This window comes from Micromonospora sp. CNZ297 (genome assembly GCF_007827625.1).
Map to the genome: position 1 here is coordinate 55,415 of NZ_VISU01000005.1, position 109,412 is coordinate 164,826.

A 109,412-nucleotide genomic window follows, 5' to 3' on the forward strand; every position below is an offset into this window, starting at 1 on the left:
GTGCTGCGGCTCGTCCAGGGCACCGGACCGGCCACCGAGACGGCGGTGGCGCACCTGCTCGAAGCGGTGCCCCACCGGGAACCGCCGCCGGTGCCGCTCTGGCAGCGGGCGGCGGACCGGGCCCGGCGCCTCGCCGTCTGGGCGGCCGGACGCCGCTGGCTGGTCTGGCCGGTGGTGGTCTACCTGGTGGTGGAGCCGGTGCTCACGGTGGTGGCGGTGTTCCTCGACGGGGTGACCGGGAAACTGGACCAGGAACGGGAGTGGGGCGCGGTGCTCGGCGTCAGCGCCACCGCGTTGATCACCGCCGTGCTCGGTCTGTGGGCCGCCTGGCTGCTGCGCCGCAACCGGGCCGAGGCGTTCCGCCTGTTCAAGCTGGCGCTGCTCGTCGACCTGCTGTTCGGGCAGGTCTTCAACTTCACTGTGAACCAGTTCGGCGCGGTCTCCGCCGTCGCGCTCGATCTCGCGTTGCTCGGCGTGGTCACCGCCGAGCACCGCCGGTTGCGGCGCGCCGCCGAGAGGTAGAGCCGTTTCCGGCGTGCTGAGCTGGTGGAAGATCGCTACGGTGGGCATCTGATCCAGGAAGGGAGAATCATGGTCGATGCTCCGGGCACCCCGCCCCGCACGCGTCCCGGCGTGGTGACGCTCTCCAGTTGGCTGCTCATCCTCGTCGCCGCGATCCAGGTGCTGAACCTGATCGTGGCGCTGACCGTCGTCGGCAAGATCCGCGACGTTCTCACCGACGCGTACGCGGGCACCTCGGCCGAAGGGGCCGGCGACATCGCGTACGCGTTCAGCATCATCACGGCGGTCGTGTCGCTGCTGATCGCGGCCGGGCTCGTCGTCCTCGCGCTGCTGAACAACCGGGGCAAGAACGGCTCCCGGATCACCACCTGGGTGCTGGGCGGCATCCTGTTCTGCTGCACCGGCGGCGGGCTGCTGACCGGCCTCACCGGCGGCATGACGGGCGGCGGCAACACCACCGGTGACGTGCCCAGCTCGGAGGAGATCCAGCGCCGGCTGGAGGACGCGCTGCCGTCCTGGTACACCCCGGTCAACCTGCTGCTGGGTCTGGTCGCGCTGCTCGCCCTGCTGGCCGCGCTGATCCTGCTGGCGCTGCCGAAGGCGAACGAGTTCTTCCGCAAGCCCAAGGCCGGCTGGGAGCCGCCGGTGCCCGGTGGCGCCTACCCGGCGTACCCGTCGCACCCGGGCCAGTCCGGGGATCCGGCATACCCGTCGTACCCGCCGGCTCCCGGCACCCCGCCGTCGACGCCCGGCGGTCAGCCGCCGTCCGCGCCGGGTGGTCAGCCGGGTGAGCGCCGCGACCCGGAGCCGCCATCCGGAAGTTGACGTCCGGATTGCAGCGACGCCGACGATCCCTCCGAGTAGGTTGCAAGCCGACGCCTACCGGAGGGATCAGTCGTGTCGTACCCCGAACGGGCCGCACCCCGCCGGCCGGGCACGGTCCTCGCCGCGGCGGCGCTGCTGCTGGTGATGGCGGTGGGCGCCGTGGCGTACGCGGTGGTCAACCTGGCCGTCGGCGGCGGCACGGTGGACCGGTTCCGGGACGCGGCAGCCGAGCGGACCGGCGCCAGCGGCGGCGACGTCGACCAGGTGGCCGGTCTGCTGCGCGGCTCCACAGTGCTGGCCGCCGTGCTCGGCGTGCTCGCCGCGCTGCTGCTCGTCGGGCTCGCGCTCGGTCTGCTCGCCGGCCGGTCCGGTGCCCGCACGGCGACCTGGGTGGTCGCCGGCACGGGCCTGCTCTGCGGTTGCTGCGGGCTGGCGGTGCTGGTCGGCCAGCGGGCCGCCCCGCTGCGGCTCGGCGCGGACGACCGGATCACCGCCGACCTGCTGGGGCTCGTCGGCGACGCGTACCCGTCGTGGTGGATCCCGGTGAACGCGACGCTGTCGGTGGCGCAGATCCTCGGCTATCTGGTGGTCGCCGTGCTGCTCACGCTGCCGTCGTCCGGCGCGTTCCTGCGACGCCGTACCGCACCGCTGCGGCTGTCCGGCTACGGCTCGACAGTGTCCGGCGCGGCCGCCCCCGGGCCGACGCCCTGGGGGCCGCCACCCGGCCTGAACCCGCCCCCGTCCGTCCCGCCCGCGACGCCGCCGGGTGGGTTCCCGCCACCTCCCGAGGACAGCCGATGACCGGTGACACCCACCCCTCCCGGCGCCGCGCCCTGGTGACCGGCGCCAGCCTGGGCATCGGCGAGGCGTTCGCCCGCCGGCTCGCCGCCGACGGATGGGACCTCGTCCTGGTGGCCCGGGACGCCGCCCGGCTCGACGCGCTGGCGGCCGAGCTGACCGGCCGGCACGGCGGTGACGCCGAGACGATCGCGGCCGATCTGTCCACCGAGGACGGCTGCGCGGCGGTCGAGCAGCGGCTCACCGCCGGTACGCCGATCGAGCTGCTCGTCAACAACGCCGGCATCAGTCTGAGCACGTCGTTCGTCCGCTCGTCGGTGGCGGACGAGGCGCGGCTGGTCCGGCTCAACGTGCTCGCGGTGATGCGTCTGACCCACGCCGCCCTCGGTCCGATGATCGAGAGAGGCCGCGGGGCAGTGATAAATGTCTCTTCCGTTGCCGGCTTCGGTGTCCCCATGCCGGGGTCCACGTACTCGGCCAGCAAGGCGTGGGTGACGAATTTCAGTGAATCGATCGGCCAGTCCGTCGCACCGCTGGGTGTGCGCGTGATGGCGCTCTGTCCCGGCTACACGCGAACCGGAGTTCACGAACGCGCGGGCATCGACATGTCGCGCCTGCCCGCCTGGGCCTGGCTGCGAGCCGACGATGTGGTCGCCGAAGGGCTCCGTGACCTGCGGAAAGGCAAGTCGGTGAGCGTGCCGGACTGGAAGTACAAGGTGGCGGTGGCCGGGCTGCGGCACGCGCCGAAGCGGCTGCTGCGCGGCTTCCGGCGGGACACCCGGGGTGCGGTCGGCCGGCAGCGCGGCTGACCGGCGGCAGCCCGTACGCGCACCGGCCCGGCGGCCGGCCGGGATGGACGGTCGCACAGCGTAGCCGCTCATCGCCACCCGTCGGTCGCCCGCAGGGTTGACCAGGGCAGGCCCGAAACATGGCGCTCAGACTTGCGAAGTACGCTCTTGGGCCATGGGCGACCACGACGACCTGCGCAAATTCATCACTGACCTCGCTGTGGTGCACGGCCGGGTGGTGCTCTCGTCGGGCCGCGAGGCGGACTGGTACGTGGATCTGCGTCGCGTCACGCTCCATCACGAGGCTGCTCCGTTGATCGGCCGGGTCATGCGCGACCTCACCGCCGACTGGGCCTACGACGCGGTCGGCGGGCTGACCCTGGGCGCCGATCCGGTGGCCGCCGCCATGCTGCACGCCTCGGCGGGCACCGGCCACGCGGTCGACGCCTTCGTGGTCCGCAAGGAGGGCAAGGCCCACGGTCTCCAGCGCCGGATCGAGGGGCCGGACGTCTCCGGGCGACGGGTGCTCGCGGTCGAGGACACCTCCACCACCGGTGGAAGTGTGTTGACGGCTGTCGACGCATTGCGTGAGGCAGGGGCCGAGGTGGTGGGTGTGGCGGTTATTGTTGATCGAGGTGCCGGCGACACGGTGCGAGCCGCCGGATTGCCCTATCGGGCGGCCTATACGTTGGCTGACCTCGGCCTTGTGGCGTAAAAGTTTGCCGATTCGGATCTGCTGATATGCAGGCGGATCGATGCTGCTGGTGGAAGGATGGAATACGTGGGAACTGCGTTGGCTGAAATGACCATGCCTCAGATCTCGCCGCTTGCCGGCGAGCCGATCGAACGCGCCGACGCCGAGCGGCTTGCGGGGGTCCTCAAGGCCCTCGCTGACCCCGCCCGGCTGCGGCTGCTCAGCCTGATCCAGTCGGCTCCCGAGGGGGAGGCGTGCGTGTGTGACCTCACCGCGCCGCTCGGCCTCTCGCAGCCGACGGTCAGCCACCACCTGCGAATCCTCACCGAGGCCGGCTTGCTGGAGCGGGAGAAGCGCGGGGTCTGGGCGTACTACCGGCTGGTGCCGTCCGCGATCGCCACGATCGCGGATCTGCTCACCCCGCCGCGGAAGCGGGCCACCAAGAAGGCTCGCTGAAACCTTCGGGCCGACCCGACCGAGGGTCGTCCCGACCGGGTGACCGGTGGCGTGCGAGGGGTGGCGCCATCAGCGCACGGTGACGGCTGTCGTCGTCCGTGTGACCCGGCTGGAGCAGTGCTGTCGAAGGCCGGTCCTCGTTCGAGGGCCGGCCTTCGGCGTCCGTACGTGCTCAGCGGCGGTGCTGACCGCCGTGCCCGTCGCCGTGCCCGGGACGGTGCTCCTCGATGCCCTCCCGGGCCGCCTCCACAGTGCCGGCCACAGTCGCCGCGGTGATGACGGCGACCGCCTCGCCGCGCTTGCGTGCCCGCCGGTCGCGGAGGAACTCGAAGAAGATCGGCAGCACCGAGATCACGATGATCAGCGCGACCACCGGCAGGATGTACCTGTCGATCTTGTCGCCGATGGCGTCGTAGATCTGCCGGGCCAGCAGGTAGCCGATCAGCAGGATGCCGTCCACCCAGAGGACCGCGCCCACCACGTTCCACACGAAGAACTGGCGGGCCGGCATGCCGAGCACCCCGGCCACCGGGTTGAGGAACGTCCGCACGATCGGGATGAACCGGGCCAGCACCACGGCCTTCGCCGGGCCGAACTTCTGGAAGTAGTACTCCGCCTTCTCCACGTACTCCCGCTTGAACAGACGGGAGTTGGGCTTCTCGAACATGCGCCGGCCGTACCGGGCGCCGAGCCAGTGCCCGAGCTGGGCGCCGACGATGGCGCAGAGCGGACCGCCGATCATCAGCCCGGCCAGGGACAGGCGGGTGCCGTCGCCGAAGATGGCGTCGGCCACCGGAGAGGCGGCCACCCCGGCCAGGAACAGCAGCGAGTCGCCCGGGAAGAAGAAGCCGACGAGCAGCCCGGTCTCGGCGAAGAGGATCACCCAGACGCCGATCATGCCGAAGGTGTGGATGAGGTCCTTCGGATCGAGCGGGTTCAGCGCCACGCTCTCGGAGAACATCCGGGTCTTCTCTGCTGTGTCCACGGCCACACAGGGTACCCCGGCCCGGTCCGGCATTTCGGCCGGACCGGGCGTCCTCGTCAGAGGCGGGGGTCGACCGGCTCGGACTCGCAGGCGAGGATCGCGAACACCAGCTCGTGGCGGCGCCAGAGCGGGGCGTCCTCGGCCAGCGCGTCCAGGGCGGCCAGGCCCAGTCCGTGCTCGCGCAGGGCGAGCCCGCGCTTGCGACCCAGCGAACGGCGGCGCAACGCGGCGAGCTGCCCCGCCTCGGTGTACCCGGGACCGTAGATGATCCGCAGGTACTCCCGCCCCCGGCACTTGATCCCCGGCTGGAGCAACGAGCCCTTCGGCGAACGGGCGGCCAGGCCCGCGTACGGCTTGACCACCATGCCCTCGCCACCGGCCGCGGTGAGCGCCAGCCACCACTCGGTGGCGTCGGCCACCGCCGACTCGTCGGCCAGGTCCACCACCCGCCGCCGGGTCGGCGTGAAGAACTCCGGGTCGGCGGCGCAGAGCCGGTCGGCCAGCGCCAGGTGCCAGCCGTGGTCGCGGTCGGCGTAGCTCACCCCGGCCCCGGCCAGCACCGCGAACGGCGCCAGCGTCACCCCGCGCAGCCCGTCGGTCGGCCGGAAGTACGCCCGGTAGGCAGCCGAGTAGGCGGTGATCTCGGCGGCCCGCCCGGCCATCCGGTCGCGCAGCCCCGCCACCGGCATCCCGCGCCCGGCGGCGGTGTCCAGCGCGGCGAGCACCGCCGGCAACGCGGCCCGCCCGGCCGCGCCGACCCCGGCGTACTGCTCGCGGATCAGCCCGCTCGCCTTCGCCGACCAGGGCAGCAGCTCGGCGTCGAGCAGCAGCCAGTCGGTGTCCAGCTCGGCCCAGAGGCCGGCGCTGGTGACCGCGGCGCGCACCCGGGTCAGCAGCTCGCCGTCGAGCGGCGGATCGAAGAACGGCCTGCCGGTACGGGTGTGCACCACGCCGCCGCCGAAACGGCCCGGCTCCCGCTCCACGAGCACCACCGCTCGCGAGCCCATGTGCTTCTCCTCGCAGACCACCCGCTCGACGCCCGCCGCGCGGTAGTCGGCGAACGCCTCGGCCGGGTGCTCCAGGAACCCGTCCACTGCCGACGTGGAGCAGGGCGCCATCGTCGGCGGCAGCCACACCAGCCGGCCCGGGTCGACCGCGAACCGGCTCATCACCTCCAGCGCGGCGGCGGCGTTCTCGGCCGGCACGGTCAGCGACCCGTACGCGTGGGTGAGGTGCCGTCGCCCGGTCACGTCGGCCAGGTCCAGCACGGTGTCCGGCCGCGACGGCGTGACCGGGACCAGCGGACGTGCCGGGGCGTACCACTCCTTCACCGCCGGGACCGCCACCAGCTCCTTCTCCGGGTAGCGCAGCGCGGTGAGCTGCCCGCCGAACACGCAACCGGTGTCCAGGCAGATGGTGTTGTTCACCCACTCCGGCTCGGGCGTCGGCGTGTGCCCGTACACGACCATCGCCGAACCCCGGTAGTCCCGCGCCCACGGGTAGCGCACCGGCAGGCCGTACTCGTCGGTCTCGCCGGTGGTCTCGCCGTAGAGCGCGAACGACCGCACCCGGCCGGACGCCCGCCCGTGGTACGCCTCCTTCAGCCCGGCGTGCGCCACCACGAGCCGGCCGCCGTCGAGCACGTAATGGCTGACCAGGCCGTCGATGAACGTCTCCACCCCGGCGACGAACTCCGGCGACTCGGCGGCGAGCTGCTCCATCGTCTCGGCCAGGCCGTGGGTCAGCCGGACGTCCCGGCCGCGCAGCTTGCGCAGCAGCTTCTGCTCGTGGTTGCCGGGCACGCAGATCGCGTGCCCGGCCGCCACCATGCCCATCACCAGGCGGAGCACGCCGGGCGAGTCCGGGCCGCGGTCCACCAGGTCACCGACGAACACCGCGGTACGCCCCGACGGGTGCGCCGCGTCCACCGGGCGGCCCGCGTCGTCGTGCCGCAGCACGTAGCCGAGCCGGGACAGAAGCGCCTCCAGCTCGGTCCGGCAGCCGTGCACGTCCCCGACCACGTCGAACGGGCCGGTCAGCTCGCGCCGGTCGTTGAACAGCTTCTCGTAGCGGATCTCCGCGGCGTCGATCTCGTCCACCCCGCGCAGCACGTGCACCTTGCGGAAGCCCTCGCGGGCCAGCCGCCCGTACGACTGCCGCAGGTCGCGGCGCATCCGGTTGAGCACCTGGCGGCCGTGCGTCCGGTCGGCGCGCGCCTCCGTACGCTCCCAGGCCACCGCCTCCGGCACGTCCAGCACGATCGCCACCGGCAGCACGTCGTGCTCGCGGGCCACCCGGATCAGCCCGGCGCGGGCGTGCGGCTGGAGGTTCGTCGCGTCGACCACAGTCAGCAGTCCCCGCCGCAGCCGGATGGCGGCGACGTGGTGCAGCGCGTCGAACGCGTCGGCGGACGCGGACTGGTCGTTCTCGTCGTCGGCCACCAGGCCGCGGAACGTGTCCGAGGAGAGCACCTGGCTGGGCGCGAAGTGCCGCCGGGCGAACGTCGACTTGCCGGAGCCGGAGACGCCGACGAGCGCCACCAGCGCCAGCTCGGGGATGTCCAGGACGGTCATCGGTTCGTCGCCTCCTTCCGGTCGTTGCTGGTGTTCTCATTGCGGTCATCCCGCGTCAGCACCGCGATCTGGGTCGGCGTGCCCACCTCCGGGTCCTCGTCGCCGACGCCGCCGAGCACCGCCGTGTAGCCGTGCGCCGCCGCCACCCGGTCCACCCAGGCGGCGAACTCGGCCCGGGTCCACTCGAACCTGTGGTCCGCGTGCCGGAACCGGCCCGGCGCGAGCCCCTCGTAGCGCACGTTGTACTCGACGTTCGGAGTGGTCACCACCACCGTGCCCGGCCGGGCGTGACCGAACACCGCGTCCTCCAGCGCAGGCAGGCGCGGCGGGTCGAGGTGCTCGACGACCTCCATCAGCACCGCCGCGTCGTACCCCCGGAGCCGGTCGTCCCGGTAGGTGAGCGCGGACTGCCACAGCCGGATCCGGTCCCGCTGCCGCTCCGGAAGCCGGTCCAGGCGCAGCCGCCGGGCGGCCAGGCCGAGCGACCGGTCCGACACGTCGACGCCCACCACCTCGGTGAACCGCCGGTCGGCGACGAGCGCGGTGAGCAGCGCACCGCCACCGCAGCCCAGGTCCAGCACCCGGCTCGCGCCGCTGTCCCGCAGCGCGGCGAGCACCGCCTCCCGTCGCCGTACCGCCAGGGAGGCCCGGCGGACGTCCTCCGCCGTCCCGGCCCCGCCGCCCGACGACCCGGCCGGCTCTCCGGTCGACGGCTCGATGCTGTCGTCGGCGGGCGGCTCGTCGGCGAGCCGCAGCTCGGTCAGCCGGGCCATCGCCTCACCCGCGAGCGCCCGGCGGTGCGCCAGATAGCGGCGCGTGATCAGGCCCCGCTCCGGATGACCGGCCAGCCAGCCGGCACCGGCCCGCAGCAGCTTGTCCACCTCGTCCGGTGCCACCCAGTAGTGCTTGGCGTCGTCGAGCACCGGCAGCAGCACGTACAGGTGGTTGAGGGCGTCCGCGAGCCGCAGCGTGCCGGTCAGCGTCAGGTCGACGTAGCGGCTGTCACCCCACTCCGGGTACGTCTCGTCGAGCGGGATCGGGGTGGCAGTCACGGTCCAGCCCAGCGGGGCGAAGATGCGTACCGCCAGCTCGGCGCCGCCGCGGCAGCGCAGCACCGGCACCCGTACGGTCAGCGGGATCGCGCTCGCCGCCAGCTCGGGACGGTCGCGCGACTCGCCCCGCAGGGCGGAGCGGAACACCTTCGACAGCGCCGACGAGAGCAGGCTGGAGGCGGCGTACGGACGGTCGTTGACGTACTGCCCGAGCGCGAAGCCCTCCGGCGCCCGGTTCCGGCGGCCGCCGCCCAGCTTGAGCGGATCGACCTCGACCAGCAGCGCCGCGGTGCAGCGCGCCTCGTCCGCCTCCGGGTAGAACACATGCGCGGCACCGGCGGGCAGGTCGAAGCTCTGCACGCGGTCCGGATGCTTCACCAGGAGGTGTCCGAGGTCGGTCGCCGGGCGGTGGGTCGTGGTCAGGGTCAGCAGCACCCATCGATGATCTCGTGATCGCCCGGTTCCTGTCGTGGGGGTTTCCGGGGAGGCCGAATCCCGCCGCAATGTTCCGGCTGCCCGGGACCGTCCATGAAACGGGACACCGGGAGGTGCAGTGACGTACGAGGAGTTCGCCGACGCGCGGTTGGGCGCCCTGCTGCGGTACGCGGTCATGCTGACCGGGGATCCGCACCAGGCCCAGGACCTCGTGCAGGAGACCATGGTCCGGGTCCAGCTCAACTGGCGGCGGGTGGCCCGCACCGACGCCCCGGAGCGGTACGTGCGCCGGATGCTCACCAACCAGTTCATCGACTGGCGGCGCGGATCGTGGGCGCGGCGGGTGCTGCTGCGCGGCGAGGCGGACCAGTCGGTGCCCGCGCCGACCGACCACGCCCAGTCCGCCGTGGACCGGGACCAGGTCCGGTCCTGGCTGTCCCGGTTGCCCCGGCGGCAGCGGGCCGCGCTGGTGCTGCGCTACTACGAGGACCTGCCGGACGGGGAGATCGCCGAGATCCTCGGCTGCGCCGTCGGCACGGTTCGGTCCAGCATCTCGCGTGCGCTGGCCACCCTCCGAGCCGAACTCGTGGAGGTCTGCTGATGATCGAGGACGAGCTGCGGGCCGCGTTCGCCCGCCTCGAGGAGTCGACCCCGCCCGTCGGCCCGGTCCGGGCCGCCGTCGACCGGGCGGTGATCAGTCGCCGTCGGCGCCGTCGGCGCGTACGCCTGGCCGGGACCGCCCTGGCGGTCGCCGCCGTCGCGCTTGTCGGTTTCACAGCGATGGCGCCCCGGCCGCCGGCGCCGACGGCGGCGCCCGCGCCACCCACGCCGGTGCCGGAGCCCGGCGGAGCGCTGAACCTGCTGCTGCTCGGCGTCGACCAGTCGGTCGGCAGCCGGCGCGCCGACTCGGTGCTGCTGGTGCACCTGCCGGCCGACCGGAGCCGGCTCCACCTCGTGTCGTTCCCGCGTGACCTGCTGGTGCCGGTACCGCCGCAGGGCGGGACGGAGAAGCTCAATGCGACGTTCTCCCGCGCCGCCGGTTCGGGCACCGACCTGGCCGCCGGCTACCGGGCGACCCGCCAGGCGGTCGCCCGGCTGACCGGGGTACGCGTCGACGCCGGCGCGGTGCTCACGTACCCGGGGGCGCGTGAGCTGACCGACGCGGTCGGCGGCGTGCCGGTCTGCCTGCCGGCGCCGGTGCGTTCGGTGCACACCGAGCGGCGTTTCCCGGCCGGATGTCAGCGGCTCGACGGCGCGGCGGCGGTGGACCTGCTGCGGCAGCGGTACGGCCTGCGCGACGGCGGGCTGGACCGGGACCGCAACGCGGCCCGCTACGCCGCCGGTCTGCTCCGCCAGCTTCGGGAGCAGGGCACGGCGACCGATCCGGCGCAACTCGGCCGGCTGCTCCTGCGGATCGGACCGGCCGTCACGGCCGACACCGGCGACCTGTCGCTGCCGGCGCTGGTGGCCGCGAGCGGTCGAACCGCCGCGGCCGAGCCGGTCGCGCTCGCCTTCCCGGTACGCGACGAGTGGAACGGTCGCGGGTACGAGCCGGACCCGGAACTCGCCCCCGGGTTCCTGGAGGCGTTGCGCGCGGACCGGCTGGCGCAGTGGGCCGCAGAACACCCGGGTCAGGTCACCGCCCTGCGGTGACCGGGCGCCGGGTCAGCGGTAGTCGTCCTCGTCGGCGGCGACGACGCGGGCCTGCTCCATGGCGTCCCAGTCGTCGACCTCCATACCCCGGTGCGGCTCGCCGTCTGTCTCGTCGGTCACAGTGGTGGCCTGCTCCACCGCGTCGGCCGGCTCGGCCTCCAGATCCCGCTCCTCCGGGGCGAGGTGGTCACTGGGGGCGAAGTCCTCGTCGGGCTGACCCATCGTCCCTCCCTGTTCTCCGTGCGGGCATCGTCCCCACCACCGTACGGGCTGCTCCGGGCCGCCGCTGGGTGGCGGGCGGAACGGCGGAGTCGGCGATTGTCCCGCTCCCGGCGCGCGGCCGGTGCCAGGATGGGAGGCATGGGCTTCCTGATCCGACTGGCGATCACCGCGGTCGCGTTGTGGATCGCGACGCTGATCGTGCCCGGAGTGGAGGTGAGCGGCCGTAACACCGGCAGCAACGTGCTCACCCTGATCGTGGTGGCACTGGTCTTCGGTGTGGTCAACGCGGTGCTCAAGCCGCTCATCAAGGTGTTCGGCTGCGTGTTCTACCTGCTCACGCTCGGCCTGTTCGCGCTCGTGGTGAACGCGCTGCTGTTCCTGCTCACCGACTGGATCGCCGGGGTGCTGAAGCTCCCGTTCCACGTGGACGGCTTCTGGGCCGCCTTCTGGGGCGCCATCGTGGTCGCGGTGGTGAGCTGGCTGATCAGCGTCATCGTGCCGGACCGGCTGGAGAATCGGTGAGCGGCGTCCGGGCCGGTTGTGCCCCGCTCACGCTCCTACGGGATACTGCCCGCGGTGGACAGCGCGGTCCGGCGCAGCCGTGGACGTCAGCGACCGGAACGGTCGGCTCCGGGGAAGACCCGGGGCCGGAACGGCCGCCCTCCATGGAAGACAGCGGCCTGCACGGCCGAGAGCGGTAAGTAAGGAGCGTTCGACATGCCCATCGCTTCCCCCGAGGCTTACGCGGAGATGCTGGACCGGGCCAAGGCCGGCCGGTACGCGTACCCCGCGATCAACGTGACCTCCTCGCAGACGCTGAACGCGGCGCTCAAGGGCTTCGCCGATGCGGAGAGCGACGGCATCATCCAGGTCTCCACCGGCGGCGCGGAATACCTGTCCGGCCCGTCCGTGAAGGACATGGTGACCGGCGCTGTGGCGTTCGCCGCGTACGCGCACGAGGTCGCCAAGAAGTACCCGGTGAACATCGCGCTGCACACCGACCACTGCCCGAAGGACAAGCTGGACAAGTTCGTCCGGCCGCTGATGGCCATCTCGCAGGAGCGCGTCAAGGGCGGCCAGGAGCCGCTGTTCCAGTCGCACATGTGGGACGGCTCGGCCGTGCCGGTGGCGGAGAACCTGGAGATCGCCGAGCAGCTCCTCGCCGAGGCCGCCAAGGGCAAGATCGTCCTGGAGATCGAGGTGGGCGTCGTCGGCGGCGAGGAGGACGGCGTCGAGAACGCCATCAACGACAAGCTCTACACCACCGTCGACGACGGCCTGGCCATGGTCGACGCGCTCGGCCTGGGCGAGAAGGGCCGCTACATGGCGGCGCTGACCTTCGGCAACGTGCACGGCGTCTACAAGCCGGGCAACGTCAAGCTCCGTCCCGAGGTGCTCAAGCAGATCCAGGACGCGGTCGGCGCCAAGTACGGCAAGGACAAGCCGCTCAGCCTGGTCTTCCACGGCGGCTCCGGCTCGCTGCTGTCCGAGATCCGGGAGGCGCTGGACTACGGCGTGGTGAAGATGAACATCGACACCGACACCCAGTACACCTTCACCCGCCCGGTCGCGGACCACATGTTCCGCAACTACGACGGCGTGCTCAAGGTCGACGGCGAGGTCGGCAACAAGAAGATGTACGACCCGCGTGTCTGGGGCAAGGCCGCCGAGGCCGGCATGGCCGCCCGCGTGGTCGAGGCCTGCGAGCACCTGCGCTCCACCGGCACCACCATGAAGTGACACCCCGCGTGTAAGGAAGGGCCCCTTGTTAACGCTCGGCGTTAACAAGGGGCCCTTCCTCTACCGGAGGCGTTAAAAGGGGGCCCTTCCTTTCACTGCACCAGCACCCGGACGGCGTCGCGCACGTCGTCGGTCAGGTGGATCGTGTGCGACAGGTCGCCGAACGGGGACGCGGCGAACAGCGGCCGCAGCAGCGACTCCACCGGCAGCTCGGTGGTCCAGTACGTGCGGTCCAGGAAGACGTACGCCCCGCTCGCCCCGTCGGTGCCGTAGAACGTCTTGGTGGCCGCCTGGAACACCTCCTGCACGGTGCCGGCCTTGCCGGGCGCGAACACGATCCCGCCCCGGGCCAGCCGCAGGATCGTGTCCTCCCGGATGGCGTTGGAGAAGTACTTGGCGATCCGGCCCGCGAACAGGTTCGCCGGCTCGTGGCCGTACAACCAGGTGGGGATGGCCAGCCCGCCGGAACGGGCCCACCCGGTGCCTGGCGCCGACGGGCGGGGCGAGGGCAGCGCCGGGCCGTCCGCGTACCGCTTGCGCACCGCCAGCGCCGCCGCCGTGTACCGGTCGTGGTCGGTGAAGTCCGGCGCGACGGCGAGCACGTCGATCGCGGCGGACAGCTCCTCGGCCGGCCAGGCCGCGAGGAACGCGCCGAGGTTCGCCGCCTCCATCACACCCGGACCGCCGCCGGTGACCACCAGGCGGTCGGCCCGTGCCAGCTCCCAGCCCAGCACGGCGGCCATCCGGTACGCGACGCTGCCGCGCGGCACCGCGTGCCCGCCCATCACACCCACCACCGACTGAGGCCCGTGCGCGGCCAGCCACGACCGGGTGGCGTCGGCCAGCGCGTTGTCCACGCCGTGGTCGTGCAGTCGCTGACCGAGCGCCTCGCGTACGTCCGGCAGCGCGCCGCCGTGCGCCCGGAAGTGCGCGTACACCCGGGTGTCGTACATCCCGGCGAACCCGCCCTCGGCGAACCCGGCGGCCAGCTCGTCGGCGGTGTAGAGGTGCGACGGCTGGGTCGGGTAGGGCAGCCCGGAGAACGGAGGGACGACGTTGGCGCCCCGGCGGACCAGGTCCGCGCCCACCTCGCGGCCGGCGAAGCGGCAGCCCACGAAGAGCGTGCCGGTGACGTCGACGTCGCGCAGGTCGGGAACCGGGTCGAGGTCGAGGCGCAGGCCCTGCACGGTCAGACCGGCCAGGGTTCCCCCGGCCAGCCGCTGCTCGAACGCGGTGCGGGTCTCGATCTCGTTGACGTGGGGCGCGTGCGGCTCGATGACGTCCGCGGGCGGTGGGGTCGGCACCAGGCCATCCTGCCCCCGCGCGGCAAGTGCCGAAACCGGGGGCGAGAACGACAGGAGCCCGGCGGGCACGCCGCCGGGCTCCTGCGTAACCGGGTCCTGGGGAGGCTCCGGATCTGTATTTGTAGTGCAAGAACCACGGCGGCGGCATGGGCCGCGGGTACGTGTGCTCCCGCCGCAGGCGTGACGAAACCCTCAGCCGTTCAGCCAACCGTACGGGCGAGGCCCCTCGCGTACCCGAGGGCGAAGCGGGTTGAATGGGGCGATGCAGAACCTGTTGCCTGAGCCACCGGCCACCCTGCTCCCGGTCCACGAGGAGGCCGACGCCGCGCTGGCGGCGGCGGCCGAGCAGGGCACCGACGAGGCGTACGCCGAGGTCGCGGCCCGATTCCCGACCTACAGTGCGGCCTGGGCCGCGCTGGCCGGCCGCGCGCTCACCGCGGGTCAGGTCGTCACGGCGTACGCGTACGCCCGCACCGGCTACCACCGGGGCCTGGACCAGCTGCGCCGCAGCGGCTGGAAGGGCCACGGTCCGGTGCCCTGGTCGCACAAGCCCAACCGCGGCTTCCTCCGCTGCCTCTACGTGCTGTCCCGCGCGGCGGGGGAGATCGGCGAGGCGGACGAGGCGGCCCGGTGCGCCCAGTTCCTCCGCGACTGCGACCCGGCCGCCGGAGACGCGCTCTCCGGCGACTGACCACTGCCGCGACGGCCGGTCCCGACCCGGGCGCCGGCCGTCGCGCCCGTCCTACAGCCCTTCCGCCACCGACGCGGCGATCTTCAGCCAGGCGTCCCGGGTGGCGGAGGAGAGCTGCCCGTACCGCAGCGGCTCGCCGGTGTCGATGAGCCGCTCGTACGGCGCCAGCAGCACCGCCCGGGTCCGCGCCGCGAAGTGGGCCTGGATCGCGGGCAGGTCGATCTCCTTGCGCGACGGCGGCATCGAGACCACGGTGACCGCCTGCCGGACCAGCCGCTGCCGGCCGCTCTGCTCCAGGTGGTCGAGCATCCGTGCGGCGGTCTCGGCCGAGTCGTTCCGGGCCGACATGGTCACCACGAGCTGGTCGGTGGCGTCCATCGCGGCCTGCCAGTTCTGCGCCCGGACGTTGTTCCCGGTGTCTACGAAGATCAGCTTGTAGAACCGGCTGACCACCTCACGGATCTCCGCGAACGCGGCGGCGGTGAGCATCTCGCCGCCGGTCGCGGACTCGTCCGAGGCCAGCACGTCGAACATGCCTTCGCCCTGCGAGCGGACGTACTGCGACAGGTCGCCCACCCGGCCGTGCGGGCCCTGGAACTGGGCCAGGTCGCGCAGCATGTCCCGCACCGTACGGGCGTGGAAGTCCTGCTGCGCCCGCATGCCGAGGGTGCCCTGGGTCTCGTTGTTGTCCCAGGCCAGCACGTATCCGCCGCGCTTCTGGCCGAACGTCATGGCGAGCAGCAGGATCGCCACCGTCTTGCCGGCGCCGCCCTTCGGGTTGACCACCGTCACTTGGCGCAGGCCGCCGAAGTTGCGGCGGACCATCTCGATGTCGCGCTTCATCTCCTGCTCGTGCCGCCCGGGCGCGAGCCGGACCAGCCCGATCTTGTTGACCACCGCGCGTACGCCCATGGTGGCCACCGGGTCGACCGGCCGGGCCTGGCGGCGGCGGGCGAAGTCCTCGGCGGTCGGGGGCACCGCCTGCTGCGGCGTCCAGCCCTGCTCCGGGTGGGGTGCTCCGGGCTGAGGTGGTGGCGGCACCACCGGGCCGGACACCGGCGCCTGCGGAGGCAGCGGGCCGCCCGGCTGCGGCACGCCGGTCTGGGGCGTCCAGCCGGGCGGCGGGTACCAGCCGGGCTGACCGGGCTGATACCCGGGCGACGGGTAGCCGTTGCCGTACGGGGACGGCTGCGCCGGTACGCCCGGCGACGGCGGGAACGGCCCGAGTCGGGGCGCCTGCTCGGGTGCGCCCGTCCCTGCCGGTCCCGTACCGGATTCCGGCGACGGCTGCGTCCCGGCGACGGTGGCCCGGCCGGACACCGTGCCGTCCTCGGGGAGGGCGTCAGACGGCGGGGGCGGTGCCACGGTGGCCCGGCCGGACGCGGTGCCGTCGGTGGAGAGTGCCTCGGGCGGGGGCGGTGCCACGGTGGCGCGGCCGGACGCGATGCCGTCGGCCTCCACCGCCTCGGACGGCGACGCCGTGGCGTCGGCGGGGTCCGGCGTGGTGGCGGAGTCCGACCCGGCCCGCTGTGGCGGCTGTGCCCACGGCGAGCCGGGCCGTCCGTTCCCGGCGCCCTCGCCGGTGGTACCCGGGCCGGTCGTCCCGGTGGCGGGCGTGGTCGCCGGGACGGGTGCCGCCGGCGTACCGGGCGCCGCCGGTGAGCCGGATGTCGCCGGCGAGCCGGGCGCCGCCGGTGAGCCGGATGCCGCCGGTTCCGGCTGGGCCGGTGACGGGGCGGAGGTCGCCCGGTCGAGCGTGAACGGCAGGTCCAGGTCGACAGCGGGTGCCTGGGGCGCCGGGACGTCCGCCGCCACCGGTGCCTGGGGCGCCGGGACGTCCGCGGCCACCGGCGTGGGAGCGTCGGCGGGCGGGAGCGGCCAGGGCACCGACGCCCACGGCGGGATCGTGGCCGCCGCCGCGTCGGTCTCCTCCGGCGGCCACAGCGGCTCGACGTCCCGCTGCGGCACCTGCGGTCGGCCCGGTACGTGGGCCCGGTCGTCGTTCTCGTGCACCACGGTTCCTCCCCATTCCTTCCGCCGAGGATAGGCGGTCCGGCCAGCGCCGCGAGCCGGGTGGGGATCGACCGAGGTCAGCCCGTCCAGACCGCCCAGGCGCCCGGCTCGGTCCACCAGGAGCGCTTGCGGCTCAGCTCGCCCTCGACGCCGTCGTCGAGGAAGGGCACCTTCTCGTCGCGGGGCACCACCGCCACCGCACGTCCCCGCGCCCGGCGTACCTCCAGCCGGACCTTCTTCCGGCCCAACGCCGACCGGGTCACCACTGGTACGGCGACGCCCACCGTCACCCGCCCGTCGGCCGGATCCGGGCCGCCCAGCAGGTCCACCTCGCCCAGGCGCGCGTACCCGCCCGCGTTGCCGATCGCGCACGCGGTGATCGGCTCCGAACCGTCGCTCAGCACCGTGCCGTCGACCTCGACCCGGGCCCGCCAGTGCAGCGGGCGGCCCGCGTCGTCGGCGGCGCCGAGCAGCGCGCCGTCCAGCGTCACCGAGCCGCCGTCGTTGCGCAGCAGGTCAAGCCGCCGGGCGGTGCCGTCCAGCACCGCGGCGGCCACACCCGCCGGATCCCGGGGCAGCCCGAGCTGCGCGGCCAGGTCCCGCGCCGTCCCGGACCGGGCCGGATCGAGCGGGAGTACGCCCACAGGCGGGAGGTCGGGCACCGTACGGTTGGCGGCCAGGTCCGCGGGGCGGCGACTCGGCGGCGGAGCGTACCGCCGGACCAGCCGGCGCAGGACGGCGCGCAACTGACCGTCACTGGCCGTGGCGACGATGAGCCGGGTCTTGCCGTCGGAATCCGGCCAGGTGAGGCCGTCGGCGCGCGGCGGGCCGTCGAGGCGGGCCAGCACCTCGTCGATCTCGGAGTCCGACCGGGCGGTCACGGTGGTCACCCGGGCACCCCGGGCGGTCAGCTCGTCCGCACAGGCCAGCACCGGTACGCGCGGCGTCTCGCAGCGCTCCTCGCCGCTCTCGGCGGCGGTGTCGTCCGCGCCGCCGCAGCAGGCGCCGCCGCTGCCGCAGCCACCACCGGGAGCGTCCCGCTCCGAGCCGAGGGTGAGCAGCACCACGTCGTACACGAAGGAGCCTCCTGCTTCTCGACCAACCCCTGCTGGTCCCGCCGTCACTACTTGTTAGCCTGACACCCCGGGCTCGCTGACCGGTCGCCACCTGGCACCCGAGCCTTCTGGAGGCGAGAAGATGCCAGCGATCGTGCTGCTCGGCGCCCAGTGGGGCGACGAGGGCAAGGGCAAGGTTACCGACCTGCTGGGTGAGCGGGTCGACTACGTCGTGCGCTACTCCGGCGGCAACAACGCAGGCCACACGGTGATCACGCCGGACGGCCAGAAGTATGCGCTGCACCTCATGCCGTCCGGGGCGCTGTCACCGAGCGCGATGATCGTGATCGGCAACGGCGTGGTGGTCGACCCGAAGGTGCTGCTCCAGGAGATCGACGGGCTCGCCGAGCGCGGCGTGGACGTGTCCCGCCTGCGTATCTCCGGCGACGCGCACCTGATCATGCCGCACCACCGCGCGCTGGACCGGGTGGTCGAGCGCTACCTGGGCAGCTCCCGTATCGGCACCACCGGCCGGGGCATCGGTCCCGCGTACGGCGACAAGGTCGCCCGGATGGGCATCCGGCTCCAGGACCTGCTCGACCCGGGCATCCTGCGCAAGAAGCTGGAGCTGGCGCTCCGCGAGAAGAACCAGCTGCTGTTCAAGGTCTACAACCGCAAGGCGATCGACGTCGAGGAGACCGTCGAGGAGTACCTCCAGTACGCCGAGCGGCTGCGCCCGTACATCGCCGAGACCCGGGTCATGCTCTGGGACGCGCTCGACCGCGGCGAGACCGTGCTGCTGGAGGGCGCCCAGGCCACCATGCTCGACATGGACCACGGCACCTACCCGTTCGTCACCTCGTCGAACCCGACGGCCGGCGGGGCGTGCGTGGGCGCGGGCATCCCGCCGACCGCGATCACCAAGGTCATCGCGGTGAGCAAGGCGTACACGACGCGGGTGGGCTCGGGCCCGTTCCCGACCGAGCTGTTCGACGACAACGGGCAGCACCTGCGCAAGGTCGGCCACGAGTACGGCACCACCACCGGCCGGGAGCGCCGCTGCGGCTGGTTCGACGCCGTGGTGGCCCGGTACGCGTGCCGCCTCAACGGCGTCACCGACCTGGTGGTCACCAAGCTGGACGTGCTGACCGGCCTGGCCAAGGTGCCGATCTGCGTCGGGTACGAGATCAACGGCGAGCGCTTCGACGACATGCCGATGACGCAGACCGACTTCCACCACGCCACGCCGATCTACGAAGAGCTCGACGGCTGGTGGGAGGACATCACGAAGGCGCGGACCGAGGACGAGCTCCCGGAGAACGCCCGCCGCTACATCGCCCGTATCGAGGAGCTGACCGGCACCCGGGTGAGCGTGGTGGGCGTGGGTCCAGGCCGAGAGGAAAACGTCCTCCGCCACCCCCTCCTCCCCTAACCCCGCCCCCGCGCCGGACCCCCGGCCCCCGCCCTCCGGCTCGCACTCCGGTGATCAAGGAGTTTGTGTCCAGTTCGGCGTCGGATCCGGACACAAACTCCTTGATCACCGGGGCGGGCGCCGGGGCGGGTGAAGGCGGGCACGGGGTGGAGGCGGGGCGGGCTGTGGGAGGCGGTTTTCCACAGGGTTGTCCACAGGGGTGTCGGCTGTGGGGTGGCGCGGGGGAGCCTGCGCGTGTGGGTGAATTCGGCGAACTGACGCGGCTGGCCGCGACGCAGGGCGGGTTCGTGACGGCGGGGCAGGCGTTGCGCCTGGGCCTCGGCCGGGAGCAGATCCGGTACCTCGTCCGGTCCGGGCGATGGACCCGGGTCTCGCGCGGCTGCTACCTGCCGTCTCCCGCCGTGCTGACGCATGTGGCACTACGACGTGCCATGATCCGCGCCACGGTCGCCAGCCTCGGGCGGGGCGCGGTCGCCGTGTTGGGTACCGCCGCCGAGCTGCACGGCATCGCCGGTCTCCCGCCGACGGCGGCGATCCACGTCTCGGTGCCGCCGGATCGGCCGCACGTGCAGCGCCGGGCGGAGCCGGGCCTGACGGTGCACCAGTTGACGCTCGCCGAAGCGGACGTGTGCCGGGCCGGCGGCGTACCGGTCACCACACCGGCGCGCACCGTCGCCGATGTGTTGCTGCGGGCGCGGCGCTATCCGGCGGTGTGCGTCCTCGACTCCGCGCTCAATCAGCGGATCCTGGCCGAGAACGACCTGTCCCTGGTGCTCACGCACCTCACCGGACGCCGTGGCGCGGTCGCCGCTCGGGGATACCTGGCCGAGGCGGACGGCCGGGCACAGTCACCGCTGGAGACCCGCGCCAGGCTCCGGTGCGTCGACGGTGGCGTGCCGCCGGACGTCCTGCAACTGCCGGTGCGGGACGAGGACGGTTACCTGCTCGGCGTCGGGGACCTGGCATGGCGCGGGGCGCGTCTGATCGCGGAGGCGGACGGCCGAGGCCCGCACCTGACGCCGCAGGCCGTCTACGCGGACCGGTTCCGACAGAACCGCCTGGTCAACGCCGGCTGGCGGATCCTCCGCTTCACCTGGTCCGACACCCTGCGCCCCGACTACATCCCCCAGACGGTCAAGCGCGCCCTGAAGCGCCGGTGATCAAGGAGTTTGCGGACCCGCACCGCTCAATCTGAGACGCAAACTCCTTGATCGACGGGGCGGGGTGGGGTGGTCAGTAGGATGCCGGTCGTGCGCGTACTTCTTGTGGGTGGTGGTGGGCGGGAGCACGCTCTCGCGCTCGGACTCGCCGGTGACCCGGCTGTCGAGGCGCTCGTCGCGGCTCCGGGGAATCCGGGGATCGCTGCGGTGGCCGAACTTCGGGAGGTGACACCCACCGACCCGGCAGCAGTGGCGGCCCTCGCCGTCGAGGTCGCTGCCGACCTGGTGGTCATCGGGCCGGAGGCGCCGCTGGTGGCGGGCGTCGCCGACGCGGTACGCGCCAAGGGCATCGCGGTGTTCGGCCCGAGCGCGGAGGCGGCCCGGCTGGAGGGCTCGAAGACGTTCGCGAAGGACGTGATGACCGCCGCGGCGGTGCCGACCGCTCGTGCGTACACCTGCGAGGACGCGGCGGCGGTGGGGCGCGCGCTGGACGAGTTCGGCGCGCCGTACGTGGTGAAGGACGACGGGCTCGCCGCCGGCAAGGGTGTGGTGGTCACCGACGACCGGGCGGTCGCCGAGCGGCACGCCGCGGAGTGCGGCCGGGTGGTGATCGAGGAGTACCTGTCCGGTCCCGAGGTCTCCCTGTTCGTGGTCACCGACGGCGAGGCGGCGGTGCCGCTGCTGCCGGCGCAGGACTTCAAGCGGGTCGGCGACGGCGACACCGGGCCGAACACGGGCGGCATGGGCGCGTACGCGCCGCTGCCGTGGGCCCCGCCGAATCTGGTCGACGACGTGATGCGCGACGTGGTGCACCCGACGCTGGCGGAGCTGCGCCGCCGGGGCACCCCGTTCGCCGGCCTGCTCTACGTGGGCCTGGCGATCACCCCGTCCGGCCCGCGGGTGATCGAGTTCAACGCGCGCTTCGGCGACCCGGAGACGCAGGTCGTACTCGCCCTGCTGGAGACGCCGCTGGCCGGGCTGCTGCACGCCGCCGCCACCGGCACGCTGGGCGCGCACCCGCCGCTGCGCTGGCGCGACGGCGCGGCCGTGACGGTCGTGGTGGCGGCCGACGGCTATCCGGCGGGCCCGCGTACCGGTGACGTGATCACCGGCGCGGACCGCGCCGGGATCATCCACGCCGGCACCCGCCGGGACGCCGACGGCACGTTGCGCTCCGCGGGGGGCCGGGTCATCTGCGGTACGGCGACCGGGCCGGACCTGGCCGCCGCGCGCGACGCCGCCTACGCTCTGGTACGCGACGTCGAGCTGGCCGGTTCCCACCACCGCACCGACATCGCGGCGGCGGCCGTGGACGGCCGGGTCACGATTCCGGGCTGACCGGCCCGGGGCGCCGGCCGGCCATCCGGTTGAGCACGTTCGCCGTGGCCCGCTCGATGCGCGGGTCGCGGTGCCCCTGCCGGTCCAGTGCCAGGGTCCAGCCGAGCGTGCCGCTGGCGAAGACGACAGCTCCGCGTGCCGTCTCGTGGACGTAGCTGCTCTGGAGCCGTCGGCCGCCCTGCTGGGCCGGGTACGGCGAGGAGCTGAGCGTGGTCCCGGCGGGCCGCGGGAGGGCCGCGTGCAGCCCGTCCGCCTCGCCCGCGACCACGCCCGGGATGCGGTCGCCGTCGGCCACGCCGGTGCCGGCCCACACCCAGTTGTCTGCGGCGCGCACCACGAGCGGCTGCGGGGTCAGCACGATGCCGTTGTACTGCACGCCGAGCAGCGCCTGTTCCGGCCGGTCGAGGTTGCGCCAGGTCACGGTCGGGTCGCCGGTGCCCGCGCCCGGGTCGGGAAGCGTCTTGGCGCACTCGACGAGCCGTTCGGGGCGGCCGTCGGCGGCGGCGCGTACGCGGGCGTGCCAGTAGACGCTGTTCGCGCCGAGGAACGCGAGGCTGGTGCCCCCGTCCAGGCCGACCTCGGTGGCGCGGCGCATCTCGGCCGACCAGTACTCGTCGTGCCCGCAGAACACCAGACCCCGGTACCGGGCCGGGTCGAGGCGCCCGGAGTGCAGGTCGAAGCTGGTGGCGTAGCTGACGTCGTAGAGGTTGCGTTCCAGCCACCGGATCGCGGCCTCGTCGCGGTCGAAGTGGGTGGGCAGGCCGGCGCCGGAGTACGGGCGGTCGAACGAGACTGCGCGTGCCCGCAGCGCCGGGTCGCGCCGCCCGTCGGCCCGGTAGCCGTTGTAGAGGCTCTTGCCGGTCCGCCGGTCGCGCGGCCACTGGTTGTACGCCTGCCAGGTGGTCACCGGCAGCACCACGCAGAGCGCGGCCGGGCGCCGGTCGTCGCGTACCACGAACGGCGTGCAGGCCCGCCAGCCGTCGGCCGAGGTGAAGACCGCCTGGTAGAGGCCGGAGGTCCAGCCGTGCGGGACGGACAGGCGCCAGGACACCGGCCACCGGCAGTCGAGCACACCGGTGTCCGGGTCGGCCACCGGCACCGGCTGCGGTACGCCGCGCAGTTCGGGGCTGGTCAGCATCGTGCGGGCGCCCGCGCCGTCGTACCAGCCGAGGCGGTGCACGCTGATCCGGAACCGGCCGCCCGGGTTGACCGCGACGTGGAAGTCGATCTCCTCGCCGGGGGCGACGCTCGTCGTCGAGGCGTACCCCTGGATCTGGCGCCGCCGGTCGTCGGCGGCCCGGCCGCCGTGCTCGGGCCACCACGGCTCACCGGCGGCGCGGTTCTCCCGCTCGACGGGCGGGACCGGCCACCGGGTGGGTGAGTCGTCGGGCCGGCCGCCGAGGACCGGGTCGAACGGGCCGAGCGCGGCGGCGGACGCGCCGCCGACGAGGAGGCCGAGTGCGGTACGCCGCCGAAGCCTGTCCATTGTGGTGCTCCCCGTTTCCCCGTTCGATCGGGGGAGACCGTAGCACCGGAAGACGGCAGCCGTGTGACCGATGTGGATCAGTCGAAGTAGCGGCGCAGTTCCCGGCTGAGCACCTTGCCGGTGGCGTTGCGCGGCAGGTACTTGACGAACACCACGTCGCGGGGCACGGAGAAGCGGGCCAGGTAGCGCCGGACGTACTCGCGGACCGCCTCCGGGTCGAGCGTCTCGCCGGTGCGCAGCGCCAGGAACGCGGCCAGTCGCTGGCCGTAGTCGGGGTCCGGTACGCCGATCACGGCGACCTCGCGGACCTGCGGCAACCGGGCGATCAGATCCTCCACCTCGGACGGGAAGACGTTCTCGCCGCCAGAGACGATCATGTCGTCGGCCCGGCCGTCGACGAAGAGCAGGCCGTCGGCGTTCAGCCGGCCCAGGTCGCCGGTGTCGAGCAGGCCGTCGCGGCTCTCCCGCCCGGCGCCCGAGGTGTAGCCCTCGAACAGCATCTCGTTGCCCACGAAGATCCGTCCGACCTCGCCGTCGCGGACCGGCCGGCCGGTCTCGTCCAGGATGGCCAGCCGGGTGCCGTGCGGTGGCCGGCCCGCGGTGGTGGGCGCGGCGCGCAGCTCGGCCGGGCCGGCGATGGAGGCCCAGGAGACCTCGGTCGAGCCGTAGAGGTTGTAGAGCACGTCGCCGTACCGGTCCATGAACGCGGTGGCCAGGTTGCCGGGCAGTGCCGATCCGCTGACCGCGACCACCTTGAGCGGCGGCCGGGGCTGCGGCGGCGCGACCTCCATCAGCCGTTGCAGCATCACCGGTACGGCGAACATCGCGTCGCACGGTTGAGCGGCGAGCGCGGCGAGCGTGGCGGCCGGGTCGAAGCGCCGGTGCAGTACGACTGTGGCGCGCAGCGCGAACGACACCTGAAGTGCGGCGTACCCCCAGGTGTGGAAGATCGGCGCGGCGATCATCACGGTGTCCCGCGCGTGCAGCGGGATGCGGTCGATGATGGACACCAGCGGGCCGAAGCCGTACGGGGTGGGCCGGCGGGCGCCCTTGGGCGCGCCGGTGGTGCCGGAGGTCAGCACGATGGTGCGGCCGTCGCGCTCCGGCGGCTGGAGCTTCTCGCCGGGCACGGCGGCGGCGATCAGCTCCTCCTGCCGCCGCTCGTCGACCCGGTGCAGCTCGGCCGGGAGGCCGAGGACGCGCTCGGTGAACTCGCCGTCGTGCACCAGGACGCGCAGGCCCTGTTCCTCGGCCACAGTCACCAGTTGAGCGGCGGACAGCCCGGTGTTGACCAGGACGGCGTCCGCGCCGAGCAGCATCGCTGCCACTATCGCCTCGATCAGGCCGTGGTGGTTGCGGCAGAGCACACCGACCCGGTCGCCGGTCTGCACGCCGAGGTGGGAGCGCAGCGACCGGGCCAGCCGCTCGGAGCGGTCGAGCAGTTCCTGGTACGTCATGGTGGCGCCCTGCTCGTCGACCACGGCGACACGGCCGGGGTCGCGGGCGGCGGCCTGGCGCAGCTCCCCGGCGAGGCTCCAGCCCCACCGGCGCAGCGCGTTGAGCTGGGAGACCACGCGGATCGGTCCGCCCGGGGCGAGCAGTCCACGTCGGGTCAGCGTGGCGGCGATGAACGGCAGGTCCACGGCGCAACTCCTTCGCGTTCGTGGTTCGTCGACCAGGCTCCGGACGGTCGGCCGTCCGGTTCGGCATGATCTTGCGCCCGATCGCGGTTCGGGTCGGCCCGGGAGCGGCGACCCGGCCCGTGACGGCGTGCGACGTGGTCACGGGCCGGGCCGCGGCCCGCCGGCGGTCAGCGGATCTGCATCCCGGAGATGGCCCGGGAGATGACCAGCCGCTGGATCTCGGAGGTGCCCTCGAAGATGGTGTAGATCTTGGCGTCGCGGTACCACCGCTCGACCGGGTGGTCGCGCAGGAAGCCGGCGCCGCCGAGGAGCTGGACCGCCTTGTCGGTCACCGAGACGGCCACCTCACCGGCCTTGAGCTTGGACATCGAGCCCTCGCCCGCGGTGAACGGCCGGTTGTTGCGGCCCATCCAGGAGGCGCGCCAGACCAGCAGCCGGGCCGCGTCGATCTCCATCTTCATGTCGGCGAGCGCGAACGCGACCGCCTGGTTGGAGATGATCGGCCGTCCGAACTGGACCCGCTCCTTGGCGTAGTCCAGGGCGTACTCGTAGGCGGCGCGGGCCACGCCGAGCGCCTGCGCGCCGACTGTCGGGCGGGACAGCTCGAACGTCCGCATCGCCGCCTGGCCGGAGGCGCGCTGCCCGGACCGGGCGCGGGCCAGACGCTCGTCGAGCGCGTCCTTGCCGCCGAGCAGGCAGCGGCCTGGCACCCGGACGTCGTCGAGGAAGACGTCCGCGGTGTGCGAGGCGCGCAGCCCCAGCTTGCGCAGCTTGCGGGTGGCGGTCAGACCGGGAGTGCCGGGGGGTACGACGAACGCGGCCTGGCCGCGCGAGCCCAGCTCGGGCTCGATCGAGGCGGTGACCACGTGCACCCCGGCGATGCCGCCGTTGGTGGCGTACGCCTTCTGCCCGTTGAGCACCCACTCGTCGGTGGCCTCGTCGTAGACGGCGCGGGTACGCATCGAGCCGACGTCGGATCCGGCCTCCGGCTCGCTCGTGCAGAACGCGGCCACGGCCGGGGAGTCGACGTCGCCGAAGCACTGCGGCACCCATTCGACGAGCTGCTCGGGGGTGCCGGCGCCGTAGATCGCAGCGACCGCGAGGGAGGTGCCGAAGATGCTCAGGCCGATGCCGGCGTCACCCCAGAAGAGTTCCTCGCTGGCGATCGGCAGGGAGAGGCCGGTGGGGTCGGCCCAGCAGGTGGCGAGGAACTCGAACCCGTACAGGCCGACCTTCGCGGCCTCCTGGATGATCGGCCAGGGAGTCTCCTCCCGGGCGTCCCACTCGGCCGCGGCCGGGCGCACGACCTCGGCGGCGAAGCCGTGCACCCAGTCGCGAAGGTCCCGCTGTTCCTCGTTCAGGTCGAGCGAGAACTCGGCCATGTCAGGCCTTGGGGATGTCGAACAGGTTGGCGATGTTGGCGGCCAGGCCCAGGTCGCCCTTGGCCTTCAGCTTGCCGGTCATGAACATCATCACCGGGTTGGCGCCACCGGAGACGATCTTCAGGAACTCGACCGGGCCCATGGTGAGGCTCAGCTTCGGGTCGCGGGTCGCGGTCTCCGAGACGGTGCAGGTGCCGTTCTCGATGACGATCTCGTAGGTGTCGGTGCCACCGTCCGGACGGCCGGTGATGTTCCAGTGGATGACCGCGTTGGTGGCACCGGCGCGGTCCGCGCGGAACAGCGTGGGCATCCGGTTGAAGACCTCGCTGAGGATCTTGCCGCGCGCCTCGCCGGACATGATCTCGTTGATCTTGGCGTCCGGCGTGGACTTGACCAGCTGCGCGAACTCCTTCGGGCCGACGTTCGCGAAGTTGGCCGGGTCGAAGTCAGTCATGGGGGATTGCACCTCTCGGGCGGGGCCACTTTGGTTACTCTGGCGTAACCTTACGCACGGGTAGGTATGCTCGCAAGGGTGTCCAGCACGCCGACCTTCAAGCGCCTCCCCCGAGCCGTACGCGAGCAGCAGATGCTCGACGCGGCGGTGAAGGTGTTCTCCCGCCGCGGCTTCCACGCCGCCAGCATGGACGAGATCGCCGACGACGCCGGCATCTCCAAGCCGATGGTGTACGCCTACCTCGGCACCAAGGAGGAACTCTTCATCGCCTGCCTGCACCGGGAGAGCACCCGGATGATGGAGGCGATCGCCGGTGCCGCCGCCCCCGACCTGCCCGCCGACGAGCGGCTCTGGCGCGGACTGCGCGCGTTCTTCGGCTTCGTCGGTGCGCACCGGGACGGCTGGGCGGTGCTCTACCGGCAGGCCCGCGGCTCCCAGCCGTTCGCCGCCGAACTCGCCGCCATGCGCGGCCGGCTGGTCGAGGTGGTCGCCGGCATGCTCGACCACGCGTTGCGCGCCTCCGGCCGCGAGGTCGGCGCCACCGACCTGGAGGTGGTCGCGTACGGGCTGGTGGGCGCCAGTGAGTCGCTCGCCGACTGGCTGGCCGACCACCCTGAGGCCGACGCCGGGAAGACAGCGACCCGGATGATGAACGTGGCCTGGCTCGGCGCCGACCAGCTCCTGCGCGGCGTCACCTGGCACCCGCCCGCCGCGGGGTAAGGAAGGGCCCCTTCTTAACGCCTCCGGTAGTGGAAGGGCCCCTTGTTAACAGTCGCGCCGGGCGGCAGCCCGCCGGTGCGCCCGCCGCCGGCCCCAGCGGACGGCCTCGAACAGGCCGGTGACGGCCAGCGAGATGGCCACGCCGGCGAGCAGCCCGGACAGCGGGTTGTGCTCGAACGCCAGGCCGCCGAAGTAGCCGAGCAGCCCGCAGTAGACCCCCCAGGTGGTGCACGCCAGGCCGTCGTACAGCAGGAACGTGCGCGCGGGATAGCGGACCGCGCCCATGGTCAGCGTGACGGCGGTCCGGCCGCCGGGGACGTACCGGGCGGTGGTCAGGATCATCCCGCCGCGTCTGTCGACCGCCCGGCGGGCCCACTCCGAGCTGGCCCGCCGCCTGCTGTCCGCCGGGAAGCGGGCCAGCCGGTGCGCGCCGCCGCCGCGCCCGATCGCGTACGAGATGTGGTCGCCGGCGAGCGCGCCGAACGCGGCGGTCACGATCACCAGCACCAGGTTCGGCTCGCCGCCGGCCGCGAAGACCCCGGCGGTGATCACCACTGTCTCGCCCGGCACCGCCGGGAAGAACGCGTCGACGGCGGTGACCGCGATGATCACCAGGTACACCCACGGCGACGTCACCGTGTGGTGCAGCAGGTCGAGCACGTCCCCCATGCACCCATGCTCGGGGGTGCGGTGTTAAGCAGGGGCCCTTCCCATACAAAAGGCGTTAACAAGGGGCCCTTCCTTCTCCTCGGCCGTCGGCCCGCGCGACGTGAGCACCACCGGCGCGCCCAGCGCCTCCGAGACCGCAGCCGGCCAGTCGGCAGGCGACTCGTCCAGCACCGGCCGAGCCCGCATCAGCCGCTCGGTGAGCGCCGCCTGCCGGTCCAGGTCACCGGCCGGGCCGGGGACGAGCCGGTCCAGGCCCTCGTACCGGCGGCAGATCCGCAGCTCGGGCCGGGCCAGGTCGAGGTGGGTGAGCGCCAACCCGTCCACGCCACCTGCCACCTCCAGCGCGTACCGGTGGGCGACCGCGTCGAAGTGCCCGAACCGGAACCGCCCCTGCCAGGGGTTCGTCCCGTTGTGCCGGTCGCGGAACGGCAGCGCCGCGTCCTCGGTGACCAGCGGTCCGGGACCGTGCCGGGTGGTGGTCGTGCGCAGCACGCCGAGCCGCTGCGCGGTCCCGGCCATGCCCGCCTCGGCGAGCAGCGTCTCGGCGTTGGCGAACGTCGTGGTGCTCCACGTCGTGTACGGGTGGAAGCCGTGCCACTCGTCCAGCAGCACCCCCTGCGCGCCCTCGAACACGCAGGTGCCCTCGCGCAGGGCACCTGCCAGCCAGGTCCGGTCGACGATTGCCACCCGGCGCGCGAAGGCCGCGTACGCGGGCAGGCAGTCGTCCACCGGTGGCGCGTCGAGCGGGCCCAGCTCGGCGGTGAGCCGGTCGCGCAGCGCGGCCAGCCGCCGGCGCAGCACCGCCGGGCGGCGGCAGTCGGCCACCCGGGGTGCCTCGTCGGGGTGGGCGAGGCCGTACGCGACCGCCTCGCCCACCCCGAGCCCGCAGGAGCCGTGCCGGTCGGCTCCCCGGGCGATCTCCCGGGCGCGGTTCGCGGCCCGGTGGTACGGGGTGGCGAGCAGCGCCTCCCCGTCCACAGTCAGACGGTCGAGCGCGTCGGGCACGCCGACCGACGCGAGGTGGTCGGCCTCGGCGGCCAGCGCCAGCGGGTCCACCACCACGTGCCGCGCCAGGTGTGTGCGCACCCCGGGACGGAACGTCCCGGCGCCGAACTGCGCGAACGTGTGGTGCCTCCCGTCGCGCAGGACGACGTTGTGCGCCGCCTGCGCGCCCCCGTTGAACCGGACCACCGTGTGGACCTGCCGGGTGGCGCAGAGCAGGTCCACCACTGTGCCCTTGCCGGCGTCGCCGTAGCCGAGGTCGACCACCGTCACGTGGTTCACAGCCGGGTGACCCCGCTTCCGCCGTCGGCCGGGCTGAACGGCAGCGTCGCCACCGCGCGCCGGCCCGAGCCGACCTGGGCGAGGGCCTTCGAGACGGTCCGGGTGGCCGTCGAGCCGGCCCGGTCCAGGTCGCGCAGCCCGGCGTCGAGGTCGATGGCCTGCTCGCCGAGGCCGACGGTGAGCGCGATCGTCTCGCAGACCGCGTCCAGGTCGTCCAGCTCGACCGCGTTCTGCCCGAGCAGGCCGCGCCAGAAGTCCAGCACCTTGCGGTTGCCCGCGTAGTGGCTGCCGGCGGGCAGCAGGTAGTAGGTGTCCCAGCGCGCGGTCACCTCGTCCACCATCTGCCGGACCGGCATGTCCTCGCCCAGGCCGTCCCCGATCAGCCGGCTCACCTCAGCGGTCTTCACCGCCGGGTACGCCAGCTCGTCGCCGATGATGAACAGGTAGCCGCGCCGGCCACGCTTGTCCCAGCTGTCGGTGGCCGTGTGCCGGGCCATGAAGTAGAGCGCCAGCTCGTACGACTCCATCATCTGGCCGCCTCCGCCGCCCTCCAGCACGATCCGGCCGAGGTCGTCGTCCATCCGGTTGTCGGACTCGAACTGCCCGACCTGCAACGGCACCCGGTCGCAGGTGGCGTCGCCGATCGCGCCGAACATGACCTGCGGGTCCTTCGCGTACCCCTGGCGCAGCAGCAGGCCGAGCAGCTGCGGCAGCTTGCTCTGCAGCACCCGGGGCACGTGGCCCATCGAGCCGGTGACGTCGAACAGCACGGCGATCGGCGTCGACTGGGGGTGCTCGGCGGAGTCGCGGCTCTCCCGCAGCGCGTCGCGCGGGTCGAGCGCGGGGTGCACCTTGCGGGCGCCGCTGTCGCTGTAGGAGAACGCGCTCTTGCCGGTGCGGCGCCGGTAACGGTCGGCGGCGTCGTACACGTCGGTGGACCAGATTCCACTGCCCATGGCAGCCTCCCTACGGGTTGAGGGTGAAGGGTCGGAAGGTGCGCGGCCCGTACAGCCGGTGCAGCACCTCGTCCAGTTCGCGCAGCAGCCGCCAGGCGTCGTCCGGCCGGGTGGCGAGCGCGGTGCCCTGGCAGCCGTCGGCGAAGGCGCGCAGCTCGCGCGGCGCGCGGTCGCCCATCAGCCAGGTCATGCAGCGGGCGGCGAGCGCGATGTCGGTGCCCGGCCCGCACTGCCGCTTCGCGGCGACCTCCGGCGGATACCAGTCCTCGTGGCCGGGCACGAGCGCCGGCACGAGCCCGCCCGGCTCGGCCGAGAAGCACCAGTCGACGAGCACCAGGCCGTGTGCGTCCGGCTCGATCAGCACGTGCCGGGGCAGCACCGCGCCGTGCACGACGCCGGCCCGGTGGGCCAGGCCGAGCGCCACGAGCAGCCGCCGCCACATCCAGGCCGCGTCGCGCGGGTCCAGCCCGTCCGGGTACGCGCGGCGCACGTCGTCCAGGCTTCGCAGTCCGGGTACGGTCATTAGCTCGTTGACCTGCCGTTGCACGCCGGTCGACGGGTCGCGCGCCGGGTAGGAGTCGACGAGCCGGGGCACGTACGCGAGGTGCTTGGCGTCGCCGCGCTCGGCGATCCGCCGCAACGCGCGTGCCTCGCGGGCCATCAGGTCGTTGTCGCTCGGGTGCCGGCACACCTTGGCCAGGTGATAAGAAGGGGCCCCTCCTCTACCGGAGGCGTTAACAGGGGGCCCTTCCTTCCGTTCGTGCAGGGTGGCGACGTCGCCGGTGTACGTGGGGGCGGGAGTACGCCACCGGGTGGTGACTGTGACGAGCGCGTCGGCGGCGGCGGCGCGTACCCCCGGGTCGGCCGCGCCCAGCCGGTCGGGGTGCAGCGCGCCGACCAGCTCGCGGTAGCGGCGGGCCGGCTCCTGCGTGCCGAACAGGTCGGCGTCGGTGCGCGCGGCCGTGACCAGCCGGATCGCCTCCTCGGTCCTCACCGAACCGTCTCCTCCCGGGCGGGGCGCAGCAGCGCCGGGTGCAGCAGCCGGGCGTCTCCGGCGCGGTAGAGCTTGGCCCGGGGGCCGCCGCGCGCGCCGCCGCGTTCGGTGCTGGCGCCGGTGCTCTCCACGAAGCCGGGCACGGAGAGCACCTTGCGGTGGAAGTTGCCGGCGTGCAGCGGGTGGCCCCAGACCGTCTCGTAGACCTCCCGCAGCTCGGTGACTGTGAACTCGGGGGCGAGGAACCGGGTGGCGAGAGGCGTGTACTCCAGCTTGGAGCGGGCGCGCTCCAGACCGTCGTCGATGATCCGGCCGTGGTCGAAGGCGAGCTGCCGGCTGGTCAGCGCGGTGACCGGCAGCCAGATCGCCTCGTCGGCGTCGGTGTCGGCGACCGGGTCGGGCAGGTCGGGGGCGAACGCCAGGTGCGCGACCGAGACCACGCGCATGCGGGGGTCGCGGTCCGGGGCGCCGTAGCTGCCGAGCTGTTCCAGGTGCACCCGGCGCAGCCGCTCACCGCCCAGGCCGGTCTCCTCGGCCAGCTCGCGCCGGGCGCCCGCGGCGAGGTCCTCGTCCGGCTGGACGAAGCCGCCGGGCAGCGCCCAGTGCCCCTCGTAGGGCGGCGCGCCGCGGCGGATCAGCAGCAGGTGCAGCGCGCCCTCGCGGATGGTCAGGGCGACCACGTCGACGGTGACCGCGACCGCCGGGTAGTCCCGGGGGTCGTACCCGGCGAGGAACTCCTGCTCGTTCACGGCCACTCACTCTCTCAGGTTGAGAACAACTCAATCTGAGAACAACTTAGCGCCGAAAAGAGGGGACGGCAAGTCCCCTCTTTCGCTCAGCGCACCGAACCGACCAGATGCGGCCTTCCGTCCCGGGCGCTGTGCAGCGCGAAGTCCCAGCCCTCGCCGGTCGGCGAGGCGCTGAACGCGACAGTGGACGGCAACGGCACCGGCAGCTTGAACGACACGTCCACCGTGTACGCCTCGGGCAGCCGGGGCTCCAGCGCGGCCAGGCAGCGGGCCTTGCTCCACATGCCGTGCGCGATCGGGCGCGGGAAGCCGAACAGCCGCGCGCCCAGCTTCGAGGTGTGGATCGGGTTGTGGTCGCCGGAGACGCGCGCGTAGTCCGTACCCACCCGGGGCGTCACCCGCCACCGCGCCGAGGCGGCCGGCGGCGCCGGGCGGTCACCCCGGTCGCGCCGCGGGCCGCCGCCTGCGGCGCGCTCCTTCCCGAGGTACGTGGACACGCCGCGCCACACCTCCTCGCCGCCGATCGAGCCGACCAGCACCACGTCGAGCTGGCGGCCCCGCTCGTGCGGGCGCAGGTTCTCCGCGTACGTGTGGAAGTCGACGCTCTCGCCGACCTCGACCGGGCGGTGCACGGTGATCCGGTTGGCCACGTGCACCACGCCGGTGAGCGGGATGGGGAAGCCCGGACCCGTCATCAGCCGCAGCGACAGCGGGAATCCGAGCACGTGCAGATACGTCGCCGGCAGCCGGTCGGTCAGCCGGAACCCGCACACCCGGTCGTAGTCCGCCAGGTGCCGCTGATCCACAGCGACCCCCGAGACGCCCAGTTCAAGTCCCGGCACGTCCGCCCCGCGACGCCCCCCGACCCCCGGCACCACTCCCAGCAGCGCCCGCCGGTAGAGCGCCCCACTCGCAGGCAGCCGCGACAGTGCCACGCGCCGCCGCCCCTCCGACCCCGCCTCTTCCCTCTCCCCTTCACCCCGTCGATCATGAGGTTGGCTGCCTTGTGGATCTCCAGAAGTGCCGTCAACTTCATGATCGTCGGAGGAGGGGCGGGCCTGGGTGGGGTGGGACTGGGGGTGGGACTGGGCCTGGGCGGCGGCTCGGGCTGCGGTCAGGTCCCGGGTGGGGCCCTCGATCAGGTCGTGCAGGGTCAGGTCGTCGTCCTCGTGGTCACGGGGTGCCATCACGCCCCCAGCAGGCTCTGGCCGCAGACCCGGACCACGTTGCCGCTCACCGCGCCGGTCGCCGGCCAGGAGAGCCAGCCGATCGTCTCGGCCACGTCCACCGGCAGGCCGCCCTGGGCCATGCTGTTCATCCGGCGTCCCGCCTCGCGGATCGTCAGCGGGATGCGCGCGGTCAGCCGGGTCTCGATGAAGCCCGGCGCCACGGCGTTCAGGCTGATCCCGCGCCCGCGCAGCACCGGCGACAGCGAGTCGACCAGGCCGATCACGCCGGCCTTGCTCGTCGCGTAGTTGGTCTGCCCCCGGTTGCCGGCGATCCCGGCGATCGACGAGACCGACACGATCCGGCCGCCGGCCGGGATCAGATCGCGTTCCAGCAGCACGTCGTTGATGCGCTCCTGACTGGACAGGTTCACGTCGATCACCGAGTCCCACCGGTCGGCGTCCATCCGGCCCAGCGTCTTGTCCCGGGTGATGCCCGCGTTGTGCACCACCACGTCGACCCGCCCGTGCCGCGACGCCAGATACTCCGTCAGCCGCGTCGGCGCATCAGGGCCGGTCAGGTCGAGCTGCACCGCGCTGCCGCCGATGTCGTTCGCGACAGCGGCCAGCTCGTCCCCGGCCGCCGGGATGTCCAGCGCCACCACCTGGGCGCCGTCGCGGGCCAGCACCTTCGCCAGCGCCGCGCCGATGCCCCGGGCCGCGCCGGTCACCAGCACCACCTGCCCGGAAAGCGGCCGGTCCCAGTCGGCCGGCGCCACGGCGGTGCCGGTGCCGACGCGGACGACCTGGCCCGAGACGTACGCGGACCGGCCGGAGAGCAGGAACCGGAGCGTGGACTCCAGGCTCACCGGGGTGCCGGCGTCACCCTCGCGTGTCACGTAGACGAGCTGGGCGGTCACGCCCCGGCCGAACTCCTTGCCGATGCTGCGGGTCAGGCCCTCCAGCGCACGCTGGGCGGTAGCCTCCCGGGGGGAGCCGCACTCGGCCGGCGGGGTGCCCAGCACGATCACCCGGCCGCTGGGCAGCAGCGAGCGGGCCTGCGGGTGGAAGAAGTCGTAGAGCTGGCGCAGCCCGGCGGAGTCGGTGATGCCGCTGGCGTCGTACACCAGGGCCGCGAAGCGGCGGTCGGCGTCGTGGGCGGCGACCGGGTCGGCCAGCTCGACCCCGGCGGCGGTCAGGATCTTGCCGGCCGGCTCGGCGATCCGGCCGCCGGCCGAGGAGCCGAGCAGGACCGGCCCGGGAACGAGCGGGTCGCCCGGCGTGTGCCGGCGCAGTCGGGGCGGGTCGGGCAGCCCGAGGCGCTTGACCAGCGCGCGACCGGCCCCCGTCTGGACGAAGCTCGCGTACCTGTCGGTCATAGGCGTAGCCTACTGGCGAGTAGGGTTCGGGCAACAGTTTCGAGGGAGGCCGATCGTGCAGAGTGTCCGGCGGGTCGCGGTCATCGGGGGCAACCGCATCCCCTTCGCCCGGTCCAACTCGCGCTACGCGCACGCGTCGAACGCGGACATGCTCGGTGCGGCGCTCGACGGGCTGGTCGCCCGGTTCGGGCTGGCCGGCGAGCGGGTCGGCGAGATGGTGGCCGGCGCGGTGCTCAAGCACTCCCGCGACTTCAACCTCACCCGTGAGGTGGTGCTCGGCTCCCGGCTCGACCCGCACACCCCCGCGTACGACATCCAGCAGGCCTGCGGCACCGGGCTGGAAGCGGCCATCCTGGTCGCCAACAAGATCGCCCTCGGGCAGATCGAGGTCGGCATCGCCGGCGGCGTCGACACCACCTCGGACGCGCCGCTCGCCGTCAACGAGGACATGCGGCGCACCCTGATCCAGCTCAACTCGGCCCGTACGCTCGGCGAGCGGCTCAAGGTCGCGGCGAAGCTGCGCCCGCACCAGCCGTTCAAGCCGGAGATCCCGCGCAACGCCGAGCCGCGTACCGGGCTGTCGATGGGTGAGCACGCGGCCCGGACCGCGCTGCGCTGGAACGTCGACCGGGCCGCGCAGGACGAACTCGCGCTGCGCTCGCACCAGCGGCTCGCGGCCGCGTACGACAAGGGGTTCTTCGACGACCTGATGACCCCCTACCTGGGGCTGACCCGCGACCAGAACCTGCGCCCGGACACCAGCCTGGAGAAGCTCGGCTCGCTCAAGCCGGTCTTCGGCGCCTCCGGCGCGGACGCCGAGCGGGCCACCATGACCGCCGGCAACTCCTCGCCGCTCACCGACGGCGCGTCCACTGTGCTGCTCGCCTCCGAGGAGTGGGCCAAGGCGCACAACCTGCCGGTGCTGGCCTGGTTCTCCTGGTCGGAGGCCGCCGCCGTCGACTTCGTGCACGGCGACGAGGGCCTGCTGATGGCCCCCGCGTACGCGGTGCCCCGGATGCTGGCCCGGGCCGGGCTGAGCCTCCAGGACTTCGACTTCTACGAGATCCACGAGGCGTTCGCCTCTCAGGTGCTGGCCACCCTCGCCGCCTGGGAGTCGCCGGAGTTCTGCAAGGAGCGCCTCGGCCTGGACGCCCCGCTCGGCTCGATCGACCGGGACAAGCTCAACGTCAACGGCTCGTCGCTGGCGGCCGGACACCCGTTCGCCGCCACCGGTGGCCGGATCGTCGCCACGCTGGCCAAGCTGCTGGATGAGAAGGGGAGCGGGCGCGGCCTGATCTCCATCTGCGCGGCCGGCGGGCAGGGCGTGACAGCGATCCTGGAGCGCTGACGAGGACGCCCGCCCGGTTCTGCGCCGGGCGGGCAACCCGCGTGCCGGCTCGTTCCGTCCCCTGGGCATGAGGCGAGCGAGGGGTGGCACTTCGTGACCGGGCGCGACGAGGAGTTCCGCGACTACGTGACCGCCCGGCTGGAGCCGCTGCGCCGGACGGCGTACCTGCTCTGCCGGGACTGGCACACGGCGGACGACCTGGTGTCGATCACGTTGAGCAAGCTCTACCGCAACTGGCGGCGGGCGCTCGGCGCGGACAACCTCGACGCGTACGTCCGGGGGATGCTCACCAACGCGTGGCTGGACGAGCGGCGCCGGCCGTGGCGGCGGGAGCGCAGCACCGACGAGGTGCCGGACCGGGCCGACCTGGCAGCCGGGGAGCCGTCGGTCGGTGAGCGGGAGATGCTGCTGGAGCTGCTGGGCCGGCTCGCGCCGCGCCGACGGGCGGTGGTGGTGCTCCGCTTCTACTGCGACCTGTCGGTCGAGGAGACCGCGCAGATCCTGGGCGTCAGCACCGGAACCGTGAAGAGTCAGGCCGCCCGTGCGCTGGAGACGCTGCGGCTGCTCGCCTCGCACCATTCGGCAGCGGAGAGCGGGAGGCAGAGATGACGTACCGGCAGATCTTCGACGAGGCGATCGGCGATGCGCCGCCGACGACGGTGGACGTGGACGCCCTGGTGGCGCGGGAGGGCCGGCGTCGGCGGCGAACGGTGGGGGCGTACGCCTCGGCGACCGCGGTGCTGGCCCTGGCGCTCGGCGTCGGCGTGGTCGTGCAGCCGGGGGCGTCCGGTGGTCCGGCGCCCGCCCACTCGGCCGCGTCCGCCGCCGCACGGACCGAGCCGGAGCGCCTGCGCGCGGCGATGCTCGCCGCGTTCCACCGGGAGGCACCGGACCTGCGGTGGGTGCAGGGCGCGTCGACCGGGGACCGCGAGACCTGGGACGGCCCGGTCACCGACGCGCCGCCGTGGTCGGTGCAGCGGTTGCAGTGGGAGTCCGCGACCGGCTGGTTGGCTGTGGGTGTCGCCGCTCGGGGCGAGGTCCGGTCGTACCTGAACATCAACGTGGGCCGGGTACGCCCCGGCCACACGTCGGGCCCGGACCGGTGCCGCCCCGGCGAGGTCACGTGCCGGTCCTTCACCGGCCCCGGGGGCGAGCTGGTGGTGGCGCACGACGCGGAGGGCAGGAACGTGGCGGGGCCGGTGACCAAGCGCACGGTCCTGCGTACCGTGACCGTCAAGCGGGCCGACGGTGCGTTCGTGTCGGTGCAGACGGTCTCGTCCACCGACCGGCACCTGATGACAGTCGAGGAGATGGCAGCGGTCGCGCTGGACCCGGAGATCCGGCTGGGCTGACGGTGTGTCCCGGTCCGGCCCGCCCACAGGCCGGACCGGGTACCGGCGTCGCCGGGACCGGCCCGGGCCTCATGAAAGACTGAGGTACGTGACGACGATCCCGAACGTGCTCGCCAACCGGTACGCCTCGCCCGAACTGGTCGCCCTCTGGTCACCGGAGGAGAAGGTCCGGATGGAGCGCCGGCTCTGGCTGGCGGTGCTCAAGGCCCAGCGTGATCTCGGCGTGCCGGTGCCGGACGGGGTGGTCGAGGCGTACGAGCGGGTGGTCGACCAGGTCGACCTGGCCTCGATCGCGGCGCGGGAGCGGGTCACCCGGCACGACGTGAAGGCCCGGATCGAGGAGTTCAGCGCGCTCGCCGGGCACGAGCACGTGCACAAGGGGATGACCTCCCGCGACCTCACCGAGAACGTCGAGCAGCTCCAGATCCGTGCCTCGCTGGAGCTGATCCGGGACCGGGTGGTCGCCACGCTGGCCCGGCTGGGCTGGCACGCGGGGGAGTACTCGGCCCTGGTGATGACCGGCCGGTCGCACAACGTCGCCGCGCAGGCCACCACGCTCGGCAAGCGCTTCGCGTCGGCGGCCGAGGAGCTGCTCATCGCGTACGAGCGGCTGGAGGATCTGATCGGCCGCTACCCGCTGCGCGGGATCAAGGGGCCGGTGGGCACCGCCGCCGACCAGCTCGACCTGTTCGACGGCGACGCCGCCAAGGTGGCCGAGCTGGAGCAGCGGGTGGCCGGGCACCTGGGCTTCCGCCGGGTGCTGGACAGCGTGGGCCAGGTCTACCCGCGCTCGCTGGACTTCGACGTGCTCTCCGCGCTGGCCCAGGTGGCCGCCGCGCCGTCGTCGCTCGCCACCACGATCCGGCTCATGGTGGGCCAGGAGCTGGTCACCGAGGGCTTCAAGCCGGGCCAGGTCGGCTCCAGCGCGATGCCGCACAAGATGAACACGCGCTCGTCGGAGCGGGTGAACGGCTTCGCGGTGATCATCCGGGGCTACCTGTCGATGGTCGGCGAGCTGGCCGGTGACCAGTGGAACGAGGGTGACGTCTCCTGCTCGGTGGTGCGCCGGGTAGCGCTGCCTGATGCGTTCTTCGCCGCCGACGGGCTGTTCCAGACGTTCCTCACCGTGCTGGACGAGTTCGGCCCGTACCCGGCGGTGATCAACCGGGAGCTGGAGCGCTTCCTGCCGTTCCTCGCCACCACGAAGATCCTGGTGGCGGCCGTGCGCCGGGGTGTGGGCCGGGAGGTCGCGCACGAGGTGATCAAGGAGCACGCGGTCGCCGTGGCGCTGGCGATGCGGGAGAAGGGCGCGGCCGAGAACGACCTGTTCGACCGCCTGGCCGCCGACGGCCGGCTGGGCCTGACCCGGGCCGAGATCGACACGCTGGTGGCCGACCGCAACGCCTTCGTCGGCGCCGCCACCGACCAGGTCGCCCGCGTGACCGCAAGAATCACCAGGGTCGTGGAGTCCCACCCCCAGGCGGCGACCTACTCCCCGCCCCCCATCCTCTGACGGCCCTGTTCTTCTGGTCGATCATGAGGTTGGCGGCACTCAGGGAGATCATTCCTGCCGTCAACTTCATGATCGACGCGGCAGGACAAGGGGGTCAGGGGCCGGTGGGGGTTTCGGCCGCGGAACTCAGGTTGGGGGCGCTCGCGGGCTCGGCGATGCCGCCGGGCGCGGAGGCGATCTCCGGCTCGTGAGCGGTCTCGGCCGCGATCGCCGGCTGGTCCGGCGGCATGACGTCCGGCATCTTCGGCGCGACGATCACCGCCGTGCCGTACGCGCAGATCTCCATCCACATCTCGCCGCAGTCGCGGCTGTCGAAGCGCATGCCGATCACCGCGTTCGCGCCCAGGCGGCGCGCCTCCTCGCCGAGGCGGGCCACCGAGTCGGTGCGCCACCGGGTCAGGTTGTCCGGCGCCATCGGGTCGTAGGCGCCACCGCGCAGGTTCTTGACCCCCTCGCGGTACGGGTTGCGGGTCCTCGCCATCGAGGAGACCACTTCGCCGAGGATCTGGCGGATCTCGTAGCCGGGCAGTTGATCCGTCGTCACGACCAGCACGCTTCCGATGCTGTCAGTCCCCGGCCGGGTGGTTCGCGAGCCGTGTTCAGCTGATCGGATGCTGAAAAACGGCGCGGCGCGGACGGCCGGGCCGCACCCGACCGATCCGCGCCGCATCGGCATCAACCGTCAGACACCGGCCGTCGAGGTGATCCAGGCCCGGTTGTACGCAACACTGCCGTAGTTCTGGATGCTCTGGCCGTCGGCGGTGGAGGCGACGCCGACCTGCCGGCCGTTGTAGAACTGCGGGCCGCCCGAGTCGCCCCGCCACGCGTTGCCGTTGACCCGGGTGCTCCGGATCGCCTGGCCGCCGTACGCGTCGGTGACGCTGGTGCTGGTCACCCGGACGCTGGCGGTCTTGAGCTGGGGCGACGCGCCGCAGCCGCTGTAGCAGGTCATGCCCCAGCCGTAGATGGTGTTGGTCGAGCCGACCGGCGGGTTGCTGCTGGCCAGCGAGACGGCGGAGGTGCTGACCGTGCTGGACAGGCGCAGCAGGGCCAGGTCGTAGCGGGTGTAGGAGGCGCTCACGGTGCGGGTCACGCCGCCCGAGGCGTAGTAGACGCTGCCGACCCGGACGGACATGGTGCCGCTGACGCAGTGCCGGGCGGTGAGCACCCACTGGGGCGCGATCACGCTGCCGGAGCACGTGAACGAGCCGTTGCTGAAGACGGCGGCGGCCCACGGCGCCGACGAGACGGTGCCGCCGCCGATGATCGGCTGGGGGCCGGCCGGCGCGGCGGTGGCGCCGGAGGCGGTGGCCAGGACGCCGGCCAGCGCGGTGGTCAGCACGGCGAGCAGGGGACGGAGGCGCATGTCGGGGCTCCTTCTGCGCGGACGCCCGGGGTTGCCGGGCAGGGGGTGACACCCGCCGGATGGGGTGGGCCGGCGAGGGACGTCGATCTAACTCATCGACATCTGACGATGCATGCTACGGCCGTGACACCCTCTGTCACAAGGTGCGGATCGAATCGCGCCGATGGCGTGACGCGCGCCGCGTGCCGCGCGGGCGCGCTGTCGGATACCGGTCGAAGGTGGGGTGTTTCGCGGCAGAATGCCTGGTAGGAGGTGGTGCCAGGGGGCGTCCACAAGCACGGAGCGCAACGAATTCGCATCGGCGCCGCAACGAACGGGCAACGGTGCCCGTCCGGTGCCGCCGGTGGGGCCGATCGGTGCCGGAACTGCCCCCGGCCGGTGCGGGCCGGGCGGTATCTGCCAGGTAGGCTGGCTCCGCTCGCCCGATTGTTGGGCCGGCACCCAACTGCGTACACAGTCAGGAGTGCCCAGTGCCTCGCGTCGTAGTCGACGTCATGCTCAAGCCCGAGATCCTCGATCCGCAGGGCCAGGCCGTCGCAAACGCGCTGCCCCGCCTCGGCGTCAGTGACGTCGCCTCGGTTCGGATCGGCAGGCGGATCGAGATCGAGTTCACCGGCGAACCGGACCTGGACCGGGCCCGGGAGATCGCCGACAAGCTGCTGGCCAACCCGGTCATCGAGGACTTCACCGTCCACGTGGTCACCGCCGACGAGACCGCGGGCGCGCAGTCGTGACCGCCCGGGTCGGTGTGGTCACCTTCCCCGGCTCGCTCGACGACGGGGACGCGGCCCGGGCCGTACGGATCGCCGGCGCCGAGGTGGTCCGGCTCTGGCACGGCGACCCGGACCTGCACGGGGTGGACGCTGTCGTCCTGCCCGGCGGCTTCTCCTACGGCGACTACCTGCGCTGCGGCGCCATCGCCCGGTTCGCACCGGTGATGGAGACGATCGTCCAGGCCGCGCGCGGTGGCCTGCCGGTGCTCGGCATCTGCAACGGCTTCCAGATCCTCTGCGAGGCCCATCTGCTGCCCGGGGCGCTCACCCGCAACCAGCACCTGCACTTCCGCAACCGGGACCAGGTCCTGCGGATCGAGAGCACCGGCACCGCCTGGACGAACGCGTTCCAGCCGGGCCAGGAGGTGCTCGTCCCGGTCAAGAACGGCGAGGGCTGCTACGTCGCCGACCCCGCGACGCTCGATCGGCTGGAGGGCGAGGGCCGCGTCGTCGCCCGCTACGTCGGCGGCAACCCCAACGGATCGCAGCGCGACATCGCCGCGATCACCAACGAGGCCGGCAACGTCGTCGGCATCATGCCGCACCCCGAGCACGCGGTGGAGGCGCTCACCGGCCCCTCCCTGGACGGCCTCGGCTTCTTCACCTCGGTGCTCAAGCATCTGGTGGGAGCGCCGGCGTGATGGTGGCCGGGAACATCGGTCGGCCCACCCGCCGCACCGGCGGCGAGCGCAGCAAGGAGACGTCATGACCACCCATCCGGACCCGGCCCTGCGCGAGCCGCAGGGCGTGGTGCCGCAGGCCGGCCCGACCGACGACTGGGCGCTGGGCGTGGACACCGTTCCCCGGGCCGCCGACTCGCCGGAGGAGCTTCAGCCGTACGCCGAGCTGGGCCTCCGCGACGACGAGTACGACCGGATCCGGCACATCCTCGGCCGCCGGCCCACCCAGGCCGAGCTGGCCATGTACTCGATCATGTGGAGCGAGCACTGCTCCTACAAGTCGAGCAAGGTGCACCTGCGCCAGTTCGGCGAGAAGGCGCCGCCGAGTGACCGGCTGCTCGCCGGCATCGGGGAGAACGCCGGCGTGGTCCGGGTCTCCGACGAGCTGGCGGTGACCTTCAAGGTCGAGTCGCACAACCACCCGAGCTTCGTCGAGCCGTACCAGGGCGCGGCGACCGGCGTCGGCGGCATCGTCCGCGACATCCTCGCCATGGGCGCCCGCCCGGTCGCCGTGATGGACCCGCTGCGCTTCGGCGCGGCCGACCACCCGGACACCGCCCGGGTGCTGCCCGGCGTGGTCGCCGGCGTCGGCGGCTACGGCAACTGCCTGGGCCTGCCCAACATCGGCGGCGAGGTCGTCTTCGACCCCTGCTACCAGGGCAACCCGCTGGTCAACGCGCTCTGCCTGGGCGTGCTGCCGGTCGACCGGCTGCAGAAGAAGGACGCCACCGGCCCCGGCAACATCGTGGTGCTGATGGGCGCCAAGACCGGCCGCGACGGCATCGGCGGAGTGTCCGTGCTCGCCAGCGCCACCTTCGACGAGGGCAGCGAGCAGCGCCGCCCGTCCGTGCAGGTGGGCGACCCCTTCATGGAGAAGCTGCTCATCGAGGCCTGCCTGGAGCTGTACGACGCCGAACTGGTCGTCGGCATCCAGGACCTCGGCGGCGCCGGCCTGACCTGCGCCCTCACCGAGACCGCCGCCTCCGCCGGCACCGGCATGCGGGTCTGGCTGGAGCGCGTGCCGCTGCGCGAGCCGTCGATGGAGCCGCACGAGATCCTGGCCAGCGAGTCCCAGGAGCGGATGCTGCTCGTCGTCTCGCCGGACAAGCTCGACGCCGTGCTGAAGACCGCCGAGAAGTGGGGCGTCTGGGCCACCGCCATCGGCGAGGTCACCGCGCCGTCGGCGGACGGCCAGCCGGGCCGCCTGGTCGTCACCTGGCGCGACCAGCTCGTGGTGGACGTGCCGCCGGGCTCGCTCGTCGATGACGGCCCGGTGTACGCCCGGCCGATGCGCGAGCCGGCCGACCTGATCCTGCTCCAGGCCGACCGCGCCGAGACGCTGCCCCGGCCGAGCACCCCGGAGGCGCTCCGGGAGACCGTGCTGCGCATGATCGCGTCGCCGAACCTGGCCGACAAGACCTGGGTGACCGAGCAGTACGACAGGTACGTGCTCGGCAACACCGTGCTCGCCCAGCCGGAGGACTCCGGCGTGATCCGGATCGACGAGCGCAGCGGCCTGGGTGTCGCGCTCTCCGTCGACGGCAACGGCCGGTACGCCCGCCTCGACCCGTACCACGGGACGAAGCTGGCGCTGGCCGAGGCGTACCGGAACGTGGCGGTGACCGGCGCGAAGCCGATCGCGGTGACCAACTGCCTGAACTTCGGCTCGCCGGAGGACCCGGGCGTGATGTGGCAGTTCGCCGAGGCCGTGCGCGGCCTGGCGGACGGCTGCCTGGAGCTGGGCATCCCGGTGACCGGCGGCAACGTCAGCTTCTACAACCAGACCGGCGCCGCCGCCATCCACCCGACCCCGGTGGTCGGCGTGCTGGGCGTGCTCGACGACGTCGCCGACCGGGTGCCGATAGGCTTCGTGCCGCGTCCGGCCGGCGACCACGACCAGCTCTTCCTGCTGGGCGAGACGCACGTCGAGCTGTCCGGCTCGGAGTGGGCCTGGGTGACGCACGAGCACCTGGGCGGCATCCCGCCGCAGGTCGACCTGGCCCGCGAGCGGCAGCTCGCCGAACTGCTGGCCGAGGCGGCCCGGGTCGGGCACCTCAGCTCCGCGCACGACCTGTCCGACGGCGGCCTGGCGCAGAGCCTGGTCGAGTCGGCTCTGCGCCGCGGCGTGGGCGCCCGGGTCGTGGTGCCGGAGCACTTCGCCGGTGGCTCGATGCCGTTCGTGTTCCTGTTCAGCGAGTCCGCCGGCCGCGTGCTGGTGTCGGTGCCGCGCGGCCACGAGAAGGCGTTCACCGCCCTCTGCGCCGAGCGCGGCGTGCCGTGGGAGTTCATCGGCGTCACCGACCCGGCCTCCGGCGGGCTGGAGGTGCACGGCCAGTTCCGGATCGGCCTGGACGAGCTGCGCGAGGCGCACACCGGTACGCTCCCGCGGCTGTTCGGTGCCGCCGAGGCGGCCCGCGTGGAGGTGGAGGCGACCCGTACCGGGACCACCACTGTGCTTCCGGCCACCGCCGAGCAGCCGGTCGGCGTGGACCCGGCCGCTGTCGACGCCGAGCCGATCGCCAAGGCCGGCCGGGACGCTCCGGCGGCCGACGCCGAGGCGTCCGCACCCGCCGCCGCGGCGGAGCCCGAGGCGTCCGCTGCGGCGTCCGACGAGGCCGAGCCGGCCGAGGGTACGGCGACACCGGCAGTCGACGGAAACCCGGCCCAGGACGAGTCGGCGCCCGCCGACGGGTCCGACGCTCCGGCTCCCGGTGAGCCGGCGCCGGGTCAGCGCTGAGGCGCTGGCCTTGGCCGTCTTCGCCCAACCCGGCGCCGGTGCCCGGTTCGACTGGGGACTGACCGGGGCGGCGGAACTCGGCCGGGTCTGTGCCGCCCTGGTGGTGGTGGACGTGCTGTCGTTCACCACCGCCGTGGAGGTTGCGGTGAGCCGCGGCATGCGGGTGCACCCGTTCCCGTGGGGCGAGCAGGCTGCCGACTACGCCCGCCGGGTGGGGGCCGTGGCCGCTGTGGGCCGCCGGAAGACGACGACCGAACACCCGTGGTCGCTGTCCCCGGCGGCGCTGCGGGCCGCGCCGGTCGTCGCCGACCTGGTGCTGCCGTCACCCAACGGTTCGGCGATCAGCGCCGCTGCGAGCGCCACCGGAGTGCCGGTGGTCGCGGCGTGCCTGCGTAACGCACCCGCCGTCGGGCGCTGGCTGCGCGCCGAGGGGTACGGCTCGAAGGACGCACCCGTGGGCGTGGTGGCGGCCGGGGAGCGCTGGCCCGACGGGTCGCTCCGGCCGTGCGTGGAGGACCAGCTCGGTGCGGCCTGCGTGCTCGACGCGCTCGCCGATGTGCCAGGCGGGCTCTCGGTGGAGGCCGCGATGGCGCTCGCCGCGCTGGCGAGCACGCCGGACGTGCCGGCAGCGGTCCGGGGATGCGTCTCCGGGCGGGAACTCGCCGAGGGCGGCTTCGCCGAGGACGTCACGGTCGCGACCGAGGTGGGCGTCTCCGACGTGGTGCCGGTGCTCCGCCAGGGCTACTTCGCCCCCGCCTGAGCACCGCTTCTGCTCCCGTCCTGCGGGGCCCGCTGACGACTGTGGCCGCCCGCTGTTCGCGGGCGGCCACAGTTCTCACGTCTGGTGTCTGTCAGTCGTCCAGCCAGTCGAGGCGTCGTCCGCTCCGGTCCGCCTGCCCGTCCGGGCGGGCGCGACCCGCCTGCGCCGGGTCGTTGGAGTAGCCGTTGTCGTAGCCGCCCCCGCGCTGCTGCGGCGGCTCCTGGCCGTAACCGCCCTGCTGGCCGTAACCGCCCTGCGGGTTCTGACCGTAGCCCTCGCCGTATCCGCCGCCCTGCTGGCCGTAGCCGCCGGACTGGTGACCGCCGTCGTAACCGCCACCGGCGTTGCCGTAGCCGCCGGCCGGCGCGTCGCCGTATCCGCCCTGCTGACGAGCGCTGTCGTAGCCACCTGTCGCGCCGCTGTCGTAACCCCCGGCGCCCTTGTCGTAGCCACCCTGGGACCGGCTGTCGTAGCCGCCGGCGGGGTTGTCGTAGCCGCCCGCGGGCGCATCGCCGTATCCGCCCTGCTGCCGGGTGCTGTCGTAGCCGCCGGCCGGGGCGTCGCCGTAGCCACCGGCAGGGGCATTGTCGTACCCGCCGGTCGGTGCGTCGCCGTAGCCGCCGCCCGCCGCGCGACCGCCGCCGTAGGCCGGGGCGTCGCCGTACCCGCCGGTCGGGTTGTCGCCGTAGCCACCGCCCGCGGCGTTGCCGTAGGCGCCGGTGGGCTCGCCGTATCCGCCCTGCTGGCGGGTGCTGTCGTAGCCGCCGGTCGCGCCGTTGTCGTAGCCGCCCGACGCGGCGCCGTAGCCACCGGCCGCGCCGTAAGCGTCGCCCTGCTCCGGGCCACGGCCGTACGGGGCCGAGCCGGCCTGGTCGTAGCCGCCGCGGTCCTGCTCCGGCTGGTAGGTGCTGGTGGGGTACGGGTCGGCCGCCGGTGCGTACTGCGTGCTGTCACCGGTGTAGCGGCCGGTGGGCTCGTCGAAGCGCTCGTTGCCGTAGCCACCGCCCTGGGCCGCGTAGCCGGCTGCCCCAGCAGCGGCACCTGCGGCATAGTCCGGGTTGCCGTAGCCGGCACCGGAGGAGGGTCCGTTGCCGTAGCCGCCGCCCGAGGAGGGCGCGTTGCCGTAGCCGCCCGCGCCGCCGTAACCGCCCTGGCCCGCTGCGTCGTCGCCGTAGCCGTAGCCGCCCTGGCCGCCGCCCGCGCCGTACGCCGGGCCGGGCGGCGCGCCGTACGGGTCCGGCGGGACGTCGTCCACGACCGGCCGCTGGAGCATGGTGGGGGCGTCGCTGATCGAGGGGCCGCCGACCATCGTCGCGGCCGGGGCGCCCATGCCGTTCACCACGCGGGTCTGGTCGTCGGTGCCGTGGTACGCGCCCCGGGCCGCCGGGATCGCACCGGCCGCGCCGGGACCACCCGGACCGGCCGGTCCACCCGGACCGTCGCCATCGCCGTCGTCGCCCTCGTTCTTGCGGCGCATGTAGAGCAGCACGATGGTGCCCACGCCGACGGCGACGAACAGGCCGCCGAGCAGGATGAGCAGCCAGGAGCCGAAGCCGCCGGAGTCCTCGTTCGCGGCCGGCTGCTGCGCGGCGGGCGCCTCGGCCGACGGGGTGTCGGTCGCCTCCTCGTCGAGCGGCTCCTCGGACGGCGGGGCGGACTCACTCGCCGACGGGGTGGCGCTCGGGCTCGCCGACGCCTTCACCTGGATGCTGAGCCGGACACCGGTCACCGACTGGCCGGCGTTCGCGTTGATCGACCGGGCGACCGGCGATGCGCCGTCGGTGGAGGCGCCGAGGTCGATCCGGCCGGGCGCGATCGGGTTGGACTCGGAGCCGCTGAAGCTGAAGTTGCCGTTACCACTGGTGTTGGTGCGGCGTTCCTTGCCCGCGCTGTCGCGGAGCATGACGAGGGCGCCCTCGATCGGATCGCCGTCGGCGTTTACCACCTTGCCCGAGACCGTCTTGACGGTCTGCGGCTGCTGCGGCGCCTCCGGACCACGCACCGTCATGTTCCGCGAGTCGCCAGCCTGGTCGCCGCCGGCCCGAGCGGAGACCCGGACCTGTCCTGCCTTGTTGGCACCGGGCGCGAGGTTGTCGGCGACGAGCGTCACGTTGAAGGTCGCTGACTCACCGTTCCCGATGGATCGGGCGGGGATCCGGCACTCGCCCTGACACTTCAGTCCGTCGAACGTTTCGACATTGATGCTGAAGATGCTCGTCGAGTCGTTGTTGTTCTTGACGGTGAAGCTCATGGCGGTCTGCTGACCGCTTGACAGGGAGTCTGTCGACAGGCTGGTGATCTGCACGTCTGGGTTCGCCGCGAGGGCGGGAGCTGCGGGGACGGTGAGCAGGGCGCCGAAGACCAGCGCTACGACCACACCGGCCCGCTGCTTCCAGGCACGTCGGTGTGTTGACACGTCCACCGCCTTCCGGGTCTGATCCCCCCGTCGGCCGCTCGGCCGAGGTTGATCACTCACGGTACGAATAACGCCGTCGGCAACTATGCCTTGTCTGACCGGATCATCTCTACCCAGGGCCGCCGTCGGGCGGCCTTCTGCCGGGTCGTATCGTCCCGTCGTGTCCTCTCCGCACGCTTATTCCGAAGCGGTACGCGCCGCACTGGTGGCGCTGGACGAGGGGCGTACGCCCGAACGGCCGGTGCTCCGGGAGGCGGTCCGGACGCTCTTGGCTGCCCTCGCGGATCGCGCCCCCGGCCGATCGGTGGAGGTGCGCGTCCCACCCTACGGTGCGGTCCAGTGCGTGAGTGGTCCACGACACACCCGTGGTACGCCGCCGAACGTGGTGGAGATGGACCCGCCGACCTGGCTGGCGGTCGCCACCGGACGCCAGGGATGGGCGGAAACGGTCACTGAGGGTCGCATCCGGGTTTCCGGGAACCGGGCTGACCTCTCCCCGTACCTCCCGATTTAGGCGTCGAGCAGGGCAAACCCTGCTCACGCTGAGCGGACGCTTCGTGACTGTCGGTGTCGACTGCTGGTCGCGTACACTGAGAGCCGACGACGGTCCCGGCCCATGCGTGCGGAGCTGCCCCCCTGACTCCGCCAGGCCAGTCCAGACCCCACTGCGAGGGAGCGGCAGGTGCCCCGAGGCGATGGCCGGCTGAGCCACGACCTTGACCCCCAGCGACCCGGCCCACAGGACGCGTGCGGCGTCTTCGGCGTCTGGGCGCCGGGTGAAGAGGTCGCCAACCTCACCTACTTCGGGCTCTACGCCCTCCAGCACCGCGGTCAGGAGGCCGCGGGCATCGCGGTGAGTGACGGCTCCGGTGTCGTGGTCTACAAGGACCTCGGCCTGGTCGCCCAGGTGTTCGACGAGCCGACGCTGGCGAGCCTGCGCGGCCACGTCGCGATCGGGCACGCACGCTACTCCACCACCGGCGGCTCGACCTGGGAGAACGCCCAGCCGACCATCCGTGCCACGACCGCCGGCACCACGATCGCGCTGGCGCACAACGGCAACCTGGTCAACACCGCCGAGTTGCAGCGCGAGGCGGCCGTGCGGGGGCTCGACTCGGACGGCTCGACGAACGACACCTCGCTGGTCACCATGCTGCTGGCGAGTCGGCCCGACCTGTCGGTCGAGGCGGCCGCGCTGGAGGTGCTGCCGCAGCTGCGCGGCGCGTTCAGCTTCGTCTTCATGGACGAGTCGACGCTCTACGCGGCGCGGGACGCGCACGGCGTACGCCCGCTGGTGCTCGGCCGGCTCGAACGCGGCTGGGTGGTGGCGAGCGAGACCGCCGCGCTGGACATCGTCGGCGCGAGCGTGGTGCGCGAGGTCGAGCCGGGCGAGCTGATCGCCATCGACGAGAACGGGCTGCGTTCCAGCCGGTTCGCCTCGCCCGAGCCCAAGGGCTGCCTCTTCGAGTACGTGTACATCGCCCGGCCGGACGCCACCATCGCCGGCCGCAACGTGCACGCCGCGCGGGTGCAGATCGGCCGCCAGCTCGCCAAGGAGCATCCGGTCGAGGCCGACCTGGTGATCCCGGTGCCGGAGTCCGGCACGCCGGCCGCGATCGGCTACGCCGAGGAATCAGGCATCACCTACGGCCAGGGCCTGATGAAGAACCCGTACGTCGGGCGCACGTTCATCCAGCCCTCGCAGACGCTGCGCGCGCTCGGCGTCCGGCTGAAGCTGAACCCGCTGCGGCAGAACGTACGCGGCAAGCGCCTGGTGGTGGTGGACGACTCGATCGTTCGGGGCACCACCCAGCGGGCGATCGTCCGGCTGCTGCGCGAGGCGGGCGCGCTGGAGGTCCACGTCCGGATCTCCTCGCCGCCGGTGAGCTGGCCCTGTTTCTACGGCATCGACTTCGCCACCCGCGCCGAGCTGCTCGCCAACGGGCTCGACAACGACGGCATCCGGCGGTCCATCGGTGCCGACTCGCTCGGTTACGTATCGCTGCCCGGTCTCATCGCCGCGACCGAGCAGCCGAAGAGCCGGCTCTGCCGGGCGTGCTTCGATGGGGAGTACCCCATCGAACTGCCGGCCGGGAACCTGATCGGCAAGCACGTGCTCGAAGGAGTGGGACGCCGGGTCGCCGCCGAGGCGGCCGGGCCGACCGGTCCGCTCGTCGCCACACCGACCCACCACCCGTAGCACCACCGACGCGGGTCCGGCCGCTCCGGGCCCGCGGGAACCACAAAGGGGAGAACCGTGACGCACGTGTCCGAGCGCAGCGGCGCAGGATCCAGCCCGACGGGCGCCGGCGGCGACCGCCAGCCCTGGTCGGCGGGTTCCGGCCGGACGCAGCGCAAACGCTCGGTCTCGTACGCCGACGCCGGGGTGTCGATCGAGGCGGGCGACCGCGCGGTCGAGCTGCTCAAGTCGAAGGTCAAGGAGACCCGGCGCCCCGAGGTCATGGGTGACCTGGGCGGCTTCGCCGGCCTGTTCCGGCTGGACACGAAGAAGTACAAGAACCCGATCCTGGCCTCCTCGACCGACGGCGTGGGCACCAAGCTGGTGATCGCCCAGCAGCTCGACATCCACGACACGGTCGGCATCGACCTGGTCGCCATGGTCGTCGACGACCTGGTGGCCTGCGGCGCCGAGCCGCTGTTCCTGCTCGACTACATCGCCACCGGCGAGGTCGTGCCGGACAAGGTCGCCGAGATCGGCGCGGGCATCGCGGACGGCTGCCGGTACGCCGGCTGCGCGCTGCTGGGTGGCGAGACCGCCGAGCACCCGGGCGTGCTGCGCCCCGACGAGTACGACATCTCGGCCACGGGCGTCGGCGTGGTGGAGGAGAGCGAGATCCTCAGCCCGGAGCGCGTCGAGGTGGGCGACGTGGTGATCGCCATGCGCTCGTCCGGCCTGCACTCGAACGGCTACTCCCTGGTCCGGCACGTGCTGCTCGGCGCCGGCCGGATGCGGCTGGACGTGGTGATCGACGACTTCGGCCGCCAGCGGACGCTCGGCGAGGAGCTGCTCACCCCGACCAAGATCTACGCACAGGACTGCCTCAAGCTGATCGCCGAGGCCGAGGTGCGGGCGCTGGCCCACGTCACCGGCGGCGGCATCCCCGGCAATCTGGTCCGGGTGCTGCCCGAGCACGTCGACGCCGTGGTGAACCGCTCCACCTGGAAGCCGCAGCCGATCTTCGACCTGATCCAGTCCAAGGGCCGGATCGAGGACCCGGAGATGGAGGCGACCTTCAACATGGGCGTCGGCATGTTCGCGATCGTCTCCGCCGAGGACGCCGACCGCGCGCTGGCCACCCTGACCGGCCGGGGCGTGGACGCCTGGCAGGCCGGCGAGATCATCGAGGGGTCCGGCAACGTGCAGATGGTCGGGCAGCACACCCGAGGCTGATCACCCTGCGCCGATCGGCCGGGCACTTTATCGGGGGTTCACCCGAGCGGTCGCCGCGGCCTAGCCTGGAGGTTCGGTTTTCAGGCAGGCGGGGGAGGTGCTGATGGCTGCGCGCACGCCCGGAGGGATGCGGGGCATCTCTGCCGTCCCGTCGTACGTGGTGATGCAGCCGACGACGCTGTGCAACCTCGACTGCGCCTACTGCTACCTCCCCTTCCGGGCGGTCGACAGGCGGATGCCGGTGGCCGTCGCCGAGGCGGTGGCGGCGTCGGTGAACCCGTGGGCGGCGGGCGGTCGATTCTCCGTGGTCTGGCACGGAGGGGAGCCGCTCGCTGCGGGCCGGGAGCACCTGGCCGCGCTGCTGGCGCCGTTCGGGCCCGACGTCGAGCACCACGTGCAGACGAACGCCACCCTGATCGACGACGCCTGGTGCGCGTTCTTCGCCGAGCACCGGGTGCGGGTCAGCATCAGCGTGGACGGGCCGCGGGCGCGCAACGGCGAGCGGGTCACCCGGGGCGGGCGGCCCGCGTACGACCGGATCGTGGCGGGTGTGGCGGCGCTGCGCCGCCACGGCCTGCCGTTCTCGGCGCTCGCGGTGGTCTCGCGGCCGGAACCGGGCCTGGCGACCGAGCTGTACGACTACTTCCTCGACCTGGGCTGCGACGTGCTCGGCGTCAACATCGAGGAGACCGAGGGCGTCAACACCCGGACGAACGCGCGCGACGAGGGTGCGGTCACCGGGTTCTGGGCGGAGCTGGTGGCGGCCTGGCGCCGGGATCCCCGGATCCACCTGCGTGAGGTGGAGTGGTCGCTGCGGTACGCGGGCGCGGTCCTGGCCGGCACCGCCGACGACCTGCTGCCCCGGAGCCTCGACCCGATCCCGACGGTCGGGCACGACGGCTCGGTGGTGGTGCTCTCGCCGGAGCTGGCCGGCTTCACCGACCCCCGGTACGGCGACTTCGCCAGCGGGAACGTGCTGACCACGCCGCTGGGCGACATCCTCGCGGGCGCGGCCGGTACGCCGTGGGTGGGCGAGTTCCTCACCGGCGTGGAGGCGTGCCGGGCGTCCTGCGCGTACTTCGGGTTCTGTGGCGGCGGGCACGCCGCCAACCGCTACTTCGAGCTGGGGCGTTTCGACGGTACGGAGACCGAGCACTGCCGTAACAGCAAGATCCGCCTACTGGAGGGAGTGTTGGAGCATGCCCGAGACCATCAGTGACACCGACCGGGAGGCGGTCGCCGACCGGGTGCGGGACGCCGCTGCGGGGCTTACCGCTCTGCTTCGGGAGGCGGAGGCGGCGCGGCTGCTGCGGGCGGAGGTGTCGGGCGGCGACGGCGCCGACGCGGTGTGCGCGTGGAACCACTTCGAGAACATCCCGACGTTCTACAACTGGAACAACCGGCCACGCTGAGGGAACGGTTCCGCGATCAAGGACCTGCCGGCGCGTCGGAGCGGGCGCCCCGGAGCGCCGGCAGGTCCCTGATCGTCGGTCGTACGCCGGCTCAGCAGAGCACATGCGTGAGCACGCGGGGGTTACCGCGTGCTCAGATGTGACCGGAGGTCAGCGGGTCGGACGAGCCCAGGTGTCCGGGTCGTCGTCCGCGTGGTCCTCGTCATCGTCGTCGACATACTCTTTGTAGTCGTCGTCGAAGTTGTGCTCAGACTTTCCACTACCCGCCAGTTCGCGCTGCAAGGCGGTTAGGTCGGTGTTCGGGGAGTGGTACTTCAACTCCCGGGCCACCTTCGTCTGCTTGGCCTTAGCACGGCCGCGCCCCATGGCTCGACCCCCTCGCACAGAATGCGGGGCAGCCCGAAGGCGGGCCCCGATGACGTCAGGCATCTCTCGTGGCTCTTACGGTACATGGGGATGCCATCGTTCGGCACCTCGGGTCACCGTCGACCGGACCTGCGCGTCGCAGTGGTCCAGCCGTCACAAAGTGTACCGGGTAAGGGGTAAGCCCCGGGGCTGGCCGTGACACCGGACATACCGGTACTAACGAGCCCGAGAATCAGCTTAACGCGCACCGCCTCCGGGGGTGGAGCGCCGCCCCGCCCCCGGAGGTGAGCTTCACCGCAGATGGATCGTGCGCAGCCGGCCGACCTCGGCCATCCGCCGCTCGGCGAGCCGGTCCGCGGCGACCGCCGGCGGCACGCCCTCGTCGTCGGCGAGCTGGAGGATCTGCCGGGTGGTGTCGAAGATCCGGGTCGCGCGCAGCTTGGCCCGGTCGAAGTTGAAGCCCTCGATCTCGTCGGCCACCTGGATCACGCCACCGGCGTTCACCACGTAGTCCGGCGCGTAGAGGATGCCCCGGTCCGCGAGCACCTTCTCGATGCCCGGGTGGGCGAGCTGGTTGTTCGCCGCCCCGGTGACCACCTTCGCCCGCAGCACCGGCACGGTGTCGTCGTTCAGCGCGCCGCCGAGCGCGCACGGGGCGTACACGTCGATGTCGGAGGTGACCAGCGCCTCGGTGTCGTCGACCAGGGTGACCTGCGGGTGGGTGGTGCGCGCCCACTCCAGGGCGCGCGGGCTGACGTCGGTCGCCACGACCTCGGCGCCGTCGTCGAGCAGGTGGGCGGTCAGGTACTTGCCGACCTTGCCCAGCCCGGCCACGCCGACCCGGCGGCCGGCCAGCGTCGGGCTGCCCCAGACGTGCTCGGCGGCGGCCCGCATGCCCTGGAACACGCCCCAGGCGGTGAGGATCGAGGAGTCGCCCGCGCCGCCGTGCTCCACGCTGCGGCCGGTCACGTAGCGGGTCTCCCGGGCGATCACGTCCATGTCCGCCACGTAGGTGCCCACGTCGCAGGCGGTGTAGTAGCGGCCGTTCAGCGCCTCGACGAAGCGGCCGTACGCGCGCAGCAGCGCCTCGCTCTTGATCTGCTCGGGGTCACCCCAGATGACCGCCTTGCCGCCACCGAGGTCGAGGTTCGCCAGGGCGTTCTTGTAGGCCATGCCGCGGGAGAGGTCGAGCACGTCGGCGAGGGCCTCGGCCTCGCTGGCGTACGGGTAGAACCGGGTGCCGCCGAGCGCGGGGCCCAGCGCGGTCGAGTAGATCCCGATGATCGCCTTCAGGCCGGACTGCTTGTCCTGGCAGAACACGACCTGCTCATGCCCCGTGGAGACGGGGTCGTCGGTACTGGCGAATACGCCCATGGCTGACTCCTGTGTCGGTGTGCGCCCTTGTGGGGCGCGGAACCCGGGTGGCACGCCGGCGGGATGCTGCCGGTGTCGTTGAGCCTAATATCGGCCCGAACCGTACTGTCGCGCATGTCACGCCACGGGCCCGAGGGCGGCGACGGGCGGTCCCGTCTCGTGGGAGGATCGCGCCGTGCCGTCGCTCTTCGCTTCATACCTGCGCGTGTACGAGCCGCTGACCGCCTTCGACCGGGACCGGCAGTCGTACTGGCGCCGGTACGTCAGCGAGGGCCGCGCGATCGCCCCGCTGGAGGGACCGGTACGGCAGCGGACGGCGGTGATCGAGGCGCTCGGCGCCGGCTGGACCCGGCTGCCCGACCTGCCCGACGAGGCGTACGTCCTGGAGTCCGACGACGCGCTGCTGGTCTGCCCCTGGAACCTGCGTATCCGGGTCGCCGAGGCGGCGCTGAGCGCCCGCGACGGCGTGCCCTCGGTGCTGGCCGACGCGTTCGTGCCGCCCGTGCTCGCCGGGCAGGCCAAGGCCGTGGTGGAGGACTGGCGCAGCGGCGCCCGGGTGCTGGAGCACGGGGTGCCCCGGGTGCACGAGCAGATCGCCACCTGGGGCGTGCCCCTGCGCTGGTTCGTGCTGTTCGAGGCCGGCGAGCGGCACCTGGTCACCGAGCCGGAGCGGCGGGCGCTGCGCTACCGCACCGAGATCTCCAAGGCGCGCCGCCGGGCGTCCCGGGCGCTGTCGGTGCTGCGCAAGTCGATCGGCGAGGCGCCCATCACCGAGGCGGTCGAGGAGGCGGCCCGGTGGCTGGAGGAGTTCCACCCGCGCTCGGTGGTCGAGCTGGACTACGGCGGCCTGGTGCAACTGCTGCCGGACGAGACGCTCGAAGCCGACGACTCGACCGAGCTGGTGGCCACCGGACTGTCCGGACTGGGTCGGGGCGAGGCCGAGGAGGCGTCCGCCGCGTACGACAAGCTGGTCGCCCGCTGGCGCGCGGTGCAGCTGCTCGAACGGTGCAACTGACGCCCGGTTTGCCCTGCTAAGTGGCCTTGGACACGAGAGTGTCTCGTAGTTGATGCGTCACGAACCGTGATCATGAGTCCGAATAAGGTAGTTTCTGCGGCATAAAAGTCGTAAAAATCGGGCATGCTTCATCCGTCCGTCTAGGGACCTTCAGCCGTTCGGCCCATGTCGGACATCGGGGACTAGCCGGACCATGGGAGACGCGTCGGCCGGCGGGACCCCGGCCGATGTCTATACATGTGGAGGAGTGACCCCGATGGCATCGCGAACGCACGAACCTGAGCCGCTACTCACACCGGCCGAGGTGGCGTCGATGTTCCGTGTCGACCCGAAGACGGTGACCCGGTGGGCCAAGGCTGGCAAGCTCAGTGCCATCCGGACCCTGGGCGGCCATCGCCGCTACCGCGAGTCGGAGGTTCGGGCCCTGCTGCAGGGGCAGATCCCCCAGCAGCGCCAGGGAGACTGACGAACCGGCGTTCTCCGGCGTTCCGATCAAGGGCGGTGCCGTCGCGGCGCCGCCCTTGATCGTGTCCGGGCTCAGTCGCGCCCCGGGCCGTCCAGCACGATCCGCAGCCCCACAGTGCCGCGCTCACCCCGGCGCAGTCGGCTGCCCAACAGGCTCAGCCGTCCGATCAGCCGGTACTTCCGCTTGAGCAGCCCTCGGACCCGGTTCGTGCTCTCCGGGTCGGCGATCGTCGCGTGACCCGGCACCGCCTCGCCGTGCGGCCGGCCGCGCACGTCGCACGGGGCCACCGTCACCCGGCCGTCGCGCCGGATGCGCTTCACCTTGCCGGAGTCGGCCACCGTCCACACCGCCAGCCCGTCGCCGTCGCGTACCGCCCACACCGGAGTCGGCACCGCCCGGCCGTCCTTGCGGAACGTGGTGAGCAGGACGTACTTCTCCGCCGCCAGGCGGTCCAGGTCGGTCACGCCGCCAAGGATACGGCGGCGACGGCGCCGCCGACCCCCGGATAGCGTTGCGGGCATGACCGGGGAACCCGAGATCGGCGACGTGTTCGGCGAGATGATCCGCGACGCGTACGCGGTCGCCACCGGGATCGGACCGCGCCCGATGGCCGGCGGTCGCCTACCCCGCCCGGTCATCGAGATCATCGAGCGCGACGACGGGCTGGTCAACGGCGCGCCCGCCGAGCACTACCTGGACCCGCCGCAGCGGTGGCAGCCGCACGACCACCGGGCCGTGGACCGGGTACGCGGACACGTGCTCGACGTCGGCGTCGGCGCCGGCCGGATCGCGCTGCACCTCCAGGACCGGGGCGTACCGGTCACCGGACTGGACACCTCGCTCGGGGCGCTGCGGGTCAGCCGGCACCGGGGCGTACGCGACCTGGTGCACGGCACAGTCGACGAGCACGCCGCCGACGGCCGCCGGTACGACACGTTCCTGCTGCTCGGCAACAACCTGGGACTGTTCGAAGGGCGGGAACGCGCCCCGGCGATGCTCGCGGCGCTCGCCGCGCTGGCCCGTCCCGGCGCCCGGGTGATCGCCCACGGCACCGACCCGTACGGGACCACCGACCCGGTGCACACCGCCTACCACGAGCGCAACCGCCGGCGGGGCCGGATCGGCGGGCAACTACGGCTGCGGCTGCGCTACCGGCTGCTCGGCACCGACTGGTTCGACTACCTGGTCTGCTCGCCCGAGGAGTTCGCCGAGCTGGTCCACGGCTCACAGTGGCGACTGACCGACGTGGACGACACCGACCACCCCTACTACCTCGCCACCTTGGAGCTGCGGCGTTAGGAAGGGCCCCTTTCAAGCGCCTAGGCGTTAAGAAGGGGCCCTTCCTTACGTGCTCAGACCTGGACGGTGGGGGTGGTCTGCTCCGGGGGCAGCCCGCCGTCGCCGTCGACCACCTCGTCCGGCGTGCCGTCCTCGTCGATGTCCACCATGGTGATGTCCACCTTGCCGTCACCGTCGGTGTCGAACTGGAACAGGTCGGCCTTGCCGTCGCCGTCGGTGTCCACCACCCACACGTCGGTCTTGCCGTCGTTGTTGGTGTCCGCACGGAGCAGGTCCACCCGCTCGTCGCCGCGGGTCTCGACCGTCTCGGTGCTCTCCGCGCTCTCCGGTGCCTGGCTCATCTCGTTCCTTCCTTCGGCGTTGAGGGCCGTCCTTACCCCGTCCGCTCCGCCCCCACGCATCCCGGCGGCCCGGCCATGCATAGGGTCGCATGCAGGAACGAGCGAGCGGACGGGCCCGGCGGCGGAGACCCCGCGCGCCCCCGCCGCGGCGAGGGGACGTCGATGAGTGGTCGTTTTGTGGTCGTCGGGGCCGGCACCATGGGCCTCGGCATCGCGTACGTGGCGGCCGGCGCCGGGTACGCGGTCGAACTGGTCGAGGTCGACCCCGCCCGGGGCGCCGAGGCCCTGCGCCGGCTCGGCGAGCTGTGGGACCGGGGCGTGCAGCGCGGCAAGCTGACCGAGGAGGCCGCCACCGCCAACCGTGAGCGCGTCACGCTCCGGGCCGGGCTCGCCGAGGTGGCCGAGGGCGCCGACGTGATCGTGGAGGCGGTGCCCGAGCGGCTCGACCTCAAGCGTGCCGTCCTGCGCGAGGCGGAGAGCCGCCGGCCGGCGCTGCTGGGCAGCAACACCTCCAGCATCCCGATCGCCGAACTGGCCGCCGGGCTGGACCGCCCCGCCGACTTCGTCGGGTTGCACTTCTTCAATCCGGTGTGGGCGATGGCGCTGCTCGAGGTCGTGGTCGGCCCGGCCACCGCGCCGGAGACGACCGAGGCGGCCGTCGCGCTCGCCGCCCGGCTCGGCAAGGACCCCGTCGTCGTACGCGACATGCCCGGCTTCGCCACCTCCCGGCTGGGCGTCACGCTCGGCCTGGAGGCGATCCGGATGGTGGCCGACGGGGTGGCGAGCCCGGCCGACATCGACAAGGCGATGGTGCTCGGCTACCGGCACCCGATCGGCCCGCTGGAGCTGACCGACCTGGTCGGCCTGGACGTGCGGCTCGACATCGCGCGCACGCTCCAGGCCGCGTACGGGGACCGCTTCGCGCCGCCGCCGCTGCTCGTCGAGATGGTGGCCGCCGGGAAGCTGGGCAAGAAGTCGGGGCGGGGCTTCTACACGTGGAAGGACGGCGTGAAGCAGTGAGCGCGAGGAGTGAGCTTGCGAGCCCCGCAGTCGCGAACGACAGGCCGGCACAGTGAGCGGGCTGCGGATCGAGGAGCTGCCGGACCGGCTCGTGGTCACGCTGGACCGGCCGGAGAAGCGCAACGCCATCGACGCCGACCTGGTGGGTGAGCTGCATGCGGTCTGCGCCGACCTGGAGGCGCGTCCCCGGCTGCTGCTGCTCACCGGCGGGACGGCGGGCATCTTCGCCGGGGGCGCCGACATCGCCCAGCTCCGGGAGCGTGGCCGGCTGGACGCGCTGGCCGCCATCAACCAGGGCGTCTTCGCCCGCATCCGGGCGCTGCCGATGCCCACCGTGGCCGCAGTCGACGGGCCGGCGCTGGGCGGCGGCGCCGAGCTGGCGTACGCCTGCGATCTCCGGGTGTGCACGGACCGAGCGGTGTTCGGCCAGCCCGAGGTGCGGCTGGGCATCCTGGCCGGCGCGGGCGCGACCTACCGGCTGCCGGCGCTGATCGGTGAGGCCCGGGCCAAGGAGCTGCTGTTCACCGGCCGGCGGGTGGACGCCGAGGAGGCGCTGCGGATCGGGCTGGTGAACCGGGTGGTGGCCGACCCGGCGGAGCTGCTGCCCACCGCGCACGGCCTGCTCGACGAGATGGCGAAGGGCTCCGCGCTGGCGCTGCGGCTGACCAAGATGGCGGTGGACGCCCCGGCGGCCGCGCACCCGCAGCTGGACCTGCTGAGCCAGGCGGTGCTCTTCGAGGACGAGGAGAAACACCGGCGGATGACCGAGTTCCTGGACCGGCGCCGGGCCCGCTGAGCCCGGGAGAGACGACGAGGGCCGCACCGGTCTCCCCGGTGCGGCCCTTCGCGTCGGTACGCGTCAGTGCTTGATGTCGACTCCCGCGTCGTCCAGCGCGGTGATCGCCGGCGCGGACTCGGCGAAGCCGATGAGCAGCAGCGCCTCCGGGCCGAACGCCTTGATCTCCTTGGCGGTGCCGCTGAAGTCGACAGGCGTCTTCGGGTCGGCCGGCGGCTCGTAGGTCAGCAGCTTGATCCGGTCCGCGCCGATCCCGGCCTTCTCCAGCTCCGAGCGGACGTTCTCCTGGAGGCCCTCGCCGTACGAGTCCTTACGGGCCAGGATTGCGATCTTGCGCGGCCCGTCCCGGAGCATCACGTCGGCCAGCGCGCGGCCCTGGAGGCTGTCCGGCGGCGCGGTACGGAAGTAGAGGCCCTTGTCGTCCACAGCGCTCAGCCCCGCGTCGGTGTTCGACGGGGAGAACAGGATCCGGCCGGCGGCCACCACGTCCGGCAGTACGGCCCGGGAGATGCCGGAGCCGCCCGCGCCGATGATGACCTGGACGCCCTTGCTGACGTGCGAGGCGACGGTGGCCTTGGCGACCTCCGGGTTGGTGCCGTCGTCGCCCTCGATCCACTTCACCGGCTCGCCGAGCACACCACCTGCGGCGTTGACCTCACGGATCGCGAGCGCCGCGCCGGCCGCCAGCGGCGGGTTCGCCAGCGCCAGGTCACCGGTCTTCGGCAGCAGCCCGCCGAGGACCAGCGGGGCGTCCTTCGCCTTGCCGTCGCGCGGCTTGCGCCCACGCGGCGGGGCCTTCGTGCTCGCCCCCGACTCCTCACCGGCGCCGACGAACTCGGTCTTGCTGTCGTCGATCTTCTGGTTGTCGAAGTGCATGGTGCCGTAGCTCGCGGTGGCCGGCTCGCCGGTGTCGGTGAACCCGGCGCGGGTCAGCGACACGCCCCGGTACTCGATGTCCCGGCCCGCGCGGGCGAGCTGGAGGCAGGCCGTCACGTCGTCGCAGCGTTCACCGCCGGTGGTCACCCCGACGATCTGCTTGGCGATCTCGGCCGGAGCGGTGGTGCCGGCGAGCTGGGCGGCCAGCGCGCTGATCACCACCGCGTCGTACGACTCGGCGGAGTAGAGGAAGTCACCCAGCTTCGGGTCTACGGCGAGTAGTCGCTCCTTGAAGCTCTCGGCAAGCGGAGTGAGGGGCGTGGTGCCCTTCATCCCGTTCACCAGGTCCGCGCGGTCCTTGAGTTCCGCGGCGTACGAATTGAGCATGTTGCCGTCGGTGCCGTAGAGGCGTACCTGGGTGGCAGGCGTTTCCTCCGGCTCGTCGCTCCCGCAGGCGCTCGTGGCGAGCAGAAGCGCCGCGCAGGCCATGGACAGGGCCGCGCGCGACGTGCGTGTTCTCAGCATGGTCGTCCTTCCTCCGGCGAAGGTCCGCTGCGCACCTTAGCGTGCTCGCGCGGCATGCGGGACTGTGGAGTCGGCTCCGTCGGCACCCCGACTGCGGGTATCACTCTGCGTGGTCGACGAGCCGTTTCCGGGTCACGGCTTGACCCCCGGCGATACTGTTCCGCGGGTGAACGACGAAGCACAGCAGACGCTCGACGACGCGACCGCCGTGCTCCGTTCCGCCCTCGCCGGTGACGGCGCCGGCGTGGTGGGCACGTTCGACGCGGTGGTGGACCGCTCCGGCCTCGCCGGGGCGTACGGAGTGGCGTGGTGCCTCGCCGCCACCATGCTCGGCGACGACACCCCGGGCGGCGGCGCCGCCCTCGACTTCCCCGGCATCGACCAGGCCGACTACGACACCCGCTGGGTGGCCCGTTTCGTCAGCGCGTGCGCCAACGACGACGCGGACACCGGCGAGGCGCTGTTCGGGGCGGCGGCCGCCGACGGGCTGCTGCCCGACTGCCTGCTCACGCTCGCCGGGTCGACCATCGCCACGCTGCGCAGCCGGTCGGACTGAGCCCGGCGCGCGGCCCGGCCCCTCGGCTGTGGTAGCTCTGGGTGCATGTCCGAGGCGATGCTCAGCAAGGTGCGCAAGCTGCTCGCCCAGGCCGAGGACCCGGCCTGCACGCCCGCCGAGTCGGCCGCCTTCATGGCCAAGGCCACCGAGCTGATCGCCCGCTACGGCGTCGACCGGGCGCTGCTCGCCGCCCGCGACCCGGCCGCCGACCCGGTCGGTGACCGGACCGTCGACGTGGTCGCGCCGTACGCCCGGGACAAGGCCGGCCTGCTCGCGGCGGTCGCCGAACCGCTGCGGTGCCGATGCGTACGCCGCCGGCAGGGCAACGGCTTCGTCATGCACCTGTTCGGCTTCGCCAGCGACCTGGAACGGGTCGAGCTGCTGTTCACCTCGCTGCTGGTGCAGGCCGCGCACGGGCTCGCCGGTGCTGTCGTACCGGCCGGGGAGCACCCGGCGGCGTTCCGGCGTACCTGGCTGGCCGGGTTCGCGTACGTCGTCGCGGAACGACTGCGCGCGGCCGAGAGCAAGGCGGTGGCGGAGTCGGGTGGAACCTCCACGGCTCTGGTGCTCGCCGACCGCTCCGATCGGGTCCAGCGCCGGGTCGCCGAGGCGTACCCCCGGTTGCGCACCGCCCCGCGACGGCGGCTGGCGGGCGGTGGCTTCGGTTCCGGCGCGGACGCCGGCCGCCGGGCCGACCTCGGTGGCACCGGCGTGGCCGGGACCGGCGCGGCGCCCGGTATCGCCGGCTGACGGGCTGCTGTCCGGTCGGTGCGGGTCAGGCGCTGGTGCGGGCGACGGTCGCCAGGTAGCGGCAGAGCAGTTCGTGCCAGCCCGCGGTGAGCGCCTCGCGGTAGCCCTCGGCCGCCGTGCCGTGCCGGTCGAAGTAGCGGTGCTCGACGTCCACCCGGGTCCGCTCCGGACCGTCGGCGTGGAACAGGACCTCCACCTCGCTGGCCCGCGCCGGATCCGGCACCGGCACCCGGTCCGGGCCGATCTGCCAGGTGAACACCAGGCGCCGGGGCGGATCCCAGGTCAGCACGCGGCCCCAGTCGTTGCGGAAGCCGTACGGGCCGATCTCGTAGAGCATGCCGCCGGCCCGCGGCTCGATGCCGATCGCGGCGAGCGCCTCCGGGCCGGACCAGGTGTATTCGCGCACCCACCAGTCGGCGAGCGCGCCGGTGAAGACGGCGTACGCCCGCTCGGCGGATGCCGGGACGAGCAGGCTGCTGCGGAGGGAGAAGCGGTCGGATTCCTGCCGGACCTCATCCGGATCGGCCATCTCCTGTCCCATAGGTCCGGACCATACCGGCTCATGTCTCGGTGTGCAGCTTCCGTTCCGCCCGCTTCCGGACACCGGGAACACCGGTTCCCGACAGCGCTGAGTGGTGGGACAGGCGCTCTGCGCAAGGCGCGACGGCGCTTCCGGGAGGTGCCCCGGCGGGGCTTCCGGGAGGTCAGGGCGGGCATCCGCGAGGTGGGGGTGGGCGACGGATGCCGTACCGGAAAGCGGGTAACCGCGGCCGATCGGACCGATGGGAGAGCGGGGAGCATGACCGACAGCCGAGCCACCGAACCAGTGCCGGACCCCGGTGACGAACTGACCGGCTCGCCGGCCGGTCCCGAGTCGGAGCCGGACGTCCTGCTCGACGTGCCTGAGCTGACAGTCGACGAGATCCGGCTCGCGGTGGACGGGCTCGACGCCGACCTGTCGCTGCGCGCCCGGCTGGCCAACCTGCTCCAGCTCGACGCCGGAGTCCGGGTGCACCTGGAGGGCGTCGAGCTGGACATCACCGGGGTGAGCGCCGAGGCGCTGCTCAAGGTACGGCTGGAGAAGCTGGTGCAGATCCTGGACCGGGCGCTGACCACGATCGACCGGAACCCGCAGCTGATCGACGCGCTGGCCCGCTCGGCCGGTGTCACCCTGGACGACGTGCACCGGCTCGCCGCGCCGGTGGTGGACCAGACCGGTCGTACGGTGGCCGCAGCCGGCGAGGTGGTCGAGCGCACCGCTCCGGCGGTGTCCGGCCCGATCGAGGCACCCGAGCCGCCCGGGCGCCCGGCGCGGACGGAGTCCGAGCGTGCCGCCGGATCGGGGCAGGGCGCCGGTGCGGGCCCGTCGGCGGAACGTCCCACCGAGAAGAAGCGCGGTTCGGAGCGCCCGGGCGGGACCGGCCAGCCGGCGAGCGCCGCCGCCGAGGCGGCACAGTTGGCGGGACAGGCCGGACAGGCACTCCGGCAGGCCGGCCGGAGCGTCTGGGAGGCGATCCAGGGCAGCCCCACCCAGAACCGCCGCCCCCCAAAGACCTGACCGCCCGCCGCCGGTCCCGCCGCCCGCCTGTCCGGGATCGGGTGACCGGGGAGGGCATCACGCGGGTGGGAAGTCGTCCGGACCGGCCGAGGTGGAGGGCTGTGCGGCCTGCTGGTGGCGGCGGAGGAGTTCCTGGAGGGCGGCGATCTCAGACTGCAGGGCCTGACGTCCCTCCCTGGTGATCCGGATCCACGTCCGCGGACGACGGCCGTGGTAACCCTTCTCCACCTGGATCAGGCGTGCCTCCTCCAGCACGGTGAGGTGCCGGGACAGGTTGCCCGCGGTGAGTTCGAGGGCCTCCCGGAGATAGGCCACCTCCACCCGCTCGCCTTCGGCGGCGATGGTCAGGATGCCGAGCCGGTGCCGCTGGTGGACCGTGTCGTCGAGACCGTTCGTCGGGAACGGCCCGCCCGCGCGAGGGTCGTCCACGGTGCTCACGCGTACCCATTGTGCTGCTTCTTCGCGGCGGCGAGCGTCAGACCCCCGCCGATCAGCAGGACCGGTGCCGGGAGCATTGCCGCAAGCATGAAGCTGAACCGGGTCAGATCACCCGGTTGCAGGTCGGAGACCTGGAACCAGGCGTTCACGGCGACGAGCACGACGGTGTAGAGCCCGACCACGACCCACAGGCTACGGCTGCGTTCGAGGTGGGCGAGGACCGCCAGGCCCACGGCGATCACGAGGTGCGGCAGCATGCCCCGGTTGGCGAGGCCGAGCAGCGGACCGGTCAGCCAACTGGTGCCGCCCGACACGGGTGCGCTGGTGTTGAACAGCAGGAACTCCAGGACGACCGGAAGGGCGAGGCCGACGAGTGTGCCCGCGATGCCGGCGATGACGTACGCACGGGTCGGGGTCTGAACGCCCGCTCGCCGGCCGTGCCAGCGGTACCAGGCCAGGCCGGCCAGGTAGCCGCCGACGAGCGCGGCCAGCCAGTACCAGCCCAGAGCGGTCGACTTCTCCAGGAAGCCGCCGCCGAGACCGGTCAGGACAGGACCGTCGGACCCGGCGCGCAGCGCGGGTGGCTCCGCCGACTCCACGTACAGCGGCGCGGCCGCCGCGATGAGCACCCCGAAGAGCAGGAGCGGAAGCCAGTACGCCTGACGGGCCGCCCGCGCCTGCCGGCGGAGGGTGGTCATCGAGGCGAGCAGTTCCTGGGCATCGTCCTCGCGGGGTGACTCGGACGGCATGGTTCCTCCCGGCAGCCGTAGCGCTGTGACCCAAATAGGTTTGCAGCGCAAACCTATTCGCGCAAGAGGTCGAGGGTCTCGAACATCCGCGCCTGTTTCGACATTTCTCTAGGTTGACAGACTTCGAATCAAGAGGCAGGGTGGAGACTGCTTCGATAAACATCTAGACAGGGGGTTCCCATGTCCCGCGTCCAGCTCGCCCTGCGCGTGTCCGACCTCGAAGGCTCCGTGGCCTTCTACAGCAAGCTGTTCGGCGTCGAGCCGGCCAAGCGCCGCCCCGGCTACGCCAACTTCGCGGTGGAGAACCCGCCGCTGAAGCTCGTACTCCTCGAAGGTGAGCCCGGCCTGCCGACGGTGATGGACCACCTCGGGGTCGAGGTGTCCACCACCGAGGAGGTCAACGCCGCGACCAACCGCCTCACCGAGTCCGGCCTGATCACGCTGGAGGAGAACGACACCGAGTGCTGCTACGCGCTCCAGGACAAGGTCTGGGTACGCGGCCCCGGCGACGAGCCGTGGGAGGTCTACACGGTCAAGGCCGACTCGCCGCAGCTGGCGAAGGCGACCGAGAGCGCCTGTTGCGCCTCGGACGCGGCGGAGCAGCCCGCCGCTGTCTGAGCGGATGCCACGAGGTCCCCACCGGCCTGCACGCCGGTGGGGACCTCTTTCGTGCGCCGGCGGCTACCGTGCCTCGGCGAATTTCAGCCGTTCGAGCTTTTCGACGTAGACGAACCGCTTCCCGTCCGGCGAGAAGCTCGGGTGGTAGGCGCGGGCGCCGCCGGCGATCCTCGTCTTCTTCCCGGTGCGGACGTCGACCGACCAGACCCCGCCCACGTGGTCCGACGCGACGGCGGCGATCACCGACCGGCCGTCCGGCGACACCGCCAGGTCGGCGAGGCCGGGAAGCTCCGTGATGAACCTGGCTGTGGCCGATCCGACGGCCCACTCCGTCAGGTGCCAGGTGAGATCGTCCGGACTCACCTCGGGCGGCAGCGGCAACCTGCCGAGGGAGTCGGGTGCGGTGATGAAGAACAGCCGTTCACCCAGCGCCGCAGGCGACCGCGCCAGCACCGTCGACTCGCAATCCGTGTCACCGCCGCTCAGGTTGAAGGTCACTCCGCCCACCGTCACCGGAGAGCCGAACTCGTACGCCTTCCCGTCGGCGAGCAACTGGACTCCCCCCGGACCGCACTCCCGGGGCGCCTCCACATATCCCCCGCCGCCACGGTTCACGAGTGCGGCTTCGGCGAGGAAACGCGTCGACGCCAGAGGCTCGAACGTCCTGTCGGCGGGCGAGTAGCTGAGCAGCTCGGTTTCGTCCCAGCCGCATTCGAGGGCCACCCCGAGGTCGCCGCCGGGGCCGGCGAACAGGAAGCTGAACAAGCCCGCTTCGCAGGTGGATACCGCTGGCGCGCGCTTGAGAACGGGTTCCTCGGCGCTCCCATCGGGTCGCTGCCGCCACACCTCGGCTACTCCCGAGCCCGAGGTCGAGGTCACCTCCCGCAGGTAGTAGACCCAGCCGTCGGCGGCCCAGACCGGATGGAACAGGGAGACTCGGTCCAGGAGCCCCGAGACCCGGCCACACCCGCCGAGCAGGATCACGGCCAGTACGAGGACCGGCGTCAGAGCCGTACGCAGCGCACGCACACGTGGCCTTCCGGTGGCATCCTGTCCGCCACTCGGCGGGCCCGCTCACCGTAGACGCGGGACGCGTCGCGCGAGTGCCCGCTCCACGCCGCGGTGCCTCCGTCGCGATGCACCCGGCCGATGGAACCACAGGGGCCGTCCGAGCGTCGGTATCGGTGTGAAGCTGCGCGCCGCGATTCTGCTCGCCCTGACCGCCCTCAGCCTCGGCCTCGTCGTGGTCGCCTCACCGGCGGAGCCGGCCTGGGCGTGCAGTTGCGCGCGCACCGGCGCGGACGAGCGTGCCGACCTCATCGTCGTCGGCACGATCACCGAGGTGACGGACACCGGGGTCCAGCTCGCGGTGGAATCGGTCGAGAAGGGCAGCCTCCGGGCAGGGGCCACGCTCCGGCTGAGGGTGGGCCGCCAGGAGGAGAGCTGCGGCTACGACTTCCGCACCGGCACCCGGTACCGCGTGAACTCCCGCGACGGCGTCACCGGGCTGTGCGCGGGAATCACCGCCGCACCTGCGCAGGTGCAGACCACACCGTCCGCGCCCGCAGCCGCCCCGACGCTCGTCACGGCCTTACCGGCACCTGCACAGGTGCCGGGCCGTCTGTGGCTCGTGGGCGGTGCCGTGCTGACAGTTCTCGCCGCCGGACTGGTCGCTGTGTCCATGCGACGGCGCCGGATCGAAGCAAAAAGGTAACGGGCAGACCGGACAGGCAGGCTTCTAGCGCACAAAGCAGAACGCCGACCTGCGTTCCCGCTGGTCGGCGCTCCTGTAGCCCGGCGAAAGGCTATGTGGCCAGGGGCGGGGTCGAACCGCCGACCTTCCGATTTTCAGTCGGACGCTCGTACCAACTGAGCTACCTGGCCGTGGTGCTCGGCACATGCTACCGCACGGGCCGATACGCAGAACGCCGCGCATCGAGCTGCGCGGCGTCAGCGCTTGCGGTCCTGACGGGACTTGAACCCGCGACCTCCGCCTTGACAGGGCGGCGAGCACTCCAACTGCTCCACAGGACCTGGCTGGTGTTGCATCCGGCGCGAGCCGGACCGTGCCCCCAACGGGATTCGAACCCGTGCTACCGCCTTGAAAGGGCGGCGTCCTGGGCCGCTAGACGATGAGGGCGGCCCCGCCATCATTGCACACTCGCAACTTCAAGCGGACTTGCTCCCATCCGGCCCCGCCGGAGGCAGGAGAAGCATATGTCATGCCTGCGCGGACGACAAAACCGGTATGGGCACGGCCGTGGAGCCGGGCAAAACCGCAGGTCAGCGCGGCAGGGCGATGCCGTACCGCCGCTTCAGGTCCGGGATTAGGTGCCGGCAGGCGGCCATCGTCTGGGCCCGGTCGCCCCCCGCGTCGTGCATCAGCACGACCGAGCCGTGCCGGGTGGCGCCCTTCACCCGCTTGATGATCGTCTTCGCCGGTGGGTGGTCCCAGTCCTGCGGATCCACGCTCCAGTGCAGCGGGCGCAGGCCCATCTGCTTGGCGATCGTGACCTCCTCGGCCGTCCAGCGGCCACCGGGCTGGCGGAACCAGGTGATCGGCGCCTTGGGCGCGGCGGCGTGGATGGCCTCGTTCGTCCGTTCCAGGTCGGATCGGATCTCGGCGGCGGAGCGCCGGCCCAGGTTCACGTCGTGGTGCCAGCTGTGATTGCAGAGCTGGTGCCCCTCCCGGACGATCCGGGCCACCAGTTCCGGGTAGCGCTTGGCCTGCTTGCCGACGACGCAGAAGGTGGCCTTCACGTGGGCCGCCCGGAGCTGGGCCAGGATCTGCGGGGTGTAGCGGGGATCCGGCCCGTCGTCGAAGGTGAGCGCCACCCCGTTGCTCCCGCTGGCCCGGTGCAGGCCCGCCGGCAGTTTCTTCGGCAGCGGGCGCAGCTTGGGCTTCGCGGGGGTGGTGTGGGTCGGTGAGGGCTTCGTCACCGGCGTCGGGGACGGCGACGCCGAGGCCGACGGCGGTGCGGCGGCCTTCTCGGGTGACTTGCCGGCTTCGCCGCAGCCGGTGACGAGAAGCACCAGGCCCAGGGCGAGCGCCGACAGGGCGCGTGGACGCATTCGTCGCTCCCGGAGGGGTCGGGGTCAGACGGACTTTCCGACCGTAGTGGACGCCGACCCGGAACGGGAGAGGGGCTCAGCTTGTCGTCGACTGGTCCAGCGAGTCCCGTACCGCCACGGCCAGCGACAACGCCTCGGCCAGGTCCACCGGCCGGACCACCCCGGCCGGCAGCGAGTCGGCCCGCCAGCCGGGCCCGGCGGCGAGCACCAGCAGCGGCCGGCGTGGCACCGCCAGCAGCGCGGTGAGCTGGCACGGGTCGGCTGTGGCGCGGATGTGCGACCAGAGCACCACGGCCGCCGGACCGGTCCGGTTGACGGCCTCGACCAGGGCCGGCACCGGTACGCGGGCACCGAGCATGCGGTAACTCACACCGACCTCGGCCAGCGCGGCGGCGAGTGCCTCCAGCGGCAGCGAATGCTGCTCCTCGTCGGCGCAGGAGAGCAGGATCCGGGGCGGACCGGTCATCGGGTACGTCCGCGCCACTGTGGCGAACGCCTCGGAGACGCACCGGGACATGAGGTGTTCCACCTCGATCAGCGCGGAGGTGGCGGCGTGCCGCTCCCCGATGCCGGCGAGCACCGGCCGCAGCAGCCCCTCCCAGGTCGCCACCACCCCGTCGGCGGCCAGTGCGTCGGCGATGGTCCGGCCGATGGTCACCGAGTCCAGTCGCATGGCGGCACGGGCCAGCCCGCGCGCCGCCGGCCCGGCCCGGCCAACCGGGATGGTGGTGCCGCCGCCGTCGCGTACCGTCGAGGCCCGTGCCTTGAGGCCGAGCCGCTCCGGAGGCAGCACGGCCGGCGCCTGCCGGGCCCAGCGGGCGGCCTCGGCGGGCGCGACCCCCTCGGTGGTCAGCCGGCGCATGATCTCCAGGCGGGCGAGGTCGGCCGGCGTGTACCGCCGGTGGTGGCCCGGTACGTGCTCGCTGGGGCCGAGACCGTAGCGCTGGTGCCAGGTACGCAGCGTGGTGACCGCCACGCCCAGTCGGCGTGCGACGGCCCCCGCGCTCAGCGCCTCATCGGCCACCCGACCGCTCCGGTGCCTCGGTGGCCGGTACGCCCGGCCGGGACGCGTCGGTGGGGTGCAGCAGCCGGTTGACCACGCCGCCGAGCCACGGCGCGTACTCGCGGGGGTGGGCGTCCAGGTCGGCCACCACCGCGCCGGGGTCGACCCAGCGCAGGTCGGCCACCTCGTCCGGGTCGGGCCGCGTGACCAGGTCGGCGGGTACGTCGGCGCGCAGCACGTGGTCGTACTCGAACTCGACCCGTCCGGTCGCCGGGTCCTCGGCGTAGTAGAGGTAGACGCCCACCTCGGTGAGGTCGACCGCGTCGACGCCGAGTTCCTCGGCGAGCCGCCGGTTGGCGGCCTCGGTCAGCGACTGACCGGGCAGCGGGTGTCCGCAGCAGGAGTTCGCCCAGCGCAGCGGGAACCGCGTCTTGACCGCGGCCCGCTGCTGCAACAGCACCCGCCCGTCGGGATCGACGAGGAGCACCGAGAAGGCGCGGTGCAGCCGCCCGGGTGGCTGGTGGGCGGTCGCCACCGTGGTCTCGCCGATCACCAGCCCGTCGTCGTCGACCAGCTCGACCAGGTGGGTCTCCCGCTCGCTCACGACATCGCCCCGGTGATCCGGGCCGCGGCGATCTTGCCGCTGATCAGCACCATCGGCACGCCGACACCGGGCTGCGTGCCGGAGCCGACGAACACCACGTTCTCCAGCGTCTGGTGCAGGTTGGAGGGGCGGAACGGGCCGGTCTGGAAGAGGCTGTGCGAGGCGGCGAACGGGGTGCCGGCGGCCATGCCCTGCGCCGCCCAGTCGGCCGGGGTGACGGCCCGCATCACCTCGATGCCGTCGCCGAAGCCGACGTAGCCGCGCTCCTCAAGAGTGGTGACGAGCTGGTCGGCGTACCGCTGCGTGAGGTCGCCCGTCCAGTCGAACGGCGCCCGTTCCAGGTTCGGCACCGGGGCCAGCACGTAGTAGGTGTGCCTGCCGGCCGGCGCCACCGACGGGTCGGTGCGGCTCGGGTTCGTCACCAGCAGCGACGGGTCGGTCATCAGCTCGCCTCGGCGGATCACCTCGTCGAACGTGCCCTTCCAGGACCGCCCGAAGTGGATGTTGTGGTGGGCGATCTTGCCATAGCCCTGCGTCGAACCGATGTGCAGCACCACGCAGGACGGCGAGTAGGTGAGCTTGCGCTGCCGGCTGGGCGGCAGCAGGTCCTGGTAGGCGACCGGCAGGTCCGGGTTGAGCACGACCGTGTCGGCGGGGATGAAGTCGCCGTCGGCGGTGACGACGCCGGTGGCGCGGCCGTTGGCGGTCTCCACCCGGGTCACCGTGGTGCCGTAGCGGATCTGCACGCCGTGCTTCTCGGCCGCGCCGGCCATCCCACGCGAGACCGCGTGGATGCCGCCGCGCGGGAAGCACACGCCGGCCACCGAGTCGAGGTACGCGATGACCGCGTAGATCGCCAGCGCGTCGTGCGGCGACAGGCCCGCGTACATGGCCTGGAAGGAGAAGATCCGCTGGGTACGCGGGTCGCGGAAGAACTGGTTGATCTTCGTCTGGAGCCGCCGGAAGGCGCCGCTGGCGAACAGCTTCAGCAGGTTGCCGGTGAGCAGGTCCGTCGGCGCGTCCAGGTTGCGCTCGATGAAGTCGGCCCGTTCCCACTGCCACAGGTTGCGGGCGTACTCGACGAAACGCAGGTAGCCGTCGGCCTCCCGGGGGCCGCAGACGCGGGCGATCTCGGCGGCCATCCGGGTGGTGTCGGTGATGACGTCGAGCGTCGACCCGTCCGGGTAGTAGGCGCGGTACGCCGGGTCGAGCGGGGTCAGGTCGAGCCAGTCGGTCAGCTCCTCGCCCACCGCGCCGAGCGCCTCGGCGATCAGGTCGGGCATGGTGAGGACTGTCGGGCCGGTGTCGAACTCGTACCCGTCGACGCTGAGCCGCCCGGCGCGCCCGCCCGGCACCGGCTCGCGTTCCAGCACTGTCACCTGCCGGCCGCTGCCGGCCAGGTGCAGCGCGCAGGCCAGCCCACCCAGCCCGGCGCCGACCACGACCACCCGGTCGGTCCGTCCCTTGACGGTACGCATTCCGGCCCCCTTGCTCACGAAGTTGCTCATCATGCCCGCCGCGCCGTGGCGGCGGTGGCGAGGCCGGTCAGCGCGGTGCGCGCGGTCTCGTCGATCGGTGCGGTGCCGAGCGCGGCGAGCGCCTCGGTCACCCGGTCGGAGATCATCCGCTCCACCCGGGCCGTGGCCCCGGTGTCCCGGACCACGTCGGCCAGCCGGTCCACCTCAGTTGCCGAGGTGACCGAGCCGGCCCGCTCCAGGACCCGGCGCTGCGCCGGGTCGGCGAGCTGCCGGGCCAGCATCAGCAGGGCGGTCGGCTTGCCGGTACGCAGGTCGTCCCCGGCCGGCTTGCCGGTGGTCTCCGGGTCGCCGTAGACGCCCAGCAGGTCGTCGCGGAGCTGGAACGCCTCGCCGACGGCCAGCCCGTACCGGGTGTACGCGGCGATGAGCGGGTCGTCCGCGTCGGCGCCCGCCAGACAGGCGCCGAACAGCAGCGGACGCTGGACGGTGTAGCTGGCGGTCTTGTACCGGGCCACCCGCAGCGCCCGGTCGACGGTCCAGCTCGCCGAGTCGTTCTCGCCGAGCACGTCCAGGAACTGCCCGGCGACCGTCTCCACCCGCATCTGGTCGTAGCAGCGGCGCACGTCGAGCAGCCGCTCCGCCGGGACTGCCGCGTGCGCCATCAGCCGGTCGGCCCAGACCATGCACAGGTCGCCGATGAGGACGGCGACGGCTTCGCCGTACCGGTCGGGGTCGCCGGTGTGTCCGGCGGCCCGGTGCCGGGCGGCGGCGGCCCGGTGCGCGGTGGGCAGCCCGCGCCTGGTGTCGGACGCGTCCATCACGTCGTCGTGCACCAGCGCGAACGTGTGCAGCAGCTCCAGCGCGGACAGGGCCGGGAGCACCGAGCACAGCGGTTCCTCCCCGCCGACCACACCCCGCCATCCCCAGTACGCGAACGTGGGGCGGACCCGCTTGCCGCCGGCCAGCACGCAGTCGCGTGCCGTGGCCGCGAAACCACCCATCGCTGCGTCGATCTCGGTGAGCGATTCGACTTCCGCGGCCAGGAACGCCGCGAGCGTCTCATCGACCCCTTTGATCAGGTCTTTCGTGAACGCGGCCAGTACGCCGCGGACCGGATCGTCCGTCGCCCCGGGCTGAGCCGGCGCGACGCGGAGCGCATTACCCGCAACTGCGTCGTTGGCCATGTGGGCGAGCGTACCCTAGGGTTACGAGTTGCGTCGATTGCTGCGTCGAAACTGAGGAGGGCCGATGGACACGGATCTGACCGCTGCCTATGACCGTTGCCGCGAGCTGCACCGCCGTCACGGCCGTACCTACTATCTCGCCACCCGGCTGCTTCCCGCCTGGAAACGGCGACATGTGCACGCCTTGTACGGCTTCACCCGGTACGCGGACGAGATCGTCGACCGCACCGAGGACCTGCCGCCGGCCGAGCGCGCCGCCCGGCTGCGCGAGTGGTCGGATCGATTCGTCGCCGGGCTGCACGGTGCGTCGGTCGACGACCCGCTGCTCCCCGCGGTGCTGCACACCATCGCCGTGTTCGACCTGGACCGCGACGACTTCGCGTCGTTCCTGCGCAGCATGGCGATGGATCTGACTGTCATGTCGTACCCGACCTACGACGACCTGCTCGACTACATGGAGGGCTCGGCCGCTGTCATCGGCACCATGATGCTGCCGATCCTCGGCAGTTCCGACCCGGCCGCCGCCCGCGAGCCCGCCCGTCAGCTCGGCTTCGCGTTCCAGCTCACCAACTTCATCCGGGACGTCGCCGAGGACCTCGACCGGGGCCGGACCTACCTGCCCGACGAGGACATGGCCAAGTTCGACCTCACCCGCGACGACCTGCTCGCGGCGAAGGCCGCCGGCCGCACCACGCCGCGCATCCGCGAGCTGATCGAGTACGAGGTGACCCGCGCCCAGGCCCACTACGTCGCCGCCGCACCGGGCATCCCGCTGCTCGACCCGGCCTCGCAGGCGTGCATGCACACCGCGTACGCGCTCTACGGCGGCATCCTCGACGAGGTGGCCGCGCAGGACTACGACGTCTTCGTGCGCCGTGCCCTGGTGCCGCAGCGGCGCCGGATGGCGGTGGCCGCGCGGGCGCTGCTCACCCCGCCCGGTACGCCGGTGCGGGTGCCCGGCCCGGCACTGGAACCGGCCCTGGCCGGATGACCGGCCGCACGGCGGTCGTGCTGTTCACCCGTGACCTGCGGGTGCACGACCACCCGGCGCTCGCCGCCGCCTGCTCCGCGTTCGACCGGGTGGTGCCGCTCTACGTGCTCGACCCGGCGCTGCAGAAGCTCTCGCCGAACCGCACCCGCTTCCTGCACCAGAGCCTGGCCGACCTGCGTGAGACGCTGCGCAAGCGCGGCGGCGACCTGGTGATCAGGCGTGGCGACCCGGTGGCCGAGACGGTGAAACTGGCCCGGAAGGTGGGCGCCGAGGGCGTCGGGCTCTCCGCCGACGTGAGCCGCTACGCCCACCGCCGGGAACGCCGGCTGCGCGCCGAGTGCGACAGGCACCGGATGTTCCTGCGCCTGTTCCCCGGCCTGACGATCGTCGAGCCGGGCGCGCTGCGCCCCGGCGGCGGCGACCACTACCGGGTCTTCAGCCCCTACTTCCGGGCCTGGCAGGGCGTGCGGTGGCGGGACGAGCTGGCCGCGCCGAAGCGGGTCCGGCTGCCCGACGGCGTCGACCCGGGCCGGTTGCCGGACCCGCCGAAGGGCGACAGCCCGGATGCCGCCGTCGGTGGCGAGACCGTCGCCAGGCGCCGGCTCACCGCCTGGCTGCCCACCCTCGACCGGTACGACGACATCCACGACGACATGGCCGGCGACGAGACCTCGCGGCTCAGCCCGTACCTGCGGTTCGGTTGTGTCTCGCCGCTGGCGGTGGCGACCCGGGCCGGCGACCGGGACGGGCCGTTCGTCAGGCAGCTCTGCTGGCGCGACTTCTACCACCAGGTGGTGGCCGGTTTCCCCGACCTGTCCACTGTTGCCTACCGGCGCGGCGCGCGGGAGGACTGGCGCGACGACACGCACGCGTTCGACGCCTGGGCCGAGGGGCGGACCGGCATGCCGATCGTGGACGCGGGCATGCGTCAGTTGCGCGCCGAGGGCTGGATGCACAACCGGGCCCGGCTGATCACCGCCGGCTACCTGACCAAGCACCTCGGGCTGGACTGGCGGCCCGGCCTGGAAATCTTCTTCCGGTGGCTGCTCGACGGCGACCGGGTCAACAACTCGGGCAACTGGCAGTGGGTGGCCGGCACCGGCAACGACACCCGGCCGTACCGCGGCTTCAACCCGGTACGGCAGGCCGAACGCTACGACCCCGACGGCGCGTACGTGCGGCGCTGGGTGCCCGAGCTGGCGTCGGTGGCGGGCAAGGCGGTGCACCAGCCGTGGCGGCTGCCCGACGAGGTACGCCACACACTCGACTACCCGCCGCCGCTGGAGGTGCCCGGCGCCGACGCGGTCTGGCTGCGCTGACGCCGCCCGCTGACGCCGGCTTGTGCGTCCCGCCGGCACCGCGCATCACCGGCGCACGAACGTGTCCGGACACGCCGGCGCACCGCTCCCGTGGCAGTGTGGGCTCGGCAGAATCGGTCACTCCAAGTGACCTTTCGCCCGCCGGGACCGTGTGCCTCTCGTCCCCTTTGCTCTGCAGCCATATCCGCATTGGTTGCGGAACGTCACCACCTGGGCCTCGCGCGGTTTTCGGACCTGCGAGGAAATCCCTGTTCAGCGCCGTGCTGCGCTAATGGCTGCAGAGCAAAGTCGGAAAAGGGAACACGGGGCCGCCCGGCCGGCCGAATGCGCTGCGTGACGATGGCTCGGGATCACCGAGGGTGACCGACTGTCAGAGGCAGGAGTGCAACGCCTCGACCAGCTCCTCCACCCGGTCGTGGTCGGCCAGCCGGGCTGTCGCGTACGCAAAGGTGTAGCCGCGCTCCGGGTCGGCCCAGGCGCTGCTGCCGCCGATCCCGCCCATGCCCCAGCTGCCGTCCGGCTCCCACTGCATGCCGAGCGTCCAGTCCACCGGACGGTCCAGCAGCAGGTCCGGTCCGCTGTACTGCACCCGCGTCGCCTCGGTGACCAGTTCCGGGCTGAACAGGCGTACCCCGTCCAGGGTGCCGCCGGCGAGGAGGCCCGCGTAGAGCCGGGCGAGCCCGGCGGCGGTGGCGTGCAGGTTCACCGCCGGGATCTCGGCGGCCCGCCACAGGTCGCTGTTCACCATCGCGACGTCGCGCCCGCCCGGCGGGTTGTCCAGCGCCCGCGCCCGCAACGAGCCCGGCTCGCCGCGCATCGCATCCGGCCAGGCCGGATCGGCGTACGACAGATCGGCGCACCGCCGCCGGTCGGCCTCACCGAGCCCGAAGGCCAGATCCAGGCGCCACGGTCCGGCGATCTCCTCGGCCAGGAACCGGCCCACCGAGCGTCCGTCCACCCGGCGGACCAACTCGCCCACCAGGTGCCCGTACGTCCAGGCGTGCTCGGCCGCGACGGCGCCCGGCGTCCACTCGGGCTCGGCCGCCGCCAGATCGGCGCAGAGCAGGTCCCAGTCGGCGATGGCGGCGGCGGGCCGGGGCACCGGGAAGGCGGGCAGCCCGGCGGTGTGGGTGAGCACCTGCCGCACGGTGGCCGGGGCGCGGAAACCCGGCCAGTACGCGGACACCGGCGCGTCCAGGTCGACCCGGCCCCGATCGACGAGCAGCAGCAGGCACAGCGCGACCACCGGCTTGCCGGCCGAGTAGACGTCGACGAGCGTGTCCGGTCGCCACGGCCGGTCCGCCCCGGCGGCCGGTACGACAGTGCCGGGCGGGACCGTCGCGGTGGTGCCGCCCACCAACTTCACCACCGGTACGCCGTCGTGCCACACCGACAGCGACGCACCGGTCTCCCGGCCGGTCGTGAACAGGTCGTGGAAGCAGTCCCGGACCGGGGTGAAGCGCGCGTGCATGCGGCCACGGTAGGCGGTCGCGTTCGTTATCGGCGCGGGAATTCCGGCCCGGTGCGGTGGTCGGTGTCCCGAAGGTGCGGAATGCTTGCGGAATGGCGGAGCCGGAACTGGTGGACGTAGTAGTGGTCGGGCTCGGCGTCGGCGGCGAGGAGGTGGCCGGGCGGCTCGCCGAGGCCGGCCTCACCGTGGTCGGCATCGAACGGGACCTGGTCGGTGGCGAGTGCCCCTACTGGGGGTGCGTGCCGAGCAAGATGATGATCCGGGCGGCGAACGCGCTGGCCGAGGCGCACCGGGTCAACGAGCTGGCCGGGTCCGCCCAGGTGCGGCCCGACTGGGCGCCGGTGGCGAAGCGCATCCGCGCCGAGGCCACCGACACCTGGGACGACAAGGTGGCAGTGGACCGGTTCACCGGCAAGGGCGGCCGGTTCGTCCGAGGCAGTGGGCGGCTCGACGGCCCGAACCGGGTACGCGTCGGCGACCAGGTTTTCCAGGCCCGCTACGGCGTGGTCCTCGGCACCGGCACCCGGCCCTCGGTCCCGCCGATCGACGGGCTGGCCGACACGCCGTACTGGACCAATCACCAGGCCATCGAGGTCGAGGAGCTGCCCGCGTCGCTGCTGGTGCTCGGCGGCGGCGCGATCGGGCTGGAACTCGCCCAGGTCTTCGCCCGGTTCGGCGTGCGGGTGACTGTCGTCGAGGCGGCCGACCGGGTGCTCGCCGTCGAGGAGCCGGAGGCGTCGGCGCTCGCCGCCGACGCGCTGCGCGCCGACGGGGTGGAGATCCACACCGGGGTCAAGGCCAGCCGGGTGAGCCACGACGGCACCACGTTCACCGTGCACGCCGACGGCGCCGAGTTCACCGGCGAGAAGCTGCTCGTGGTGACCGGCCGCAAGGCGCACCTGGAGGAGCTCGGGCTGGACACGGTCGGGGTGGACGCCGGGCAGCGGTACCTGCCGGTGAACGACCGGATGCACGTCACCGACGGGATCTGGGCGGTCGGCGACCTCACCGGCGAGGGCGCGTTCACCCACATCGCCATGTACCAGGCCGGCATCGTGGTGCCGGACGTGCTCGACCACATGCGGCGTACCAAGGGCGGCCCGGACGCCAGCGGCACCGCGAGTGTCGTCGGCGGCGCGGCCGGGGTGGTCAGCGCGGTCGGCGGCGCGATGAGCGCGGGCGGCTCGACAGCAGCGCCCGGCAGCGTCCCGGTGGCCGACTACCGGGCGCTGCCCCGGGTCACGTTCACCGATCCCGAGGTCGGCGCGGTCGGCCTCACCGAGCAGCAGGCCCGCGAGCGCGGCGTCAACGTCCAGGTCGGGTACGCCGACCTCACCTCGTCGGCCCGGGGCTGGATCCACAAGACCGGCAACGCCGGGTTCATCAAGCTGATCGCCGACGCCGACCAGGGCGTCCTCGTCGGCGCCACCTCGGCCGGACCGGCCGGCGGCGAGGTGCTCTCCGCCCTCGTCGTGGCGGTGCACGCGGCGGTGCCGATCAGCCAGCTCCGGCACATGATCTACGCGTACCCGACGTTCCACAGGGCCATCGAGGACGCGCTACGCGCGCTGAAGTGACGCCTCAGCCGGCCGGCGCACCATGCCGGCCGGCCCCGTCGGCGAACCGGCCGGCGCCGCGTACCCCGTCCACAGCCAGCGACTCCAGGCCGTAGGCCAGCTCGGTCGCCATCGCCTCCGGCTCCGGCTGCCCCGCGCCGTCCCGCACCGCCGCCCGGTCGTTGCGCAGGCACGTCTGCGGCGACCGGGCGATAGCGGCGGCCAGCTCCTCCGCCGCCGCGCGGGCCTCACCCGGCGCGACCAGCCGGTTGACCAGACCCATCGCGTACGCCTCGTCGGCGCCCACCGCACGGCCGGTGAGGATCAGGTCCATCGCGCGGCTCTCCCCGATCAGCCGGGGCAGCCGGACCGTCCCGCCGTCGATCAGCGGTACGCCCCACCGGCGGCAGAACACGCCGAGCGTGGCGTCCGACTCGGCGACCCGCAGGTCGCACCAGAGTGCCAGCTCCAGCCCGCCGGCCACCGCGTACCCGGAGATCGCGGCGATCACCGGCTTGGACAGCCGCATCCGGGTGGGGCCCATCGGCCCGTCGCCGCCGGGCTCGACGCGGTTGCCGCGCGGCGTGCCGACGGCCTTGAGGTCGGCGCCGGAGCAGAACGTGCCGCCCGCGCCCCAGAGCACGGCGACCGCCGCGTCCGGGTCGGCGTCGAACGCGCGGAACGCGTCGGCCAGCGCTCGTGCGGTGGGCCCGTCCACGGCGTTACGAGCCTCGGGCCGGTCCAGGATCACAGTGGTCACGGCACCGGCGTGCTCGACGCGTACCCCCATGGGCTCAGCATGCCCGCGACGGCGTCGGCGTGGCTACGGCCTATTTGATCGTGCCGGGCCGGGTCAGCCAGCGCATCGGCTGGCCGGTGACGGCGGCGACCTGGTCGAAGTCCCGGTCGTAATGCAGCAGCGAGAGCCCGTGGTACTCGGCGGTGGCGGCGATGAGCAGGTCGACCGCGCCCGCCGACCGGTGCGCCCCCCGTGCGGTCAGCTCGCCCTGGATCTCGGCGGCACGTTCGTAGATCCGGTCCGGCATGACCACCCAGCCGAAGGCGGCCCGGAGCTGCTCCGCCAGCCGCGTCCGGTCGGCGACGGACCGGGCGGTGTAGAGGAATTCCAGCTCGATCAGCGGGCAGACGGCGAGCAGGCCCGCTGTCACCTGCTGGTCCCAGCGCGCCAGCACCTCGCGATCGCGCAGGAGCCGGACGAGGGCGCTGGTGTCGATCAGGTAGTCGGCCAGCTTCACGAGCGGTAGGTGCCCTTGTCGAGCAGTTCGTCGAAGTCACCAGCCTGTCCGCGCTCGGCCAGCTCCGCCAGCGCGCGGGCGCGGCGCAGTCTCGTCGCGCCCTCGCGGAGAGCGACGTTCACTGTGTCCTTCTTGGTCTTCGTGCCGAACGCCTCGGCGGCATCCGCGAGCACCTCGTCGTCGACGTCCACCAGAATCTTGGTCATCGTGACCCCCTATATACGGCTAGCCTCCTGAGTATATCCAGCGGGGATGCCGTGCGAGGGAATTCCGGGGCGTCCGGTTTGGGGGCTCTCCTGCCGGGAAGTCGGAACGGGTGCGCGAACTACTGACGAAACTCGAACAGGCCACCGGTCTCGACCGGGTGGGTGACCGGCTGCAGCGCGCCGTCCAGGGCACTCTGCGTTCCCAGCGGGTACGCGACGCGCTGCACGGCGTGTGGCTCGGCCATCCGCTGCACCCCGCGATGGTGCAGGTGCCGGTCGGCGCATGGATCTCCGCCGCCGTGGTGGACCTGCTGCCCGGCCAGCGCCGCGCCGCCACCGCCCTGGTGGGTCTCGGTACGGTCAGCGCGGTGCCCGCGGCCGTCGCCGGGCTCAACGACTGGGCCACGCTCACCCGCGACCAGCGCCGGGTCGGGCTGGTGCACGCCGCCGCCAACACCGTCGGCCTGGCGTTGTTCGCCGGCTCGCTGGCGGCTCGGCTCAACGGGCGGCACGGACTCGGCCGGACGCTGTCCTATCTGGGGCTGTCCGCCGCGAGCGGTGGGGCGTACCTGGGTGGGCACCTCGCGTACAAGCAGGGCGCCCAGGCCAGCCAGAGCGTCTCCGAGCTGCACCTGATCAGCGACGGCTGGCACCGGGTCGGTGACCTGAGCAGCCTGCCCCGGCACGAGCTGGTCACCAAGAAGATCGACGACGTCCCGGTGATCCTCTACCGGGACGGCGACGACGTCAGCGTGATGCTGGAGCGCTGCCCGCACCAGAGCGGCCCGCTCGGCGAGGGCACGGTGGAGCAGATCGACGGCCACGCCTGCGTGGTCTGCCCCTGGCACGGCAGCGCGTTCCGGCTCGACGGCGGCGAGGTGGTGCACGGCCCGGCCGCGAACGACCAGGTCGTGCTGCCCAGCCGCGTGGTGTCCGGCCGGGTCGAGGCCCGGCTGCCCTGACTCAGTCCCGCCGGTGCCGTCCGCTGGACAACGCGCGGGCGGGTACCGGCCGCTTGCGCAACCCGAGCAGCGCGCCGATCTGCGCACCCACGATGCTCGCCACGGCCAGCACCGCCGAGATGGCGAGCGGACGGTTGATGCCCTCCTCGGCGGTGGCGCGGGACGCGCCCGCCGACATGGCCGGCGGCTGACCGACAGGCGCCTCCACGGTGGGCGTCGCGTCCCGCGGCGTGGGCTTGGGCTTCGCCTTCGGGGTGGTCGACGAGGCGCCGCCGCCACCCGGCTTCACCGGCGCCGTCTCGGCCGGCTTGGTGACCACGATCCGTCCGGTGGCGTGCCGCCGGGCACCCGAGTCCGTCGCGCCCTCCGGCAGCGTGATGAGCTGACCCGGGCGGATCCGGTCCGGGTCGGCGAGCCGGTTCAGCCGGGCCAGCTCCTTGTATCTGTCGAAGTCGTCCAGGTAGCGATCCGCCACCTCGCCCAGGTAGTCGCCCTTCGCCACCCGGTACACGGCCGGGTCGTCCGCCTTCGACGCGATCGGCGCCGGCGGGGTGACCTGGCTCGCGGCCACGGCCGGTGAGGTGACGGCGGCGACCGCCGGTTGCGGGGCGGTCAGCGCGGCGGCGCTCGCCGCGGCCGGGCTCGCGACCAGGATCAGCGCGACCGAACCGACGAGTGCGGCTGCGGCCTTCTGCTGGCGGTGCATGCCGGGCAGCTTCGGCGCCGGCCGGCGTACCGCCGCCGCGAGCAGCTCCACCAGTACGGAGAACGCGAACGTGGCCCAGCCGAACCAGCCCACCACCGCCAGCGCGCGCAGGAACAGCCGGCCGTCGTCGCGGCTGGTCAACGCCGTACCGACCTCGGCCAGCGTGGGCAGATGATCCGGCAGCGGGTTGCCGGCGAACGCCAGCAACGCGACCGGCCCGCCGGCCAGCACGCCGACGAGCACGACGAGGGCGCCGAGGCCGGTGAGAACCTGGCCGGCGCGGCGGACGGGGGAGCGTCGGGGTGCGCCCATGGCGGCCTTCCCTTCCTACGGTGGTCCGGTGAGCGCCCGAGCGGTGGCCTCACCGGTGACGGTGGCGTTCTCTTGCACGCCGAACAGACTCAGCAGGTCCCGGCTGTAGGTGATCTGCACGCGTACCCGGATCTGGGTCTCGGTGCCGACCACGGGGAAGTCGACCTCGTGGTCCTGGACGCCGCCCGCGGCGTCGAGGTAGGCGGCGACAGCGGCGCGGGCGGCGACCTGGTCGATCCGCTTCGGGCCGCCCTCAATGGCCCGCGCGCGGTCGATCATCTGGCCGCCGGCGCGGGCCGCCTCGGCGGCCAGGTTGTCCGCGCGCTGGAGCGTGCGCAGTTGACCGGCGCCGTCGTAGGCGAGGCCGATGATCGCGAGTACGCCCGTCATCGCCACGGCCAGGAACAGGCTCACCCGGCCGTTCTCCGCCTCGCGCCGCCCGGTCATCCGCGACTCCGGTAGGTGTCCAGCGGCGAGGTGAACCTCGCCGAGACGGTCTTGCCGCCCGGGACGCCGGGCAGGCCGGGCGCGCTCAGGTCGTCGAAGGAGACGGTGCAGGTCACCGTGACGGTCACTGTCGCCGGCACGCCTGCGGCGCTCTGGTACGCGGCGGCGAAGCTCGTCGTCGTCCCGGCCACCGAGCCCGCGAGATCGATCCGAGGTGGGCCGGTGCAGTTCAGCCCTGCCCAGCCGAGCTGGTCCTGGGCCGCCACCTCGGCGGCCTCCGCGCCGTCGTCGGCGGTGCGGGCGAGCGAGGCGGCCCGGGCGGCGTCGTGGGCGGCGGACTCCACCGCCTCGTCCGCGATCGCGGTCCGCCCGGCGACCCCGGCCAGCACCATCAGCCCGATGAAGGCGGGCGCGAGCACCGCCACCTCGATCGAGACGGAACCCCGGTCCCGCCGTGGCCCGGCGCTCATCCGGTGGTCCAGTGTTCGGCCGGGCCGTGCGCGGTCTGCGTGACCTCGAACGAGACGCCCGGGATGACCGACAGGGAGCGTCCCTGCACCGTGCAGGTGACAGCTGTGGCTGTCTCGACGCAGGTCGGGCCGGTCTGCTCCCAGCCGACCAGCCAGTCCCCGGACTGTTGCAGGAAGCTGATCGCCCGCTGCCGTCCGGCGTCCGGCCCGGCGTCGATCGTGCGCTGGGCGTTCACACCGGTCTGCGCGGCGTTCAGCGCTGTGGACCGGGCCACGAACCAGACGGCGACCTGGATCGAGCCGAACAGCATCACCAGGATCACCGGCATCACCACGGCCAGCTCGACCGGGTTGGCGCCCCGCTCGCCCTCGGCCAGGCGGGCGCGCAGGGCGGCGGCGAACCGCCCCGGACCGGGCGGGCCGGCGAGCCGGCCGGCAGACGCCGGCCGGCTCCGGACCGTACGGGCGGGGCGGGGCATCACGGGGCCTGCGGCGCCGTGTTGTTCGGGATGGCGTTCATCCAGTTGTTCGCCTTGGCCAGGGCGAGCCCGGTGACCGCCATGGCCACCGCGACCAGGCCGAAGATGATCACCGCAGTCGGCACCGGGCTGTCGCCGCGCTCGGAGTCCCGGCGCAGCTCGGCGAGGCGGGTGCTCACCGCCACGTACAGGTAGGCGTAGAGGTGCATGGTCGTCTCCTTCTCGAAGGTGGGTTCACAGACGGGCGAGGAACGGATAGACGGCGAAGCCGAGCAGGACGAACACCAGCAGCGAGCCGGGGATGTCCAACTTGCTGGTGACCCCCTCGGCCCGGGCCAGGTTGTCGGTGCGGATCTGGTCGCGCAGCGAGTCGGCGCGGGACCGCAACGTCTCGTGCACCTGGGCGCCCTCACTGCCGGAGGAGCGCATGATGGCGCCCACATCACCCAGCTCCGGGATGCCGATGCGCTCGGCCAGCTCCTGCAACTCGTCCCAGGGCGAGTGCATCTGGAGCTGCGCGAGCCGCAGCGCCTCCCGGATCCGGTCGAAGACCCAGCCGTCGCAGACCGCCGCCGCGCGTTCCAGCGACTGCACCGGGCCGTGCGCGGCGGACAGCTGCAACGCCACCAGGTCGAGGTAGGTGCAGACCGCCTGCCGGAACTCGTCCCGGGCGGCGTCCGCCTTGGCCAGGACCGTGCGGTGCGCGAGCAGTCCGGCGCCGAGCGCCAGGCCCAGGCTGGCCACCACCGGTACGGCCACCGGCAGCGCCACCCCGCCGACGAAGAGCACCGCCGACGCGACCGCCGGGGTGGCGAAGCCGACGAGCGCGGACAGCAGCACCGACAGCGCGTACTGCTCCGGGGTGCGGTCGAGCAGGGCGAGTTGCCGGTGCGGCGGGCGCAGCCAGCGGGCGAACCCGCCGAGCCAGTCCGGCCCGGCACCGGCGGCCGGGGCCTGGCCGGGCGGCTGGTGCAGCCGGCGCAGCGCCGGGCCGAGCGCCGGGGTGGCCGGCAGCGCCTCGCGTACGACCAGGAACAGCCCGAGCCCGACCGCGCACCCGCCGAGCACCGCGATCGCCAGCTGCCAGTTGAGGATCATGCGATCGCCTCATCCAGGTCGGGCGCGGGCAGGAACCGCGCCGGCCGGGGCGGCTGGCTCATCGAGCGCACCCAGACCAGCAGGCCGACGAACGCCGCGCCGAGCACCGCCATCACGAGCTGACCGGTCAGCGTCCCGTAGGGACGGATGTAGTCGCTGTTCACCAGCCCGTACGCGAGCGTCGCCAGCGTCATGCCCGTGAGGAAGCGGACCGCGAACCGGGGCTGCGTGCGCTTCGCCTCGACCTCGCGCCGGGTCGCCACCTCGGCCGAGGCGGCGGTGGCGATCGACCCGAGCACGTCGCCGAGGCGCTCGCCCCGGTCGGTGAGGTGCAGGATCAGCGCGGCCACCACCTGGTCGGCGACCGGGTCGGCGATCTCGTCGGCGAAGGCGAGCAGCGCGGAGCGGGCCAGCCAGCCGGCCTGGAGGCGGGCGGCGAGCGTGCGTACCTCCTCCTGGATCTCCTCCGGCGCGGTGGCGATGGTGCCGATGATCGCCTGCTGGAGCCCCTGGCCGGTGGCCGAGATGTCCTTGAGCCGGCGGGTCCACTCGCCTACGGCTTCGACCCGGGCGATGGCCCGCTGCTCGGCCCGGCCGACCGCGAACAGCCACGGCACGCCCGGTACCGCGAGCGCCACCAGCAGGCCGACCACCGGCAGCCCGGTGAGCAGGAACGCCGCCGCCCCGGCGACCACAGCGGCGCCGAGCAGGAGCTGGTAGCGGCGCTGGTCGGCGCGGCTCGCGCCGGAACCGGTCCAGAGCCGGCTCAGGCCGGGCCCGGAGCCGGGCGCCGGACCCGGCGGGCGGCGGGTGCCGACGAGCGCGACCACTGTCAGCACCAGCCCGGCCACGCAGGCCGCGCCGGAGACCAGGGCGATCAGTTCGATCTGCGTCACGCCGGGCCTCCGCTCGGCCGCGCCCCGAGGCGGGTGTGCCGGGGCCGCCGCCAAGCGCCCACGCCGGCCTCGACGAACCGGGTGAGCAGGCGGGCGTCGTAGCCGACGCGCAGCAGTTGGTCGCGGATGCGTTCGGGCAGGTGGCGGGGGACCGCACGGCCGTCCGGTCCGGGGCCGAAAACGGTCGTCGTGGTGATCCGGTTGCCCTCGCCGACGCCGATGACCTCCTCGACGTGCGAGACGAAACGGTGCTTGCGCCCGCCGATCGCTGTCTCGTCCTCGACCGTCACGTAGACGATCAGGTCGAGCGCGTTGCCGGCCATCCGGCGGGCCTGGTCGACTGTCATCTCCCGGCCGTGCGACAGCGCCAGCTCGATGATGCGTTCGCTCACCCCCGAGGGGGTACGCGCGTGGATGGTGCACATCGACCCGCGGCTGGTGGTCATCGCCTGGAGCATCGGCACGATCTCCCGGGACCGCACCTCGCCGACGATGATCCGCAGCACGCCCATGCGCAGTGACACCGGGATCAGGTCGGCGATGCTGACCTCACCCGCCGGCCGCCCGTCCGCGCCGCGCTCGCCGTGGCCCTCCCGGGACTCGAAGCTCATCACCGCCCGGTGCTTGTGCCCGCGCCGGGCCGGCAGCAGTTCCCGGCTCTCCTCCAGCAGCACGTACGGCTCGTCGGCCGGGATCTCGTCCATCAGCGCGCGGATGACAGTGGTCTTCCCGGCACCGGCGAGCCCGGCGACCATGATGTTCAGCCCGGCCCGCATGGACGCGCGGAGGAAGTCGCGCAGCAGCGGGTCGATCATCTCGTCCAGGTCGGGCCGGCCGCCCGCGATGTCCTCCAGGCTCACTTCGAGCGTGTTGTGCTTGCGGATCACCGCGTACGGGCGGTGGCTGACCAGGAACACGGCGGCGAGCCGGCTGCCGTCCGGTAGTTGCAGGTCGAGCGTGGGCTTCGAGGTGGACAGTGACCGCTCGGTGGCACCGGCCCGGCGGGCCGCCGCCTGGAGGATCTCCACCAGCTCGTCGTCGGTCTCGGCGATCGGCTCGGCCCAGTCGACGCCGCCGCCGTGCCGGGTGATGCGTACCTGGTCGCAGCCGAGGATGTGCACCTCCTCGATGCTGTCGTCGACGAGCAGCGTCTGGAGTCGGCCCAGCCCGACGAGTTCGGCTGTGACCTGGTCGAGCAGCAGGCGTTCCGAGTCCGCGGCCATCGGCGTGCCGGCCCGGCGTACCGAGTCGGCGTACGCGGACACCACGGCTACCGCCAGCCGGGCGCGCTCGACCTCCTCGGCGTCGGCGTCGAACTCGCGTCCGCGCTGCCAGTGGGTGAGTCGTTCGCTCAGTTCCCGGCGCAGCTCGCGGACCACGGCGAAGTCGACCCGGGGGCGTGGCGGTGGCGCCGGGGGCGCGGCGGGCGCCGGGCCGGGGACGTGGTGCCGCCCGTTCGGCGGGGCGAGCGGCGGCACAGTGGAGACGACGCCCGGCTGCTGCGCGCGTGGGTCGTGGGAGACCGGCTCAAACCGCACCGGACACCCCCGGCACGCTCGGCGCGGTCACCGCGCGCGGTGTGGTCGCCCCGGGCCAGGCCAGCCGGGCGCGCCGCCGGTCCAGCAGCGCCCGTACCGGCACCTCCAGGGCGCCGGCCGCGCGCATCAGCGGCCGGTTGGCCCGTACGGTGCCGCCGTGGGCGAGCACCTCGGCGGTACGCGGGTCGTGCGGCAGGCGGGCGATCACCGGCAGCCGTAGCGCCTTGCTGATCTCGCTGGTGCCGTGCCCGTCCCCGACGACGAGGAGGCGCAGCGTGCCGGGCGGTACGCGGTGCTCGGTGAGGTCCCGCTCGATCGCGCGGGCGGTGGCCCGGGTGGCGGAGAGGTCGGGCAGGTGCGCCCGGGTCACCAGCAGTACCACCGCGGCGGCCCGCAGCAGCGGCCACGGTGGACCGCCCACTGCCAGCCGGCCACAGTCGACGAGCACGTCGTACGGCGGTTCGCCCCGCTCCAGCCCGGTGAAGTAGTCGGCGAAGCGCTGCCAGAGCGGGATCACGCTGCCGGCCTGGGCCGGGTCCACGACGCCGGGCAGCAGCAGCCGCTCGCGGCGGGGCGCGTCCAGGTCGACCAGCTGGGACCAGAACGCGTGCTCCAGGCTGCCGTCCCGCAGCTCACCCACCGCCAGCTCACCGATACCGCGCGGGCCGTCCAGCGCCCCGCCGAGGTAACCGGCGAGGATCGAGCCGCCCGCCGGGTCGCACTCGGCCAGCACGAGCCGCCGGTGCCAGCTCAGCGCGGCGGCGAGCGCGGCGGTGGTGACGCCCGGCGAACCCTTCGCCGAGACCAGGGCGATGATCGCCATCAGGCCGCCTCGGTGAGCACGAGCGCGATCCGGTCGTCGGCGGCGAGCGCCACGACAGCTGGTACGTCCCGTACGGCCAGCGCCAGGTAGACCACCACGTCGCCGTTCTGCGGCGCGGCGGTGTCGATCACGGTGCCCTCGAACCGGGTGCCGCCGCCGCGGGACGCCTCCGAGCCGCCGCCGGTGGCGTTCGAGGGGGTGCTGACCAGCAGCACCTTGTCGCCGGGGTGCAGCTTGCGCGCCGGCACCTGCTCGGGTTCCAGCCCCAGCGCGATCTGCTGCTGACCGGGGCCGAGCAGCGGGGCCTCGGTGAGCTGCGCCGGGGTGAGCAGCGTGCCCGGGGTGAGCCGGACGGCCGCCCGCAACCCCAGCACCTCGTCCATCCGGTCGGCGGGCACCGGCTGGAGTTCCCGCCCGCCGGAGACGCGTACCGGCACCAGGTCGTCGGCGGTCAGTTGGTGCCCCACGTCGACCTGCCGGGCCACTGCGAGGTACGTGCCGGTGGAGCGGACCGAGGTGACCGCGAACGCGGCGCCCAGACCGCCGAGGGCGATCAGCAGGACCGCCAGGCCGAGCAGGCCGGGGCGGACGCGTCGTTGCCGGACCACCTTCGGCGGCGCGACCGGCGCCTCCACCGGGGTTCCGTTGCGGGCTGCCACGACACTCATCGGGTCACCACCTGAAGCTCGTTGATCTGTACCAGGACGACGCCGCTGGACCGGCTCTGGGCGATGACGCCGCTCTCGCCGCCGCCGGACCACTCGACGGTCCAGAACGTCGTGGCGCTCACCTGGTAGGTGCCGGCCTTCGGATAGCCCTGGTCGAGGCCGCAGTCGGGTGAGGTGGAGCCGGCCTTCGGCCCGTCGGCCCGGTAGGGCGTGCCCGGCCCGTCGCAGGTGACGTCGATGTCGTCGGACATGTGCCAGACGATCCGGTCCACCTTCGCGGTGATCTCCACGGTCAGTCCCCGGTCGGAGGCGGACGCGGACAGCGGCCCGAAGTACGCCGCGCCCGGGCTGGCCCACATCCAGACGGGCAGCCCGACCAGGCCGGGGCCCTGGCTGCGCCGGGGCGCCACGGCGGCGCGGGGCGGGAGCAGCGAGATCGAGGCCAGCGCGCGGCGGGCCAATTCCTCCGGGTCCGGCGGCGCGCCGTAGCCGGGCGGCGGCGCGTCGAGAAGCGCCCGGCGCAGGCTGCCGAGGTCGCCACCGTTGCAGGTGAGCTGGTACCACTGCTTGCCGGGAGGGGCCTCGTCCTGCGGCTCTTCGAGCTTGTAGTAGCAGCCGTCGGCGTTGTTGAACCAGCCGAGAATCGGGTGGTAGCAGGGGATGGCCCGGCCGTTCCACTGGCACTTCGGGGTGCTGCCGCCCCCGCCGCCGTTGTCCCCGCCGCCACCCGGCCCACCCGGCCCACCCGGTCCGCCCGGGGTGCCGGGGTCGTCGTCCCAGACGTCGCAGTCGGTCTGTTCCGGCGGGCACGAGCCGCCGGGGTCGGCGGCGCGGGCGGGTGCGCCGGTGAGCGTCAGCAGCGCGGCCAGGCCGGCGGCGAGCAGCAGCCGGCGGAGCGTCCCGGCCCGGGCCGGCCGGGCCGGGACACCCCTTCCTCCCCAGGTCAGCACGGCTGGTCCTGGTGCGCGGCGCCGCCGTTGATCAGCCACCGGCCGTCCGGGTACCGGACCGCCGTGGCGGTGGCCAGGTAGCGCCCGCCGCGCGTGCCGGGCACGGCCTTGCGGTCCTTGGCGTAGACGAGCCGGTAGCCGCTCGCGTCCAGGCAGTCCTGGATCTCGACTGTGGGCGGGCGGGCGGCCAGGTCGACCGACACGACCTCGGGGTCGGAGACCAGTTTCCCGGTACGCATCGCGCCGTGCTCCTTCGCGTCGAGAATCGCCATTCGTACCCGGGTCAGCAGCGGATCAGCCAGAAAACGGGTCAGAGCGGGATGGGACGGATCGCTGCGCGCACTGGCTGCCCGGGACGCGTCGAGATAGCCGGAATAGGCGGCCAGAGCCGCTTTTCCGGCCGCGTTCTCCTCGGCGCTGGAATGGGCGGCGGGTGCGGCGGCGCGGCCGGTCAGCGGACGCGTGACCGCCTCCGGCTCGGTGCCGCAGCCGGCCGAGCCGACCACCAGCACGATGCTGAGCAGGAAGATTTCCCATCGGCGGGATTGCCGTGTGTGCAACGCCGATCCCTCCTCGGTGCCGGCCCGGGGCGATCACGCCGACCCGCTCCGGGCATGCGGAAGCGCGCCCGGAACTGTCACTCCGGGCCCCCGTCGCCGCCACTTGTATTGACCTGTACTGATCGCTGCGGATTCTGTGCCCTGGTGCCTCCGACGCCAATTGATCGGGGGTTGCGTCGTACCCAAGGGGCGAGCATAGGCTCACGTCCGCCGATGCAACAGAGGCAATTCACGTGAACACGGTGAGTGAAGACGGGAGGTGGTGGCCGGTGTGTGTCACCACGATGACGAGCGGGCTTCGGCAGGGCTCCGGGCCGGCTGGTGTGTGCTCACCCGTACGCGCCGCGGCGGTGGCGACGGGCCGCCGGTATGGGTGGGGAGCATGCCGCTCGTCCGATCCGTCCCGCCGGTCCGGCGGGGCTCACGCCACCACTCGTTCGGGCCGTCGCCGCGTCGCACCACCCGTTCCTGTGCGCCTCGGCCGTCACATCCGCGCAAGCGATAAATCACTCTGCGTGCTCCACGATGGAACGCACGGCGACCGGACGGGGGATCCGGCATGACGGCTGAACGGGTGCGGCGTACCGGACCGGTGGCCGATGCCGGCCGTCCGAGCCCCCGGCTGACCGCCGCCCTGACGGTCGTACCCCTGCTCCGGCTGGCGGTGGCGCGCTACGCCGTACCGCCGGGGTGCCCGGACCGGACGGCGTGCGACGGCTGCGGCGCCCCGATCGGGCTGGACCGGCCGCTGCCGGCGCTCGGCCCCGTGGCCCGGTGCCCGGCCTGCCGGGCCCGGGTCGGCGCGCCGCCCGCGGTGGTGGAGGTGGCGTTGCTGCTCGCGGTGGCCGTGCCGGTGTTCGCCGGCGGCGCGCCCGCCGCGCGGCTGGCGCTGGCGTGGTGGCTGGTCTGGGCGGTGCCGATGACGATCGTGGACGCGATGGCGCACCGCCTGCCCGACCGGCTCACCTGGCCGGCCGCCGCCGGCGTGTGGGCGCTGCTCGGGGTGGCCGCGCTGACCGGTCCGGGCGTCGACCCGCTGGTACGCGCCGTCCTGGCCGCTCTGGCGCTCGGCGGCGGCTTCGCCGCGACCACGCTGCTGTTCGGGCGGCGCGGCTTCGGTCTCGGCGACGCCAAGCTGGCACTCGGCGCGGGCGCGCTGCTCGGCTGGTACGGCTGGCCGGTGCTGGTGGCCGGGCTTGTGCTCGCGCTCCTCCTCGCCGGGTCGGCCGGGGTGGCGCTGCTCGCCGCCCGGCGGGTCCGCTGGTCCGGGCACCTGCCGTTCGGTCCGTTCCTGGTGCTCGGCACCGCCGCCACGCTGGTGCTCGTCACCGTGTGATCGGCCACCCGCAGGTGCGGGCGGGTTCGCCACGGGTATCGGAGTCCCAGCCACCTCCCAGCCGGGTCTGGTTCGGTGGCGGTCCAGGCTTCGGACTCGGGAGGGCACGTGCCGCACGGCGACGACGGTTGGCGGATCCGGCGCACGAGCGCGGACCTGGACCGGCTGGGCGAGACCGAGTCCGTCTTCGCGCTCGCCAACGGCTGGGTGGGCTGGCGCGGGACGCTCGACGAGGGCGAGCCCTGCGGCATGCCCGGCAGCTACCTCAACGGGTTCCACGAGCAGCACGAGCTGACCTACCCGGAGAGCGGGTACGCGTTCCCGGAACGCAGCGACACCGTGATCAGCGCGCCGAACGCCGCCCTGATCCGGCTCTGGGTCGACGACGAGCCGCTGGACCTGGGCACCGGCACGATCCGGCGGCACCACCAGGAACTGGACCTGCGCGCGGGGGTGGTCCGCCGGGAGACCGAGTGGGTCTCGCCTGGCGGCCGGGGTGTCCGGATCCGCAGCACCCGCCTGGTCTCGCTGACCCGCCGTCCGGTCGCCGCCGTCGACTGGGCGGTCGAGCCGCTGGACGAGCCGGTCCGGCTGCGGGTCGGCGCCGACCTGCTCGCCAACCAGCGGGTGCCGGAACGCGCCGACGACCCCCGGGCCGCCTCGGTGATCCACGACCCGCTCACCGGCGAGATCCGCCGCGAAGACGGCCTCGACGGGGTGCTCGTGCACCGGACCGGGCGCAGCGGCCAGCGGGTCGCCGTCGCCGTCGCGCACCGGGTCGAAGTGCCCGACGAGATCGCCACCGACACCGAGCTGACCGCCGACCGGTTCCGGCTGGCGCTGTCCGGTCCGGTACGCCCCGGCGAGCGCATCCGGGTCACCCGGTTCGCCGCGTACGAGTGCACGGACGTCGACGGCACCCCGGCCGGTGAGCTGGCCGACCTGGTCGTCGCGGAGGCGGCCGCGGCCCGGGACGACGGGTTCGACGCCCTGCTCACCGAGCAGCGCGCCGCGCTCGACGCGGCGTGGGACACCGCCGACGTCGAGCTGGAGGGCGACCCGGAGCTGCAGCTCGCGGTGCGGTTCTCGGTGTTCCACCTGCTCCAGTCCGGCCGCGCCGACGGCGACCGGACCATCCCGGCCAAGGGGCTGACCGGCAACGGCTACGACGGGCACGTGCTCTGGGACACCGAGGGCTACGTGCTGCCGGTGCTGACGTACCTGGCGCCGGAGCTGGCCCGCTCGGCGCTGCGCTGGCGGCACGCCCACCTGCCCGAGGCCCGCGACCGGGCGGCCGAGCTGCGCCTGACCGGCGCCACCTACCCGTGGCGGACGCTCAGCGGCCGGGAGTGCTCCGGCTACTGGCCGGCCGGCAGCGCGGGCCTGCACGTCAACGCCGACATCGCCGACGCGGTGCTGCGGTACGTGGCGGCCACCGGCGACACCGCGTTCCTCGCCGAGTGCGGCGCCGAGGTGCTGATCGAGACCGCCCGGCTGTGGCACGGCTACGGCCACTTCGACGACGGCGGCGCGTTCCACCTGACCGGCGTCACCGGCCCGGACGAATATTCGGCGCTGGTCGACGACAACGTCTTCACCAACCTGATGGCGCGGCGCAACCTGCGCGGCGCCGCCGACGCCGCCGAGGACTGCCCGGAGGTGGCCGCGCGGCTCGGCGTCGACGCCGCCGAGGTGGCCGGCTGGCGGGCCGCCGCCGACGCCATGTTCGTCCCGTACGACGGCAAGCGCGGTGTGCACGAGCAGTCGGCCGGATTCACCGCGCAGCCGGAGTGGGACTTCGCCGGCACCGGCGAGGACGACTACCCGCTGCTGCTGCACTTCCCCTACCTGGAGCTGTACCGCAAGCAGGTGGTCAAGCAGGCCGACCTGGTGCTGGCCATGCTGCGCTGCCCGGGGGAGTTCACCGCCGAGGAGAAGACGCGCAACGTCGCCTACTACGAGGCCCGGACCGTCCGGGACTCGTCGCTGTCGGCGTCCGCGCAGGCGATCCTCGCCGCCGAGGTCGGGCACCTCGACCTGGCGTACGACCTGTTCGCCGAGACGGCGTTCCAGGACCTCGCCGACCTGGGCGACAAGACCGCCGACGGGCTGCACCTGGCGTCCCTGGCCGGCGCCTGGCTGGTGGTGGCGCAGGGCTTCGGCGGGCTGCGGGACGACCGGGGCGTGCTCGCGTTCGAGCCGCGGCTACCCCGGCCGATCACCCGGCTCGCGTTCCACCTGCGCCGGCACGGGCACCGGCTGCGGGTCACGCTCACCGGGCGGGAGGCCCGCTACGAGCTGCCGGACGCCGGACCTGGTGACGCGGTGGAGCTGTGGCACCACGGCGAACAGCTCCGCGTCACCGGCGACGGGCCGGTCACCCGGCCGATGCCGCCGGTGCCCGACCCCGGTCCCGAGCCGCAGGCCCCGCCCGGCCGCCGTCCCGAACGGCGCGCTCAGGAGGCGGGCGGCGACTGAGCCGGCAGGCCGGACATCCGGGCGACGACCTCCTCCAGCGCCTCGAACGCGTACGCCCAGTTGTGGCACTTGAAGCTGCGCAGCCCGGTGATCGGGGTGCGGCAGTCGGCACAGTGGACACCCGGGATCGCGTCCGGCACCTCCGTGTTCACGTACTTGCGCTCGCCGAGGATCACCCGCGCGATCATCGTGTGGTCGTGTACGCCGTGCAGCGCGGACGCGACGATGTCGTACCAGGTGACCCGCCGCCCGCACTTCGGGCAGTCCGGCTCGTCGCCGCTGACCCACAGCGGCGCGCCGATGCTGCGCGCCGGCATGTTCAGCAGCTTCTCCAGCCGTCGCACGTCCGCCTCCGGGGTGGTCCACCGGTGCCGCCCGGGCAGCGACGCGGGCGAGTCGTAGACGGCGCGGAACACCACCGGCTCGACCTCCACTGTCTCCCGTCCACCTGTCATCGGTACCTCCTCGCGCCGGCGTGTCCCACCGTCGTACCAGGTGGACGGCGGGATCGGCCGGACCACCGACACGACGGGTCAGCGGTGTGTCGCCCAGAGTGCTACACATCGAGGCGTGACGGAGGCTGAGAACCGACCCAATGTCGCCCGGATGTACGACTACTACCTCGGCGGCTGCCACAACTTCGCGGCCGACCGCGCCGCCGCCGAGGAGGTCCTGAAGATCTTCCCGGACACCGGCGTCGCCGCGCAGAGCAACCGCGCGTTCCTGCGCCGGGTCGTGCGCTGGGCGGCCGGGCAGGGCGTACGCCAGTTCCTCGACATCGGCGCCGGCCTGCCCACCCAGGGCAACGTGCACGAGGTGGTCCGCGCCGTACGCCCCGACGCCCGGGTGGCCTACGTCGACCATGACGAGGTCGCCGTCGCGTACGCCCGGCGGTTGCTCCCCACCGACGGCCGCACCGTCGTGCTCCAGGGCGACCTGCGGCGTCCCGGCGACCTGCTGGCCGACCCGACGCTGCGGGACACCATCGACCTGAGCGAGCCGGTCGCGGTGCTGCTGCTCGCGGTGCTGCACTTCGTGCCGGACGCCGACGACCCGTACGCGGCGGTGGCGACGCTGCGCGACGCCACAGTCCCGGGCAGCGTGCTCGCGCTGTCCCACCTCACCCTGGACGGCCTGCCGACGCTGCCCACCGAGCAGGGCACAGCGATCTACCGCCGCAGCAGTTCCCCGCTCGTGCCCCGCACCCGCGACGAGGTGGCCCGGTTCCTCGACGGGTACGAGCTGGTCGAGCCGGGCCTGGTCAAGGTGGCGGACTGGCGGCCCGACGGCGAGCCGCAGGCGGCGGTGTCGCACGGCTACGGCGGGGTGGGCGTCCGCCGCTGAGCGCGGTCAGTCCAGGCCGCCGTGCGCGGCCCAGAGCGCGGCGGCGCGGTCGGCCGCCGCGGCCACGAGCGCGGCCAGCTCCGGCCGGTCGGGCACCCGGAACGACACGTACGCGCCGCGTCCACCGGCAGTGGGCCGGCCGTACGCCTTCGCGGCGAGGCGCCCGTCCGGCAGCAGCCGGATGTTGAGCGTGGTCAGCGTGAACTCCTCGCCGCGCCGGGTGTCGGTCCAGCGCAACTCCTCCGGCACTGTGACGTTGATGGCGAGGGCGCTGACGTCGGGGGAGGCGGCGCTGCTCATCCGGCGATCGTCGCACGGTCCGCCCGCTGTGCCCTCCCGCCGTGCCTTTCCGCCGGTCACCGGCGCAGCGTCGTCTCGCGGGTCATGTGGGACAGCTTCTCCGGGTTGCGCACCGCGTAGAGGCCGCTGATCCGGCCGTCGTCGAGGCGTACCGCGACCACCGTGTCCAGCTCGCCGTCGAGGCGTACCAGCAGCGCCGGGTAGCCGTTGACCTGCACCGGTTCCATCGACGCCACGGCGGCGATCCGGCGCCAGCCGCCCGCGAGCAGGCGGGCCACCTTGTCGCCGCCGGTGACCGGGCGGGCGATCGCCTGCTTGATCCCGCCGCCGTCGCCGACCAGCACGGCGTCCGCGGCCAGGACGCGGAGCAGCCCGTCCAGGTCGCCGGTCTCGACCGCCCGCCGGAACGCGTCGAGCGCGTCGCGGGCCTCGGCCGCCGGGACGGTACGCCGGGGGCGGCGCGCCGCGACGTGGGCCCGCGCCCGGTGCGCGATCTGCCGCACGGCGACCGGGGTCCGCTCGACCGTCTCGGCGATCTCGTCGTAGCCGACGTCGAACACCTCCCGCAGCACGAACACGGCCCGCTCGGTCGGCGTGAGCGTCTCCAGCACCAGCAGCATCGCCATCGACACGCTCTCCGCAAGCGTCACGTCGTCTGCGACGTCGGGCGCGGTGAGCAGCGGTTCGGGCAGCCACGAGCCGACGTACGACTCCTTGCGCCGCCCCAGCGTGCGCAGCCGGGACAGCGCCTGCCGGGTGGCGATCCGGACCAGGTAGGCGCGCCGGTCCCGGACCGCCTCCAGGTCGACGCCGGCCCAGCGCAGCCAGGTCTCCTGCACCACGTCCTCCGCGTCGGCCGCCGAGCCGAGCATCTCGTACGCGACGGTGAAGAGCAGGTTCCGGTGCGCGAGGAAGTCCTCGGTGGCGCGGTCCGCCATGACTGGCTCCTTCGCTGCTCGGTTGCGTTCCCCACCAGACGCCGGCCGCTGTCGCCGTGTGACAGCCGGTCGCTGTGGTGGTCCTCACCCGGTGCCGCCGTCACGCCGGGGCGGTCCCCGGCATCTCGTGTTCGTCCGACGTCCACCCCAGCAGAGAGGGCGCAACCATGCAGACCCGATTCAACCTGTTCGAGAACCCGGTCTCGGCGACGTTCATGAAGCGCTTCGCCGGTGCGGGCCTGATGATCCACCAGTCGTCGCTGCCCCGCACCGTCCAGGAGCTGGTGTCGCTGCGGGCCAGCCAGATCAACGGCTGCGGCTGGTGCATCGACATGCACACCAAGGAGGCGGTGGCCGGGGGCGAGAGCGCGGTCCGGCTGAACCTGGTCGCCGCCTGGCGCGAGTCGACTGTGTTCACCGAGGCCGAGTGCGCGGCGCTGGCGTTCGCCGAGGAGGGCACCCGGCTCGCCGACGCCCACCAGGGCGTGTCCGACGAGACGTGGGAGCAGGTGCGCAAGCACTACGACGACGACCAGATCGCCGCGCTGGTCTGCCTGCTCGGGCTGATCAACGCGGCGAACCGGTTCGCGGTGCTCGTGCACCAGCGCGGCGGCTCGTACGAGCCCGGGATGTTCGCGGCGGCCATGGGCTGAGCGCCACCGTCACCGCAGGTTCCAGAAGAAGGACCGGACGTCGTCGACGAACAGCTCCGGCACCTCCAGCGCGGCGAAGTGACCACCCCGGTCGAACTCGCTCCACTGCCGGATCGTGTACGTCAGCTCGGCGATCGGCCGCACGGACCGGGTGATGTCGTGCGCGAACACGGCGACCCCGAGCGGGGGCGGGCAGGGCGCGGGCGGGCCACCGAACGCGCTCTCCCGCACCAGCCGCGCGGACGAGGCGGCAGTGCCGGTGAACCAGTAGACCGAGACGTCGGTGAGGATGCGATCCACGCTGACGGCCGATTCCGGGTCGGTCCACTCGGTGAACTTCTCCGCGATCCACGCGAGCTGCCCGACTGGTGAGTCGTTGAGCGCGTACGACACGGTCTGCGGCCGGCTGGCGTAGAGCACCTGATGAGGGTGCCGTTGCGTCTTGAGCCGCATGATGCGGGCGAGCCGGTCCCGGTCCTCGCCTGACAGTCCGGCTTCCCCGGTCCAGCCGGGTGGCGGGGGCGTGGGCAGGTAGTTGAGGTGTACGCCGACGACGTGCTCCGGGTCGATGCCGCCGAGCCGGGTGGAGATGACCGAGCCCCAGTCGCCGCCCTGTGCGCCGTACCGCCGGTAGCCGAGCCGGCGCATCAGCTCGGCCCAGGCGCGGGCGACGCGGTCGACGTCCCAGCCGCGCTTCCGGGTCGGCCCGGAGAAGCCGAACCCGGGGATCGACGGTACGACCAGGTGGAACTGTTCGGACAGCGGGCCGATCACGTCGAGGAACTCCACGACCGAGCCGGGCCAGCCGTGGGTGAGGATCAGCGGCAGCGCGTCCGGGTCGGCGGAGCGTACGTGCAGGAAGTGGATGTTCTGCCCGTCGATTGTGGTGGTGAACTGCGGATACCGGTTCAGCTCGGCCTCGGCCTCCCGCCAGTCGTACGCGGTGCGCCAGTGCTCGGCCAGCTCGCGTACCCGGGTCAGCGGGATGCCGTAGTCCCACCCGGCGTCCGGTAGTTCGTCGGGCCAGCGGGTGCGGGCCAGGCGGTCGGCCAGGTCGTCGAGGTCGGCCTGGGGGACGTGGATACGGAACGGCTCGATCACTGTCGCTCTCCGATCGTTGGTCACACTAACGTTGGTGCGACCAACGGTATCGCAGATCGTTGGGGACGCCAACGGTTTCGGTTAGGCTGGGTTCGTGGACAACCCGGAGCCGGATCTCGTACCGACCTGCCTGGCCGGCCTGCCGAGCTGGCTCATCACCCGGACCGCCGTACGCGCCGGGCGGCTGGTGAGCGACGGGCTCGCGGCTGTCGACGCGCGCGGCTACCACTTCCGGCTGCTCGCCACGCTCGACGAGTTCGGGCCGGCCAGTCAGGCGGCGCTCGGCCGGCGCAGCGGCATCCACGTCAGTGACGTGGTGGCCGCACTCAACGAACTCGCCGAGCGGGAGTTCGTCACCCGCAGCCCGGACCCGGCCGACCGGCGGCGCAACGTCGTCACCATCACCGCAGCCGGGCGGCGGCAGTTGCGGCGGCTGGAGAAGCGACTCGCCGCCGTGCAGGACGAGCTGCTCGCGCCGCTGTCACCGGACGAGCGCGCGGACCTGACCCGGCTGCTGTCACGGGTGCTCGCCCACCACAACCGCCCGCCCGCCTGACGGCTGCCCTCGGGCACCGTCCTCATTCACCGCCTACCATTATCGTTCTCGATAGTGATAACGTCTGCGGCGTGACGATGTCGATGGAGCGGTGGGCGGAGATCGCGCTGCACCCGGTGCGGATCCGCATCCTGCGCGCGGTCGCCGGTGCCCGGGTGACCACGCACGACCTGGTCGAGCTGCTGCCCGACGTCCCGCAGGCCACCCTCTACCGGCACCTGGCGACGCTCGTGAAGACCGGGATGCTCGACGTGGTGCAGGAGCGCAAGGTCCGCGGGGCCGTCGAGCGGGTGTACGCACTGCCCGCGCACGGCGCGGCGCTGGACCCCGCAGCACTGGCGACGGCGACGCCGGAGGACCACGCGCGCTACTTCACCGCGTTCGTGTCGAGTCTGCTGTCGGAGTTCTCCCGTTACCTCGCCCGGGAGTCCGTCGACTTCGTCGCCGACGGCGTCGGATACCAGCAGCTCGTCCTGCACCTGACCGACGCGGAACTGCACGAGTTCGCGGCCGGGCTCAACGCGCTGGTCGGCCCGTTGCTCGCCAGAGGGCCCGGCGGCGGACGGACCCCCCGGCTGCTGGCGACCGTCCTCATGCCCGCCGACCGCCCGGCGACCCCCGGCGACACGCACACGTCAGCGCACGACTCCGACACGACGAAGGGCGACGACTGATGGCATCGGTAACGCTTGACCGCGACGTGATCGACATCCGGTTCACCGGATGGGAACGAATGTGGGTCGGCCGGGAGCGGTTCGCGCTACGCCTGGCCGCCGTGCGGCACGCCGCACCGGTGGACGAGCCGATCCGGCTGGCGCGTGGCGCCCGGCGCGGGTACGCGGTGTCCGGCTTCGCCAAGGTCGGCGTCTGGGGCATCTTCGGCGGTCCCCGGCAGCTCGTGGCGGCCCGGCGCGGCAAGCCCGGTCTGCACCTGGTGCTGGACCGCGCGGCGGCCGGCGGGGAGTTCGACGAGGTCGTCGTCTCCGACCCGGCCGCGTCGCGCCTCGCCGAAACGATCGGGCGTGCGACGAGGAGCCGGCCATGACCGGCGACCACCTGTCGATCGAGGCGTCGGGCCTGACCAAACGCTACGGCGACGTCACCGCCGTACACGATCTGACCTTCACCGTGCGGCCCGGCGCGGTCACCGGCTTCCTCGGCCCGAACGGCGCCGGCAAGACCACCACGCTGCGCATGCTGACCGGACTGGTGACGCCGACCAGCGGCGCCGCCACGATCGGCGGACAGCCCTACGGCCGGCTGACCCAGCCGTCGCGGACCGTCGGCGCCGTGTTCGACGGCAACGCGTTCCACCCCGGCCACACCGCCCGTGACCACCTGCGCCTCTACGCCGCGATGGCCGGCTGCCCGGACAGCCGCGTCGCGGAGCTGCTGGACCTGCTCGGCCTCGCGCACGCCGCCGACCGTCGTACCCGGGGGTTCTCCACCGGCATGCGCCAACGGCTCAGCCTCGCTACGGCGCTGCTCGGCGATCCTCGCGTCCTGCTGCTCGACGAACCGTCGAACGGCCTGGACCCGGAAGGCATGTCGTGGCTGCGCGGCCTGCTGCGCCGGCTCGCCGACGAGGGCCGCACAGTGCTGGTCTCCAGCCACGTCCTGCACGAGGTCCAGCAGGTGGTGGACGACGTGGTGGTGATCCGGCGCGGCGAACTCGTCGCCGCCGGGCCGTGGTCCCGGCTCACCGGCCCGCCGACGGTGCTCGTCACCTCGCCGGACGCGGACGCCCTGGCCACCGCGCTGACGGCCGCCGCCGGGTCCGTCGAGGCCGCCGGGCCCGGCCGCCTGCGGGTACGCGGACTGGACGCGCCACGCGTCGCCGACCTGGCCGCGGACCACCGTCTGCGGATCCACGAGCTGGTCACCGAGACCACAAGCCTCGAACAGCTCTTCCTCGACCTGACCACCGACCCGGCGGAGGCCCGATGAACCTGCTCAGAGCGGAACTACGCCGGGTGCTGGCGACCCGGATGTGGGGCGGGCTGCTGCTCACCGCCGTCGCGCTCGGCGGCGGCCTGGTCGGGCTGATGGCGCTCGTCGGACCGGAGAACTTCGACCCGCCGATGCCCGGACTGCACACCGAGGAGGGCCTGCGGTCGATCCTCGGCATCCTCGGCTTCACCGCCTTCGTGCCGGCCGCCGCCGGCGCCCTCGCGGCCACGTCGGAATACCGGCACGGCACCGCCGCCGTCACGTTCCTGTTCGCGCCGCGCCGAGGGCGGGTGCTCGCCGCCAAACTCGCCACCCACGCGATCGTCGGCCTCGGCTACGGGATCGCGCTGGCCGGCTCCGCCGGGGCGGCCCTGTTCGCGGTCGCCGCCGTGCGTGGCGTGTCGCTGGGCCTGCCCGCTCCCACGGTGCTGGCGCTGCTCGCCCGCATCGGCGTCGCGATGGCGGTCTACCTGCTCGTCGGCACCGGCGTGGGCGCCCTGCTCCGCAACCAGATCGCGGCCGTGTGCGTGGTCGTCGGCTACCTGTACCTGGCCGAGCCCGTCCTGATGATGATCCCCGGCGTCAACGCGCTCTACCCGCTCCTGCCCGGCGGCGCCACCGCCGCACTCACCGACTTCACGTACGTCGCCGACGCGATGTCCGCGCAGCTCGGCAGCGACGCCGTCGCACTCCTGCCACCGGCGGCCGGCGCGCTGCTGCTGACCGGGTACGCGATCGCCGCCGCCGCGATCGCCGTTGTCGTCCCGATGCGCCGCGACATCACCTGAGCGTCGCCGATTCGTCGCCGTCCGGCGTATCAGGGCTGGCGCCGGCCGAAGACGATTCGTACTCTGGTCATCCGACGTCCGGGGTCGACGGTGGGGGAGGGTCGACGCTGCATGGACCCGGTCCTCGCCGGTCTGCCTACCGACCGCGTCGTCGCTCTGCTAGGCGCGGACGCCGACGCGGTCGCCATGATGGTCGCCCGCGACCACGCGGAGCTGGCCGCCGTCGTGCACCGCCCGGTCTCGGCGTGCACCATGCCCGTGGACTTCGTGCACGCCGTGCTGGACCGGCTCGAACGGGTCGCCGTCGAGCTGCTGCCGGCCTGGCTGCCCGAGGCCGCGCACGATGTCCGCCCGGACACCTCCGGACTCGCCGCCGTGCGAGCCGCGGCCGCCGCACGCTCGCGCCGTGACCGCTACCCCGGTTCGTTCCTGTCCGACCTGGCCGTCTTCGCGGTGACCGGGCGACGGTCCGGCGCCACGACGCTCCCGCTGCGCGGCCAGGCCGCCGCGTTGGCGCGTCTCGTCGCCGGCGCATTCGGCAGACGGAAAGTGGTGCTGCTCGCCGAGCCGGCCCACGGTGACGGCGCGGTGATGGCGGCCGGGGCCGCGTGGCTCGTGCAGCACGGTGGCCCGGCGGTCTGGCTGGCCGGAGCCGGTGCGGTCGGGCTGGACGGACTTCCGGCTTTTCGCGTCGCACCGCCGGCAGCGCCCGTCGGCCAGGCGCCGGTGGCGGGCCGGCCGCACCCGGGCAGCGACGCCGAGAAGAGGCTGGAGGCGGCGCTCGCGGCCCAGAGCTGGGCGGCCGGACGGAGATGGAACCAGAGCTACCAGTCGCACCGCCTGGCCGCGCCGGTGCGGCTGGATCTACTGTGGCCGGACGAGCGGTGCGTGGTGGAGATCGACGGTCCGGAGCACTGCCGCCCGGTTCGCTTCGAGGCCGACCGGCAACGCGACGTCCAACTGCAACTGGACGGCTACGCCGTCCTGCGCTTCACGAACGCCCGAGTAATCCACGACGTCGGCACCGTGGTCCAGCAGATCGGCACTTATCTGCGGGCACGTCGCCGAGACCTGGCGGAAGGACGGCATCATGGCCGGCGATGACCTGACCGCATCCGAGAGCGCGATCCTCGTCGTGCTCATGGCCGAGGCGCGGGAGGTGCTGAACACCGAACTCCGCGACCGTTACGGGCTGGACGTACGCAAGCCGCAGCGCGACAAGCTCACCCGCCTGCACTACGTCGCCAGCCGCAAGAGCGGCTCGACGTACGCCCTGCAACTGGACGACAAGGGCTGGGTACGGATGCAGAGCGACCTCGACTTCACGCTGCGGGGAGCGAGCGCGCTCGGCGCCGCGCTCACCGCGATGCAGGCGCACCTGCGCGATCGTGTCCTGGCCCGCAGCGGCTGTGCGACGCTCGCCGAACTCTTCGCGCTCACCGACGTGCGCGGCCCGGCCCCGGCACCGGCTCCCGAAGTGTCCGGGGCGCTGGAGGCACGTGTCGTCGCCGCGTACCGGGCGCTCGCCGAAGAGCCCGGCGCCTGGGTGAGCCTGCGGCGCCTGCGACCGTTCTTCGCCGATCTGCCCCGCGACGACCTGGACGCGGCGCTGCGGCAGCTCAGCCGGTCCGAGGGCGTCACCATCGCGCCGGAGTCGAACCAGAAGACGCTCACCGAGGCGGACACCGCTGCCGCGCTCCGCCTCGGCGGGCAGGAGAACCATCTGCTGGCGATCGGCGTGTGATGAACGAGGCGGAACGGAACGCGTTGGCCGCCCTGCGGTTCGACTGGGCGCCGGTGCCCGACGACGTGTGGCGGCCGTTGCCCTTCCACGTCGAGGGACTGCACGTCCCGGTCCTCCGGGACGTGCTCGCCGGGGTGGACGAGGCCGCGTCGAACCCGCACGGCAGCCCGCTCGGCCTGGTCGTCCAGGGTCAGCGCGGCTCCGGCAAGACCCACCTGCTGGGTGTGATCCGCCAGCAGGTGCAGGAGCGTGACGGCTACTTCTTCCTGGTCGGTCTGCTCGACGCCGGTAGCTTCTGGGACGGCGTGCTCGCCGCGATGCTCGACGGCTTGTCCCGGCCGGTGCCCGGCAGGCGCGAGACGCAGCTCAAACTGCTGCTGCGGCGCCTGTCCGCCCTGGTCGGGGCACCCCGGACGGCGCGCCGGGCCGTCATGGGCGACACCGAGCTGACCCGAGCGGCGCTCGATGCATTCCTGGAAGGGCTGGGCGCCTTCGACAGGCATGCCGCCCGCACCTGCCAGGAGACGGCACGCGCGCTAGCGCTCAGCGCCTCCGAGGACATCTCCCACCGCGACATCGCGGAGAACTACTTCCTCTCGGGCGAGGAGGTGGCCGCCGGGGAACGCGCGGCCTGGGGCATGCGCCGCGTTCCGCGCCCTGCCCAGCAGATCGTGCAGGACCTGTCCTGGCTTCTCGCCCTCACCGGCCCGTCGGTGGTGGCGATCGACCAGATCGACACGCTCATCGCCCAATTGGCGATCCAGAGCGATCCCGCCCTGGCCGGTGCCGCTGCGATGAGCCCGGAGCAGGCGCTGATGCTGGCCCGGATGGCGGACGGCCTGATGGCGTTACGGCAGACGACCCGGCGCACGCTCACCGTCCTGGCCTGCATTCCGAACTCGTGGACCATCATCAAGTCCACCGCCGCCGACACCGTCGCAGACCGGTTCCGGGAGACGCCGCCGCTGCGCCGCATCGACGACGCCGACGTGGCCCGGGCGATCATCGAGAAGCGGTTCACCCTCCGCTACCAGGAGGCGGGGTTCGTCCCGCCGTACCCGTCGTGGCCGGTGTCCCCGCGCGCCTTCGCCGGGGCCGGTGCGTTCACCCCGCGTCAGCTGCTCATCGAGATCGACAAGCACATCCGCGAATGCCTCGCCGACGACGAGGTCCGGGAGATGACGAGCCTCGGCGAGCCGCCCATCGCGGAACCCCGGGCTCCCCGGCCCGCCCCGGTGACCGCCACCGGCGAGGAGATGGACCGCTACGACGCCCGGTTCGCCGAGCTGCGGGAGGCCGCCGACGTCACCGGCCCGCTGCGCCGCACATCCGAGGACGCGGCGATGCCGCCGCTGCTCGCCGCCGGGCTCACCGCCTGGATCCTGGAGCGGGGCGACGCGGGCGAGGCGTTCAGCGTCGACCCGCCCCCGAGCACCGACCCGCCGCTGCACGCCCGGCTGCGGCTCACGCTCGACGAGCGCACCGAGGACCAGGTGCACTGGTGTTTCCGGGCGATCGGCGACGACCACCACGGCAACGCCGCGCTGGCCCGGCTCCGCAAGGCGTCAGTGGCCGCCGCCTTCGACACAGGCTCCGGCAGGCGCAAGCTGTTCCTGCTGCGCAACCGCGCCTGGTCGACCAGCGCGGCCACCAGCAAGGCGGTGGGGGCGTTCACCGCGGCGGGCGGCCAGACGCTCGGCGTCGACGAGGAGGACCTGCGAGTCCTCTCCGCGCTGCGGGTCATGCTCGCCGAGGCCACCATGGACCTGCAGGGCTGGCTGGCCGAGCGCCGGCCGACCCGGGAGCTGAAGTTCCTCCAGCACGCCCTGGCCGACGTGGACCGGTGGGGCCCCGACGCCCGGCCGTTGCCGGAACCCGCCGAGCCCCCGCCAGCCGCTGCCGTCACCGGCCCGGCCGATCCCTCCTTCGTCGTCGGGCACGGGTACGACGACGGGACGCCCGTGCGGCTGGGGTTGGAGGCGTTGCGCAAGCACACCACGATCTTCGCCGGGTCCGGCTCCGGTAAGACCGTCCTCATCCGCCGCATCGTCGAGGAGTGCGCGCTGGCGGGCATCTCCGCCATCGTGCTCGACCCGAACAACGACCTCGCACGGCTCGGCGAGGGATGGCCCGAGCCGCCCGCACAGTGGCGCCCCGGCGACGCGGACCGGGCCCGCGACTACCTCACCCACACCGACGTCGTCGTCTGGACGCCCCGCCGCAACTCGGGTCGCCCGCTGAGCTTCCAGCCGCTGCCCGACTTCACCGGCGTACGCGACGACCCGGACGAGTTCGGCGAGGCCGTCGAGGCCGCCGTCGCGTCCCTCGCGCCACGCGCCATGCTCACCGGCCGGGCCACCCGGGCTCATCTGGGGCTGGCCGTGCTGCGCAAGGCGGTCGAGCACTACGGACGGCGCGGCGGCTCCCGCCTGCAGGGCCTCATCGACACGCTCGCCGACCTGCCGGACGGAATCATCGACCTGGACGACGCCGACAAGATCGGCCTCAGCCTGGCGCAGACCCTGACCGCAGCCATGGTGAACGACCCGCTGTTCGGCGGCGAGGGCACACCGATGGACCCCGGCGTGCTCCTCACCCCCGCCCCCGGCAAACGGGCCCGCGTCTCGGTGGTCAGCCTGGTGGGTCTGCCGTCCGACGACGTACGGCAGAGTTTCGTCAACCAGCTCCAGATGGCCCTGTTCGCCTGGATCAAGAAGAACCCGGCCGGAGACCGGCCGCTGCTCGGGCTGCTCATCATGGACGAGGCGCAGACGTTCGCCCCGTCCGGCGCGATGACCGCGTGTACCCAGAGCACACTGGCGCTCGCCGCTCAGGCCCGCAAGTACGGCCTCGGTCTGATCTTCGCCACCCAGGCGCCGAAGGGCCTGCACAACCGCATCCCGGGCAATGCGGCGACCCAGCTCTACGGCCTGATGAACAGCCCGATCCAGATCGAGGCGGCCCGGGAGATGGCCCGGGCCAAGGGCGGCGACGTGCCGGACATCTCCCGCCTCACCGTGGGCGAGTTCTACCTCGCCGCCGAGGGCGCCGCACCCCGCAAGATCCGCACCCCGCTGTCGCTCACCCACCATCCGCGCAGCCCGCTCACCGTCGAGGAGGTGCTGGACCGGGCGCGCGGCGGTCAGGGGCGCAGCACGTAGCGTCCGCGTACCCCGCCCTCGGCCACCGCCCGGTGCGCGTCCGCCACCCGGTCCAGCGGCAGGACCGCGTGCACCCGGGCCGGCAGCTCACCGGCTGCGGTGCGGGCGAGCAGGTCGGGCAGGCGTGCCCCGTCGGCGTGCACCTCGACCGCGCGCACCGTGACACCGCGTTCGGCGGGCGGGTGGGTGTTCGGCCGTACGCCGACGAACACGCCGCCGTCGCCTACCAGCGCGAGCGCCTGGTCCTGCCATCCGGCGGCGTCGGCGACAGCGTCCCAGCCCGGCTCGGCCGCCGTGATGAAGTCGGCCCCGAGTCCGCGGACGAACTTCTCGTCCCCGGCCCGCGCCAGGCCGGTCACCCGCCATCCCCGGTCCCGGGCGAGCGGCACGACGTAGCCGCCCACCGCGCCGGCCGCGCCGGTGACGAGCAGCCGACCGTCGGCGGGAGGGTCGCCGAGCAGGTCGACGATCTGCGCCGCGGTCTGGCCGTTGAGCGGCACCGTCGCCGCCGCCACCAGATCCAGATCATCGGGTACGACGGCGACGTCGGCCGCGGCTACGACGAGCTGCTCGGCGTACGTGCCGAAGTCGCGGTCGAACCCGCCGACCAGCCCGGCGACCCGGGTGCCCACGGCGAGGTCGACGCCCGGCCCGGCCGCGGCGACGACACCGGCGAAGTCCCAGCCCAGGCCGGTGTGGTGCGGCTGGTGGATGAGCCCCAGCGAGTGGAAGAAGCCGCCGACGACCCCGAGGTCGGCCGGGTTGACCGGTGCCGCCGCGACGTCCACCCGGACCTCGCCGGGCCCCGGCTCGCGCTCCGGAACGTCGATGATCTCGATCGTGTCCGGTCCGCCCGGAGTGCGGACGACGGCGGCGCGGAAGGTACGCGTACCCATGATGGTGTCTCCTTGTTCTTGAGGAATGCCCTGCTCCACGATGGAGGGGTAACTTTCTTTCGGGAAGTACGCACTTCGGAGTGCGTTGGGTACCCCCGGGTAGGAGGAGGTGCGGACGATGCCGACGCAGACGGCGGCGGAGAAGCGGGCGCAGGCGCGTGAGGAGTACGACGCGTTCCTCGCCGGCTGCCCGAGCCGGCAACTCCTGGACCGGATCTCCGACAAGTGGGTGGCGCTGATCCTGGCCGCGCTCGGCCGCGACGGCCCGGACCGCAACGCGGAGCCGCAGGTCATGCGCTACTCCGAGCTGTCCCGGCGGCTGGCCGGGGTCAGCCAGAAGATGCTCACCCAGACGTTGCGGTCCCTGGAACGCGACGGCCTGGTCACCCGCACCGTGACGCCGAGCGTGCCGGTCACAGTCACCTACGAGCTGACCGACCTCGGTCAGTCGCTGCACCGGCTGATGTACGGCATGAAGCTGTGGGCCGAGGCGCACATGGACGAGGTGCACGCCAACCGCGAGCGGTACGACGCCGCCGATCGCTGAGCGGCCGGGCCGGGATTCTCCGAAACTTTCGGTCCGCGTCCCGGTTCTCGTTGCGCTTCGCTCTCATGGTCATGCATGGACTCCCGCGCTGATCAGCCGGTTGAGTCCATGTTCGCGTTGACATCGACATTGACCGATCGTGCCGTCGCGGATATCTTCCCAGGGAAGTTACCGGTACATCTTCGAAAAGTTTCAGGGCAGTGACGCGGGGAGTGAGCGCACCGCCGGCTCTCATCCGCGTCCAGCCGGGCATCGCCAGCGCATCATCGTCCGATATGCAGAGGAGTGTCATGAAACATCTACCGAGGCGCAGTCACCGGGTGGTGCTGGCCGCCGTCACCAGCGCGCTGGCACTGGCCGGTGCCGCGCTCGTGGTGCCCAGCCTGGCCCAGGCGGCGGCGAGCACGCTCGGCGCCGCCGCGGCACAGTCGGGCCGGTACTTCGGCACCGCCATCGCGGCGAGCCGGCTGGGCGACTCCACCTACAGCACCATCGCGGCCCGTGAGTTCAACATGATCACGGCCGAGAACGAGATGAAGCCGGACGCGCTCCAGCCCAACCAGGGCCAGTTCAACTTCTCCTCCGGCGACCAGATCTACAACTGGGCGACTCAGCGTGGCCTCCAGGTCCGCGGCCACACGCTGGCGTGGCACGCCCAGCAGCCGGCCTGGATGCAGCGCCTGAGCGGCAGTTCGCTGCGCACCGCCATGATCAACCACATCAACGGCGTGATGGCCCACTACCGGGGCAAGCTCGCCGCGTGGGACGTGGTGAACGAGGCGTTCAACGAGGACGGCAGTCGCCGCCAGTCGAACCTTCAGGGCACCGGCAACGACTGGATCGAGGTGGCGTTCCGTACGGCTCGGGCGGCGGATCCGTCGGTGAAGCTCTGCTACAACGACTACAACATCGAGAACTGGTCGTACGGCAAGACGCAGGGCGTCTACAACATGATCCGGGACTTCAAGTCCCGCGGTGTGCCGATCGACTGCGTCGGGTTGCAGACCCACTTCACCGGCGGCAGCTCGCTGCCGGGCAACTTCCAGACCACGCTGTCGAGCTTCGCCGCGCTCGGCGTCGACGTGGCGCTGACCGAGGTCGACGTCACCAACTCGTCGACCAGCCAGTACGCGGGTCTGACGCAGGCGTGTCTGAACGTGCCGCGCTGCATCGGCATCACGGTGTGGGGCGTGCGCGACAGCGACTCGTGGCGTTCCAACGAGAACCCGCTGCTGTTCGACGGCGGCGGCAACAAGAAGGCCGCGTACACCTCGGTCCTCAACGTCCTCAACTCCGCGTCGCCCAACCCCACGCCGACCGGGACCGCGTCGCCGACCGCCGGACCGACCCCGACCGCCGGGCCGACCACGCCGCCGCCGACCAACGGCGCGAGCCGGATCGTCGGCAACCAGTCCGGCCGGTGCATCGACGTACCCAACTCTTCGCAGAGCAACGGCACTCGGGTGCAGCTCTACGACTGCCACGGCCTGACCAACCAGCGGTGGACGTACACCTCCAGCCGGCAGCTGACCGTGTACGGCTCGATGTGCCTGGACGCCGCTGGCTCCGGCAACGGCTCCGCCGTCCAGATCTACAGCTGCAACGGGCAGACGAACCAGCAGTGGAACGTCAACTCCAACGGCACCATCACCGGAGTCCAGTCCGGCCGCTGCCTCGACGTCTGGGGCACCGGCAACGGCCAGCAGGTGCAGATCTACGACTGCAACGGCCAGGCCAACCAGCGGTTCCAGCTCGTCGCGACGAGCTGACCTCCTCGTACGGAAGGCGCGCGACGGGCGGGCCCGGTGTGGACGCGAACACCGGGTCCGCCCGTCGCGTCTCTGCGATCGCGACCCGAGTCCACGCAGGATGAGAACTAGGCTGGATCGAATTGTGTGGGACAGCCGGCGCGCGGGGGGAGCGGAGACGGCAATGATGATCGTGATCTTCGACGCCGACCGGGAGTGGTACATCCAGGGCCGCGTCTACGCGGACATCGTCAGGGCGGTGCCCGCCGGGATGCTTCAGGACGACGACCTGGACATGTATCTGTGGCCCGCCCGGTCGATGAGCCTGCTGAGGCTGCCGCGCCTGGAACCGGACCGAGCCGAGCGAATCGCCGCCGCGCTCACCGAGGGTGTGGCTCGCTGCCTACGGACGATCGACCCGAGCGACACCGAGCTCGTCGAGTTCTACGAAGGTCTGCTGGATGTCGCCGCTCGGCACGGCTGATCCGTACCTGTCAGGGGACGAGCAACTCGGTGCGGTACTCGGCCGCCAGCGCGCGCGAGGCCCTTCGTCACGGATGGGGCAGGTGCGCGGCGTCCGGCCGTACCCCTGTGGTTTCGGTGGGACCGTCATGCCGGTCGGCGGGCGACCACCGCCAGGGCCATGCCGAAGAACCTCAACGGCGATCGCTCGACCGCGTCGGTCACCG

General features: G+C 73.1%; 114 protein-coding genes and 3 tRNA genes (2 of these 117 running past the window's edge). 57 read left to right on the forward strand and 60 right to left on the reverse strand.

Going from position 1 to position 109,412, the window contains the following annotated elements; translation table 11 throughout:
* The 6 genes from FB454_RS11225 to FB454_RS11250 form a co-directional block, all read left to right on the forward strand.
* Positions 1-522: the 3' portion of a hypothetical protein gene (locus tag FB454_RS11225; RefSeq protein WP_041784385.1), read on the forward strand. It extends 477 nt beyond the left edge of the window; 522 of the gene's 999 nt are visible here — the last part of the coding sequence; its start codon lies off the left edge, out of view; the stop codon is at positions 520-522.
* Between the two features lie 69 nt (positions 523-591).
* Entirely contained in the window at positions 592-1,347 is a 756-nt protein-coding gene (locus tag FB454_RS11230; protein ID WP_030269731.1) for a hypothetical protein, read from the forward strand.
* 72 nt (positions 1,348-1,419) lie between these two features.
* Entirely contained in the window at positions 1,420-2,148 is a 729-nt protein-coding gene (locus FB454_RS11235; protein WP_030269733.1) for a hypothetical protein, read from the forward strand.
* A complete protein-coding gene (locus FB454_RS11240) occupies positions 2,145-2,954 on the forward strand; it encodes an SDR family NAD(P)-dependent oxidoreductase (RefSeq protein ID WP_145822911.1) in 810 nt (269 codons plus the stop codon). Before FB454_RS11235 ends, FB454_RS11240 begins: the two co-directional genes overlap by 4 nt.
* Before the next feature lie 154 nt (positions 2,955-3,108).
* A complete protein-coding gene (gene pyrE / locus FB454_RS11245) occupies positions 3,109-3,648 on the forward strand; it encodes an orotate phosphoribosyltransferase (RefSeq protein WP_013283387.1) in 540 nt (179 codons plus the stop codon).
* Positions 3,649-3,705: 57 nt separating this feature from the next.
* A complete protein-coding gene (locus tag FB454_RS11250) occupies positions 3,706-4,083 on the forward strand; it encodes an ArsR/SmtB family transcription factor (protein WP_007454255.1) in 378 nt (125 codons plus the stop codon).
* A gap of 172 nt (positions 4,084-4,255) precedes the next feature.
* On the opposite strand, the gene FB454_RS11255 is transcribed toward FB454_RS11250, so the two are convergent.
* Genes FB454_RS11255 through FB454_RS11265 form a run of 3 tightly spaced genes read right to left on the reverse strand, consistent with a single transcriptional unit; the run spans position 4,256 to position 9,128 of the window.
* Positions 4,256-5,101, reverse strand: coding sequence for a DedA family protein (locus FB454_RS11255; RefSeq protein WP_030269737.1), 846 nt, complete (start codon positions 5,099-5,101; stop codon positions 4,256-4,258).
* Positions 5,102-5,124: 23 nt separating this feature from the next.
* The gene (locus FB454_RS11260; protein ID WP_145822912.1) at positions 5,125-7,641 is read right to left on the reverse strand and encodes a polynucleotide kinase-phosphatase; all 2,517 of its coding nucleotides are present in this window, start codon (positions 7,639-7,641) and stop codon (positions 5,125-5,127) included.
* Positions 7,638-9,128 carry a 3' terminal RNA ribose 2'-O-methyltransferase Hen1 gene (locus FB454_RS11265; RefSeq protein WP_091330466.1) on the reverse strand — a complete coding sequence of 497 codons (1,491 nt, stop codon included), beginning with the start codon at positions 9,126-9,128 and terminating at the stop codon, positions 7,638-7,640. Before FB454_RS11265 ends, FB454_RS11260 begins: the two co-directional genes overlap by 4 nt.
* 118 nt (positions 9,129-9,246) lie before the next feature.
* On the opposite strand from FB454_RS11265, the gene FB454_RS11270 reads away from it, so the two are divergent.
* Together FB454_RS11270 and FB454_RS11275 are read left to right on the forward strand one after the other, a co-directional pair.
* Positions 9,247-9,729, forward strand: coding sequence for a SigE family RNA polymerase sigma factor (locus tag FB454_RS11270; RefSeq protein ID WP_145755007.1), 483 nt, complete (start codon positions 9,247-9,249; stop codon positions 9,727-9,729).
* Positions 9,729-10,781: an LCP family protein gene (locus FB454_RS11275; protein WP_145822913.1), complete on the forward strand. Its 1,053-nt coding sequence runs from the start codon at positions 9,729-9,731 to the stop codon at positions 10,779-10,781. The genes FB454_RS11270 and FB454_RS11275 overlap by 1 nt, the downstream gene beginning before the upstream one ends.
* A 12-nt stretch (positions 10,782-10,793) precedes the next feature.
* Here the strand turns inward: FB454_RS11275 and FB454_RS11280 are convergent, their stop codons facing one another.
* Positions 10,794-11,003, reverse strand: coding sequence for a hypothetical protein (locus FB454_RS11280; RefSeq protein WP_013283392.1), 210 nt, complete (start codon positions 11,001-11,003; stop codon positions 10,794-10,796).
* Positions 11,004-11,141: 138 nt separating this feature from the next.
* Between FB454_RS11280 and FB454_RS11285 the strand changes: the two genes are divergently transcribed.
* Together FB454_RS11285 and fbaA are read left to right on the forward strand one after the other, a co-directional pair.
* Positions 11,142-11,525 carry a phage holin family protein gene (locus FB454_RS11285; protein WP_013283393.1) on the forward strand — a complete coding sequence of 128 codons (384 nt, stop codon included), beginning with the start codon at positions 11,142-11,144 and terminating at the stop codon, positions 11,523-11,525.
* Positions 11,526-11,720: 195 nt separating this feature from the next.
* Entirely contained in the window at positions 11,721-12,743 is a 1,023-nt protein-coding gene (gene fbaA, locus FB454_RS11290) for a class II fructose-bisphosphate aldolase (protein WP_013283394.1), read from the forward strand.
* Positions 12,744-12,835: 92 nt separating this feature from the next.
* Here the strand turns inward: fbaA and FB454_RS11295 are convergent, their stop codons facing one another.
* Entirely contained in the window at positions 12,836-14,047 is a 1,212-nt protein-coding gene (locus tag FB454_RS11295) for an LOG family protein (RefSeq protein ID WP_186461581.1), read from the reverse strand.
* Between the two features lie 262 nt (positions 14,048-14,309).
* Here FB454_RS11295 and FB454_RS11300 point away from each other — a divergent pair, with 262 nt between their 5' ends.
* Complete coding sequence (locus FB454_RS11300; RefSeq protein WP_013283396.1) at positions 14,310-14,738, forward strand: DUF3151 domain-containing protein; 429 nt, start codon at positions 14,310-14,312, stop codon at positions 14,736-14,738.
* A gap of 51 nt (positions 14,739-14,789) precedes the next feature.
* Here FB454_RS11300 and FB454_RS11305 read toward each other — a convergent pair whose 3' ends face one another.
* Positions 14,790-16,754 carry a MinD/ParA family ATP-binding protein gene (locus tag FB454_RS11305; RefSeq protein ID WP_145822915.1) on the reverse strand — a complete coding sequence of 655 codons (1,965 nt, stop codon included), beginning with the start codon at positions 16,752-16,754 and terminating at the stop codon, positions 14,790-14,792.
* A 74-nt stretch (positions 16,755-16,828) separates the two neighbouring features.
* Positions 16,829-17,827: a diacylglycerol kinase family protein gene (locus tag FB454_RS11310; protein WP_013283398.1), complete on the reverse strand. Its 999-nt coding sequence runs from the start codon at positions 17,825-17,827 to the stop codon at positions 16,829-16,831.
* 121 nt (positions 17,828-17,948) lie between these two features.
* On the opposite strand from FB454_RS11310, the gene FB454_RS11315 reads away from it, so the two are divergent.
* The 3 genes from FB454_RS11315 to purD all read left to right on the forward strand — a co-directional run bounded on the left by FB454_RS11315 (position 17,949) and on the right by purD (position 21,736).
* The gene (locus FB454_RS11315) at positions 17,949-19,238 is read left to right on the forward strand and encodes an adenylosuccinate synthase (RefSeq protein WP_013473426.1); all 1,290 of its coding nucleotides are present in this window, start codon (positions 17,949-17,951) and stop codon (positions 19,236-19,238) included.
* A 236-nt stretch (positions 19,239-19,474) separates the two neighbouring features.
* Positions 19,475-20,398 (forward strand): type IV toxin-antitoxin system AbiEi family antitoxin domain-containing protein, encoded by a 924-nt coding sequence (locus FB454_RS11320; protein ID WP_145822916.1) that lies wholly within the window; start codon positions 19,475-19,477, stop codon positions 20,396-20,398.
* Between the two features lie 90 nt (positions 20,399-20,488).
* The gene (purD, locus tag FB454_RS11325; protein WP_145822917.1) at positions 20,489-21,736 is read left to right on the forward strand and encodes a phosphoribosylamine--glycine ligase; all 1,248 of its coding nucleotides are present in this window, start codon (positions 20,489-20,491) and stop codon (positions 21,734-21,736) included.
* On the opposite strand, the gene FB454_RS11330 is transcribed toward purD, so the two are convergent.
* The 4 genes from FB454_RS11330 to FB454_RS11345 all read right to left on the reverse strand — a co-directional run bounded on the left by FB454_RS11330 (position 21,720) and on the right by FB454_RS11345 (position 26,701).
* Entirely contained in the window at positions 21,720-23,222 is a 1,503-nt protein-coding gene (locus FB454_RS11330) for a N,N-dimethylformamidase beta subunit family domain-containing protein (RefSeq protein ID WP_145822918.1), read from the reverse strand. The genes purD and FB454_RS11330 overlap by 17 nt on opposite strands.
* A 77-nt stretch (positions 23,223-23,299) precedes the next feature.
* Entirely contained in the window at positions 23,300-24,865 is a 1,566-nt protein-coding gene (locus tag FB454_RS11335) for an AMP-binding protein (RefSeq protein ID WP_145822919.1), read from the reverse strand.
* A 167-nt stretch (positions 24,866-25,032) separates the two neighbouring features.
* The gene (locus FB454_RS11340; RefSeq protein WP_013283404.1) at positions 25,033-26,247 is read right to left on the reverse strand and encodes an acyl-CoA dehydrogenase family protein; all 1,215 of its coding nucleotides are present in this window, start codon (positions 26,245-26,247) and stop codon (positions 25,033-25,035) included.
* 1 nt (position 26,248) lies between these two features.
* Positions 26,249-26,701 (reverse strand): SCP2 sterol-binding domain-containing protein, encoded by a 453-nt coding sequence (locus FB454_RS11345; RefSeq protein ID WP_013283405.1) that lies wholly within the window; start codon positions 26,699-26,701, stop codon positions 26,249-26,251.
* Positions 26,702-26,779: 78 nt separating this feature from the next.
* Between FB454_RS11345 and FB454_RS11350 the strand changes: the two genes are divergently transcribed.
* The gene (locus FB454_RS11350) at positions 26,780-27,421 is read left to right on the forward strand and encodes a TetR/AcrR family transcriptional regulator (RefSeq protein WP_030273380.1); all 642 of its coding nucleotides are present in this window, start codon (positions 26,780-26,782) and stop codon (positions 27,419-27,421) included.
* 45 nt (positions 27,422-27,466) lie between these two features.
* Here FB454_RS11350 and FB454_RS11355 read toward each other — a convergent pair whose 3' ends face one another.
* The 7 genes from FB454_RS11355 to FB454_RS11385 form a co-directional block, all read right to left on the reverse strand.
* Positions 27,467-28,090 (reverse strand): DedA family protein, encoded by a 624-nt coding sequence (locus FB454_RS11355; protein ID WP_013473430.1) that lies wholly within the window; start codon positions 28,088-28,090, stop codon positions 27,467-27,469.
* A 24-nt stretch (positions 28,091-28,114) separates the two neighbouring features.
* Complete coding sequence (locus FB454_RS11360; protein ID WP_145822920.1) at positions 28,115-29,374, reverse strand: adenylosuccinate synthetase; 1,260 nt, start codon at positions 29,372-29,374, stop codon at positions 28,115-28,117.
* Positions 29,371-30,330, reverse strand: a complete 960-nt coding sequence (locus FB454_RS11365; RefSeq protein ID WP_013283409.1) for a hypothetical protein — start codon at positions 30,328-30,330, stop codon at positions 29,371-29,373. Before FB454_RS11365 ends, FB454_RS11360 begins: the two co-directional genes overlap by 4 nt.
* 10 nt (positions 30,331-30,340) lie before the next feature.
* Complete coding sequence (locus FB454_RS11370; RefSeq protein ID WP_145822921.1) at positions 30,341-31,324, reverse strand: BUD32 family EKC/KEOPS complex subunit; 984 nt, start codon at positions 31,322-31,324, stop codon at positions 30,341-30,343.
* Positions 31,321-32,079 (reverse strand): NUDIX hydrolase, encoded by a 759-nt coding sequence (locus FB454_RS11375; RefSeq protein ID WP_013283411.1) that lies wholly within the window; start codon positions 32,077-32,079, stop codon positions 31,321-31,323. The genes FB454_RS11370 and FB454_RS11375 overlap by 4 nt, the downstream gene beginning before the upstream one ends.
* Before the next feature lie 80 nt (positions 32,080-32,159).
* Positions 32,160-33,260, reverse strand: a complete 1,101-nt coding sequence (locus tag FB454_RS11380) for a MaoC/PaaZ C-terminal domain-containing protein (RefSeq protein WP_357087794.1) — start codon at positions 33,258-33,260, stop codon at positions 32,160-32,162.
* Entirely contained in the window at positions 33,260-34,618 is a 1,359-nt protein-coding gene (locus tag FB454_RS11385) for a 3-oxoacyl-ACP reductase (protein WP_145822922.1), read from the reverse strand. Before FB454_RS11385 ends, FB454_RS11380 begins: the two co-directional genes overlap by 1 nt.
* Before the next feature lie 55 nt (positions 34,619-34,673).
* Between FB454_RS11385 and FB454_RS11390 the strand changes: the two genes are divergently transcribed.
* From FB454_RS11390 to purB, 4 genes are all read left to right on the forward strand, one after another.
* Positions 34,674-35,966 carry an acetyl-CoA C-acetyltransferase gene (locus tag FB454_RS11390; protein WP_145822923.1) on the forward strand — a complete coding sequence of 431 codons (1,293 nt, stop codon included), beginning with the start codon at positions 34,674-34,676 and terminating at the stop codon, positions 35,964-35,966.
* Between the two features lie 93 nt (positions 35,967-36,059).
* Entirely contained in the window at positions 36,060-36,575 is a 516-nt protein-coding gene (locus FB454_RS11395) for a SigE family RNA polymerase sigma factor (protein ID WP_013283415.1), read from the forward strand.
* Positions 36,572-37,318 carry a hypothetical protein gene (locus tag FB454_RS11400; RefSeq protein ID WP_145754999.1) on the forward strand — a complete coding sequence of 249 codons (747 nt, stop codon included), beginning with the start codon at positions 36,572-36,574 and terminating at the stop codon, positions 37,316-37,318. The genes FB454_RS11395 and FB454_RS11400 overlap by 4 nt, the downstream gene beginning before the upstream one ends.
* Before the next feature lie 88 nt (positions 37,319-37,406).
* Positions 37,407-38,831: an adenylosuccinate lyase gene (gene purB / locus FB454_RS11405; RefSeq protein WP_145754998.1), complete on the forward strand. Its 1,425-nt coding sequence runs from the start codon at positions 37,407-37,409 to the stop codon at positions 38,829-38,831.
* Positions 38,832-38,925: 94 nt separating this feature from the next.
* On the opposite strand, the gene FB454_RS11410 is transcribed toward purB, so the two are convergent.
* The gene (locus tag FB454_RS11410; protein WP_174361687.1) at positions 38,926-39,501 is read right to left on the reverse strand and encodes a YbjQ family protein; all 576 of its coding nucleotides are present in this window, start codon (positions 39,499-39,501) and stop codon (positions 38,926-38,928) included.
* Between the two features lie 12 nt (positions 39,502-39,513).
* Positions 39,514-40,197: a S1 family peptidase gene (locus FB454_RS11415; protein WP_013473438.1), complete on the reverse strand. Its 684-nt coding sequence runs from the start codon at positions 40,195-40,197 to the stop codon at positions 39,514-39,516.
* A gap of 470 nt (positions 40,198-40,667) precedes the next feature.
* On the opposite strand from FB454_RS11415, the gene purS reads away from it, so the two are divergent.
* From purS to FB454_RS11435, 4 genes are all read left to right on the forward strand, one after another.
* A complete protein-coding gene (purS, locus tag FB454_RS11420; RefSeq protein WP_013283420.1) occupies positions 40,668-40,931 on the forward strand; it encodes a phosphoribosylformylglycinamidine synthase subunit PurS in 264 nt (87 codons plus the stop codon).
* Entirely contained in the window at positions 40,928-41,611 is a 684-nt protein-coding gene (purQ, locus tag FB454_RS11425) for a phosphoribosylformylglycinamidine synthase subunit PurQ (RefSeq protein WP_145754997.1), read from the forward strand. Before purS ends, purQ begins: the two co-directional genes overlap by 4 nt.
* 64 nt (positions 41,612-41,675) lie before the next feature.
* Positions 41,676-44,387: a phosphoribosylformylglycinamidine synthase subunit PurL gene (gene purL / locus FB454_RS11430; protein ID WP_145754996.1), complete on the forward strand. Its 2,712-nt coding sequence runs from the start codon at positions 41,676-41,678 to the stop codon at positions 44,385-44,387.
* Between the two features lie 10 nt (positions 44,388-44,397).
* Positions 44,398-45,147, forward strand: a complete 750-nt coding sequence (locus FB454_RS11435; RefSeq protein ID WP_030273407.1) for a 2-phosphosulfolactate phosphatase — start codon at positions 44,398-44,400, stop codon at positions 45,145-45,147.
* A gap of 91 nt (positions 45,148-45,238) precedes the next feature.
* On the opposite strand, the gene FB454_RS11440 is transcribed toward FB454_RS11435, so the two are convergent.
* A complete protein-coding gene (locus FB454_RS11440; protein WP_030273409.1) occupies positions 45,239-47,563 on the reverse strand; it encodes a carboxypeptidase-like regulatory domain-containing protein in 2,325 nt (774 codons plus the stop codon).
* Positions 47,564-47,723: 160 nt separating this feature from the next.
* On the opposite strand from FB454_RS11440, the gene FB454_RS11445 reads away from it, so the two are divergent.
* From FB454_RS11445 to amcA, 5 genes are all read left to right on the forward strand, one after another.
* The gene (locus tag FB454_RS11445; protein ID WP_041798746.1) at positions 47,724-48,077 is read left to right on the forward strand and encodes a sterol carrier family protein; all 354 of its coding nucleotides are present in this window, start codon (positions 47,724-47,726) and stop codon (positions 48,075-48,077) included.
* Between the two features lie 168 nt (positions 48,078-48,245).
* Positions 48,246-49,763 (forward strand): amidophosphoribosyltransferase, encoded by a 1,518-nt coding sequence (purF, locus tag FB454_RS11450; RefSeq protein WP_013283425.1) that lies wholly within the window; start codon positions 48,246-48,248, stop codon positions 49,761-49,763.
* Between the two features lie 57 nt (positions 49,764-49,820).
* Positions 49,821-50,975 carry a phosphoribosylformylglycinamidine cyclo-ligase gene (gene purM / locus FB454_RS11455; RefSeq protein WP_013283426.1) on the forward strand — a complete coding sequence of 385 codons (1,155 nt, stop codon included), beginning with the start codon at positions 49,821-49,823 and terminating at the stop codon, positions 50,973-50,975.
* Positions 50,976-51,102: 127 nt separating this feature from the next.
* A complete protein-coding gene (amcB, locus tag FB454_RS11460) occupies positions 51,103-52,194 on the forward strand; it encodes a cyclophane-forming radical SAM peptide maturase AmcB (protein WP_174361756.1) in 1,092 nt (363 codons plus the stop codon).
* Positions 52,175-52,387, forward strand: coding sequence for a multiple cyclophane-containing RiPP AmcA (gene amcA / locus FB454_RS11465; RefSeq protein ID WP_013283428.1), 213 nt, complete (start codon positions 52,175-52,177; stop codon positions 52,385-52,387). The genes amcB and amcA overlap by 20 nt, the downstream gene beginning before the upstream one ends.
* A 150-nt stretch (positions 52,388-52,537) precedes the next feature.
* Here the strand turns inward: amcA and FB454_RS11470 are convergent, their stop codons facing one another.
* Positions 52,538-52,753, reverse strand: a complete 216-nt coding sequence (locus FB454_RS11470; RefSeq protein ID WP_013283429.1) for a DUF3073 domain-containing protein — start codon at positions 52,751-52,753, stop codon at positions 52,538-52,540.
* 291 nt (positions 52,754-53,044) lie between these two features.
* Positions 53,045-54,127 carry a Glu/Leu/Phe/Val family dehydrogenase gene (locus FB454_RS11475; protein WP_030273411.1) on the reverse strand — a complete coding sequence of 361 codons (1,083 nt, stop codon included), beginning with the start codon at positions 54,125-54,127 and terminating at the stop codon, positions 53,045-53,047.
* Positions 54,128-54,302: 175 nt separating this feature from the next.
* Here FB454_RS11475 and FB454_RS11480 point away from each other — a divergent pair, with 175 nt between their 5' ends.
* Both FB454_RS11480 and FB454_RS11485 read left to right on the forward strand, forming a co-directional pair.
* Positions 54,303-55,142, forward strand: a complete 840-nt coding sequence (locus tag FB454_RS11480) for a DUF8083 family protein (RefSeq protein ID WP_013283431.1) — start codon at positions 54,303-54,305, stop codon at positions 55,140-55,142.
* Between the two features lie 256 nt (positions 55,143-55,398).
* Complete coding sequence (locus tag FB454_RS11485; protein ID WP_007073996.1) at positions 55,399-55,608, forward strand: BldC family transcriptional regulator; 210 nt, start codon at positions 55,399-55,401, stop codon at positions 55,606-55,608.
* A gap of 71 nt (positions 55,609-55,679) precedes the next feature.
* Here the strand turns inward: FB454_RS11485 and FB454_RS11490 are convergent, their stop codons facing one another.
* On the reverse strand, positions 55,680-56,072 hold the full coding sequence (locus FB454_RS11490; RefSeq protein WP_013283432.1) for a PPOX class F420-dependent oxidoreductase: 393 nt from the start codon (positions 56,070-56,072) through the stop codon (positions 55,680-55,682).
* Positions 56,073-56,127: 55 nt separating this feature from the next.
* On the opposite strand from FB454_RS11490, the gene FB454_RS11495 reads away from it, so the two are divergent.
* Complete coding sequence (locus FB454_RS11495) at positions 56,128-56,907, forward strand: class I SAM-dependent methyltransferase (RefSeq protein ID WP_013283433.1); 780 nt, start codon at positions 56,128-56,130, stop codon at positions 56,905-56,907.
* A gap of 53 nt (positions 56,908-56,960) precedes the next feature.
* Here FB454_RS11495 and FB454_RS11500 read toward each other — a convergent pair whose 3' ends face one another.
* Positions 56,961-57,248, reverse strand: coding sequence for a hypothetical protein (locus tag FB454_RS11500; protein WP_013283434.1), 288 nt, complete (start codon positions 57,246-57,248; stop codon positions 56,961-56,963).
* Positions 57,249-57,410: 162 nt separating this feature from the next.
* Between FB454_RS11500 and FB454_RS11505 the strand changes: the two genes are divergently transcribed.
* Together FB454_RS11505 and FB454_RS11510 are read left to right on the forward strand one after the other, a co-directional pair.
* Entirely contained in the window at positions 57,411-58,268 is an 858-nt protein-coding gene (locus tag FB454_RS11505; protein WP_013283435.1) for a 3-hydroxyacyl-CoA dehydrogenase family protein, read from the forward strand.
* Positions 58,269-58,320: 52 nt separating this feature from the next.
* On the forward strand, positions 58,321-59,064 hold the full coding sequence (locus tag FB454_RS11510; protein WP_013283436.1) for an enoyl-CoA hydratase/isomerase family protein: 744 nt from the start codon (positions 58,321-58,323) through the stop codon (positions 59,062-59,064).
* 63 nt (positions 59,065-59,127) lie between these two features.
* On the opposite strand, the gene FB454_RS11515 is transcribed toward FB454_RS11510, so the two are convergent.
* Complete coding sequence (locus FB454_RS11515; protein ID WP_013283437.1) at positions 59,128-60,465, reverse strand: ABC transporter substrate-binding protein; 1,338 nt, start codon at positions 60,463-60,465, stop codon at positions 59,128-59,130.
* Between the two features lie 166 nt (positions 60,466-60,631).
* Here FB454_RS11515 and FB454_RS11520 point away from each other — a divergent pair, with 166 nt between their 5' ends.
* Both FB454_RS11520 and FB454_RS11525 read left to right on the forward strand, forming a co-directional pair.
* Positions 60,632-61,021 carry a hypothetical protein gene (locus FB454_RS11520; protein WP_013283438.1) on the forward strand — a complete coding sequence of 130 codons (390 nt, stop codon included), beginning with the start codon at positions 60,632-60,634 and terminating at the stop codon, positions 61,019-61,021.
* A 45-nt stretch (positions 61,022-61,066) separates the two neighbouring features.
* Complete coding sequence (locus FB454_RS11525; protein WP_013283439.1) at positions 61,067-61,771, forward strand: DUF2786 domain-containing protein; 705 nt, start codon at positions 61,067-61,069, stop codon at positions 61,769-61,771.
* 25 nt (positions 61,772-61,796) lie between these two features.
* Here the strand turns inward: FB454_RS11525 and FB454_RS11530 are convergent, their stop codons facing one another.
* Positions 61,797-62,312 carry an SRPBCC family protein gene (locus FB454_RS11530; protein WP_030273417.1) on the reverse strand — a complete coding sequence of 172 codons (516 nt, stop codon included), beginning with the start codon at positions 62,310-62,312 and terminating at the stop codon, positions 61,797-61,799.
* Positions 62,313-62,570: 258 nt separating this feature from the next.
* On the opposite strand from FB454_RS11530, the gene FB454_RS11540 reads away from it, so the two are divergent.
* On the forward strand, positions 62,571-63,329 hold the full coding sequence (locus FB454_RS11540) for a hypothetical protein (protein WP_145754994.1): 759 nt from the start codon (positions 62,571-62,573) through the stop codon (positions 63,327-63,329).
* Between the two features lie 57 nt (positions 63,330-63,386).
* On the opposite strand, the gene FB454_RS11545 is transcribed toward FB454_RS11540, so the two are convergent.
* Complete coding sequence (locus FB454_RS11545) at positions 63,387-63,767, reverse strand: winged helix-turn-helix domain-containing protein (RefSeq protein WP_013283442.1); 381 nt, start codon at positions 63,765-63,767, stop codon at positions 63,387-63,389.
* The gene (locus FB454_RS11550) at positions 63,764-64,516 is read right to left on the reverse strand and encodes a hypothetical protein (RefSeq protein ID WP_091330451.1); all 753 of its coding nucleotides are present in this window, start codon (positions 64,514-64,516) and stop codon (positions 63,764-63,766) included. Before FB454_RS11550 ends, FB454_RS11545 begins: the two co-directional genes overlap by 4 nt.
* Positions 64,517-64,696: 180 nt before the next feature.
* Between FB454_RS11550 and FB454_RS11555 the strand changes: the two genes are divergently transcribed.
* The gene (locus FB454_RS11555) at positions 64,697-65,134 is read left to right on the forward strand and encodes an ArsI/CadI family heavy metal resistance metalloenzyme (RefSeq protein ID WP_013283444.1); all 438 of its coding nucleotides are present in this window, start codon (positions 64,697-64,699) and stop codon (positions 65,132-65,134) included.
* 63 nt (positions 65,135-65,197) lie between these two features.
* Here FB454_RS11555 and FB454_RS11560 read toward each other — a convergent pair whose 3' ends face one another.
* Entirely contained in the window at positions 65,198-66,118 is a 921-nt protein-coding gene (locus tag FB454_RS11560; RefSeq protein ID WP_232236750.1) for a TolB family protein, read from the reverse strand.
* Between the two features lie 202 nt (positions 66,119-66,320).
* Here FB454_RS11560 and FB454_RS11565 point away from each other — a divergent pair, with 202 nt between their 5' ends.
* A complete protein-coding gene (locus tag FB454_RS11565) occupies positions 66,321-66,848 on the forward strand; it encodes a hypothetical protein (RefSeq protein ID WP_013283446.1) in 528 nt (175 codons plus the stop codon).
* 96 nt (positions 66,849-66,944) lie between these two features.
* Here FB454_RS11565 and FB454_RS11570 read toward each other — a convergent pair.
* The 8 genes from FB454_RS11570 to FB454_RS11605 all read right to left on the reverse strand — a co-directional run bounded on the left by FB454_RS11570 (position 66,945) and on the right by FB454_RS11605 (position 72,475).
* Positions 66,945-67,018 (reverse strand) — tRNA-Phe (locus FB454_RS11570).
* Positions 67,019-67,094: 76 nt separating this feature from the next.
* Positions 67,095-67,168: transfer RNA gene (locus FB454_RS11575), tRNA-Asp, on the reverse strand.
* Between the two features lie 33 nt (positions 67,169-67,201).
* A tRNA-Glu gene (locus FB454_RS11580) sits at positions 67,202-67,274 on the reverse strand.
* A 143-nt stretch (positions 67,275-67,417) separates the two neighbouring features.
* Positions 67,418-68,206, reverse strand: coding sequence for a polysaccharide deacetylase family protein (locus tag FB454_RS11585; RefSeq protein WP_030273420.1), 789 nt, complete (start codon positions 68,204-68,206; stop codon positions 67,418-67,420).
* A 76-nt stretch (positions 68,207-68,282) separates the two neighbouring features.
* Complete coding sequence (locus tag FB454_RS11590) at positions 68,283-69,230, reverse strand: MerR family transcriptional regulator (RefSeq protein ID WP_013283448.1); 948 nt, start codon at positions 69,228-69,230, stop codon at positions 68,283-68,285.
* Positions 69,220-69,813: an isopentenyl-diphosphate Delta-isomerase gene (idi, locus tag FB454_RS11595; protein WP_013283449.1), complete on the reverse strand. Its 594-nt coding sequence runs from the start codon at positions 69,811-69,813 to the stop codon at positions 69,220-69,222. Before idi ends, FB454_RS11590 begins: the two co-directional genes overlap by 11 nt.
* Positions 69,810-71,291 carry a phytoene desaturase family protein gene (gene crtI, locus FB454_RS11600; protein WP_186461583.1) on the reverse strand — a complete coding sequence of 494 codons (1,482 nt, stop codon included), beginning with the start codon at positions 71,289-71,291 and terminating at the stop codon, positions 69,810-69,812. The genes idi and crtI overlap by 4 nt, the downstream gene beginning before the upstream one ends.
* A gap of 29 nt (positions 71,292-71,320) precedes the next feature.
* Positions 71,321-72,475, reverse strand: a complete 1,155-nt coding sequence (locus tag FB454_RS11605) for a polyprenyl synthetase family protein (RefSeq protein WP_047891875.1) — start codon at positions 72,473-72,475, stop codon at positions 71,321-71,323.
* 64 nt (positions 72,476-72,539) lie between these two features.
* Here FB454_RS11605 and FB454_RS11610 point away from each other — a divergent pair, with 64 nt between their 5' ends.
* Both FB454_RS11610 and FB454_RS11615 read left to right on the forward strand, forming a co-directional pair.
* Complete coding sequence (locus FB454_RS11610) at positions 72,540-73,466, forward strand: phytoene/squalene synthase family protein (RefSeq protein WP_145754992.1); 927 nt, start codon at positions 72,540-72,542, stop codon at positions 73,464-73,466.
* Positions 73,463-74,785, forward strand: a complete 1,323-nt coding sequence (locus FB454_RS11615; RefSeq protein ID WP_145754991.1) for a cryptochrome/photolyase family protein — start codon at positions 73,463-73,465, stop codon at positions 74,783-74,785. Before FB454_RS11610 ends, FB454_RS11615 begins: the two co-directional genes overlap by 4 nt.
* Before the next feature lie 370 nt (positions 74,786-75,155).
* On the opposite strand, the gene FB454_RS11620 is transcribed toward FB454_RS11615, so the two are convergent.
* Positions 75,156-76,256 (reverse strand): serine hydrolase domain-containing protein, encoded by a 1,101-nt coding sequence (locus FB454_RS11620; RefSeq protein WP_145754990.1) that lies wholly within the window; start codon positions 76,254-76,256, stop codon positions 75,156-75,158.
* A gap of 92 nt (positions 76,257-76,348) precedes the next feature.
* Here FB454_RS11620 and FB454_RS11625 point away from each other — a divergent pair, with 92 nt between their 5' ends.
* Positions 76,349-77,833, forward strand: coding sequence for a dihydrolipoyl dehydrogenase family protein (locus FB454_RS11625; protein WP_013283455.1), 1,485 nt, complete (start codon positions 76,349-76,351; stop codon positions 77,831-77,833).
* 4 nt (positions 77,834-77,837) lie between these two features.
* Here FB454_RS11625 and FB454_RS11630 read toward each other — a convergent pair whose 3' ends face one another.
* Genes FB454_RS11630 through FB454_RS11640 form a run of 3 tightly spaced genes read right to left on the reverse strand, consistent with a single transcriptional unit; the run spans position 77,838 to position 79,274 of the window.
* Positions 77,838-78,602: a crotonase/enoyl-CoA hydratase family protein gene (locus tag FB454_RS11630; RefSeq protein WP_013283456.1), complete on the reverse strand. Its 765-nt coding sequence runs from the start codon at positions 78,600-78,602 to the stop codon at positions 77,838-77,840.
* A gap of 40 nt (positions 78,603-78,642) precedes the next feature.
* A complete protein-coding gene (locus FB454_RS11635; protein ID WP_047891870.1) occupies positions 78,643-79,068 on the reverse strand; it encodes a PIN domain nuclease in 426 nt (141 codons plus the stop codon).
* Positions 79,065-79,274: a type II toxin-antitoxin system VapB family antitoxin gene (locus FB454_RS11640; protein WP_047891869.1), complete on the reverse strand. Its 210-nt coding sequence runs from the start codon at positions 79,272-79,274 to the stop codon at positions 79,065-79,067. The genes FB454_RS11635 and FB454_RS11640 overlap by 4 nt, the downstream gene beginning before the upstream one ends.
* Before the next feature lie 110 nt (positions 79,275-79,384).
* Here FB454_RS11640 and FB454_RS11645 point away from each other — a divergent pair, with 110 nt between their 5' ends.
* On the forward strand, positions 79,385-80,236 hold the full coding sequence (locus FB454_RS11645; protein WP_013283457.1) for a Rieske (2Fe-2S) protein: 852 nt from the start codon (positions 79,385-79,387) through the stop codon (positions 80,234-80,236).
* Position 80,237: 1 nt separating this feature from the next.
* On the opposite strand, the gene FB454_RS11650 is transcribed toward FB454_RS11645, so the two are convergent.
* The 12 genes from FB454_RS11650 to FB454_RS11705 are packed head-to-tail and all read right to left on the reverse strand — an operon-like array spanning position 80,238 to position 89,183.
* Positions 80,238-81,254, reverse strand: coding sequence for a LysM peptidoglycan-binding domain-containing protein (locus tag FB454_RS11650; protein ID WP_013283458.1), 1,017 nt, complete (start codon positions 81,252-81,254; stop codon positions 80,238-80,240).
* A gap of 15 nt (positions 81,255-81,269) precedes the next feature.
* Entirely contained in the window at positions 81,270-81,701 is a 432-nt protein-coding gene (locus tag FB454_RS11655) for a pilus assembly protein TadG-related protein (RefSeq protein ID WP_013283459.1), read from the reverse strand.
* Positions 81,698-82,171: a TadE/TadG family type IV pilus assembly protein gene (locus FB454_RS11660; protein ID WP_145754988.1), complete on the reverse strand. Its 474-nt coding sequence runs from the start codon at positions 82,169-82,171 to the stop codon at positions 81,698-81,700. The genes FB454_RS11655 and FB454_RS11660 overlap by 4 nt, the downstream gene beginning before the upstream one ends.
* Complete coding sequence (locus FB454_RS11665) at positions 82,168-82,650, reverse strand: TadE family protein (protein WP_145822924.1); 483 nt, start codon at positions 82,648-82,650, stop codon at positions 82,168-82,170. Before FB454_RS11665 ends, FB454_RS11660 begins: the two co-directional genes overlap by 4 nt.
* Complete coding sequence (locus FB454_RS11670) at positions 82,650-82,859, reverse strand: hypothetical protein (RefSeq protein WP_013283462.1); 210 nt, start codon at positions 82,857-82,859, stop codon at positions 82,650-82,652. Before FB454_RS11670 ends, FB454_RS11665 begins: the two co-directional genes overlap by 1 nt.
* Positions 82,860-82,884: 25 nt before the next feature.
* Positions 82,885-83,745 (reverse strand): type II secretion system F family protein, encoded by an 861-nt coding sequence (locus tag FB454_RS11675; RefSeq protein WP_041784387.1) that lies wholly within the window; start codon positions 83,743-83,745, stop codon positions 82,885-82,887.
* Positions 83,745-84,698: a type II secretion system F family protein gene (locus FB454_RS11680; protein ID WP_374537418.1), complete on the reverse strand. Its 954-nt coding sequence runs from the start codon at positions 84,696-84,698 to the stop codon at positions 83,745-83,747. The genes FB454_RS11675 and FB454_RS11680 overlap by 1 nt, the downstream gene beginning before the upstream one ends.
* Entirely contained in the window at positions 84,641-86,182 is a 1,542-nt protein-coding gene (locus tag FB454_RS11685) for a TadA family conjugal transfer-associated ATPase (protein ID WP_013473468.1), read from the reverse strand. The genes FB454_RS11680 and FB454_RS11685 overlap by 58 nt, the downstream gene beginning before the upstream one ends.
* Positions 86,172-87,005, reverse strand: a complete 834-nt coding sequence (locus FB454_RS11690) for a CpaE/TadZ family protein (RefSeq protein ID WP_013283466.1) — start codon at positions 87,003-87,005, stop codon at positions 86,172-86,174. The genes FB454_RS11685 and FB454_RS11690 overlap by 11 nt, the downstream gene beginning before the upstream one ends.
* Positions 87,005-87,673: an SAF domain-containing protein gene (locus tag FB454_RS11695; protein ID WP_013283467.1), complete on the reverse strand. Its 669-nt coding sequence runs from the start codon at positions 87,671-87,673 to the stop codon at positions 87,005-87,007. The genes FB454_RS11690 and FB454_RS11695 overlap by 1 nt, the downstream gene beginning before the upstream one ends.
* A complete protein-coding gene (locus FB454_RS11700) occupies positions 87,670-88,623 on the reverse strand; it encodes a hypothetical protein (RefSeq protein WP_145822926.1) in 954 nt (317 codons plus the stop codon). The genes FB454_RS11695 and FB454_RS11700 overlap by 4 nt, the downstream gene beginning before the upstream one ends.
* A complete protein-coding gene (locus tag FB454_RS11705; RefSeq protein ID WP_145822927.1) occupies positions 88,617-89,183 on the reverse strand; it encodes a hypothetical protein in 567 nt (188 codons plus the stop codon). Before FB454_RS11705 ends, FB454_RS11700 begins: the two co-directional genes overlap by 7 nt.
* 559 nt (positions 89,184-89,742) lie before the next feature.
* On the opposite strand from FB454_RS11705, the gene FB454_RS11710 reads away from it, so the two are divergent.
* Positions 89,743-90,519 (forward strand): prepilin peptidase, encoded by a 777-nt coding sequence (locus tag FB454_RS11710; RefSeq protein ID WP_145822928.1) that lies wholly within the window; start codon positions 89,743-89,745, stop codon positions 90,517-90,519.
* Between the two features lie 108 nt (positions 90,520-90,627).
* Positions 90,628-92,997, forward strand: a complete 2,370-nt coding sequence (locus FB454_RS11715) for a glycosyl hydrolase family 65 domain-containing protein (protein WP_145822929.1) — start codon at positions 90,628-90,630, stop codon at positions 92,995-92,997.
* On the opposite strand, the gene FB454_RS11720 is transcribed toward FB454_RS11715, so the two are convergent.
* Complete coding sequence (locus FB454_RS11720; RefSeq protein ID WP_013283472.1) at positions 92,976-93,452, reverse strand: hypothetical protein; 477 nt, start codon at positions 93,450-93,452, stop codon at positions 92,976-92,978. The two genes, FB454_RS11715 and FB454_RS11720, sit on opposite strands and share 22 nt — an antisense overlap.
* Positions 93,453-93,567: 115 nt before the next feature.
* Between FB454_RS11720 and FB454_RS11725 the strand changes: the two genes are divergently transcribed.
* Positions 93,568-94,341, forward strand: coding sequence for an SAM-dependent methyltransferase (locus FB454_RS11725; protein ID WP_145822930.1), 774 nt, complete (start codon positions 93,568-93,570; stop codon positions 94,339-94,341).
* Between the two features lie 6 nt (positions 94,342-94,347).
* Here the strand turns inward: FB454_RS11725 and FB454_RS11730 are convergent, their stop codons facing one another.
* Both FB454_RS11730 and FB454_RS11735 read right to left on the reverse strand, forming a co-directional pair.
* On the reverse strand, positions 94,348-94,641 hold the full coding sequence (locus FB454_RS11730) for a hypothetical protein (protein WP_047892875.1): 294 nt from the start codon (positions 94,639-94,641) through the stop codon (positions 94,348-94,350).
* A gap of 56 nt (positions 94,642-94,697) precedes the next feature.
* Positions 94,698-95,579: an RNA polymerase sigma-70 factor gene (locus tag FB454_RS11735; protein WP_013283475.1), complete on the reverse strand. Its 882-nt coding sequence runs from the start codon at positions 95,577-95,579 to the stop codon at positions 94,698-94,700.
* A gap of 167 nt (positions 95,580-95,746) precedes the next feature.
* On the opposite strand from FB454_RS11735, the gene FB454_RS11740 reads away from it, so the two are divergent.
* Positions 95,747-96,232, forward strand: a complete 486-nt coding sequence (locus FB454_RS11740) for a carboxymuconolactone decarboxylase family protein (RefSeq protein ID WP_013283476.1) — start codon at positions 95,747-95,749, stop codon at positions 96,230-96,232.
* Positions 96,233-96,241: 9 nt separating this feature from the next.
* On the opposite strand, the gene FB454_RS11745 is transcribed toward FB454_RS11740, so the two are convergent.
* Positions 96,242-97,333, reverse strand: coding sequence for an epoxide hydrolase family protein (locus FB454_RS11745; protein WP_145822931.1), 1,092 nt, complete (start codon positions 97,331-97,333; stop codon positions 96,242-96,244).
* 94 nt (positions 97,334-97,427) lie between these two features.
* Here FB454_RS11745 and FB454_RS11750 point away from each other — a divergent pair, with 94 nt between their 5' ends.
* From FB454_RS11750 to FB454_RS11785, 8 genes are all read left to right on the forward strand, one after another.
* Complete coding sequence (locus tag FB454_RS11750; protein ID WP_145822932.1) at positions 97,428-97,889, forward strand: MarR family transcriptional regulator; 462 nt, start codon at positions 97,428-97,430, stop codon at positions 97,887-97,889.
* Positions 97,890-97,966: 77 nt separating this feature from the next.
* A complete protein-coding gene (locus FB454_RS11755; protein ID WP_047892886.1) occupies positions 97,967-98,563 on the forward strand; it encodes a helix-turn-helix domain-containing protein in 597 nt (198 codons plus the stop codon).
* Positions 98,563-98,934 carry a hypothetical protein gene (locus FB454_RS11760; RefSeq protein WP_145822933.1) on the forward strand — a complete coding sequence of 124 codons (372 nt, stop codon included), beginning with the start codon at positions 98,563-98,565 and terminating at the stop codon, positions 98,932-98,934. Before FB454_RS11755 ends, FB454_RS11760 begins: the two co-directional genes overlap by 1 nt.
* Positions 98,931-99,836: an ATP-binding cassette domain-containing protein gene (locus FB454_RS11765; protein WP_145822934.1), complete on the forward strand. Its 906-nt coding sequence runs from the start codon at positions 98,931-98,933 to the stop codon at positions 99,834-99,836. Before FB454_RS11760 ends, FB454_RS11765 begins: the two co-directional genes overlap by 4 nt.
* A complete protein-coding gene (locus tag FB454_RS11770) occupies positions 99,833-100,627 on the forward strand; it encodes an ABC transporter permease (protein ID WP_145822935.1) in 795 nt (264 codons plus the stop codon). Before FB454_RS11765 ends, FB454_RS11770 begins: the two co-directional genes overlap by 4 nt.
* Positions 100,628-100,738: 111 nt before the next feature.
* Positions 100,739-101,731: a DUF559 domain-containing protein gene (locus FB454_RS11775; RefSeq protein WP_145822936.1), complete on the forward strand. Its 993-nt coding sequence runs from the start codon at positions 100,739-100,741 to the stop codon at positions 101,729-101,731.
* The gene (locus FB454_RS11780) at positions 101,718-102,371 is read left to right on the forward strand and encodes a hypothetical protein (RefSeq protein ID WP_030273471.1); all 654 of its coding nucleotides are present in this window, start codon (positions 101,718-101,720) and stop codon (positions 102,369-102,371) included. The genes FB454_RS11775 and FB454_RS11780 overlap by 14 nt, the downstream gene beginning before the upstream one ends.
* Positions 102,371-105,532 (forward strand): helicase HerA domain-containing protein, encoded by a 3,162-nt coding sequence (locus FB454_RS11785; RefSeq protein ID WP_145822937.1) that lies wholly within the window; start codon positions 102,371-102,373, stop codon positions 105,530-105,532. Before FB454_RS11780 ends, FB454_RS11785 begins: the two co-directional genes overlap by 1 nt.
* On the opposite strand, the gene FB454_RS11790 is transcribed toward FB454_RS11785, so the two are convergent.
* Positions 105,514-106,428 (reverse strand): NADP-dependent oxidoreductase, encoded by a 915-nt coding sequence (locus tag FB454_RS11790; RefSeq protein ID WP_030273476.1) that lies wholly within the window; start codon positions 106,426-106,428, stop codon positions 105,514-105,516. The two genes, FB454_RS11785 and FB454_RS11790, sit on opposite strands and share 19 nt — an antisense overlap.
* Before the next feature lie 118 nt (positions 106,429-106,546).
* Between FB454_RS11790 and FB454_RS11795 the strand changes: the two genes are divergently transcribed.
* The 3 genes from FB454_RS11795 (at position 106,547) to FB454_RS11805 (ending at position 109,207) form a co-directional block, all read left to right on the forward strand.
* Positions 106,547-106,975, forward strand: a complete 429-nt coding sequence (locus FB454_RS11795; RefSeq protein WP_013283488.1) for a winged helix-turn-helix transcriptional regulator — start codon at positions 106,547-106,549, stop codon at positions 106,973-106,975.
* A gap of 290 nt (positions 106,976-107,265) precedes the next feature.
* Positions 107,266-108,744, forward strand: coding sequence for an endo-1,4-beta-xylanase (locus FB454_RS11800; protein ID WP_145754976.1), 1,479 nt, complete (start codon positions 107,266-107,268; stop codon positions 108,742-108,744).
* Positions 108,745-108,910: 166 nt separating this feature from the next.
* Positions 108,911-109,207, forward strand: coding sequence for a hypothetical protein (locus FB454_RS11805; protein WP_221489540.1), 297 nt, complete (start codon positions 108,911-108,913; stop codon positions 109,205-109,207).
* Between the two features lie 125 nt (positions 109,208-109,332).
* On the opposite strand, the gene FB454_RS11810 is transcribed toward FB454_RS11805, so the two are convergent.
* Positions 109,333-109,412, reverse strand: partial view of a class I SAM-dependent methyltransferase gene (locus FB454_RS11810; protein ID WP_145822938.1) — the 3' end only. Its footprint extends 658 nt past the window's final position; only the last 80 of its 738 coding nucleotides appear in the window; its start codon lies off the right edge, out of view; it ends in the stop codon at positions 109,333-109,335.

Bases quoted from the DNA above. Each gene is read 5' to 3' on its own strand.
- FB454_RS11230 (WP_030269731.1), top strand. From the start codon at position 592: ATGGTCGATGCTCCGGGCACCCCGCCCCGCACGCGTCCCGGCGTGGTG.
- FB454_RS11240 (WP_145822911.1), top strand. From the start codon at position 2,145: ATGACCGGTGACACCCACCCCTCCCGGCGCCGCGCCCTGGTGACCGGC.
- pyrE (WP_013283387.1), top strand. From the start codon at position 3,109: ATGGGCGACCACGACGACCTGCGCAAATTCATCACTGACCTCGCTGTG.
- FB454_RS11250 (WP_007454255.1), top strand. From the start codon at position 3,706: ATGGAATACGTGGGAACTGCGTTGGCTGAAATGACCATGCCTCAGATC.
- FB454_RS11255 (WP_030269737.1), bottom strand. From the start codon at position 5,101: ATGCCGGACCGGGCCGGGGTACCCTGTGTGGCCGTGGACACAGCAGAG.
- FB454_RS11260 (WP_145822912.1), bottom strand. From the start codon at position 7,641: ATGACCGTCCTGGACATCCCCGAGCTGGCGCTGGTGGCGCTCGTCGGC.
- FB454_RS11275 (WP_145822913.1), top strand. From the start codon at position 9,729: ATGATCGAGGACGAGCTGCGGGCCGCGTTCGCCCGCCTCGAGGAGTCG.
- FB454_RS11280 (WP_013283392.1), bottom strand. From the start codon at position 11,003: ATGGGTCAGCCCGACGAGGACTTCGCCCCCAGTGACCACCTCGCCCCG.
- FB454_RS11285 (WP_013283393.1), top strand. From the start codon at position 11,142: ATGGGCTTCCTGATCCGACTGGCGATCACCGCGGTCGCGTTGTGGATC.
- fbaA (WP_013283394.1), top strand. From the start codon at position 11,721: ATGCCCATCGCTTCCCCCGAGGCTTACGCGGAGATGCTGGACCGGGCC.
- FB454_RS11300 (WP_013283396.1), top strand. From the start codon at position 14,310: ATGCAGAACCTGTTGCCTGAGCCACCGGCCACCCTGCTCCCGGTCCAC.
- FB454_RS11315 (WP_013473426.1), top strand. From the start codon at position 17,949: ATGCCAGCGATCGTGCTGCTCGGCGCCCAGTGGGGCGACGAGGGCAAG.
- FB454_RS11330 (WP_145822918.1), bottom strand. From the start codon at position 23,222: ATGGACAGGCTTCGGCGGCGTACCGCACTCGGCCTCCTCGTCGGCGGC.
- FB454_RS11340 (WP_013283404.1), bottom strand. From the start codon at position 26,247: ATGGCCGAGTTCTCGCTCGACCTGAACGAGGAACAGCGGGACCTTCGC.
- FB454_RS11345 (WP_013283405.1), bottom strand. From the start codon at position 26,701: ATGACTGACTTCGACCCGGCCAACTTCGCGAACGTCGGCCCGAAGGAG.
- FB454_RS11355 (WP_013473430.1), bottom strand. From the start codon at position 28,090: ATGGGGGACGTGCTCGACCTGCTGCACCACACGGTGACGTCGCCGTGG.
- FB454_RS11365 (WP_013283409.1), bottom strand. From the start codon at position 30,330: ATGGGCAGTGGAATCTGGTCCACCGACGTGTACGACGCCGCCGACCGT.
- FB454_RS11380 (WP_357087794.1), bottom strand. From the start codon at position 33,260: ATGGCACCCCGTGACCACGAGGACGACGACCTGACCCTGCACGACCTG.
- FB454_RS11385 (WP_145822922.1), bottom strand. From the start codon at position 34,618: ATGACCGACAGGTACGCGAGCTTCGTCCAGACGGGGGCCGGTCGCGCG.
- FB454_RS11400 (WP_145754999.1), top strand. From the start codon at position 36,572: ATGACGTACCGGCAGATCTTCGACGAGGCGATCGGCGATGCGCCGCCG.
- FB454_RS11410 (WP_174361687.1), bottom strand. From the start codon at position 39,501: ATGCGGCGCGGATCGGTCGGGTGCGGCCCGGCCGTCCGCGCCGCGCCG.
- FB454_RS11415 (WP_013473438.1), bottom strand. From the start codon at position 40,197: ATGCGCCTCCGTCCCCTGCTCGCCGTGCTGACCACCGCGCTGGCCGGC.
- purL (WP_145754996.1), top strand. From the start codon at position 41,676: ATGACCACCCATCCGGACCCGGCCCTGCGCGAGCCGCAGGGCGTGGTG.
- amcB (WP_174361756.1), top strand. From the start codon at position 51,103: ATGCGGGGCATCTCTGCCGTCCCGTCGTACGTGGTGATGCAGCCGACG.
- amcA (WP_013283428.1), top strand. From the start codon at position 52,175: ATGCCCGAGACCATCAGTGACACCGACCGGGAGGCGGTCGCCGACCGG.
- FB454_RS11470 (WP_013283429.1), bottom strand. From the start codon at position 52,753: ATGGGGCGCGGCCGTGCTAAGGCCAAGCAGACGAAGGTGGCCCGGGAG.
- FB454_RS11475 (WP_030273411.1), bottom strand. From the start codon at position 54,127: ATGGGCGTATTCGCCAGTACCGACGACCCCGTCTCCACGGGGCATGAG.
- FB454_RS11485 (WP_007073996.1), top strand. From the start codon at position 55,399: ATGGCATCGCGAACGCACGAACCTGAGCCGCTACTCACACCGGCCGAG.
- FB454_RS11495 (WP_013283433.1), top strand. From the start codon at position 56,128: ATGACCGGGGAACCCGAGATCGGCGACGTGTTCGGCGAGATGATCCGC.
- FB454_RS11500 (WP_013283434.1), bottom strand. From the start codon at position 57,248: ATGAGCCAGGCACCGGAGAGCGCGGAGAGCACCGAGACGGTCGAGACC.
- FB454_RS11505 (WP_013283435.1), top strand. From the start codon at position 57,411: ATGAGTGGTCGTTTTGTGGTCGTCGGGGCCGGCACCATGGGCCTCGGC.
- FB454_RS11515 (WP_013283437.1), bottom strand. From the start codon at position 60,465: ATGCTGAGAACACGCACGTCGCGCGCGGCCCTGTCCATGGCCTGCGCG.
- FB454_RS11525 (WP_013283439.1), top strand. From the start codon at position 61,067: ATGTCCGAGGCGATGCTCAGCAAGGTGCGCAAGCTGCTCGCCCAGGCC.
- FB454_RS11530 (WP_030273417.1), bottom strand. From the start codon at position 62,312: ATGGGACAGGAGATGGCCGATCCGGATGAGGTCCGGCAGGAATCCGAC.
- FB454_RS11540 (WP_145754994.1), top strand. From the start codon at position 62,571: ATGACCGACAGCCGAGCCACCGAACCAGTGCCGGACCCCGGTGACGAA.
- FB454_RS11550 (WP_091330451.1), bottom strand. From the start codon at position 64,516: ATGCCGTCCGAGTCACCCCGCGAGGACGATGCCCAGGAACTGCTCGCC.
- FB454_RS11555 (WP_013283444.1), top strand. From the start codon at position 64,697: ATGTCCCGCGTCCAGCTCGCCCTGCGCGTGTCCGACCTCGAAGGCTCC.
- FB454_RS11585 (WP_030273420.1), bottom strand. From the start codon at position 68,206: ATGCGTCCACGCGCCCTGTCGGCGCTCGCCCTGGGCCTGGTGCTTCTC.
- crtI (WP_186461583.1), bottom strand. From the start codon at position 71,291: ATGCGTACCGTCAAGGGACGGACCGACCGGGTGGTCGTGGTCGGCGCC.
- FB454_RS11605 (WP_047891875.1), bottom strand. From the start codon at position 72,475: ATGGCCAACGACGCAGTTGCGGGTAATGCGCTCCGCGTCGCGCCGGCT.
- FB454_RS11610 (WP_145754992.1), top strand. From the start codon at position 72,540: ATGGACACGGATCTGACCGCTGCCTATGACCGTTGCCGCGAGCTGCAC.
- FB454_RS11615 (WP_145754991.1), top strand. From the start codon at position 73,463: ATGACCGGCCGCACGGCGGTCGTGCTGTTCACCCGTGACCTGCGGGTG.
- FB454_RS11620 (WP_145754990.1), bottom strand. From the start codon at position 76,256: ATGCACGCGCGCTTCACCCCGGTCCGGGACTGCTTCCACGACCTGTTC.
- FB454_RS11625 (WP_013283455.1), top strand. From the start codon at position 76,349: ATGGCGGAGCCGGAACTGGTGGACGTAGTAGTGGTCGGGCTCGGCGTC.
- FB454_RS11630 (WP_013283456.1), bottom strand. From the start codon at position 78,602: ATGGGGGTACGCGTCGAGCACGCCGGTGCCGTGACCACTGTGATCCTG.
- FB454_RS11640 (WP_047891869.1), bottom strand. From the start codon at position 79,274: ATGACCAAGATTCTGGTGGACGTCGACGACGAGGTGCTCGCGGATGCC.
- FB454_RS11650 (WP_013283458.1), bottom strand. From the start codon at position 81,254: ATGGGCGCACCCCGACGCTCCCCCGTCCGCCGCGCCGGCCAGGTTCTC.
- FB454_RS11655 (WP_013283459.1), bottom strand. From the start codon at position 81,701: ATGACCGGGCGGCGCGAGGCGGAGAACGGCCGGGTGAGCCTGTTCCTG.
- FB454_RS11660 (WP_145754988.1), bottom strand. From the start codon at position 82,171: ATGAGCGCCGGGCCACGGCGGGACCGGGGTTCCGTCTCGATCGAGGTG.
- FB454_RS11665 (WP_145822924.1), bottom strand. From the start codon at position 82,650: ATGCCCCGCCCCGCCCGTACGGTCCGGAGCCGGCCGGCGTCTGCCGGC.
- FB454_RS11670 (WP_013283462.1), bottom strand. From the start codon at position 82,859: ATGCACCTCTACGCCTACCTGTACGTGGCGGTGAGCACCCGCCTCGCC.
- FB454_RS11690 (WP_013283466.1), bottom strand. From the start codon at position 87,005: ATGGCGATCATCGCCCTGGTCTCGGCGAAGGGTTCGCCGGGCGTCACC.
- FB454_RS11695 (WP_013283467.1), bottom strand. From the start codon at position 87,673: ATGAGTGTCGTGGCAGCCCGCAACGGAACCCCGGTGGAGGCGCCGGTC.
- FB454_RS11710 (WP_145822928.1), top strand. From the start codon at position 89,743: ATGACGGCTGAACGGGTGCGGCGTACCGGACCGGTGGCCGATGCCGGC.
- FB454_RS11720 (WP_013283472.1), bottom strand. From the start codon at position 93,452: ATGACAGGTGGACGGGAGACAGTGGAGGTCGAGCCGGTGGTGTTCCGC.
- FB454_RS11730 (WP_047892875.1), bottom strand. From the start codon at position 94,641: ATGAGCAGCGCCGCCTCCCCCGACGTCAGCGCCCTCGCCATCAACGTC.
- FB454_RS11735 (WP_013283475.1), bottom strand. From the start codon at position 95,579: ATGGCGGACCGCGCCACCGAGGACTTCCTCGCGCACCGGAACCTGCTC.
- FB454_RS11740 (WP_013283476.1), top strand. From the start codon at position 95,747: ATGCAGACCCGATTCAACCTGTTCGAGAACCCGGTCTCGGCGACGTTC.
- FB454_RS11755 (WP_047892886.1), top strand. From the start codon at position 97,967: ATGTCGATGGAGCGGTGGGCGGAGATCGCGCTGCACCCGGTGCGGATC.
- FB454_RS11760 (WP_145822933.1), top strand. From the start codon at position 98,563: ATGGCATCGGTAACGCTTGACCGCGACGTGATCGACATCCGGTTCACC.
- FB454_RS11765 (WP_145822934.1), top strand. From the start codon at position 98,931: ATGACCGGCGACCACCTGTCGATCGAGGCGTCGGGCCTGACCAAACGC.
- FB454_RS11770 (WP_145822935.1), top strand. From the start codon at position 99,833: ATGAACCTGCTCAGAGCGGAACTACGCCGGGTGCTGGCGACCCGGATG.
- FB454_RS11775 (WP_145822936.1), top strand. From the start codon at position 100,739: ATGGACCCGGTCCTCGCCGGTCTGCCTACCGACCGCGTCGTCGCTCTG.
- FB454_RS11780 (WP_030273471.1), top strand. From the start codon at position 101,718: ATGGCCGGCGATGACCTGACCGCATCCGAGAGCGCGATCCTCGTCGTG.
- FB454_RS11785 (WP_145822937.1), top strand. From the start codon at position 102,371: ATGAACGAGGCGGAACGGAACGCGTTGGCCGCCCTGCGGTTCGACTGG.
- FB454_RS11790 (WP_030273476.1), bottom strand. From the start codon at position 106,428: ATGGGTACGCGTACCTTCCGCGCCGCCGTCGTCCGCACTCCGGGCGGA.
- FB454_RS11795 (WP_013283488.1), top strand. From the start codon at position 106,547: ATGCCGACGCAGACGGCGGCGGAGAAGCGGGCGCAGGCGCGTGAGGAG.
- FB454_RS11800 (WP_145754976.1), top strand. From the start codon at position 107,266: ATGAAACATCTACCGAGGCGCAGTCACCGGGTGGTGCTGGCCGCCGTC.
- FB454_RS11805 (WP_221489540.1), top strand. From the start codon at position 108,911: ATGATCGTGATCTTCGACGCCGACCGGGAGTGGTACATCCAGGGCCGC.